Source organism: Aeromonas sp. 82P (assembly GCF_051919365.1).
Classification (GTDB): Bacteria; Pseudomonadota; Gammaproteobacteria; order Enterobacterales; family Aeromonadaceae; genus Aeromonas; species Aeromonas veronii.
The window spans coordinates 2,545,173-2,660,515 of record NZ_JBQBEV010000001.1; the positions used below are offsets into that span (position 1 = coordinate 2,545,173).

97 protein-coding genes, 2 pseudogenes and 1 other annotated feature (2 of these 100 cut by a window edge) are annotated in these 115,343 nt (G+C 58.0%); of the genes and pseudogenes, 55 read left to right on the plus strand and 44 right to left on the minus strand.

Going from position 1 to position 115,343, the window contains the following annotated elements; genetic code table 11:
* The 8 genes and pseudogenes from ygfM to xdhC all read left to right on the plus strand — a co-directional run.
* A protein-coding gene (gene ygfM, locus ACTG2S_RS11585; RefSeq protein WP_182962836.1) for a molybdopterin-dependent oxidoreductase FAD-binding subunit crosses the window boundary here: on the plus strand, positions 1-224 show its 3' portion. Its footprint begins 553 nt before the window's first position; 224 of the gene's 777 nt are visible here — the last part of the coding sequence; the start codon falls outside the window, past its left edge; it ends in the stop codon at positions 222-224.
* Positions 221-3,118, plus strand: coding sequence for a molybdopterin-dependent oxidoreductase Mo/Fe-S-binding subunit (locus tag ACTG2S_RS11590; protein ID WP_274161423.1), 2,898 nt, complete (start codon positions 221-223; stop codon positions 3,116-3,118). The genes ygfM and ACTG2S_RS11590 overlap by 4 nt, the downstream gene beginning before the upstream one ends.
* 95 nt (positions 3,119-3,213) lie before the next feature.
* On the plus strand, positions 3,214-4,737 hold the full coding sequence (locus ACTG2S_RS11595; protein WP_439982544.1) for a nucleobase:cation symporter-2 family protein: 1,524 nt from the start codon (positions 3,214-3,216) through the stop codon (positions 4,735-4,737).
* Positions 4,738-4,789: 52 nt separating this feature from the next.
* Positions 4,790-6,105: pseudogene (gene guaD / locus ACTG2S_RS11600) on the plus strand (guanine deaminase).
* Positions 6,106-6,501: 396 nt separating this feature from the next.
* Positions 6,502-7,803 (plus strand): NCS2 family permease, encoded by a 1,302-nt coding sequence (locus tag ACTG2S_RS11605; protein ID WP_180343373.1) that lies wholly within the window; start codon positions 6,502-6,504, stop codon positions 7,801-7,803.
* A 390-nt stretch (positions 7,804-8,193) separates the two neighbouring features.
* On the plus strand, positions 8,194-10,512 hold the full coding sequence (gene xdhA / locus ACTG2S_RS11610) for a xanthine dehydrogenase molybdenum-binding subunit XdhA (protein ID WP_439982546.1): 2,319 nt from the start codon (positions 8,194-8,196) through the stop codon (positions 10,510-10,512).
* On the plus strand, positions 10,505-11,383 hold the full coding sequence (gene xdhB / locus ACTG2S_RS11615) for a xanthine dehydrogenase FAD-binding subunit XdhB (RefSeq protein WP_069527523.1): 879 nt from the start codon (positions 10,505-10,507) through the stop codon (positions 11,381-11,383). The genes xdhA and xdhB overlap by 8 nt, the downstream gene beginning before the upstream one ends.
* Positions 11,380-11,865, plus strand: coding sequence for a xanthine dehydrogenase iron sulfur-binding subunit XdhC (gene xdhC / locus ACTG2S_RS11620; RefSeq protein WP_274161420.1), 486 nt, complete (start codon positions 11,380-11,382; stop codon positions 11,863-11,865). Before xdhB ends, xdhC begins: the two co-directional genes overlap by 4 nt.
* A gap of 117 nt (positions 11,866-11,982) precedes the next feature.
* Here the strand turns inward: xdhC and ACTG2S_RS11625 are convergent, their stop codons facing one another.
* The gene (locus ACTG2S_RS11625; protein WP_274161419.1) at positions 11,983-12,522 is read right to left on the minus strand and encodes a glycine zipper 2TM domain-containing protein; all 540 of its coding nucleotides are present in this window, start codon (positions 12,520-12,522) and stop codon (positions 11,983-11,985) included.
* Between the two features lie 501 nt (positions 12,523-13,023).
* Between ACTG2S_RS11625 and ACTG2S_RS11630 the strand changes: the two genes are divergently transcribed.
* On the plus strand, positions 13,024-13,212 hold the full coding sequence (locus tag ACTG2S_RS11630) for a hypothetical protein (protein WP_005345660.1): 189 nt from the start codon (positions 13,024-13,026) through the stop codon (positions 13,210-13,212).
* A 59-nt stretch (positions 13,213-13,271) separates the two neighbouring features.
* Here ACTG2S_RS11630 and ACTG2S_RS11635 read toward each other — a convergent pair whose 3' ends face one another.
* A complete protein-coding gene (locus ACTG2S_RS11635; RefSeq protein WP_274161418.1) occupies positions 13,272-14,798 on the minus strand; it encodes a YfcC family protein in 1,527 nt (508 codons plus the stop codon).
* 666 nt (positions 14,799-15,464) lie between these two features.
* Here ACTG2S_RS11635 and ACTG2S_RS11640 point away from each other — a divergent pair.
* Positions 15,465-17,087 (plus strand): acyl-CoA synthetase, encoded by a 1,623-nt coding sequence (locus ACTG2S_RS11640; RefSeq protein ID WP_279498239.1) that lies wholly within the window; start codon positions 15,465-15,467, stop codon positions 17,085-17,087.
* Between the two features lie 87 nt (positions 17,088-17,174).
* Here the strand turns inward: ACTG2S_RS11640 and ACTG2S_RS11645 are convergent, their stop codons facing one another.
* A complete protein-coding gene (locus ACTG2S_RS11645; RefSeq protein WP_274161416.1) occupies positions 17,175-18,464 on the minus strand; it encodes a sensor domain-containing diguanylate cyclase in 1,290 nt (429 codons plus the stop codon).
* A gap of 354 nt (positions 18,465-18,818) precedes the next feature.
* Here ACTG2S_RS11645 and ACTG2S_RS11650 point away from each other — a divergent pair, with 354 nt between their 5' ends.
* On the plus strand, positions 18,819-20,336 hold the full coding sequence (locus ACTG2S_RS11650; RefSeq protein WP_213388651.1) for a KAP family P-loop NTPase fold protein: 1,518 nt from the start codon (positions 18,819-18,821) through the stop codon (positions 20,334-20,336).
* Positions 20,337-20,369: 33 nt separating this feature from the next.
* Here ACTG2S_RS11650 and hisIE read toward each other — a convergent pair whose 3' ends face one another.
* From hisIE to hisG, 8 genes are read right to left on the minus strand one after another with little or no spacing between them, the layout of a single operon-like run.
* Complete coding sequence (hisIE, locus tag ACTG2S_RS11655) at positions 20,370-21,020, minus strand: bifunctional phosphoribosyl-AMP cyclohydrolase/phosphoribosyl-ATP diphosphatase HisIE (RefSeq protein WP_005360718.1); 651 nt, start codon at positions 21,018-21,020, stop codon at positions 20,370-20,372.
* On the minus strand, positions 21,013-21,786 hold the full coding sequence (gene hisF / locus ACTG2S_RS11660; RefSeq protein WP_274161415.1) for an imidazole glycerol phosphate synthase subunit HisF: 774 nt from the start codon (positions 21,784-21,786) through the stop codon (positions 21,013-21,015). The genes hisIE and hisF overlap by 8 nt, the downstream gene beginning before the upstream one ends.
* Complete coding sequence (hisA, locus tag ACTG2S_RS11665; RefSeq protein WP_159158894.1) at positions 21,786-22,547, minus strand: 1-(5-phosphoribosyl)-5-[(5-phosphoribosylamino)methylideneamino]imidazole-4-carboxamide isomerase; 762 nt, start codon at positions 22,545-22,547, stop codon at positions 21,786-21,788. The genes hisF and hisA overlap by 1 nt, the downstream gene beginning before the upstream one ends.
* A 5-nt stretch (positions 22,548-22,552) precedes the next feature.
* Complete coding sequence (gene hisH, locus ACTG2S_RS11670; RefSeq protein WP_274161414.1) at positions 22,553-23,197, minus strand: imidazole glycerol phosphate synthase subunit HisH; 645 nt, start codon at positions 23,195-23,197, stop codon at positions 22,553-22,555.
* A complete protein-coding gene (gene hisB, locus ACTG2S_RS11675; protein WP_274161413.1) occupies positions 23,197-24,306 on the minus strand; it encodes a bifunctional histidinol-phosphatase/imidazoleglycerol-phosphate dehydratase HisB in 1,110 nt (369 codons plus the stop codon). The genes hisH and hisB overlap by 1 nt, the downstream gene beginning before the upstream one ends.
* A 15-nt stretch (positions 24,307-24,321) precedes the next feature.
* Complete coding sequence (gene hisC, locus ACTG2S_RS11680) at positions 24,322-25,392, minus strand: histidinol-phosphate transaminase (protein WP_274161412.1); 1,071 nt, start codon at positions 25,390-25,392, stop codon at positions 24,322-24,324.
* On the minus strand, positions 25,389-26,714 hold the full coding sequence (gene hisD / locus ACTG2S_RS11685; protein WP_274161411.1) for a histidinol dehydrogenase: 1,326 nt from the start codon (positions 26,712-26,714) through the stop codon (positions 25,389-25,391). Before hisD ends, hisC begins: the two co-directional genes overlap by 4 nt.
* Positions 26,715-26,726: 12 nt before the next feature.
* The gene (gene hisG / locus ACTG2S_RS11690) at positions 26,727-27,623 is read right to left on the minus strand and encodes an ATP phosphoribosyltransferase (protein ID WP_071910208.1); all 897 of its coding nucleotides are present in this window, start codon (positions 27,621-27,623) and stop codon (positions 26,727-26,729) included.
* A gap of 25 nt (positions 27,624-27,648) precedes the next feature.
* Positions 27,649-27,777: a sequence feature (His leader region), on the minus strand.
* Between the two features lie 187 nt (positions 27,778-27,964).
* On the opposite strand from hisG, the gene ACTG2S_RS11695 reads away from it, so the two are divergent.
* The 7 genes from ACTG2S_RS11695 (at position 27,965) to rnd (ending at position 35,597) form a co-directional block, all read left to right on the plus strand.
* A complete protein-coding gene (locus ACTG2S_RS11695; protein ID WP_106843672.1) occupies positions 27,965-28,210 on the plus strand; it encodes a hypothetical protein in 246 nt (81 codons plus the stop codon).
* Positions 28,211-28,277: 67 nt separating this feature from the next.
* Positions 28,278-30,188 carry an ATP-dependent DNA helicase gene (locus ACTG2S_RS11700; protein WP_058056828.1) on the plus strand — a complete coding sequence of 637 codons (1,911 nt, stop codon included), beginning with the start codon at positions 28,278-28,280 and terminating at the stop codon, positions 30,186-30,188.
* Between the two features lie 90 nt (positions 30,189-30,278).
* Positions 30,279-30,980, plus strand: a complete 702-nt coding sequence (tsaB, locus tag ACTG2S_RS11705) for a tRNA (adenosine(37)-N6)-threonylcarbamoyltransferase complex dimerization subunit type 1 TsaB (protein WP_204483576.1) — start codon at positions 30,279-30,281, stop codon at positions 30,978-30,980.
* Between the two features lie 118 nt (positions 30,981-31,098).
* On the plus strand, positions 31,099-31,614 hold the full coding sequence (locus ACTG2S_RS11710; RefSeq protein ID WP_021230054.1) for a Slp family lipoprotein: 516 nt from the start codon (positions 31,099-31,101) through the stop codon (positions 31,612-31,614).
* Between the two features lie 20 nt (positions 31,615-31,634).
* Positions 31,635-32,501, plus strand: a complete 867-nt coding sequence (locus ACTG2S_RS11715) for an alpha/beta fold hydrolase (RefSeq protein WP_274161410.1) — start codon at positions 31,635-31,637, stop codon at positions 32,499-32,501.
* A 198-nt stretch (positions 32,502-32,699) separates the two neighbouring features.
* The gene (gene fadD / locus ACTG2S_RS11720) at positions 32,700-34,376 is read left to right on the plus strand and encodes a long-chain-fatty-acid--CoA ligase FadD (RefSeq protein ID WP_085942148.1); all 1,677 of its coding nucleotides are present in this window, start codon (positions 32,700-32,702) and stop codon (positions 34,374-34,376) included.
* A 108-nt stretch (positions 34,377-34,484) separates the two neighbouring features.
* Positions 34,485-35,597, plus strand: a complete 1,113-nt coding sequence (gene rnd, locus ACTG2S_RS11725; RefSeq protein ID WP_019446433.1) for a ribonuclease D — start codon at positions 34,485-34,487, stop codon at positions 35,595-35,597.
* Between the two features lie 809 nt (positions 35,598-36,406).
* Here the strand turns inward: rnd and ACTG2S_RS11730 are convergent.
* From ACTG2S_RS11730 to selD, 3 genes are read right to left on the minus strand one after another with little or no spacing between them, the layout of a single operon-like run.
* Positions 36,407-37,051 (minus strand): MBL fold metallo-hydrolase, encoded by a 645-nt coding sequence (locus tag ACTG2S_RS11730; RefSeq protein WP_274161441.1) that lies wholly within the window; start codon positions 37,049-37,051, stop codon positions 36,407-36,409.
* Positions 37,052-37,073: 22 nt separating this feature from the next.
* On the minus strand, positions 37,074-38,189 hold the full coding sequence (gene mnmH / locus ACTG2S_RS11735; protein WP_274161442.1) for a tRNA 2-selenouridine(34) synthase MnmH: 1,116 nt from the start codon (positions 38,187-38,189) through the stop codon (positions 37,074-37,076).
* Positions 38,186-39,223 (minus strand): selenide, water dikinase SelD, encoded by a 1,038-nt coding sequence (selD, locus tag ACTG2S_RS11740; protein WP_088868923.1) that lies wholly within the window; start codon positions 39,221-39,223, stop codon positions 38,186-38,188. The genes mnmH and selD overlap by 4 nt, the downstream gene beginning before the upstream one ends.
* A 405-nt stretch (positions 39,224-39,628) precedes the next feature.
* Between selD and ACTG2S_RS11745 the strand changes: the two genes are divergently transcribed.
* Positions 39,629-40,057, plus strand: a complete 429-nt coding sequence (locus ACTG2S_RS11745; RefSeq protein ID WP_139410169.1) for a GNAT family N-acetyltransferase — start codon at positions 39,629-39,631, stop codon at positions 40,055-40,057.
* 34 nt (positions 40,058-40,091) lie between these two features.
* On the opposite strand, the gene ACTG2S_RS11750 is transcribed toward ACTG2S_RS11745, so the two are convergent.
* The 3 genes from ACTG2S_RS11750 to ACTG2S_RS11760 all read right to left on the minus strand — a co-directional run bounded on the left by ACTG2S_RS11750 (position 40,092) and on the right by ACTG2S_RS11760 (position 44,363).
* A complete protein-coding gene (locus ACTG2S_RS11750; protein ID WP_439982550.1) occupies positions 40,092-41,276 on the minus strand; it encodes an acyltransferase family protein in 1,185 nt (394 codons plus the stop codon).
* Positions 41,277-41,625: 349 nt separating this feature from the next.
* The gene (locus ACTG2S_RS11755; RefSeq protein WP_005336736.1) at positions 41,626-42,819 is read right to left on the minus strand and encodes a class I SAM-dependent methyltransferase; all 1,194 of its coding nucleotides are present in this window, start codon (positions 42,817-42,819) and stop codon (positions 41,626-41,628) included.
* A 113-nt stretch (positions 42,820-42,932) separates the two neighbouring features.
* The gene (locus ACTG2S_RS11760; RefSeq protein WP_042080795.1) at positions 42,933-44,363 is read right to left on the minus strand and encodes a methyl-accepting chemotaxis protein; all 1,431 of its coding nucleotides are present in this window, start codon (positions 44,361-44,363) and stop codon (positions 42,933-42,935) included.
* Between the two features lie 82 nt (positions 44,364-44,445).
* On the opposite strand from ACTG2S_RS11760, the gene ACTG2S_RS11765 reads away from it, so the two are divergent.
* Both ACTG2S_RS11765 and ACTG2S_RS11770 read left to right on the plus strand, forming a co-directional pair.
* On the plus strand, positions 44,446-44,718 hold the full coding sequence (locus ACTG2S_RS11765) for an acylphosphatase (RefSeq protein ID WP_005345583.1): 273 nt from the start codon (positions 44,446-44,448) through the stop codon (positions 44,716-44,718).
* Between the two features lie 15 nt (positions 44,719-44,733).
* Positions 44,734-45,600 (plus strand): CHAD domain-containing protein, encoded by an 867-nt coding sequence (locus tag ACTG2S_RS11770; protein WP_439982551.1) that lies wholly within the window; start codon positions 44,734-44,736, stop codon positions 45,598-45,600.
* Positions 45,601-45,736: 136 nt separating this feature from the next.
* Here ACTG2S_RS11770 and metG read toward each other — a convergent pair whose 3' ends face one another.
* Entirely contained in the window at positions 45,737-47,770 is a 2,034-nt protein-coding gene (gene metG / locus ACTG2S_RS11775) for a methionine--tRNA ligase (protein WP_026034905.1), read from the minus strand.
* Between the two features lie 186 nt (positions 47,771-47,956).
* Here metG and apbC point away from each other — a divergent pair, with 186 nt between their 5' ends.
* The 4 genes from apbC to ACTG2S_RS11795 all read left to right on the plus strand — a co-directional run bounded on the left by apbC (position 47,957) and on the right by ACTG2S_RS11795 (position 52,304).
* On the plus strand, positions 47,957-49,039 hold the full coding sequence (gene apbC / locus ACTG2S_RS11780; RefSeq protein ID WP_005345574.1) for an iron-sulfur cluster carrier protein ApbC: 1,083 nt from the start codon (positions 47,957-47,959) through the stop codon (positions 49,037-49,039).
* A gap of 110 nt (positions 49,040-49,149) precedes the next feature.
* Positions 49,150-49,794 carry a uridine kinase gene (gene udk / locus ACTG2S_RS11785; protein ID WP_005345570.1) on the plus strand — a complete coding sequence of 215 codons (645 nt, stop codon included), beginning with the start codon at positions 49,150-49,152 and terminating at the stop codon, positions 49,792-49,794.
* Between the two features lie 63 nt (positions 49,795-49,857).
* A complete protein-coding gene (gene dcd / locus ACTG2S_RS11790) occupies positions 49,858-50,439 on the plus strand; it encodes a dCTP deaminase (protein ID WP_274161445.1) in 582 nt (193 codons plus the stop codon).
* Between the two features lie 443 nt (positions 50,440-50,882).
* The gene (locus ACTG2S_RS11795) at positions 50,883-52,304 is read left to right on the plus strand and encodes an inorganic phosphate transporter (RefSeq protein WP_439982553.1); all 1,422 of its coding nucleotides are present in this window, start codon (positions 50,883-50,885) and stop codon (positions 52,302-52,304) included.
* Between the two features lie 160 nt (positions 52,305-52,464).
* Here the strand turns inward: ACTG2S_RS11795 and ACTG2S_RS11800 are convergent.
* A pseudogene (locus tag ACTG2S_RS11800) lies at positions 52,465-53,076 on the minus strand (IS3 family transposase); the annotation flags it as partial.
* A 385-nt stretch (positions 53,077-53,461) separates the two neighbouring features.
* Positions 53,462-56,545: a ribonuclease E gene (rne, locus tag ACTG2S_RS11805; RefSeq protein ID WP_167572737.1), complete on the minus strand. Its 3,084-nt coding sequence runs from the start codon at positions 56,543-56,545 to the stop codon at positions 53,462-53,464.
* A 413-nt stretch (positions 56,546-56,958) separates the two neighbouring features.
* Here rne and rluC point away from each other — a divergent pair, with 413 nt between their 5' ends.
* Positions 56,959-57,903 carry a 23S rRNA pseudouridine(955/2504/2580) synthase RluC gene (gene rluC / locus ACTG2S_RS11810; protein WP_274161447.1) on the plus strand — a complete coding sequence of 315 codons (945 nt, stop codon included), beginning with the start codon at positions 56,959-56,961 and terminating at the stop codon, positions 57,901-57,903.
* On the plus strand, positions 57,903-58,559 hold the full coding sequence (locus ACTG2S_RS11815) for an HAD-IA family hydrolase (protein ID WP_257686921.1): 657 nt from the start codon (positions 57,903-57,905) through the stop codon (positions 58,557-58,559). Before rluC ends, ACTG2S_RS11815 begins: the two co-directional genes overlap by 1 nt.
* 101 nt (positions 58,560-58,660) lie before the next feature.
* Here the strand turns inward: ACTG2S_RS11815 and ACTG2S_RS11820 are convergent, their stop codons facing one another.
* On the minus strand, positions 58,661-59,242 hold the full coding sequence (locus tag ACTG2S_RS11820; protein ID WP_257686922.1) for a Maf family protein: 582 nt from the start codon (positions 59,240-59,242) through the stop codon (positions 58,661-58,663).
* Positions 59,243-59,361: 119 nt separating this feature from the next.
* On the opposite strand from ACTG2S_RS11820, the gene yceD reads away from it, so the two are divergent.
* From yceD to ACTG2S_RS11895, 15 genes are all read left to right on the plus strand, one after another.
* Positions 59,362-59,883 carry a 23S rRNA accumulation protein YceD gene (gene yceD, locus ACTG2S_RS11825; RefSeq protein ID WP_013723766.1) on the plus strand — a complete coding sequence of 174 codons (522 nt, stop codon included), beginning with the start codon at positions 59,362-59,364 and terminating at the stop codon, positions 59,881-59,883.
* 19 nt (positions 59,884-59,902) lie between these two features.
* On the plus strand, positions 59,903-60,070 hold the full coding sequence (rpmF, locus tag ACTG2S_RS11830) for a 50S ribosomal protein L32 (protein WP_005300935.1): 168 nt from the start codon (positions 59,903-59,905) through the stop codon (positions 60,068-60,070).
* Positions 60,071-60,079: 9 nt separating this feature from the next.
* Entirely contained in the window at positions 60,080-61,099 is a 1,020-nt protein-coding gene (gene plsX / locus ACTG2S_RS11835; RefSeq protein WP_005351844.1) for a phosphate acyltransferase PlsX, read from the plus strand.
* 7 nt (positions 61,100-61,106) lie between these two features.
* The gene (locus tag ACTG2S_RS11840; protein ID WP_040065495.1) at positions 61,107-62,066 is read left to right on the plus strand and encodes a beta-ketoacyl-ACP synthase III; all 960 of its coding nucleotides are present in this window, start codon (positions 61,107-61,109) and stop codon (positions 62,064-62,066) included.
* A gap of 71 nt (positions 62,067-62,137) precedes the next feature.
* On the plus strand, positions 62,138-63,073 hold the full coding sequence (gene fabD, locus ACTG2S_RS11845; RefSeq protein WP_274161469.1) for an ACP S-malonyltransferase: 936 nt from the start codon (positions 62,138-62,140) through the stop codon (positions 63,071-63,073).
* 13 nt (positions 63,074-63,086) lie between these two features.
* Positions 63,087-63,821 (plus strand): 3-oxoacyl-ACP reductase FabG, encoded by a 735-nt coding sequence (fabG, locus tag ACTG2S_RS11850; RefSeq protein ID WP_274161448.1) that lies wholly within the window; start codon positions 63,087-63,089, stop codon positions 63,819-63,821.
* 158 nt (positions 63,822-63,979) lie between these two features.
* Positions 63,980-64,216 carry an acyl carrier protein gene (gene acpP / locus ACTG2S_RS11855; protein ID WP_005300909.1) on the plus strand — a complete coding sequence of 79 codons (237 nt, stop codon included), beginning with the start codon at positions 63,980-63,982 and terminating at the stop codon, positions 64,214-64,216.
* A gap of 82 nt (positions 64,217-64,298) precedes the next feature.
* The gene (gene fabF / locus ACTG2S_RS11860) at positions 64,299-65,540 is read left to right on the plus strand and encodes a beta-ketoacyl-ACP synthase II (RefSeq protein WP_167572740.1); all 1,242 of its coding nucleotides are present in this window, start codon (positions 64,299-64,301) and stop codon (positions 65,538-65,540) included.
* A 68-nt stretch (positions 65,541-65,608) separates the two neighbouring features.
* The gene (gene pabC, locus ACTG2S_RS11865; protein WP_439982555.1) at positions 65,609-66,415 is read left to right on the plus strand and encodes an aminodeoxychorismate lyase; all 807 of its coding nucleotides are present in this window, start codon (positions 65,609-65,611) and stop codon (positions 66,413-66,415) included.
* Positions 66,405-67,406: an endolytic transglycosylase MltG gene (gene mltG, locus ACTG2S_RS11870; RefSeq protein WP_005333156.1), complete on the plus strand. Its 1,002-nt coding sequence runs from the start codon at positions 66,405-66,407 to the stop codon at positions 67,404-67,406. Before pabC ends, mltG begins: the two co-directional genes overlap by 11 nt.
* Positions 67,406-68,047, plus strand: coding sequence for a dTMP kinase (gene tmk, locus ACTG2S_RS11875; RefSeq protein ID WP_005345536.1), 642 nt, complete (start codon positions 67,406-67,408; stop codon positions 68,045-68,047). The genes mltG and tmk overlap by 1 nt, the downstream gene beginning before the upstream one ends.
* Positions 68,032-68,979 carry a DNA polymerase III subunit delta' gene (holB, locus tag ACTG2S_RS11880; protein WP_439982557.1) on the plus strand — a complete coding sequence of 316 codons (948 nt, stop codon included), beginning with the start codon at positions 68,032-68,034 and terminating at the stop codon, positions 68,977-68,979. The genes tmk and holB overlap by 16 nt, the downstream gene beginning before the upstream one ends.
* Before the next feature lie 25 nt (positions 68,980-69,004).
* The gene (locus ACTG2S_RS11885; protein WP_100653773.1) at positions 69,005-69,784 is read left to right on the plus strand and encodes a TatD family hydrolase; all 780 of its coding nucleotides are present in this window, start codon (positions 69,005-69,007) and stop codon (positions 69,782-69,784) included.
* A gap of 286 nt (positions 69,785-70,070) precedes the next feature.
* Complete coding sequence (locus ACTG2S_RS11890; protein WP_129504075.1) at positions 70,071-71,099, plus strand: site-specific integrase; 1,029 nt, start codon at positions 70,071-70,073, stop codon at positions 71,097-71,099.
* A 160-nt stretch (positions 71,100-71,259) separates the two neighbouring features.
* On the plus strand, positions 71,260-71,544 hold the full coding sequence (locus tag ACTG2S_RS11895) for a RepB family protein (protein ID WP_042083054.1): 285 nt from the start codon (positions 71,260-71,262) through the stop codon (positions 71,542-71,544).
* 226 nt (positions 71,545-71,770) lie between these two features.
* Here the strand turns inward: ACTG2S_RS11895 and rsmF are convergent, their stop codons facing one another.
* The 4 genes from rsmF to ACTG2S_RS11915 form a co-directional block, all read right to left on the minus strand.
* Entirely contained in the window at positions 71,771-73,201 is a 1,431-nt protein-coding gene (gene rsmF / locus ACTG2S_RS11900; protein WP_279498253.1) for a 16S rRNA (cytosine(1407)-C(5))-methyltransferase RsmF, read from the minus strand.
* A gap of 144 nt (positions 73,202-73,345) precedes the next feature.
* Positions 73,346-75,898: an MlaD family protein gene (locus ACTG2S_RS11905; RefSeq protein WP_439982560.1), complete on the minus strand. Its 2,553-nt coding sequence runs from the start codon at positions 75,896-75,898 to the stop codon at positions 73,346-73,348.
* Between the two features lie 55 nt (positions 75,899-75,953).
* The gene (locus ACTG2S_RS11910) at positions 75,954-76,556 is read right to left on the minus strand and encodes a paraquat-inducible protein A (protein ID WP_005333132.1); all 603 of its coding nucleotides are present in this window, start codon (positions 76,554-76,556) and stop codon (positions 75,954-75,956) included.
* Entirely contained in the window at positions 76,540-77,166 is a 627-nt protein-coding gene (locus tag ACTG2S_RS11915) for a paraquat-inducible protein A (protein ID WP_005333129.1), read from the minus strand. The genes ACTG2S_RS11910 and ACTG2S_RS11915 overlap by 17 nt, the downstream gene beginning before the upstream one ends.
* A gap of 147 nt (positions 77,167-77,313) precedes the next feature.
* On the opposite strand from ACTG2S_RS11915, the gene prpB reads away from it, so the two are divergent.
* Genes prpB through ACTG2S_RS11930 form a run of 3 tightly spaced genes read left to right on the plus strand, consistent with a single transcriptional unit; the run spans position 77,314 to position 80,795 of the window.
* The gene (gene prpB, locus ACTG2S_RS11920) at positions 77,314-78,201 is read left to right on the plus strand and encodes a methylisocitrate lyase (protein WP_439983250.1); all 888 of its coding nucleotides are present in this window, start codon (positions 77,314-77,316) and stop codon (positions 78,199-78,201) included.
* A gap of 10 nt (positions 78,202-78,211) precedes the next feature.
* On the plus strand, positions 78,212-79,339 hold the full coding sequence (gene prpC, locus ACTG2S_RS11925) for a bifunctional 2-methylcitrate synthase/citrate synthase (RefSeq protein WP_042055047.1): 1,128 nt from the start codon (positions 78,212-78,214) through the stop codon (positions 79,337-79,339).
* 10 nt (positions 79,340-79,349) lie between these two features.
* Entirely contained in the window at positions 79,350-80,795 is a 1,446-nt protein-coding gene (locus ACTG2S_RS11930; protein ID WP_439982561.1) for a bifunctional 2-methylcitrate dehydratase/aconitate hydratase, read from the plus strand.
* Positions 80,796-80,894: 99 nt separating this feature from the next.
* Here the strand turns inward: ACTG2S_RS11930 and ACTG2S_RS11935 are convergent, their stop codons facing one another.
* Positions 80,895-81,623: an FFLEELY motif protein gene (locus ACTG2S_RS11935; RefSeq protein ID WP_274161465.1), complete on the minus strand. Its 729-nt coding sequence runs from the start codon at positions 81,621-81,623 to the stop codon at positions 80,895-80,897.
* 259 nt (positions 81,624-81,882) lie between these two features.
* On the opposite strand from ACTG2S_RS11935, the gene ACTG2S_RS11940 reads away from it, so the two are divergent.
* Both ACTG2S_RS11940 and ACTG2S_RS11945 read left to right on the plus strand, forming a co-directional pair.
* On the plus strand, positions 81,883-82,215 hold the full coding sequence (locus ACTG2S_RS11940; protein ID WP_274161466.1) for a polyhydroxyalkanoic acid system family protein: 333 nt from the start codon (positions 81,883-81,885) through the stop codon (positions 82,213-82,215).
* A 255-nt stretch (positions 82,216-82,470) separates the two neighbouring features.
* Positions 82,471-83,901, plus strand: coding sequence for a wax ester/triacylglycerol synthase family O-acyltransferase (locus ACTG2S_RS11945; RefSeq protein WP_421266456.1), 1,431 nt, complete (start codon positions 82,471-82,473; stop codon positions 83,899-83,901).
* 115 nt (positions 83,902-84,016) lie between these two features.
* Here the strand turns inward: ACTG2S_RS11945 and ACTG2S_RS11950 are convergent, their stop codons facing one another.
* From ACTG2S_RS11950 to ACTG2S_RS11965, 4 genes are all read right to left on the minus strand, one after another.
* On the minus strand, positions 84,017-84,805 hold the full coding sequence (locus tag ACTG2S_RS11950) for a hypothetical protein (RefSeq protein ID WP_111901103.1): 789 nt from the start codon (positions 84,803-84,805) through the stop codon (positions 84,017-84,019).
* Positions 84,806-84,830: 25 nt separating this feature from the next.
* A complete protein-coding gene (locus ACTG2S_RS11955; protein WP_005345492.1) occupies positions 84,831-85,472 on the minus strand; it encodes a TetR/AcrR family transcriptional regulator in 642 nt (213 codons plus the stop codon).
* Position 85,473: 1 nt separating this feature from the next.
* Positions 85,474-86,661 (minus strand): patatin-like phospholipase family protein, encoded by a 1,188-nt coding sequence (locus ACTG2S_RS11960; protein ID WP_040065538.1) that lies wholly within the window; start codon positions 86,659-86,661, stop codon positions 85,474-85,476.
* 94 nt (positions 86,662-86,755) lie between these two features.
* The gene (locus ACTG2S_RS11965; RefSeq protein WP_005333118.1) at positions 86,756-87,328 is read right to left on the minus strand and encodes a phasin family protein; all 573 of its coding nucleotides are present in this window, start codon (positions 87,326-87,328) and stop codon (positions 86,756-86,758) included.
* A gap of 248 nt (positions 87,329-87,576) precedes the next feature.
* Here ACTG2S_RS11965 and ACTG2S_RS11970 point away from each other — a divergent pair, with 248 nt between their 5' ends.
* Positions 87,577-89,550: an SDR family oxidoreductase gene (locus ACTG2S_RS11970; protein WP_274161923.1), complete on the plus strand. Its 1,974-nt coding sequence runs from the start codon at positions 87,577-87,579 to the stop codon at positions 89,548-89,550.
* 90 nt (positions 89,551-89,640) lie between these two features.
* Here ACTG2S_RS11970 and ACTG2S_RS11975 read toward each other — a convergent pair whose 3' ends face one another.
* On the minus strand, positions 89,641-90,516 hold the full coding sequence (locus ACTG2S_RS11975) for an esterase/lipase family protein (RefSeq protein WP_274161924.1): 876 nt from the start codon (positions 90,514-90,516) through the stop codon (positions 89,641-89,643).
* A gap of 170 nt (positions 90,517-90,686) precedes the next feature.
* On the opposite strand from ACTG2S_RS11975, the gene ACTG2S_RS11980 reads away from it, so the two are divergent.
* The 6 genes from ACTG2S_RS11980 (at position 90,687) to fabA (ending at position 97,115) form a co-directional block, all read left to right on the plus strand.
* Positions 90,687-90,989, plus strand: coding sequence for a YebG family protein (locus ACTG2S_RS11980; RefSeq protein WP_201914668.1), 303 nt, complete (start codon positions 90,687-90,689; stop codon positions 90,987-90,989).
* Between the two features lie 380 nt (positions 90,990-91,369).
* Positions 91,370-92,647 (plus strand): tyrosine-type recombinase/integrase, encoded by a 1,278-nt coding sequence (locus tag ACTG2S_RS11985; protein WP_274161925.1) that lies wholly within the window; start codon positions 91,370-91,372, stop codon positions 92,645-92,647.
* 163 nt (positions 92,648-92,810) lie between these two features.
* Positions 92,811-93,505 (plus strand): IS1 family transposase gene (locus ACTG2S_RS11990; RefSeq protein WP_279499135.1). Its coding sequence is split into 2 segments (ribosomal slippage): positions 92,811-93,057 and positions 93,057-93,505, totalling 696 coding nucleotides; the frame shifts between segments, so codons are not numbered across the junction.
* Between the two features lie 426 nt (positions 93,506-93,931).
* On the plus strand, positions 93,932-94,342 hold the full coding sequence (locus tag ACTG2S_RS11995) for a DUF2158 domain-containing protein (protein WP_274161723.1): 411 nt from the start codon (positions 93,932-93,934) through the stop codon (positions 94,340-94,342).
* A gap of 158 nt (positions 94,343-94,500) precedes the next feature.
* Positions 94,501-96,477, plus strand: coding sequence for a Lon protease family protein (locus ACTG2S_RS12000; protein ID WP_274161722.1), 1,977 nt, complete (start codon positions 94,501-94,503; stop codon positions 96,475-96,477).
* A 77-nt stretch (positions 96,478-96,554) separates the two neighbouring features.
* Positions 96,555-97,115, plus strand: a complete 561-nt coding sequence (fabA, locus tag ACTG2S_RS12005) for a 3-hydroxyacyl-[acyl-carrier-protein] dehydratase FabA (RefSeq protein ID WP_005336586.1) — start codon at positions 96,555-96,557, stop codon at positions 97,113-97,115.
* Positions 97,116-97,199: 84 nt separating this feature from the next.
* On the opposite strand, the gene rmf is transcribed toward fabA, so the two are convergent.
* The 6 genes from rmf to ACTG2S_RS12035 all read right to left on the minus strand — a co-directional run bounded on the left by rmf (position 97,200) and on the right by ACTG2S_RS12035 (position 102,480).
* A complete protein-coding gene (rmf, locus tag ACTG2S_RS12010; protein WP_005315693.1) occupies positions 97,200-97,379 on the minus strand; it encodes a ribosome modulation factor in 180 nt (59 codons plus the stop codon).
* A gap of 158 nt (positions 97,380-97,537) precedes the next feature.
* Complete coding sequence (gene uup, locus ACTG2S_RS12015; protein WP_274161721.1) at positions 97,538-99,451, minus strand: ATP-binding cassette ATPase Uup; 1,914 nt, start codon at positions 99,449-99,451, stop codon at positions 97,538-97,540.
* A gap of 73 nt (positions 99,452-99,524) precedes the next feature.
* Entirely contained in the window at positions 99,525-99,755 is a 231-nt protein-coding gene (locus ACTG2S_RS12020) for a glutaredoxin family protein (protein WP_213391408.1), read from the minus strand.
* Positions 99,755-101,950, minus strand: a complete 2,196-nt coding sequence (gene rlmKL, locus ACTG2S_RS12025) for a bifunctional 23S rRNA (guanine(2069)-N(7))-methyltransferase RlmK/23S rRNA (guanine(2445)-N(2))-methyltransferase RlmL (protein ID WP_274161720.1) — start codon at positions 101,948-101,950, stop codon at positions 99,755-99,757. The genes ACTG2S_RS12020 and rlmKL overlap by 1 nt, the downstream gene beginning before the upstream one ends.
* A 140-nt stretch (positions 101,951-102,090) precedes the next feature.
* Positions 102,091-102,216, minus strand: a complete 126-nt coding sequence (gene ykgO, locus ACTG2S_RS12030) for a type B 50S ribosomal protein L36 (RefSeq protein WP_005336596.1) — start codon at positions 102,214-102,216, stop codon at positions 102,091-102,093.
* Positions 102,217-102,480: a type B 50S ribosomal protein L31 gene (locus tag ACTG2S_RS12035; RefSeq protein ID WP_005336598.1), complete on the minus strand. Its 264-nt coding sequence runs from the start codon at positions 102,478-102,480 to the stop codon at positions 102,217-102,219.
* A 156-nt stretch (positions 102,481-102,636) separates the two neighbouring features.
* On the opposite strand from ACTG2S_RS12035, the gene ACTG2S_RS12040 reads away from it, so the two are divergent.
* On the plus strand, positions 102,637-102,873 hold the full coding sequence (locus ACTG2S_RS12040; protein WP_274161719.1) for a hypothetical protein: 237 nt from the start codon (positions 102,637-102,639) through the stop codon (positions 102,871-102,873).
* On the opposite strand, the gene ACTG2S_RS12045 is transcribed toward ACTG2S_RS12040, so the two are convergent.
* The 7 genes from ACTG2S_RS12045 to proQ form a co-directional block, all read right to left on the minus strand.
* Positions 102,861-103,397, minus strand: a complete 537-nt coding sequence (locus tag ACTG2S_RS12045; RefSeq protein ID WP_274161718.1) for a cell division protein ZapC — start codon at positions 103,395-103,397, stop codon at positions 102,861-102,863. The two genes, ACTG2S_RS12040 and ACTG2S_RS12045, sit on opposite strands and share 13 nt — an antisense overlap.
* A gap of 90 nt (positions 103,398-103,487) precedes the next feature.
* Positions 103,488-104,498 (minus strand): quinone-dependent dihydroorotate dehydrogenase, encoded by a 1,011-nt coding sequence (pyrD, locus tag ACTG2S_RS12050; protein ID WP_005336601.1) that lies wholly within the window; start codon positions 104,496-104,498, stop codon positions 103,488-103,490.
* Between the two features lie 77 nt (positions 104,499-104,575).
* Positions 104,576-109,414, minus strand: coding sequence for an NAD-glutamate dehydrogenase (locus ACTG2S_RS12055; RefSeq protein ID WP_274161717.1), 4,839 nt, complete (start codon positions 109,412-109,414; stop codon positions 104,576-104,578).
* 278 nt (positions 109,415-109,692) lie between these two features.
* A complete protein-coding gene (locus ACTG2S_RS12060) occupies positions 109,693-109,914 on the minus strand; it encodes a DUF2835 family protein (RefSeq protein ID WP_005351919.1) in 222 nt (73 codons plus the stop codon).
* 67 nt (positions 109,915-109,981) lie between these two features.
* Positions 109,982-112,606, minus strand: coding sequence for an aminopeptidase N (gene pepN, locus ACTG2S_RS12065; RefSeq protein WP_439982564.1), 2,625 nt, complete (start codon positions 112,604-112,606; stop codon positions 109,982-109,984).
* Positions 112,607-112,750: 144 nt separating this feature from the next.
* Complete coding sequence (gene prc, locus ACTG2S_RS12070; protein ID WP_005351922.1) at positions 112,751-114,766, minus strand: carboxy terminal-processing peptidase; 2,016 nt, start codon at positions 114,764-114,766, stop codon at positions 112,751-112,753.
* 8 nt (positions 114,767-114,774) lie between these two features.
* Positions 114,775-115,343, minus strand: partial view of an RNA chaperone ProQ gene (proQ, locus tag ACTG2S_RS12075; RefSeq protein ID WP_005351923.1) — the 3' portion only. It continues 70 nt past the right edge of the window; 569 of the gene's 639 nt are visible here — the last part of the coding sequence; the start codon falls outside the window, past its right edge — the gene reads right to left on this strand; the stop codon is at positions 114,775-114,777.

A 115,343-nucleotide genomic window follows, 5' to 3' on the forward strand; every position in this document is an offset into this window, starting at 1 on the left:
TTGGCGAAATGCGGGTGGCTGTCGCTGGCGTCACCCCGCAGCCGATGCGCCTGCGGGATCTGGAGCGCCGAGAACTGCACGACGCTGCGCTGGAGGCGGCCGTGAGCGAGCTGATTGCGCCCCGTGAGGATCTGGCGGGCAGCATAAGTTACAAGCGGTATATCACCGGCGTGGTAGTGGCGGATCTGCTGGTGGATTGCCAGCAGCAGGAGGTGCAAGCATGATGGAACTCAACTTTACCCTGAACGGTGCCCTGCGCACCGTCATCTGCAAGGCCGGTGACAATGCCCAGCGGGTGCTGTTTAACCAGTGCCGGATGCACTCGGTGCGCAACAGTGACGACGGCTTCGGTTTTGCCGGCTCCGACGCCATTCTCTTCAACGGCAAGGTGATCAATGCCTCTCTGCTGATCGCCGCCCAGCTGGATGGATCAGAGGTGCGCACCGCCGAGTCGCTGGGCAGCTGGAACCAGCTTAGTCTGGTGCAGCAGGCGATGGTAGATGTGGGCGTGGTGCAGTCGGGCTACAACGATCCGGCCGCCGCGCTCATCGTCACCGACCTGCTTGATCGCCACCCCGAGCCCACCCGTGATCAAATCGACGATGCCCTCTCGGGCCTGTTTCACCGCGACGGCGGTTATCAGCAGTTCTATCAGGCCATCGAGCTAGCTTGCTCACGGATGAAGGATCCCGATTACCTGTGCCAGATCGCCCCCGAGTTTCGCGACGATCTGCGCCACATCGGCAAGAGCTGTCCGAAAGTGGACGCCGCCAAAATGGTGCAGGCCAAGCCCTGCTATGTGGAGGATCGGGTCACCGAGGATGCACTGATCATCAAGATGCTGCGCAGTCCCCATCCCCATGCGGTGATCACCAAACTCGACGTGAGCCGCGCCGAGGCGCTGCCGGGCGTCGTGCATGTCATCACCCACCTCAACTGCCCGGATGTGTTTTACACCCCGGGTGGACAGAGTGCTCCCGAGCCATCACCGCTCGATCGCCGTATGTTCAGCCGCAAGGTGCGTCACGTAGGTGACAGGGTCGCCGCCGTGGTGGCCGAGAGTGAAGCTGTCGCTCTGGCGGCCCTCAAACTCATCGAGGTCGAGTATCAGGTGCTGCCAGCGGTCATGAACATCGATGAGGCGATGGCCCCCAATGCACCGCTGGTCCACGACGAACCCATTGTCTATATGGCCGGGGTGCCGGCGGATCTCGAGCAGCAGAACGCCTGCTCGGTGCGCCGCGGCGACGAGCACATGATCATCAACTTCCCCATCGGTTCCCGCCCGCACGAGAACCTGGCCGCCAGCGTCCATGGTCAGATCGGTGATGTGGCCAAAGGCTTTGCCGAGGCGGACGAGATTGTCGAGCGCACCTACGAATCGACCCAGGCCCAGCAGTGCCCGACCGAGCCGCACATCTGCTTCACCTACATGGATGGGGATCGTCTGGTTATTCACGCATCCACTCAGGTGCCGTGGCACGTGCGCCGTCAGGTGGCGCGTATCGTCGGCCTCAAACAACATCAGGTGCATGTGATCAAGGAACGGGTAGGGGGCGGCTTTGGCTCCAAGCAGGATATCCTGCTGGAAGAGGTGTGCGCCTGGGCGACCAAGGTCACCGGCCGTCCGGTCACCTTCCGCTATACCCGTGAAGAGGAGTTCATCAGCAACACCTCCCGCCACGTGGCCAAGGTGAAGGTGAAAGTGGGGGCAAAGAAAGATGGCACCATCACCGCCATCGAGATGGATTTTCGTGCCAACACCGGCCCTTACGGCAACCACTCTCTGACGGTGCCGAGCAACGGCCCGGCGCTCTCCCTGCCGCTCTATCCGTGCGACAACGTGCGCTTTACCGTCAACACCTACTACAGCAACATCTGCCCGACCGGGGCTTATCAGGGCTACGGCGCGCCCAAGGGCAACTTCGCCCTGACTATGGCCATTGCCGAGCTGGCCGAGAAACTGGGCATCGATCAGCTCGACATGGTGGAGCACAACCGGGTGCACGAAGGGGACATCCTCAAGGTGCTGGGGGCCATCGGCGAGGGCAAGATGCCTACCTCTGTGCCCCACGCCGCCAGCTGCGCCCTCGAGCCCATCCTCAAACAGGGTCGCGAACTGATTGCCTGGGATAGCCCCAAACCCGCTGACGGGGATTGGCGCATCGGCCGTGGCGTCGCCATCATCATGCAAAAATCGGGGATCCCGGATATCGATCAGGCCAACTGCATGGTCAAGCTGGAATCGGACGGCACCTTTATCGTTCACTCCGGTGGCGCCGATATCGGCACCGGCCTCGATACCGTGGTGGCCAAGCTGACCGCCGAGGTGCTCGGTTGCCCGCTCAGCGATGTGCATGTCATCTCCGGCGACACCGACCACGCCCTGTTCGACAAGGGAGCCTACGCCTCGTCCGGTACCTGCTTCTCCGGCAATGCGGCCAAGATGGCGGCCGAGAACCTCAAGGCGAAGATCCTGTTCCACGGCGCCGCCATGCTGGGCGAGCCGGTGGAGGATGTGGAGCTGGTTCACCCGGGTATAGTGCGCGGCAAGCAGGGGGAGGTGAGCCTCGCCAAGCTGGCCCACAAGGCGGAGACCGGTACCGGCTTCGGTATTCTGGTGGGCACTGCCAGCTACATCACCTCGGAGCTTGCCTTCCCGTATGGGGCCAACTTCGCCGAGGTGGCGGTCAACGTCAGAACCGGCGAGATCCGGCTCGACAAGTTCTACGCTCTGCTCGACTGCGGTACCCCCATCAACCCGGAGCTGGCGCTCGGCCAGATCTACGGGGCGACCATGCGGGCCATCGGCCACACCATGACCGAAGAGATCTGCTACGACGGCAAGGGCATTCCGCTGACACGGGATCTGAAGAGCTATGGCGCGCCCAAGATTGGCGACATTCCCCGCGACTTCCGGGCCTTCCTGGTACCGAGTGATGACAAGGTCGGCCCTTACGGCGCCAAGTCCATCTCGGAGATCGGGGTGAACGGGGCGGCGCCCGCCATCGCTACCGCCATCCACGACGCCTGCGGTGTCTGGCTGCGCAAGTGGCACTTCACGCCGGAGCAGATCCTGCGCGAACTGGGCAAGCTGGAGCAAAAAGTGTCGGCATAACAAAAGAAAAGGTGAGGGGCGGGCGCCAGCTCGCCCCCAGCGCCTGACGGCGGAATGAGTACTCCGCCTACATTCTGTGTGATGGGACAAACACGATGTCTAAAACAACACGCAAGCACTCGGATCTCATTTACGAGCTGGAAGACAAACCCCCGTTTTATCAAACCCTGATGGGCGCAGTGACCCATCTGCTGGCCATTTTTGTCCCCATGGTAACCCCGGCGCTGATCGTCGGCGGCGCCCTGGGTCTCTCCACCGAGATCACCGCCTATCTGGTCTCCATGGCGATGATCGCCTCCGGTATCGGCACCTGGCTGCAGGTGAATCGTTATGGCCCCATCGGTTCTGGGCTGCTCTCCATCCAGTCGGTCAACTTCTCCTTCGTGACCGTGATGATCGCCCTCGGCGGCGCCATGAAAAAAGATGGCATCCACGAGGAGCTGATTGTCTCGACCCTGCTCGGGGTCTCCTTTGTCGGTGCCTTTCTGGTGATGGGCTCCTCCTTCGTGCTGCCCTATCTCAAGCGGGTGATCACTCCGACCGTGAGCGGGGTAGTGGTGCTGATGATTGGTCTGAGCCTTATCAAGGTAGGGATCATCGACTTTGGCGGCGGCTTCTCTGCCATGAGCAGCGGTACCTTCGGCAAATACGAGAACATCGGGCTGGGGCTTTTGGTGCTCTGCGTCATTGTCGCCTTCAACTGCAGCCGAAGCCCGCTGCTGCGGATGAGCGGCATCGCCATCGGCCTGATGGTGGGCTATGCGGTGGCCCTGATGCTCGGTATGGTGGATTTCTCCGCCCTTGAGAACCTGCCGCTTATTACGGTGCCTATCCCGTTCAAGTACGGTTTTTCCTTCGATTTTCACGCCTTTATGTTGGCGGGCACCATCTATCTGTTGAGCGTGCTGGAGGCGGTGGGGGACATCACCGCCACCGCCATGGTCTCCCACCGGGATATTCAGGGCCCCGAGTTTCAAAAACGGCTCTCCGGCGGTGTTCTGGCGGACGGGTTGGTCTCGGTGATCGCCTCTGCCCTCGGCTCTTTGCCACTCACCACCTTTGCCCAGAACAACGGCGTCATCCAGATGACCGGGGTGGCGTCACGCCATGTGGGCAAGTTTATTGCCGTCATTTTGGTGCTGCTGGGGCTCTTCCCGGTGGTGGGGCGCTTTTTTACCACCATACCGTCACCTGTGATGGGGGGCGCCATGGTCATCATGTTTTCGATGATCGCCATCGCCGGTGGTCGCATCATCATCAGCCATGGTTTAGATCGGCGGGAGACCCTGATTGTCGCCACCTCGCTGGGCCTTGGGCTCGGGGTCTCCTATGACCCGAACGTCTTCAAGGTGCTGCCGGCGGGTATCTACATGCTGGTGGAGAACCCCATCTGCGCCGGCGGTATCACCGCCATCATCATGAATCTGGTGCTGCCGCAAAGCCGCAAACGCAAGGCAGCCGTCAGGGATGCCGAGGCGGTGGAGGTGATCCAGCTGAGCGACAAGCCGGATGTGATCTTTACCGCCCGCAGTGCGGGCCAGCCATCGGCCAGCAAGGGGGAGGGTTCACCAGAGCCAGTGCCCGGGCAGGCGGTGGCGCCACAAGTGGAACGGATCTGACGGTTAAACCGGCAAAAAACGTCAACAGAACAAGAAAAACAGGGAAACGGTTATGAAAAACGACAACTCCGTCAAAGCAGTGCGCGGCAGCTTCTTCGAAATCACCCGGGTGGTAGATCAGCCCGAGGAGATTGAGTCCAACGCACGTCTTATCGAGGATGGTCTGCTGATCATTCGCAACGGCTGCATCGATTGGTTTGGTGAGTGGGAGGAGGGCAAGGATCGCATTCCGACCGAAGTGCGGGTGCGGGATTACCGCGGCAAGATGATAGTGCCGGGCTTTGTCGATACCCACATTCACTATCCCCAGAGCGAGATGGTGGGGGCCTATGGCGAGCAGCTGCTGGAGTGGCTCAACCGCCACACCTTCCCCGCCGAGCGGCGCTACAACGATCTCGAGTATGCCCGCGAGATGTCCACCTTCTTTATCAAGCAGTTGCTGCGCAACGGCACCACCACGGCGCTGGTGTTCGGCACAGTGCACCCCGAGTCGGTAGACGCCCTGTTTGAGGCGGCCAGTCGCATCAATATGCGGATGATCGCGGGCAAGGTAATGATGGATCGCAATGCGCCCGATTATCTGCTCGATACCGCCGAGAGCAGTTATGTGCAGAGCAAGCAGCTTATCGAGCGCTGGCACGGCAATGGTCGACTGCTCTATGCCATCACACCACGATTTGCACCCACCTCGACACCTGAGCAGCTCACGATGGCGCGGCGACTGCGCGAAGAGTTTCCCACCACCTATCTGCACACCCATCTGTGCGAGAACAAGGATGAGATCGCCTGGGTCAAATCCCTCTTCCCGGCGCACAAGGGTTATCTCGATGTCTATCACCAGCACGGGCTGACCGGCCACAACTGCGTCTTGCCCACTGCGTCCATCTGGAAGAGCAGGAGTGGGATTGCCTGAAGGAGACCGGCTCCACCATCGCGTTTTGTCCCACCTCCAACCTCTATCTCGGCAGTGGTCTCTTCAAGCTGCACAAGGCGTGGCGCAAGCAGGTGAAGGTGGGGATGGGCACCGACATCGGCGCCGGTACCACCTTCAACATGCTGCAGACCCTCAACGAGGCCTACAAGGTGATGCAGTTGCAGGGCGAGCGGCTCTCGGCCTATCAGGCCTTCTATCTGGCCACCCTGGGCGGCGCCCATTCGCTGGGGCTGGATGAGAAGATCGGCAGCTTTGCGGTGGGCAAGGAGGCGGATTTCGTGGTGCTCGACCCGGTCGCCACCCCGCTGCAGCAGCTGCGTTATGACAACTCCACCACCCTGCGGGACAAGCTCTTTGTGTTGCTGACCCTGGGGGATGACAGATCCATCTACCGCACCTATGTGGATGGCCAACTGGTGCATGAACGGGGGTAGGGCTTGTAGTGGGCTGCCGCGGCGCAGCCCCAACGAATACGGCGGCTGGCGTGCCCCAAAGGGGCGCCAGTCTTGCTGCACGACAGGGGATCTCCCCGCATAGAACGTGAAATGGCCCGGTTTTTTGACCAGCAAGGCAAACGTTTGAGTCAAGGCTGCCTGCCCTGGTCTGTCTGTCGCATCCTCTGCCGCCATCGCCTGTTTCTCATCAGACTGGCGCTCGGCAGACCCGCAGATCCTGTCGCCATTTCGTCATGGAACATTCAGGCGCGTGTGAAGGAGTTGGGTATGACCCAAGCAAACAGCAGGACAAACAGCGTGGAACAGCTGGCCAATGATGACGCCAGCCAGAGCGCAGCAAAGCAACAGCCGCCCACGGCTCTTGATCGCTACTTTATGATCAGCGAGCGGGGCAGCAATGTCAGACAGGAGGTGCTGGCGGGCCTCACCACCTTCCTTGCCATGGTCTACTCGGTGATCGTGGTGCCGAGCATGCTCGGCAAGGCGGGCTTTCCTCCCGGCGCCGTGTTTGTCGCCACCTGTCTGGTGGCGGGTTTCGGTTCGCTCTTGATGGGGCTCTGGGCCAAGCTGCCGATGGCCATCGGCTGCGCTATTTCCCTCACGGCGTTTACTGCATTCAGTCTGGTGCTGGGGCAGCAGATCCCCATTCCGGTGGCGTTGGGCGCCGTCTTCCTGATGGGGGTGCTGTTTACCGCCATCTCGGTGACCGGGGTGCGTAGCTGGATCCTCGACAACCTGCCCATGGGGATTGCCCACGGCACCGGTATCGGTATCGGTCTCTTCCTGCTGCTTATCGCCGCCAACGGGGTGGGGCTGGTGATCAAGAACCCGCTGGAGGGGCTGCCGGTGGCGCTGGGGGCCTTCACCTCCATGCCGGTCATCATGTCCCTGATCGGCCTTGCGGTGATCTTCGGGCTGGAGAAGCTGAGAGTACCGGGGGGGATCCTGCTGGTGATCATCGCCATCTCCATCTTCGGCCTTATCTTCGATCCGGCGGTGAAGTATCAGGGATTGTTCGCCCTGCCGAGCCTCTCGGACGATCAGGGCAAGTCCCTCATCTTCAGTCTGGATATCATGGGGGCCCTCTCGCCGCTGGTGTTGCCCAGCGTACTGGCGCTGGTGATGACGGCGGTATTCGATGCCACCGGCACCATCCGGGCGGTAGCGGGGCAGGCCAACCTGCTGGATAAGGATGGTCACATCATCAACAGCGGCAAGGCGCTCAGTGCCGACTCGGTCAGCAGCATCTTCTCCAGTCTGGTGGGGGCGGCCCCCGCTGCCGTCTATATCGAATCGGCGGCGGGCACGGCGGCGGGGGGCAAAACCGGCCTGACCGCGACCGTGGTCGGTGGCCTGTTCCTGCTGATGCTGTTCCTCTCGCCGCTCTCCTATCTGGTGCCGGCCTATGCCACCGCACCGGCCCTGATGTATGTGGGGCTCTTGATGCTGAGCAATGTCACCAAGCTCGATTTCGATGACTTTGTCGGGGCCATGTCCGGGCTGGTGTGCGCGGTATTTATTGTGCTCACCTGCAATATTGTCACCGGCATCATGCTTGGCTTCAGCTCGCTGGTGATCGGCCGCATCTGCTCGAAGGAGTGGCACAAGCTCAACGTCGGCACCGTGGTCATCGCCCTGGCGCTGGTGCTCTTTTATGCTGGGGGGTGGGCTATTTAGGGATAACCCGCCCGTTTGGGGTCGCTCTGGCGGCCCCATTTTTATGCCTGCGGCTTTTTATGTCTGCAGTGTTCAGCCTATCCACGCTGGCTATCACGCCTCGGCCGTATCCGCAGTTGGGGGGCCATCTCGATACCATTTTGATAAATCCCCTACCAGATTGATAGGCTCCCACCCTTGCTCTCCTCGCTCTGCCGCTTTTTTCACCGCTGATGTGCCCCGTTTGCTCAGGGGCTGCCCCTGGCTTGTCGCTTCGGGCCAACAAAAGCGGGCTAGATGGGATCCCCTTCACACTTCTCCCCATTGTCCTGACGATGGCGGGAAACAGGCGCATATCTTGCTGTTTTTTATGCCGGTTCCAGATTTTTCCATTCGAAAAAGGACTTGCATATGTCCATAGGATTACCGCTCAAGCGGGTGGATGCCGAGGCCAAGGTGACCGGCAGCGCCCGCTATACCGATGACAACATCATGCTCGGGATGCGCCACGCCAAGTACGTGCGAAGCAATATCGCCCACGGCAAGGTGCTTGCCATCGATGCGACCGAGGCACTGGCCCTGCACGGGGTCGAAGCCGTGTTTACCCATGAAGATGTCCCTACCACCTGTTTTCGTACCGCCGGTCACGCCTGGTCTCTCGATGAGGCGAAACGTGATGTGAAAGACCGCCGTCTGCTCACTGACCATGTACGCCACTTTGGCGATGGGGTCGCCATAGTCGTAGCCCGCGATCCGCTGGTGGCCGAGAAGGCTGCCGCGCTGGTCAAGGTGACTTACGAGCCGCTGCCGGTGATGACGGATGCCGAGAGCGCGCTGGCCGACGGTGCCTATCCCATTCACCCGAGCGGCAATCTGCTACGCCAAAGCCAGCTTCGCGCCAATGACCCGGAGCAGGCCATTGCGGCGGCAGATCTGCAGTTTCAGGCGCACTACCGGACGCCAGTGGTGCAGCACTGCCATCTGGAGACGGTGACCTGTTACGCCTACATGGATCAACCGGACCACATCATCGTGGTCAGCAGCACCCAGATCCCCCAGATAGTGCGCAGCCGGGTGGCCAAATCCCTCGGTCTGCCCTGGTCGAGCGTGCGGGTGATCAAGCCCTATATGGGCGGCGGTTTTGGCAACAAGCAGGATGTGCTGGAAGAGCCGATGGCAGCGTTTTTGAGCTACAAGCTTGGCGGCGTGCCGGTCAAGGTGACCTTGAGCCGGGAGGAGTGTTTTTTTGCCTCCCGCACCCGCCACGGCTTTGCCATCGATGGCAAGATGGGCCTCAACCGCGACGGCACCCTCAAGGGCTATCAGCTCGACGTGCTCTCCAACACCGGCGGTTATGCCTCCCACGGCCACTCCATCGCCAGCGCAGGGGGCAACAAGATCAGCTACCTCTATCCGCGCAGCGCATTCGGTTATGACGCCAAAACCTTCTACAGCAACCTGCCCACCGCCGGTGCCATGCGCGGTTACGGCGCGCCGCAGGTGATTTTTGCCCTCGAATGCATGCTGGATGACGCCTGCGCCGAACTGGGGCTGGATCCGCTTGATGTGCGCATCGCCAACGTGGCGCGGGAAGGGGACGTCAATCAGGTCAACCAGAAGACCATCTACAGCGCCGGGTTGCCGGACTGCCTGCTGCGTGGCCGCGAGATGTTCGAGTGGGATCGACTCAAGGCCGAGTGTCTGGGGCAGGATCCTTCAAGCCGGGTGCGGCGCGGCATCGGGGTAGCGTGCTTTAGCTACGGCTCCAACACCTATCCGGTGGGGGTCGAAATTGCTGGCGCCCGCATGCTGCTCAATCAGGATGGCACCGTCAATCTGCAGATCGGTGCCACCGAGATAGGGCAGGGATCGGATACCGTCTTTGCCCAGATGGCGGCCCAGACGTTAGGCATTCCGTTTGAGCAGATCCGGGTTATCTCGACTCAGGATACCGACATCACCGCCTACGATCCGGGCTCGTTCGCCTCGCGCCAGAGTTATGTGGCGGCGCCCGCCATCCATCAGGCGGCGCTGCAGCTGCGGGCCCGCATTTTGTCGCTGGCGGCCCAACTCTGCCATCAGGATGTAGGGTCGCTGACCCTGATCGACGGCTACGTGGTGCTGGCCGGTGCGCCGGACAAGGTGCTGATCAGCGTCGCCGAGGTGTCGGTCAACGCCTACTACCACCTCACCATCGGCGGCCAGATCACCTCCGAGGTCTCCCACAAGACCACCACCAATCCGCCAAGTTTCGGCTGTACCTTTGTCGATCTCAGCGTCGATATCGATCTCTGCAAGGTGACCATCAATCGCATCATCAACCTGCACGATGCGGGCAAGATCCTCAATCCGCAGCTGGCAGAGGGTCAGGTACACGGCGGCATGGGGATGGGGATCGGCTGGTCCCTGTTCGAGGAGATGATCATCGACGCCAAGACAGGTGTGGTGCGCAACCCCAACCTGCTCGACTACAAGTTCCCCACCATGCTGGATTTGCCCAAGCTGGAATGCGACTTCGTGCAGACCTACGAGCCCCAGTCGGTCTATGGCCACAAATCCCTGGGGGAACCGCCCATTATCTCGCCGGGCCCGGCGATCCGTAACGCCATTCGCATGGCGACCGGGGTGGCCATCAACGAGCTGCCCATCACCCCCAAAACCCTGTTCCGGGAGTTTGTCGCAGCGGGTTTGATTGGCGAGGGATCAGGGGAGGAGCAACACCATGTTTGATATTGCCCGTTACTACAAGGCGCACAGCGTGGCCGAGGCGGTCGCTCTGCGTCAGGCTGACCCCGAGGCACGCCTGCTGGCCGGTGGCACCGATGTGATGATCCAGCTTCATCACCTCAACGCCGCCTATCGCCATATCGTCGATATTCACGACTTGCCCGAACTCAAAGGGGTAAGCGAGTTGCCTGATGGGGCGATCCGCATCGGCTCTGGCACCACCTTTACCGAGCTCATCGAAAACGAACTGGTGCAGCGCCGCCTGCCGATGCTGGCCGAGGCGGCCGCTACCATCGCCGGCCCGCAGATCCGCAACGTCGCCACCTATGGCGGCAATATTTGCAACGGCGCCACCAGTGCTGACTCGGCGGCGCCTACCGTAGCGCTGGAAGCGGAGCTGGAAATTGCGGGGCCCAATGGTACGCGCCGCATCCCCATCGCCGGTTTTCACACCGGCCCTGGCAAGGTGGCGCTGCAACCGGCGGAAATTCTGGTGGCATTCCACTTTGCGCCGGATTCTCACCCCCATGTGGGCTCCCACTACTTCAAGTACGCCATGCGCGATGCCATGGATATTGCCACCATCGGCTGTGCCGCCTACTGCCAGATTGAGGATGGTCACTTCAAGAGTCTGCGGCTGGCCTATGGGGTAGCGGCCCCGACCCCGGTGCGTACCCCGCACGCAGAAGCGGCAGCCGAAGGGCAACCGCTGACTCGCGCCACACTGGCCGCCATTGCCGAGGCTGTGGTGGCCGATGTGGCGCCGCGTTCCTCCTGGCGGGCTGAAAAGGAATTTCGCCTGCACCTTATCAAAACCCTGGCGCAGCGGGTGGTCGCCTGCGCAGTCGAACGTGCCGGAGGGAAGATCCTATGATGCAACTGCAAAGCTGTCCCGCCGTGGAGATCCAGTGCGAGATCAACGGCAAGCCTTACTCCTATGCAGTGCCGCCCACCATGTCGCTGCTCCATTTCCTGCGCGGGCAGGGGCTTATCAGTGTGAAAGAGGGGTGCAGTGTCGGTGAGTGCGGCGCCTGTACCGTACGTGTGAATGGTACGGCTATCGACAGCTGCCTCTATCTGGCGGTGTGGGCCGATGGCAAATCCATTCGTACCGTAGAGGGGGAGCGCAAAGGCAATGAGCTCTCTGATGTGCAGCAGGCCTTTATTGATGAGGGGGCGGTGCAGTGCGGTTTTTGCACCCCGGGCCTCGTGATGGCGAGCGCCGCCCTGCTCGACAAGACCGAACGCCGTCCGCTGACCGATGCGGAGATCCGCCGCGGGCTGTCGGGCAATCTGTGCCGCTGCACCGGCTATCAGAACGTGGTGCGGGCGGTGAAGAAGTGCTGCAAGGGGTAACTGACTGGGCGCAATGACCCTGAGTGCCGTTGTTTGAAAAAAGGAAATCAAGCCGCCCAAAAAACACAGGCCCGCCTCGAAAGAGGCGGGCCTGCTGCTGAGTGGGGCCAGGAGACATCACACTTTTGGCTGGTCGATCACCAATTTGCCATCCTTGACCGGAATGGTGGCGCCGGGGGCTTGCTTCATGCGGATCACCCCCTCCTGACCTGCGAGGCGATAGGTCACGTCATAACCTATGGTGTTGACGCTCGTATCCTGTACGGTTTTGCAACGCAGCTCGGTGGTGGTGTAGGTATCGCCCGCCTGCATATTGCCCTGCACCTGATTACCGGCATAACCCCCCGCGACGGCCCCTGCAGCAGTGGCCACCTTCTTGCCGCTGCCGCCGCCAAACTGGTGGCCAACTACGCCCCCCAGCGCCGCGCCAACCACTGTGCCGAGGATCTTGTGCTCATCCTGTACCGGCTTGCGGTGAGTCACGGTGACGTTGCGACACTCCTGGCGGGGAGTCTTGATGCTCTCGGTGATCGGCTTGCTGGCGATCACCTCGGCAAAGGTGGGTTGGGGTGTAAAGAGGGAGCCGCTGGCCGCCGCCGAGAGTGCCAGGGCCGAGGCGATGCCAATACCGATACCTGTCATCATGGATCTGTTCATTTTATGGTTCTCCTGCATACCCATACGGGCTGTTCCAATCTGGCGCCATCTTGTCATAACCGGTTGGCCGGACAAGGCGAGGGGGATGGGCTTGCGACAGGCACTGGCAAGGTCAAAAAATAGCCACCATGAAAAAGTGTCTGGCTTTGGCGACAACGGACTAAAAGTGACCAGTTTCCGACGCATGGCGGGCTTTGCTTTTGTGATAAGGGGCAATTCGAGTCGCAATTTGCAAGGCGGGCGGTGAGCAGAATGCCAGAGTGGCAAAGTGCTGACGGGGACAGGTCAAGGGAGGTCTTGAGCAAGGGCTCTGTTCGTTGAGATGGCCACGCAAGTGGTTGATAAATGGCTCCAGCCCCATCGGATGTTGGCCGATAAGAGATCACGGCAAGCATTTTGCTTTGATTGGGTGAAGCAGAGGGTGAGCGGGTCGGCAGACAACCGCGTAAGACCTGAAATGAAGAGGTTCACCCGAGATCACCGGATCAACGAGGGGGAGATATGTCAATGTTACCCAGCTGGATCACCCCGGCCATCCAGGCCAACATCATCACGGTGCAGCAGGCCGAACGTCTGCTCTCATCCCTCTACCGGCCCCTGGCCGAGCAGGGAGAGGAGCTTCCCGCCGATATCGCCGACATCAGCCTCAAGCTCTACTGCTTTCGCCAGCAGGGGCGGGTACGCCACTAAGGCTGAATAAAAACCCCGCGCCAGGCACGGGGTGTTGTCACTCATGTATCAAAGGCCCATCAGGCCATCATCACTTGCGCTACCAGCATCAGGGCGCCAAATCCCAGCACAAAGCCCACCATGGGTAGCACGAACTTGACCCACTTGTTGAACTGAATGCCGAGCATCTGCAGAGTGACCAGCACCAGTCCGGTGGGGGCCAGGAACAGCATGGCGTATTGCCCCCAGTTGTAGGCCGACACCACGATATAGCGGGGGATCATCACGGTATCTGCCAGCGGCGCCATGATGGGCATGGAGAGCACCGCGAGCCCCGAGGAGGAGGGTACCACCAGCCCCAAGAGGGTGAACACCAGCATCTGCGCCACCGCGAACACGGCACCATGCATGCCGGAGACCAGATCGGAGGCGTAGGCCAGAATGGTGTCCGAGATCATCCCCTGATCCAGTACCAGATTGACCCCCCGCGCCAGCCCGATGATGAGGGAGACGGCCACCAGCTCCGACGCCCCCTGAGTAAAGGCCTCGACAGCCTCTTTCTCTTTGAGACCCGAGATAAAAATGATGATGATGGCGATGGTCAGGAAGGAGGCCGCCATCTGCGGAAACCACCAACCGGCCATGGAGACGCCCCACACCATCAGCGGGAAGGCGAGGATAAACAGGGTCAGAATGATCTTGCGGCGCAGGGTGAAGGGCACCCCTTCGTCCATAGAGCCCTCTTTGAGAAAACGGGCGCGAAAACTCTCTCTGTCCTCATAGGTGTAGGAGAAGGCTGGATTGGCCTTGATCTTCTGGCAGTACCAGTAGAGATAGCCGATCACCACCAGGGTGCCCACCAGACAGCCAATGGCGCGAAAGATCAGCCCCTCGGTAAAGGGAATGCCGGCGGCATTGGAGGCGATCACCACTGAGAAGGGATTGATGGTGGAGAAGGTGGTTCCCATGGAGGCGGCGAGGAAGATGGCCCCTACGCAGACGATGGAGTCATAGCCGAGCGCCAGAAAGATGGGCACCAGTATGGGGTAGAAGGCGACCGCTTCTTCCTCCAGTCCGCAGGTGGTGCCTCCCAGCGCCATCACGAAGCAGACCAGCGCCACAAACAGGAACTCGTTGCCCCGGGTCTTGTGTGAGAGGGCGACAAGCCCCGCACTGAATGCGCCTGTCTTGTTGATGACGCCGATCAGCCCCCCGAGCACCAGAATAAAGACGATGATATCTGCCCCCTCTATGGTGCCCTTGACCATGCTGACTGCCACGTCACTGAGCCCCTTGGGCGTTTGTTCCAGCCGTGCATAGGTGCCGGGAATGGCAATGGGCTTGCGGATGGTGCCGTTGGTAAATTGCTCTACCGCGATATTGATATTGAGTTTTGCCAGGGCATCCTGGGTTGCGGGAAGTCGGCTTATTTCCCCCTGTGGGCTATTGACCATCAGGCTTTCACTGGCCGGATTATAAGAGAGTTTGGCATAGGCGCCCGCCGGAATTATCCAGGTCAGCGCAATGGCCAGCAACATAATAAGAAACAGAATGGTAAATGCAGTAGGGAATTGTCTGCGTGGTGTGGTATTCGGCACGGCACACATAAAATGCTCCTTGATAAAGCAGGTTTGGGCTCGGCGGAATATCGGGTCGATAGGGTTTCTGCGTCATACATCCAAGGTACGCAAACCCACTGTGGATTGCGTAGTGATTGGCGAGAAATCTGGCCTGATATTGAACATCCGGTAGATTGTTTCACGTTGTAACCGTAACCCGTGCGTGGCTGAATGAACATGGCGCCATGCTCGCTTTATGGGATGGCTCACAGAATTTATTTGTCATGGATTTAACAGCTGATATGAAATAAAAGTTATTATGCAATAACTATTTCAGCTTTCGTTTTATGCGGTTTACCTTAAATAAAGGTCATGAAAATAGTGCGTGCCGAGATGAATGAAATGACATATAAAGCAGTTTTGACGGAATAATATTCCATTATCGTCATTTTTCGTTATTCGCCAAAAACAGCCTGTGAAAAAAATGGCACGCTTTCCCGTAATGAAATATTTTTTGCAACGAAAACAGGGGGCCTCTGTTGGCAGCAGGCTGCCCCTGTCTAAGACGTTTTGCTAATACCTGCCGCCGCAGGCTCACTGTTAGGCTGTCATCCCCATAAGAGACCAGTGACGGGCAGGATGCCCATGTCGCTTGCTGATCTCTGAATCATCCCGGAACAGCCCGTTTTGTGCCACTTGTGAGGAAGGAATCCGATGACAGTGCAGAACATCTATGAGCGCGACCTTGCCAAAACCGCCGCCAATTTCGAGGCCCTGACCCCCATCAGCTTTTTGGGGCGGGCGGAGCGGGTCTATCCCGACTATCCGGCGCTGATCCATGGCCCGCTGCGCCAGAGCTGGGGCGAGACTGCCCGCCGTTGCCGCCAGCTTGCCTCGGCCCTGCGGCTTAGTGGTATCGGGGAGGGGGATACCGTCTCCATCGTTGCGCCCAATATCTCTGTGATGTTTGAAGCTCACTTCGGGGTGCCCATGAGCGGCGCCGTGCTCAACACCATCAATACCCGGCTCGATGCCGAGTCGATGGCCTTTATCTTCCAGCATGCCCAGAGCAAGGTGGTGCTGGTGGACAGGGAGTTTGGCGCCGTGGTGCGCAAGGCGCTGGATCTGCTGAATAGCCAACCGCTGGTCATCGCCATCGACGATCCCCTCTACCGGGAGGGGGCGCTTGTCAGTGACCTCGACTATGAGACCTTTATTGCCACTGGTAACGGCGATGAACCCGGCTGGTTGCCGCAAGATGAGTGGCAGGCCATCTCCCTTAACTACACCTCCGGCACCACCGGCAATCCCAAGGGGGTGGTCTATCACCATCGCGGTGCCCACCTCAACGCCATCAACAACGTGCTCTCCTGGGAGCTCCCCAAACATCCCGTCTATCTCTGGACCTTGCCGATGTTTCACTGCAACGGCTGGTGTTTCCCCTGGACGCTGGCGGCCACCGCCGGGGTGAGCGTCTGCCTGCGGCATGTGCAGCCGGCCGCCATTTATGAGGCGCTGCACGAGCACAAGGTGAGCCACTTCTGCGCAGCGCCCATCGTGCTCAATATGCTCAACAATGCCGATCCGGCGCTCAAGCAGGGGCTGGATCACCCCATCAAGGTGATGACCGCTGGCGCTGCGCCCCCCGCCACCGTGATCGCCGGTATGGAAGCGATGGGGATCGCCGTGACCCACGTCTATGGCCTGACCGAAACCTATGGCCCCTGCGTGTTGTGCGAGCCGCAAAGAAGCTGGCAAGGTCAGGATGCCACGGCGCTCTCCCGCCTCAAGGCGCGCCAGGGGGTTGCGTCGCCCCTGCAGGGGGAGATGCGGGTTATCAATCCGGTCAGTGGCGAGCCGGTTGCCAAGGATGGCAAAACCATGGGGGAGATAGTGCTGCGCGGTAATGTGGTGATGAAAGGCTATCTCAAAAATCCGGCGGCCAGCGCCGAGGCGATGGCGGAGGGGTGGTTTCGCAGTGGCGATCTGGCGGTATGGCACCCGGATGGTTATGTGGAGATCAAGGACAGATCCAAGGACATCATCATCTCCGGCGGAGAGAATATCTCCAGTCTGGAGGTGGAAGATGTGCTCTATCGCCATCCCGATGTGGACGAAGCGGCGGTGATCGCCATGCCCGATGAGAAGTGGGGGGAGGTGCCCTGCGCCTTCGTGAAACTGAAAGAGGGGCGAGAGACCACCCAGGCGGAGTTGATCGCCTTTTGCCGGGAGCAGATGGCCCACTTCAAGGCCCCCAAACGCATCATCTTCACCCCGCTGCCGAAGACCTCGACCGGCAAGGTGCAAAAATTCGTGCTGCGCAAACAGCTGGGGTAGCAGCCTATTCGTAAGGAGCCAGCACAGCCATTCATAGGAGGGAGATACAAAGGGGTATGGAGGGCTGCTGGCCCTCCCGTTGTGTGGCTAGGGAGCCTTGCAAGCGACGCAGTTGCGGCCGCTCTGTTTGGCCTGATAGAGCATCTGATCGGCGCGGGCGTAGAGGCTCTCCATCAGCTCCCCTTCGCCATTTTCCACCAGTCCGGCGCTGATGGTGATGACCAGCTTATCCCCATCGGGCAGGGGCAGCGGGCTTTGCATCACCTGCAGGCGCAGCCGCTCGGCCAGAGATGCGGCGGCCGAGAGGGTGGTGTTGGGTAGCAAGATGGCAAATTCGTCACCGCCGATGCGGGCCAGCACATCTTCGCTGCGCAGCACCGATTGCATCACCCTGCCCAGATGCACCAGCGCGCTATCCCCAAGGGGGTGACCGAAGCGATCGTTGATGCACTTGAACTGATCCACATCCAGCACCATCAGCACCGAGGTGAGGTGGTGGCGCATGTCCAGACTGAGGTTCTTCTCGCACATCTCGAAAAAGAAACGGCGGTTGTAGAGACCGGTGAGGCCATCGCGCACTGACTGTTGGTGCAGCTGCTCCTTGAGCTGGTGCAGTTCGGTGATATCTGAGGAGATACCGATCAGGGTGGGGGTGCCATCCCCCAGCAGAAAGGGCACCTTGACCGACCAGTAATAGTGCTGATTGCCTTCGGGATCGGTCAGCATCTCTTCCCCGGCTTGCAGCTCACCGGTTTCGAATACCCGGTTGTCCAGTCGCCACAGCTGGCAGGCGCTGGCCGCGGGTATCACCTCATCATCGCGCCGGTTGATGATCTGCTCGGCAGGAAGGCCCAGCAGATCGGCGACCTTTTGGTTGACGTAGAGAAAGCGGTGCAGGCTGTCCTTCATATAGATATGGGCATCCACGTTGGCGAGGATGATTTCCAGCAGCTGATGCTGCTCCGCCATGTGGGCCTCAATCAGCTTGTGTTCGGTGATATCGGTGGAGATACCGCACAGGCCGATCAGGTTGCCATCCTTGTCATGGATGGGCTTTTTAACGGTCCAGTAACAGCGCTTTTCCCCGGTGGATTTGAGGTAGTTGATCTCCTCCTGGGCGATGGCGAGTTGCTGCTCCAGTACCAACCGGTCGTTGCGTTGAATGGTGTCGGAGAATTCGAGATCAAAAAAAGCCCGATCATCCTGCCCCTGCAACTCGGCGAGGGTGCAGCCAAAGAGATCCAGCACCGCCTGATTGGCATAGGTGTAACGGCCCGCCAGATCCTTGGTAAACATGTAGGCGTCCGTCTCGTTGAAGATGGCTTTGAGGTGATCCAGCTCATGCTGTAACTGGATAGAGAAGGGTTCATCCTTCATGGGGTTAACCATCCTTGGTCAATGGAGTCGTTGTATACCGCGCTAATATATGTACCAACGGTTTAAATTAAGCACTGAACAGGCCATATTTCGTGTTTATTTCCGCAAGTTCTGCGCCATGTCACACGATTGTCATCGTTGGTGTGATCAAAGGAAATCAACTGAGTCCGTGGCTATGCAGATAACCGTCCCACCTATATCGGCCCAGCATCGTGGGCCAGCAGCAGAGCAATTGCCCGGCAGTCAAATACGCCAGCCCGAGCAACAGAAAGGGCAACAAACAGGTCTTTAATCAAACTATTTTCACTGTGCCCCTGATACCATTGCCGCACTATTTGGCTTGGGGAGTGCAGGATGGCAGAGCGAACAGTATTTGACTGGCAGGAACCGATTACATGGGATGGGCCGGGAGCCATTGACGGAGTTGTGGAAAAGTTGGCCGGTGATCGGCTGGATCGCGCCCGCTATGCCGAGTTTCTGACCAACTACCTCGCCGCCGAAGGCAAGCAGCGCAACTATGTGCTCAACCTCAATGCCGAGTGGGGGGCGGGTAAAACCTGGTTTATCAAGCGCTGGTATATGGAGCTGAAAGCGCACTATCCCACCGTCTATATCGATGCCTGGCAGCAGGACTTTTCCGATGATCCTCTATTGACGGTGATTTCGTCGATCATTGAACAACTGAAAGAAGAAGCGGGTAGCCCTCAGCTTTCCCCCTATCTGTCGACCAAATTGGCATCATTGTTAAAAGCAACTGCGCCGATAGTAACCAAGGCTCTGTTTAAAAAAGTCTCTGGCATCAATATCGATGAAGTCCAGGAGGTCATTACGGCTGATGATGCGGGGAAGCTGGTTGAATCTCTCTTTCAAGACACGCGTAAAAAGACAGAAGCAGTACAGTTGCTCAAACACGAAATACAGCAGTGGGTTGGGGCAATTATTGGCAAGAAAAAGAAACAGGCACCCGCATTTATTCTGATTGATGAGCTGGATCGTTGTCGCCCTTCTTATGCGGTAGAGATGCTGGAAACCATCAAGCATATCTTTGATATTCAGGGTGTGGTCTTTGTGTTGGCAACGGATACTGAGCAGTTGCAGCATGCTATCAAGGTTATTTATGGCGAAGGATTTGATGCCCAAAATTATCTTGGGCGATTTTTTCAGCGAAGGTTTACATTAAATAGAAAGTCCAGGCGCGAATTTATCTCTAATATATTAGAGGTTAGAAGATTACCAAATGGTTCAAACATGGTATGGCCTACATTAAACAATCCGCGAGCCTTACTGGAGGTAGTTACTGCGGTCAGTGATAGTTTAGAGTTAAGTTTAAGACAAACAGAACAAATCATAGATCGTTTGCTTTTTGTTATATCCAAACCTAGGAGGAGAAAAGTTAACCTTATTTTTCTTATGTATCTTTTTGCACTGCATGAAAAAGATTATCAATTATATTCTGGTGTTGCTGATGGGGTGTTGTTACACACACATGACATATCCAATGAAAAATCCATCGCATATAATATTAATCTTAAGAAAGATGTGATTATGGATGTGTATATAAAAGCTAGCACTGAAATAGGTAATGTTATTTGTAGTGTACCTAACAATGCTGATATGACTAACCCATTTGAGGATGGGTTGTACAAGGTGTCTCTTCGTGAAACAATAAAGTTTTCGTATCAGTTCATGTTGGATAATAAATACAATCATAAAGATGACCATGAACTACGAGGGATAACTAGAAAATATGAGGATAATAAACCTCTAAGTGCGCAGGAAAATTCTATTTTAGCTAAGAAGGAAATCTCTTTGTTGGAGAGTAATCTTTCGTTATATAAAAACTTAGTAGAATTGGCTGTCCATCTTGATTAAGTAAAGCCGGGATAACCCGGCTTTACTATCAGTTTATTTATTATGCCGCTCGTAAAGTCGCTGAACGACATCCTGTAATCCCAGCCCTTCATTTTGTAGCAGCACGGTGAGGTGGTAGAGCAGATCGGCGGATTCGTTGATGAGCTCCTCCCGATCCTTGGCCATGGCGGCCAGCGCTACTTCAACACCTTCCTCACCCACTTTCTGGGCGATGCGCTTGGTCCCTTTGCCGTAGAGGCTGGCGGTGTAGCTGGTGGCCGGATCGGCCCCTTTGCGGGCTGCCAGCACCTGTTCCAGCTCTGCCAGAAAACCGAGGGGTGGCACCGGGTGACCATGGAAGCAGGAGGTTGTCCCTTTGTGGCAGGTGGGGCCGACGGGGTTGGCGGCGATCAGCAGAGAGTCCTGATCGCAGTCGGTGCTGATGGCCACGAGTTGGAGCACATTGCCCGAGCTTTCACCCTTGGTCCAGAGCCGCTGTTTGCTGCGGCTAAAGAAGGTGACCTGACCGGTAGTCTGGGTCTTTTCCAGCGCTTCACGGGTCATAAAGCCCTGCATCAGCACCTCGCCGCTGGCGGCGTGCTGGACGATGGCGGGGATCATGCCATCGCATTTTTCCCAGTCGAGCTGCTCGGCAAGGGGGCGCGCGCTGGCGGTGGTTTGTGCATTTTCAGAGAAGTTATTCACGGATGGCGACTCCTTCGGTTTTCAGCCAGCGTTTCAATTCGGGAATGGGGATAAGGCCCTTGTGGAATACGGAGGCGGCCAGCGCCCCGTCCACGTCGGCGAGGGTGAAGGCATCGCGAAAGTGTTCCATGGCACCGGCGCCGCCGGAGGCAATGAGCGGCACCTTGCAGACGCTGCGCACCAGCTTGAGCTGTTCGAGATCATAACCCTGACGCATGCCGTCCTGATTCATCACGTTCAGCACGATTTCGCCCGCGCCGCGCTTTTGCACCTCCTGCACCCAATCGAGGGTGTGCCAGGCGGTGGTGCGGGTGCGGCTCTCGTCACCGGTAAACTGTTTGACCTGATAGTGGCCCGTGTCGGCGTCGAAGTAGGAGTCAATGCCCACCACCACGCACTGCACGCCAAAGCGCTCGGCCAGTCGGCTGATAAGCGTCGGGTCGGCAAGGGCAGGGGAGTTGATGGAGACCTTGTCGGCGCCAAATTCGAGGATCTGGCGGGCATCCTCCACGCTTTTGATGCCACCGGCGACGCAGAAGGGGATATCGATCACCTCCGCTACCCGGCTCACCCAGCTCTTGTCTACCACCCGCGCATCGCTGGAGGCGGTGATGTCATAGAACACCAGCTCGTCTGCCCCTTCCTCGGCATAGCGGCGCGCCAGCTCGACTATGCCGCCCATCACCTCGTGGTTGCGAAACTGCACCCCTTTGACCACCACGCCATCTTTCACGTCGAGGCAGGGGATAATGCGTCTTGCCAGCATCAGTTGCCTCCTGTGGTATCGGCTGCGGGGGCTTGCCAGCAGGCGATGGCGTCACCCACCGAGAATTTGCCCTCCAGCAGGGCGCGGCCAAGGATAATCCCCTTGACGCCGGAGCCCTTGAGCGCCTCGATATCCGCGATGCCGCCAATGCCGCCGGAAGCCTGAAAAGCGACGCTCGGGTAGCGGGCGCAGAGATCCCGATAGAGCTCGACGTTGGTGCCAGCCAGGGTGCCGTCACGGCTGATGTCGGTACAGAGCACATGCTTGAGCCCGGCGGGGAGGAAGCGCTCGATCAGCGCCTCGATGGTCACACCGCTGTTCTCCTGCCAGCCTGCCACAGCGATATGGCGATTGCCCTGCTCATCGATATTGACGTCCAGCGCCAGCACGATCTGCTCGGGGCCATATTTCTCCATCCAGCTGGCCACCAGATCCGGGGATTTGACGGCGGTGGAGCCAATCACCACCCGGCTGGCGCCGGCGGCCAGCAGATCCGCCACATCCTGTTCGGTGCGCACGCCGCCACCGACCTGAACCGGTGCTTCGGTGGCCGACAGCAGTTGAGTCAGCAGGGGCAGCTGGCGAGCCTTGGCATCCTTGGCACCGTCCAGATCCACCAGATGGAGCTGCACCGCCCCCTGGGAGACATATTCATCGAAGCGGGCCTGCGGGCTGCTGCTGTATTCGGTCTTCTGCTGGTAGTCCCCCTGATAGAGGCGAACCACCTGACCGTTGATAAGGTCAATTGCGGGAATGATCATGCTAGTCACAGCTCCAGAAAATTTTGCAGCAAACGGGCACCGGCAGCGCCTGAGCGCTCCGGGTGGAATTGGGCGCCAAAGAAGTTGTCACGGGCGACAATCGCGGTAAAAGGCTGGCCGTAGTCGCAGGTCGCCAGCGTCGCTTCGGTCACTTCCAGCGCATAGGAGTGCACGAAATAGAAGTAGCTGCCGCTCGGGATCCCCGTGAGCAGAGGATGGCTCTCGTCATGCTCAATCTGGTTCCAGCCCATATGGGGCAGGCGCATGCTTGACTGGAGTAAGGTGCCGACGTCCATCAGCCGGATCTTGCCCGGCACTATGCCAAGGCAGTCGATGAGATCGCCTTCACTGCCATCGGCACTCATGCTCTCTTCGGAGGCCTCCGCCAACATCTGCATGCCGAGGCAAAAGCCCAGCAGCGGCTGCTTGGCGGCGCGAATAAGGGGCACCAGCCCGCGCTCGTTGAGGTTCTTCATGGCGGCTACCGCGGTGCCGACGCCAGGCAGGATCAGTTTGTCCGCCTGCTCGATATCAGCCGCTTGGCTGGAGACCAGCGGCTGCACGCCGAGGCGCTCGAACGCCATTCTGACCGAGGCCAGATTTGCACAGCCGGTATCGATAATGACCAGCTTCTGCTTGCTCACATCCATCACAGCACTCCCTTGCTGGAGGGAAGCTCGCTCCCTTCCACCCGAATAGCCTGACGCAGGGCGCGGCCAAAGCCTTTGAACAGCGCCTCCACCTGATGGTGGGTGTTGCCGCTGCCCACCTTCATTTGCAAGGTGATGGCCATGGCATCGGAGAGGGAGCGGAAGAAGTGGGGCACCATCTCGGTGGCCATCTCGCCTACGCTGTCGCGGCCAAATCCGCTCGGGCAGTCGAATACGAAGTAGGGGCGACCGCTGAGATCCAGTGCTGTGCTCACCTCCTGCTCGGTCAGCGGGCGCGCATCGATCACCGCCTGTACCTCGTCCATCGCCAGCACGAAGCCGAAACGGCCGATACCGCGCTTGTTGCCAAGGGCCTGACGCAGCGCCTGACCCAGCGCAAGTCCGACGTCTTCCACCGTGTGGTGATCGTCGATATGCAGGTCGCCGCTGACGTTCAGCTTGAGTTGGAAACCGGCGTGGGTGGCAATTTGATCCAGCATGTGATCAAAGAAGCCTATGCCGGTGGCGATCTGGTTGCCGCCGCTCTTGTCTAAGTCCAGCGCCACCTGGATGCGGGTCTCCTTGGTGTAGCGTTCCACCGAGGCTACGCGGCCTTTGGATAACAGCTGATCACGGATGGCGAGCCAGTTGTGATCCTGCGGGTGATAGCGAATACCGCCAATGCCCATGTTCTCGGCCAGCTGCAGATCGGTCTGGCGATCGCCAATCACGAAGGAGTTGGCAAAGTCGATGCGACCGGAGGCGAGATAATCCTTTACCAGCCCAAGGTGAGGCTTGCGGCAGCTGCAGCCATCGGTGGGGAAGTGCGGGCAGATCAGCACCTGTTCCCACTTCACCCCTTGCGATTCAAACAGGTGCATCATCAGGTCGTGGGGTGGCTGGAAGTTCTCCAGCGGCAGGCTGGCGGTGCCCAGCCCATCCTGATTGGTCACCATCACCAGCACGTAGCCTGCGGCCTGCAACTCGCGCAGCACCGGAATGACCATGGGCTCGAAGCGCAGTTTGGCGAGGCTATCTACCTGCTTGTCGGTCACCGGCTCTTCAATCAGGGTGCCGTCGCGGTCGATAAACAAAAACGGGGTCTTCATCGCTACATCCTTGTCTTACAAAGTGGGAGAGGGCAGATCACGCAATACCGCCAGCACGGCATCCATCTCGCCCTGATAGCCGATGGTGACGCGAATGCTGTTATCCAAGCCGGGTTTGGTCGAGAAATCCCGCAGTATGATGCCAGCGGCCTTCATGGCGGCAAAGACGGTGGCGCCATCCACAAAGCGCACCAGCACGAAGTTGCCTTTGTCCTCGAATACTTCCTTCACGCAGGCAAGCTTTGCCAGCTCAGCCTTGAAGGCGGCTTTTTGCTTGTTGAGCTCTGCCACTCGCTCGCGCATCAGCTCCAGCCCCATGGGGGAGAGTGCTTGCGCCGCGATCTGGGCGATGGGCTCGGGGATGGGATAGGGGGCGATCACCTTGGCCAGCATGGCGATCACCTCGGGGCTTGCCAGCGTAAAGCCGCAGCGGATCCCCGCCAGCGCAAAAGCCTTGGAGAGGGTGCGGGTCACCACCAGATTGGGGAAGCGGGCCAGCAGGTCCACCACGGACGCCTCGGGGCAGAACTCGATATAGGCTTCGTCCACCACCACGATGGCGCGATCCCGCGCCTTCTCCAGCAGGGCGATAAGGCCGTCGCGCCCCACCAGATCCCCGGTGGGGTTGTTGGGGGAGCAGAGAAACACCAGTTTCACATCAGACAGACGGTCCGCGATGGCGGGCCAGTCCGGCTGGCGGCTGGCGGTTAGCGGCTGCTCGACGATACCGACGCCGCAGGTCTCGGCGCTGATGGCGTACATGCCGTAGGTGGGCGGGCAGATAAGGATCTGATCTTCACCCGCTTCGCAGAAGGTGCGAATAAGCAGCTCGATGGCCTCGTCGGCGCCGCGGCTCACCAGCACCTGATCGGGATTAACCCCGGCATAGGCGGCATAGCCGTTCACCACCTCTGCCGGTTGGCACTCGGGGTAGCGGTTGAGGCGGCTTCCCTCGATGGTGAAGGGATAGGCCTGTGGCGCCTCGTTGGCGTTGAGCCAGACGTGGCCCTTGCCGCCGATGCGGCGGGCGGATTGGTAGGGGGTGAGGGCCCGCACCACGCGGCGCGCCAGATTGGCAATGTTCATGACAAATCCTTCTGCTGTGCTGTTGGTTGGGGCGCGGCGGCCAGGGCGTTCAATCTGAGGGTGACGGCATTTTTGTGGCCATCGAGCCCTTCGGCCTGAGAAATGCGCTCGACGATGGGGCCAAGGCCCTGAATGCCGCGCTCGCTCAACTCCTGCACCGTGTAGCGGCGCTGATAATCGGCGAGGCCAAGGCTGGAGCAGGTGCGGGCATAGCCATAGGTGGGCAGGGTGTGGTTGGTGCCGCTGGCGTAATCGCCGACTGATTCCGGGGTCCATGCTCCCAGAAAGATGGAACCGGCATTCTCAAGCTGGTCCAGCAGCTCGCGGGGGGCGCGGGTCTGCACAATCAGGTGTTCCGGCGCGTAGGCGTTGGAGATGGCACACGCCTCGGCCAGATCGTCACAGAGGATCACCAGACTTGAGCCCAGCGCCTGCGAGGCGATATCGCGGCGGCTCAACTTGGCCAGCTGGCTTTTTATTTCCCCTGCGATGGCATCGGCCAGCAGCGGTGAGGTAGTCACCAGCACCACCTGACTGTCGGGGCCATGCTCGGCCTGGGAGAGCAGATCCGCCGCCACGAAGGCGGGGTTGGCGCTCTCGTCGGCGATCACCAGCACCTCGGAGGGGCCAGCGGGCATATCGATGGCGGCGCCGCGCCAGTCGCTGGATACCTGCCCCTTGGCTTCGGTCACATAGGCGTTGCCCGGGCCGAAGATCTTGTCCACTTTGGGGATGCTCTCGGTGCCGTAAGCCATGGCGGCGATGGCCTGGGCGCCGCCGATGGCGAACACCTTCTCGACGCCGCAGGCGCGGGCGGCAAAAAGGATCTCGTCGCTGGCGGGGGACGGGGTGCAGAGCACCACTTCACGGCAACCGGCGATAGCAGCCGGAATAGCCAGCATCATCACGGTGGAGGGAAGTGGCGCGCTACCCCCCGGCACATAGAGGCCGACCCGACTGATGGGCTGGGTGCGCAGCTCGCACACCACCCCGGGCTGGGTTTCCACTCGTACCACCGGCTGCACTTGCGCAGCGTGGAAGGTGCGAATATTGGCAATGGCCGCTTCGATGGCGTTTTTGATGTCGTCATCCAGCCGCGCGCAGGCGGCTTCAATTTCGGCCTCGCTAACGCGCAGCTGCTCACGGGGGGCGCGCTCGAAGCGCAGGCTCAGCTCGCGCAGGGCCTCATCGCCACGGCTACGTACCGCGGCGATGATATCCCGCACCACGAGGCCGATATCGGCCTCGTCACTCAAGGCCGGTCGGGTCAGCACGTCGGCCTGCTGGGCAGGGGAGAGGGTCTTCCAGATCAGGGTCTGCATGATATCCCTTCCTTATTCCATCATCTTTTCGATGGGCAGCACCAGAATGGAGCTGGCACCCAGAGCCTTGAGCTGCTCCATGGTCTCCCAGAACAGGGTCTCGCTGGAGACGACGTGCAGCGCCACCTGATTGGTGTCACCGGCCAGTTGCATGATGGTGGGGCGCTCGGCACCCGGCAGCAGATCGGTGATAGCATCGAGCTTGTCTTTGGGCGCGTGCAGCATGATGTATTTGCTCTCGCGGGCCTGCTGCATCCCCTGAATGCGGGGCAGCAGTTTGTCGATGAGCTTCTGCTTGGCATCGGACAAGGGGTTGGGAGCCTGTACCAGTACCGCCTTGGAGCGGTAGATCACCTCTACCTCTTTTAGGCCGTTAGCTTCCAGGGTCGCGCCGGTGGAGACCAGATCGCAGATGGCATCAGCCAAGCCCGCTCGGGGTGCCACTTCCACCGAGCCGCCCAGCATCACGCTCTTGAAGCCGAGCCCCTTTTCGTCAAAGAAGCGCTTGAGCAGCCCGGGGTAGGAGGTGGCGATGCGTTTGCCGGCAAGGCTTTCTGGCCCTGTGTAGGTCACATCTTCCGGCACCGCCAGCGAGAGGCGGCAGCCACCAAAGTCCAGCTGCTTGAGGGTCTTGACCTCGAATGGCAGGCCCTGTGAGGCGCGAATAAGCTGCACCTCTTCCAGCACGTTTTCGCCGATGATGCCAAGATCGACCACCCCTTCCATCACCAGACCCGGGATGTCGTCATCACGCACCCGCAGGATATCGATGGGCATGTTCTCGACATGAGCGATAAGGCGCTGCTCGCGCAGGTTGATCTTGAGGCCACAGCTCTTGAACAGGGCTTGGGAGTCCTGGCTCAGACGACCGGACTTTTGCATGGCGATACGCAGACGTTGTGTTTCCATTTGCTCGATTTCCTTCTAGTCAAAAACGAAAAAACCCTCGGAAGTGGGTGCTTCCGAGGGTTTATGAATCTTGCGGTCCTTTTGGAAGTCACCAGTTAAGTGTCTTCCAGCAGTCAACCTCCTGAAAGACTAGTCGGGATGATGATGGTGGTGATGAGTCTTCAGGGTGGTGAACTTCATGTAATCAATCCTTTACAAAATAAGATGTCGTAATTGACGCCTGATTTAAACTACCTGCCTTGACAGAAAATGCAACCCGAAATTGTGATTTGATCGATTAAAGTGGCGAAAACGGTTTTCTGGTCGATAACTAGACAATAACCCCTGCAGGAGTCGCCATCATGCCCAGCCAGGACCTGTTGTTCCCCATTTTGCCCCGGGCGCCTGCCGCGCCCGGCAGCGAAGAGATCAAGCGGGAAGTGAACCAGATCAGCAAGAAGCATCAGCTGCGCAAGACCAGCACTGACAACAGTGACTCCCAGCAGCGCCAGCAGGCGTATAGCACGCCCGCCAAGCGTGATCAGCCCAAGGTGGAGGAGGGTGATCACAAGCCGGACCCCGAGCATCAGATCGATCTGTTCGTCTAGGCAGATTATCTGTCCCGCTTTTGCCCCGCTTTTGGCATAATGGCCGCTTTTGCTGCGGGACGCCCTTTTGACCATCCAGACCCTGTTCAAGCCAGATGGCCCTCTGGCCAGCCATATCGACGGTTTCAAAGCCCGCGCTCCCCAACTGGAGATGGCCGAGGCGGTCGCGCGCGCCATCAAGAGTGGTGGCCGTCTGCTGGTGGAGGCGGGGACCGGTACCGGCAAGACCTACGCCTATTTGGTGCCTGCGCTGGAATCCGGCAAGCGGGTGGTGATCAGCACCGGCTCCAAGAACCTGCAGGAGCAGCTCTTCTATCGGGATCTCCCGACCATCACAGGCGCGCTCTCCTACACCCCGCCGGTGGCCTTGCTCAAGGGGCGCAGCAACTATCTCTGCATCGAGCGGATGAACCGGCTCTTGAGCGAATCCCATCTGCAAAAGCCTGAAATCCTGAACGATCTGGTGAAGGTCAAATCCTGGTCCACCGCCACCGATAACGGCGATGTGGGGGATATTCCGGGATTGCAGGAGAACGCCGAGATCCTCGCCCACGTCACCAGCACCAACGACAACTGCCTCGGTCGAGACTGCCCCTATTACGACGACTGCCATTTGGTGGTGGCCCGACGCCGCGCCATGGATGCCCAGGTGGTGGTGATCAACCACCACCTCTTCTTCGCCGATATGGCGGTGAAAGACACCGGATTTGGTGAGTTGGTGCCCGAAGCGCAAGTCTATGTCTTTGACGAGGCGCACCAGCTGCCGGAGATCGCCACCAACTACTTCGGCAAGTCGGTAGGCAGCCGAACGATTCAGGATCTGGCGCAGGATATCCAGCTGGCCTATCGGGCAGAGGCGCACGACATGGCCCAGCTCGGCAAGGCGGCGGACCGGCTCGCTATCGCCAGTCAGGATCTGCGGCTCGCCTTCGGGGTGGATGGCGGTCGCGGTAATACCCGCGACATGCTGCGCCAGCCGCTCTGGGGGCAGGCTCTGGCTCGTCTTAACGACGCCATCGGGCTCTGCTACGAGGTGCTGAAACTCGCTCTCGGCCGTGGCGAGCAGCTGGATCACGCCTTCGAACGGATCAGTGAACTGCGCACCCGCCTGGGTGAAGTGCTGGCGGTCAACCAGACCGGTTTCTCATACTGGTACGATTGCTCACGGCTTCATTTCACCCTCAATCTGACGCCGCTGTCGGTGGCCGAGAGATTCAGTGCCGAGGTGCAAAGACCGGAAGTGGCCTGGGTCTTCACCTCCGCCACCCTGACGGTGGATATGCGGTTTGATCACTTCAAAGCCGAGCTGGGGCTGGCGGGCAGCGCCGAGTTGATCCTCGACAGTCCGTTCGACTATGGCGAGCAGGCGCGGCTCTGTGTGCCCCGCTATCTGCCGGAGCCCAACGCCTTTGGCCGTGGCGAGCAGCTGGCCAATCTGATGATCCCGCTCATAAACAAGACGCCGGGGGGCTGTTTCTTCCTCTGCACCAGCCATCAGGTGATGCGTCAGGTAGCCGAGGTGCTGCGCCGGGAGATTGGCCGAACCGTCTTGTTGCAGGGGGAGGACAACAAGCAGCGGCTGCTCAAGGAGTTTGTCGAGAATGGCCGTGCCGTGCTGGTGGCGACCAGCAGTTTCTGGGAGGGGATCGACGTGCGAGGGGCGGCGTTGTCGTGTGTTATCATCGACAAGCTGCCGTTTGCCAGCCCCGATGATCCGCTGCTCAAGGCGCGGGTGGATGATTGCAAGCTCAAGGGGGGGGATCCCTTCGCTGAGCTGCAGTTGCCCAAGGCGGTGATCGCCCTCAAACAGGGGGTGGGGCGGCTCATTCGTGATCGCAGTGATCACGGGGTGCTGGTGATCTGTGATCCACGGATGGTCAACAAACCTTACGGCGCCACCTTTATCAAGAGTCTGCCCGCCATTCCTCGCACCCGGGAGTTGGGGACGCTGGGGAGCTTTTTCGATCGCGGTGAATAAGTTTGCCGCCAGCTAACAGATTTGAACAACGGGTGAGCATATCTCGCTTGCCGGTTATGTAATTGACTGATTTTATAGAGATTGGAAAGCATGAACGAGTTGAAGATCCTGGCCGTAGATACCGCCACCGAAGCCTGCTCCGCCGCCCTGCTGGTGGGTGACAAGCTGTTCTCCCGCTGGGAGGAGGCGCCACGGGATCACACCCGAAAAATCCTGCCCATGGTTCAGGCTGTGTTAGAGGATGCCGGGATAAGTTTGAGTGACCTCGATGCCATCGCGTTCGGCCGCGGCCCGGGCTCCTTTACCGGCGTGCGGATCGGCATCAGTGTGGCGCAAGGTTTGGCGTTTGGCGCGGGAGTGCCGCTGATTGGCATCTCGACCCTGGCCGCCATGGCGCAAGGCGCCTATCGACTGGATGGCGCCGAGCAGGTGCTGACCGCCATCGATGCGCGGATGAACGAGGTCTATTTCGGCCGCTATGAGCTGATTGATGGCCGCATGCAGCTGGTGGGGGACGAGGTGGTGAGCGAACCGGCGGCACTTGTTGACGTCCGTGGCAAGCTTGCGGGCCTTGTGACCTGCGTCGGCACCGGTTTTGAAACCTATGGCGAGACCCTGAGTGGTCTGGCCGATGAGCTGGCGGTGAGCCAGGTGCGTTTCCCGGCTGCAGAAGACATGTTGCCGCTGGCCCGCGCCGCCTGGCTGGCGGGGGAGGCGGTACCGGTTGAACAAGCAACACCGGTCTATTTGCGTGACAAGGTGACCTGGAAAAAACTGCCGGGTCGCGAATAAGGGCAGGAGCGCTGACGTCATGTCGCTCTTGCCGCTCATCAGCTGCAATAAAAGCGGGTGGCCCGACGGGCCACGCCGGCAACAGGAGAGTGACATGATGCGTAATAGCAGAAGCGACATGATGAAACGCACTATGGTGGTCGGGGCGCTGGCTCTGCTGCTCGGGGCCTGCAGCTCGGTCCCCAAAGAGCTGGCTTATGAGCCCGAAAACCAGCTGGTGGCCTATCAGCCAGCCCTTGGCGGCATGGAGGGCAAACCGGCCCGCTGGAGCGGCGTTATCTCGGCGGTGCACAACAAGGCGGATCAGAGTGTTATTGAAGTAGTCTATCTGCCGCTTAAATCCAACGGTGTGCCGGAGCAGACCGAGCAGAGCCCGGGCCGTTTTCTGGCTATCATGAAGGGTTTTGTCGATCCGACCCTCTACGCCAAGGGGCGCAGTCTGACGGTGCTTGGCACCATAGGCAAACCGGTGGATAGCCAGATTGGCGAGCACAAGTACCGCTTCTCGGTGCTCAATGTGACGGGCAGCAAGCTGTGGCCGCCAGTCAAGGAGGTGGAGGTGCGCTATATGGACCCCTACTTCTACGACCCCTTCTATGATCCCTTCTGGCCGAGACGGCCGCTGCGTCGCTAAGGGTTGCCATGATCAACCCCATGATGAGTACTCTGTACGAACGTCTGCTGACCCTGGCTGATGGGCGGTGGATAGCCCTGATGGATAACCAGTCTGCGGAGCATGATCAGCAGGGCAAACCCCTGCTGATCGCCTTGCATGGCTGGCTCGACAACAGTGCCAGCTTCTTGCCGCTGGCGCCCCATCTGGGGGATTTTCACCTCATCTGTGTCGATCTGCCGGGGCACGGTCACTCCGATCACAAAACCACCCCTTATGTCTTTGTCGACTGGCTGGACGATCTCTACCAGATCGTGCAGGCGGCAGGGTGGTCGCGCTTCACTCTGCTCGGTCACTCCCTCGGGGCGTTGATCGCCTCCGCCTATGCCGGGGTGTTCCCCGAACAGGTGGAGCGGTTGATCATGCTGGAGGGGCTGGGGCCGCTGAGCCAACCCGATGAGGAGGTACCTGCCCAGCTGCGACGTGCGATTTTAAACCGCAGTCGCACTCGGGTGCGCAGTGCCAACGGCTTTGCCTCCATCGATGAGGCTGTCGCCGCCCGTTGCAAAGTGGCGGATATCACGTCGCAGGCGGCGCGTCTTATCTGTGAGCGGCAGCTTGAAGAGCGGGCAGGGCGCTGGCACTGGCGCAGCGACCCCCGTTTGCGGGATCTGTCGCCCCTGAGAATGAGCGAAGGACAGGCTCGTGCATTGATGGCGGCTATCCGTTGTCCTGTGCTGTTGATTCAGGGGGAGCAGGGCTTTGCTGCGCTTGAAGCCCAATGGCAGGCCCGTCAGGATGCCTTCCAGCAGATCGAGCGGGTCATATTGGGTGGAAACCATCATTTTCATATGGAAAATTCGGTTGATACGGCCGTTTGTATCGTAAAGTTTTGTCAAGTTCGGTAGAATCGCCAGCTTTCAATAATTCCAGGTTTGTTTTCTCCCTCACATTTTTCTGTTGTTAATTTGCTGTTAATTGATGTTGCGCTGTGTAAATATGTGCGGCATTAGAGCATCAGCTTAAAACAACCGATTAAAATGGATGTGAACCGGGACGGAGGCAACACAGTGAGCGCACAGGTGCTAGTTATGCAGGAGAAGTTTGTGGAAAAAGTCTGGCTGAAACGTTATCCGGAAGGGGTCCCCGCCGAGATCAATCCAGACCAATACAGCTCCCTGGTCGAGATGTTCGAATCCTCGGTGACCCAGTTTGCCGATCAGCCCGCCTTCGTCAATATGGGCCAAACCATCACCTACCGCCGACTGGAAGAGCAGTCCCGCGCCTTTGCTGCCTACCTGCAAAACGAGCTGAAATTGGAGAAGGGTGATCGGGTCGCGGTGATGATGCCGAATCTGCTGCAATACCCCATCGCCGTGTTCGGCATCCTGCGTGCCGGCATGATAGTGGTCAACGTCAACCCGCTCTATACCCCGCGTGAGCTGGAGCATCAGCTCAAGGACTCCGGTGCCAAAGCCATCGTTATCGTCTCCAACTTCGCCCATACCCTGGAAAAAGTGGTCTACGACACCCCGATCAAGCACGTTATCCTGACCCGGATGGGGGATAACCTGGGGCTGGCCAAGGGCACCCTGGTCAACTTCGTGGTCAAGTACGTCAAGAAGCTGGTGCCGAAATACAATCTGCCCCACGCCACTACCATGCGTCAGGCCCTCTCCAAGGGGCGTTTCCTGCAGTACATCAAGCCGGAGATCACCAACGACGATCTCGCCTTCCTGCAGTACACCGGTGGCACCACCGGCCTCTCCAAAGGGGCCATGCTGACCCATCGCAACATGATTGCCAACGTCGAGCAGTGCCTCGGCGTCTATGGCCCCATGCTGGAGCGTGGCAAGGAGTTCGTGGTCACCGCGTTGCCGCTCTATCACGTCTTCGCCCTGACCGTGAACTGCCTGCTCTTTATGCGTATCGGCGGTTACAACCTGCTGATCAGCAACCCGCGCGACATCCCGGGGTTTGTCAAAGAGATCAAGAAGTATCCCTTCACCTGCATTACCGGGGTCAACACCCTGTTCAATGCGCTGGTCAACAACGAAGAGTTTCAGGGGATCGCCTTTGACAAGCTCAAGCTCACCATCGGCGGCGGCATGGCAGTGCAGCGTGCGGTTGCGGAGAAGTGGAAGACACTGACCGACACTCCGCTGCTGGAAGGCTATGGCCTGACTGAGTGTTCGCCACTGGTGAGCGTCTGTCCCTACGATCTGACCGATTACAACGGCTCCATCGGTTTGCCGGTCTGCTCTACCGAGATCCGTCTGGTAGATGACAACGGTCAGGTGATCCACGCTCTCGGCACCCCGGGCGAGATGCAGGTGCGCGGCCCGCAGGTGATGGTGGGCTACTGGCAACGTCCCGAGGCGACCGCCGAAGTGATGCAGGATGGCTGGCTCTGTACCGGTGATATCGCGGTGTGCGACGAGCAGGGCTTCTTCAAGATCGTTGACCGCAAGAAGGACATGATCCTGGTCTCCGGTTTCAACGTCTATCCGAACGAGATCGAAGATGTCGTTGCCCTGCACCCGAAAGTACTGGAAGTGGCCGCGGTCGGCGTGCCACACAAGGTCTCCGGCGAGCTGGTGAAGATCTTTGTGGTCAAGAAAGATGCAAAATTGCAGGAGGACGAGATTATTGCCCACTGTCGCAAACATCTGACTGCCTATAAGGTGCCGAAACTGGTAGAATTTCGTGACGAACTTCCCAAGACCAATGTGGGCAAGATCCTGCGCCGCGTACTGCGCGACGAGGAGATTGCCAAGCAATAACCGGACTGCGGCTGCAGAATCTTCTGCAAACCAGCACCGTCGTTATGCAAAACCGTGGGTCATCCCACGGTTTTTTCTTTTTGGCCCTGATCAACCGCGCAGGCACAGATGCACTATCAACTTATCACTCAGCAAGACGAACTTGAGCAGTATCTCGCTTCTCTGGCCGACGTTCCCCTGGCTATCGATACTGAATTCGTTCGCACCCGTACCTACTACCCCCAGCTTGGCCTGTTCCAGATCTATGACGGCGAGCATCTGGCGCTGCTGGATCCGCTGACGCTGGATCTCTCCGCCCTCTGGCAACGACTGGGCAGGGAAGGGCAGATCGCCATCCTGCACGCCTCTGGCGAAGATCTGGAGCTTATCCAGCATCAGGCGGGCCACCTGCCCAACCAGATGCACGACACCCAGCTTGCTACCGCCTTTCTCGGTTACGGCGTCTCGGTCGGCTTTGGTGCGCTGGTGAATGAATTCCTCGGGGTCGAGCTGGAAAAAGATCAGGCGCGCACCGACTGGCTGGCACGCCCGCTTACGCCACGTCAGCTTGAATACGCGGCAGCGGATGTCTTTTACCTGATGCCGCTCTACGAGAAGGTGATGGCCAAACTGCGGGAAAGCGGCAAGTTTGCCTGGTTCGAGCAGGAGTGTCAGAACCACTCCGCCCGCAAGACCCAGGGCAGCGATCCCCGTCAGGCATATCTTGAAATCGTCAACGCTTGGCAACTGGGTCGCCGCGAGCTCGCCATTCTGCGCGAGCTGGCCGCCTGGCGCCAGCAAGAGGCGGTGCGCCGCGATCTGGCCCTCAACTTCGTGGTCAAAGAGCTGCACCTGTTCAAGGTGGCGGAGCGTCGTCCTGCCTCCCTGCGGGATCTCAACGAGCTCGGCCTTTCGCCCATCGAGATCAAGATCCACGGCAAGCGGATGCTCGATATTGTCGCCAAGGCGCAGCAGAGCGATCCTGACAGCTGGCCCGAGCCCATTCGTCGGCTGGTGGACTTCCCCCAGTACAAGGCCGAGCTCAAGCGCATCAAGGCCATGGTGGAAGAGAAGGCCAAGGCGAGCAATATTCCGCCCGAGCTGATTGCCAGCAAGAAGATCATCCACCAGTACTTCACCTGGAGTTGGCGGATGAACGATGAAGAGCGGGCCCGCAGCGACAAGCCGATGCTACTGCAAGGGTGGCGTCATGAGCTGGTAGGTCATCTGTTGGCACAATAAGCCACCAGACGGTTGCACCTATAAATCAATCCTCACCCTCGGGTGGGGATTTTTTATTTTCAGGGGATATTTATGATTTAAAATGTCAGAATATCTTGCGGTCGCTTATCAAATAATTGTGGCTCAAGAACAAGAGGTAGAAATAAACGCGCTTATTTTTCATGACTGTGATGGCAATAAAAAGTTATATATCATTAATTGTCTTATTGAACTTAATAGTGAAAATTATTACAAGATAGATAGAGGTAAGTCCGCTACCAATAAGACTGCAAACATGCAGATATGGTGATGCTTCAATAATTCCATTTCGCATGGCAGATGGGCATACTATAAAAATAGTCAACAAGAAGCACATAGGGATATTGATTGTATGCTGTCTATTTATTGCATTTCTATCATCTGGCCATATGAAAAAACCATATCTATATGCCATAACTAAAAAAATGGTGATCAACAATAGGTAGTATATAACTTGAGGCAGTACATAGGTTAGTAAGCTGCTGTAACTGGCCTGAATGGGGACAAACTCAGCTCTATATATTATTTCAAATGCAATATTAACGAGTAGTATTATTATCCCATGAATGATTGTTGGGCGTTTGTAATCTCTGATTCTATATCTGGCTCGTGACTTCTTCAGGAAAAAAATAAATAACAATATGGCAATAGCTAAAGCAAGATACATTTTTGTTCCCAAGTTTTGATGGTCAGAGACAAATCATGGTGAATTATAAAGACTCGCTTGTATCTATAGCAATGAGGACTTCAGAAAAAAGGAAAAGGCAGCGGAACACCGCTGCCTTTTTTGATCACCAGATAGGCTGGGTCAGGTAGGGGTTGCTCGCCTTCTCGCGGCCGAAGGTGGAGCTGGGGCCGTGGCCCGGGATAAAGACGATTTCGTCACCCAGCGGCAGCAGGGTCTCGGTGATCGACTTGATCAGCGTACCGTGATCCCCACGGGGGAAGTCGGTGCGGCCGATGCTGCCGGCAAACAGCACATCGCCAACCCAGGCGAGTTTTTCGGCCTGACTCAGCAGCACGATATGGCCCGGGGTGTGGCCGGGGCAGAAGTAGACATCCAGCTCGCACTGGCCAAGCTGCACCTTGTCACCCTGCTCCAGCCAGCGATCCGGCGTGAAGGCGGGGGTATGGGCAAAGCCGAACATCTGGCTCTGCTGGGGCAGCATGTCGAGCCAGAAGGCGTCCTCCTTGTGGGGGCCGGTAATGGCGACGCCGGTTTTTTCCCGCAGAGCGGCGGCGGCACCCACATGATCCAGATGACCGTGGGTCAGCAGGATATGAGTCAGGGTCAGGCCGCGCTTGGCGATGGCGGCCAGCAGTTTTTCCGCTTCGCCGCCCGGATCGATCAGGGCGGCCTGATGGGTCTCGTCACACCAGATGAGGGAGCAGTTCTGGGCGAACTGGGTGACCGGGATCACCTCGAATTTCAACATAGAGTTCCTCTCTTGGGATGGGTCAGCCGCGCAGCGCGCTGGCATGCTGCTCGGCGAAATAGTCGAGACAGGCCTGCTTGTCACCGCGGAATACGATGCGCTCCTGCTTGTTGCCAAGCTGATAGAGATACATGGGGTCGTAGTAGCGGGTCAGCAGCAAGGTGATCCAGGCCAGATGCAGCCCGGTATCGCCGCTCTTCTCCTGCTCGGTAAGGGCGGTTTGCATCAGGGCATCCAGCTCGCGGTGGGCCTGATCGCCGAGGCGGCGCTTGAGACGGGCCAGCGCATCGGTGAGATAGGCGGCAAACAGCGGCCAACCGGCTTCCTGGCCATACATGGCTTGATAGCGCAGCCAGAGATCGTGCACGTAATCTTCTCGGATCTGCTCGGCGCGATCGATCTGCGGTACATCCACCACCACCAGCGGTGCCTGACTCATGGCCTCATGGAGGGAGAGGGGCAGGCAGCAGCGGCCGATCAGGCGACTCTCATCTTCGATCACGAAGGCATGCTCGCCCTGATGGCGGCGCTTAAGCAGCTCGATGGCCATGTTGTTTTCAAAATTGATGTTGCTGGGCTGGCCGCCGGGCAGCTGACCAAACGACGAGCCCCTGTGATGGGCGTGTCCTTCCAGATCGAGCGCCTGGGCCACGTGGTCCAGCATATGGGTCTTGCCGGAGCCGGTCATGCCGGTCAGCACAGTCCAGCGACACTCGGCAGAGGCCTTGTCCTGGGTGTCGATCAGGAAGCGGCGCAGCTCCTTGTAGCCACCGGCGACGCGGGGGCGAGTCACCCCGGCATCAGCCAGCCACTGTTGTACGGTTTGCGAGCGCAGGCCGCCGCGAAAGCAGTAGAGCACGGCATCGGGCTGCTTGCGCAACTGCGCCAGCCAGCCTTCGAGTCGTTCGGCACGCACAGCTCCCCCCACCAGCTTGTGTCCAAGCTCAATGGCGGCAGCCTGACCCTGCTTCTTGAAGCAGGTCCCCACCTGGGCGCGCTCATCGTCTGTCATCAAGGGCAGGCTGGTCGAGCAGGGGAAGGCCCCCTCCTTGAACTCGATGGGCGCGCGCACATCAATCAACGGCACATCGCCTAAAAAAATCTGGGCGTAGTCCGTGGCCAGTGGCAATTCACTCATTGGACAATCTCGATAAAGCGGGAGCCCTCAAGGGGCTTGATCTGACCGATGGGCGAGAGTTCTAGCCCAGCTTCGCGCGCGATGGCGAGCAGCTCGGCTTCGCTCTCTTTACCCACGGCGACCAGCAGGCCGCCGCTGGTTTGCGGGTCGCACATGATGTTGCGGGTGCGATCGTCCATGGCATCTAGCTTGTGGCCGTAGGAGTCGTGGTTGCGCAGGGTACCGCCCGGTACGCAGCCCTCGGCGAGGTAGTAATCCACCTCATCCAGCAGCGGCAGCGCCTTGAAGTCGAGACGGGCACTGACATTGGATCCTTCGCACATCTCCAGCAGATGACCGGCCAGACCAAAACCGGTGACGTCGGTCATGGCGTGCACACCCGGCAGTTCGGCAAAGCGCTGGCCAATCTTGTTGAGGGTGCACATGGCGTTGGGGGCCAGTTGCTCGTGTTCAGGCTTCAGCTTGCCCTTCTTCTGGGCGGTGGTGAGGATACCGATACCAAGAGGCTTGGTCAGATAGAGGGTGTCACCCACCTTGGCGGTGTCGTTCTGCTTGATGGCATCCAGAGGCACGATACCGGTCACCGCGAGGCCGAAGATGGGCTCGGGGGCATCGATGCTGTGGCCACCGGCCAGTGAAATGCCCGCTTCATGGCACACCTGACGGCCGCCGTCGATCACCTGCTGGGCCACTTCGGCTGGCAGGGTATTGATGGGCCAGCCGAGGATGGCGATGGCAACGATGGGCTTGCCGCCCATGGCGTAGATATCGCTGATGGCGTTGGTGGCGGCAATGCGGCCAAAGGTGAAGGGGTCATCGACGATGGGCATGAAGAAGTCGGTGGTGGAGACAATGCCCTGACCGTTGCCGATATCGACCACGGCCGCGTCATCCTTGCTGCTGTTGCCAACGATCAGGGTCGGGTCGTTGAAGCCCGGGATCTGGCTCTTGAGTATGGTGTCGAGTACCTTGGGAGAGATTTTGCAGCCGCAGCCAGCGCCGTGGCTGTATTGGGTCAGACGAATGGAAGACATACTTACCCCTTTTATTTGCAAACAGAGCAGAGGCTCTGTGGAGCCGTCTTGGTCAATGGGCGGCCTTGTAGAAAGGAAGACAAGAAGCCGCAAATATGGGTGGCCTCGGTGCCAACAGGGGCAGCGATGACTGGCAGTTATGAAAGACCGCCAGGCCGGACGGGGAAGAAAAGGGCGACAAGGTGCGCCAGCGCAGCCCCGCCAAGGGCCACAGGACGGGGCATTATGCCACATTTGCCCCTTGGGGTTCGAACAGGAATTCACATAAACAGCAGGGAATTGCCCGCACTTCCCTGTCATCGGTCGGGATCCGGCGCTGGCTGATTGATTGCAGTACAGATGCAGCAAAGATAACGTCAAAGAGACCAACAGCACGCAACTGCCTATCTACAACAGGAGAGCTTAGTGACCACCACATTTTTGGTTAACCACCCCATCACCACGGCGCAGTTTGCGGCGTTGTTGGCGCAGACCTCGCTGGGGGCGAGACGGCCGCTGGATCATCCCGCCACCCTGCAGGGCATGCTGGATAACGCCAATTTGCTGATCACCGCCTGGCAAGGCGAGACCCTGGTCGGTGTGGCCCGCTCGGTGACCGATTTTCATTTTTGCTGCTACCTCTCTGATCTGGCGGTGGCCGAGTCGGTGCAGGGGCAGGGGATTGGCAAAGCCCTTATTCGCGAGACGTTTTTGCAATTGCAGCCGGGCTGCAAGCTGATCCTGCTGGCCGCGCCGCAGGCGGTGGCGTACTACCCCAAGCTCGGATTTAGCCAGCACCCGAGCGCCTGGGTGATGAGCAGTCTGGATGAACTGGTACTGGATGAGTTGGCATAAGCCCGTCAACTCATCCAGACAGGGTGAGATTAGCTTATCCGGCTTGCTCCAGCGCCGGTTGCCGTGACTTGCCCCAGCGGCGCAGGCGCCTTTGCAGTGGCCGCTCCAGCAGGTTATAGCTCAACGCCGAGAGTCCGATCAGCACCGCCAGCATCAGCAAGGTGGCCACTACCCCCAGCAGCGGGTTGGTCTGGCCATACCACCACTCGGTGAGCCCCGGTGCCAGATAGTGGATAAGTTCGCAACCGGTGAGCAGCACCAGCGCATGGAGCAGGTAGATGGAGTAGGAGAGATCTCCCAGCCAGTTGGTGAAGCGGTTATCCAAAAGGCGCAGCAGCGGACTCCGGCGCTCCCCCTGGGCGGCGGCAATCCAGATCAGCAGCACGTAGGAGGCGATCAGCAGCAGTGTCAGCTGCGGCGTCATGGTGAACTGCATCAGCGCGAAGGGCAGCAGAAAGGCGACCAGCAGCGGCAGATCATGCTTCATCATGGGCAAGCCTTGCGCGGCCTTGACCCTCGGCAGCAGCCAGAGGCCGAGCACAAATTCACTCACCCCGCGTCCCACCGCCAGCGCCCCGCTGGTGACATCCAGGGTGCCGCGACTGTGCACGATAAAGGCAAGTATCGTTAGCGCCAGCAGGGGGGCGAGATGGCTCCAGCGACTTCGGGTCACTGCCAGCGGAATAAGCAGCGGGAACAGCAGGTAGCTAATCCACTCTACGCTCAGGGACCAGGCGGCGAAGTTCCAGGTCAACCCGTGATCGGTTACCACCTGCAGCAGCAGGAAGGCGCTTGGCAGCGCCTCGGCCGGGGTGAAGGGGGAGCCGAAGGGGGGCATCCCTTCCCACTCCCACATCTTGAACAGGGGGCCGGCATAGAAGCCTACTCCGTGCTGCGCCTTGTAAAGCTCCCAGCCAACCAGCAACAGCAGGGTTACAAGATAGAGGGGGTAGACGCGGGTCAGCCGCAGCCAGAGAAAGCGGCCATAGCTCACGGTGCGGGGCGTGCGGGTGAAGGCCTCCCCATAGACATGGGCCAGCACCACGCTGCTCAAAATAAAGAACAGATCGACCCAGAGGTAGCCATTCTCGATGAGTTGGGTGTGGCCTGCGATTGACGCCATCCACTGGGGGAAGAGCAGCAAGCGGGCATGGAACAGCACCACCATCAGGGCAGCGATGCCCCGCAGCGGCGTTAACAGCGGCAATGATTGATTCATAACGGGATCCCTTGTGATGTTCAGCTTGGCCTGACATCTATTTTGTTGTTGTGCCGCCCATCAATCCTGACGGTGCGGCTGCCCCGGCTCGGCTGCCGCAGGCGGGATCACACTACGGAGAAGAGAGTCATACGGATGTGATTTAAATCATAAATGTGCAGTTTTTGTGCAAATAAATTTAAACAGAGAAGTCGTGGAGAGCAGGTAGGGAAAGAGGAGGAGAGAGAACACGAATAACGCAGAGAGGGTTGTCATCGGGATGACGTCAGGCTCAGGTTTATACGGCGCGATGCAAAACAATCAGGCCCGCAAGGGGCCTGATTGATCACAAGGAGAGGGTGGTTGCCGATCAGCGGGCGCGTACCACCAGACCCTTGAGGTAGAAGCCTTCCGGATAGGCGGTACCGATAGGGTGATCGGAAGCCTGGGAGAGCAGCTCCAGGATCTGGGCATCGCGACCGGCATCGAGCGCCGCATCGGCAACGATCTTCTGGAACAGACTCTGCTCCATCAGGCCGGAGCAGGAGTAGGTCAAGAGCACGCCACCCGGCGCCAGCAGCTGGAACGCCAGCATATTTATGTCCTTGTAGCCTCGGCAGGCACCCAGCAGCTGGGCCTTGCTCTCGGCAAACTTGGGCGGATCCAGCACGATGACATCGAACTTCTCGCCCTTCTCGCGGTATTCACGCAGCAGCTTGAACACGTCGTGACGGACAAACTGGGTGTTGCTGGTATCCAGCCCGTTCAGCTCGGCATTCTGGCGGGCGATATCAAGCGCATTCTGGGAGAGATCGACGTTGACCACTTCCTTGGCGCCGCCCTTGAGAGCATAAACGCCAAAACCGCCGGTGTAGCAGAAGCAGTTGAGCACACGCTTGCCTTCGGTGTACTTGGCAGCAGCCTGACGGTTATCCCGCTGATCCAGATAGAAGCCGGTTTTATGGCCGTTACGAATGTCTACCAGGATCTTGACGCCACCATTCTCTTCGATGACCACCGGTTCGTTCGGGGTCTCGCCATAAATGACGCCGGTGCGCTCTTTCAGCCCTTCCTTCTTGCGTACCGCCACGTCGGAGCGCTCATAGATGCTGCACTCGGGGTAGAGGGTACGCAGTGCTTGGGTGATCAGCTCACGCTGGAACTCGGCACCGGCAGAGAGGATCTGGCACACCAGAAAATCGGCATAACGGTCGATGGTTAGACCCGGCAGGCCGTCGGATTCGGCGGCGCAGAGGCGATAGCCGGTGAGACCCTGACGCTTGATCAGCGGATCGCGAGACTCTTGAGCATATTTGAGGCGACGGATAAAGAAGTCGAGATCGACGGTCTCATCCTTGTCGAAGGTCCAGACTCGGGCTCGGATCTGGGAGCTGCCTGACCAAGCGCCACGGGCGAGCCACTTGCCATCGTTGGCATAGATCTCGACGGTATCGCCGTCAATGGGGTTGCCCTGAACTCGCTCAATCCCCTTGGAGAAGATCCAGGGGTGGCGACGCAGCAGGGATTTTTCGCGGCCTTTGACGAGATAGATGGAAGCGCTCATGGATGTTTGCCGATGGTAGAAAGAAAAGGGGCCACATTCTATGTGGCCCGCAGGTAAAACTCAAACAACCCTGTGTAATGGATGGGGTTGCCCTGATCTGACACATCATATGGTCAGAGCTTAATCCCCTTGAGTGCCTGGGTCAGTTCGCTGGCGGTGGCTTTGAGCCCTTGCGTGCCAGCCACCGAGGCGCTGGCAGACTCCTCCACCTGCGCCGCTTCATGGCGTACCTGATCCAGATTGTGGGTGATCTCGGCGGCGACCGAGCTCTGCTCTTCGCTGGAGGTGGCGATCTGGGTACTCATCTCCAGTACCGCATCGCTGTGGTTGCTCAGCTTCTCGATATCGAGCCCCACCTCGCTGATGAGCTGCTGGCTGCTGGCGGCACGCCCCACGGTTTTCTCCATGATCTCGTTCAGCGCTCCAGTACCGGTCTGCAGCTCTTCGATCATCTGCTGGATCTCCACCGTCGCCTGCTGGGTACGGCTGGCGAGGGTACGCACCTCATCAGCTACCACCGCAAAGCCGCGACCCTGCTCACCGGCACGGGCCGCTTCGATGGCGGCGTTGAGGGCCAACAAGTTGGTCTGCTGGGAGATGGCGTTGATGACGTTGACCACCTCGTTGATCCGGTTGGCGTTGTGGGTCAGGCGCTCGACTGCGCCGGAGGCGTTGCCAATTTCGTCTGCCAGGGTGCGGATCGCTTCGATGGTGCGGGCTACCCGGTTGGCGCCATTGGCTGCCTCTTCGCTCGACTGGCGGGTCTGCTGCAGGGTGTCGTTGGCATTGCGCGCCACTTCGCGGATCGCCGCCGACATCTGCTCCATGGCGGTGGCCAGCGAATCCATGTGCTGGCGCTGGGAACGCGCCATGGTCTCGCCTTCGCGGGCATGGTCACGAAACTCGTCGGCGGCCATGGTCAGCGCTTCGGCAGACTCCTCCACCAGTTTGACGATCTGGTGCTGGCGGTCGGTAAAGCGGTCGATGCTGCCCGCCAGGGTGGAGAACTCGTCCCGCACCGGGAAGAAGTTGAGTCGGAAGGTGAGATCCCCGTCCGCCACGGTTTGCAGCGCCTTGTTGGTGGAGTAGAGCGCACCGGAGACAAAGGTCATCATGTAGTGGATCACCAGCGCCATCAGGGCGGCCAGCGCGCCGATCAGGAGCAGGGTCGAGCCCTGACCCTCCCACATGGAGAGGTTGCCGGTGTCGAGATCACCGGTGACGTAGCCTGCCTGACCCGCTGGCGCGCTAAAGAGGTAGTGATCTCCTTGCTGCTGCAACCCGCTGCTGCCTTGCCGGGTCAGACGCAGATCAGCAGGCAACACCAGAGTTGGCTGCTGGCTGACCAGCTGCGCCGTGGTCTCGACCCGTTGCTGCAACTGCGCTACCCGCAGGGAGATCTCCTGCTGATGGCTGGCCGCCAGCATATACCAGCTGAGAAAGGCGATGATGAAGAGAGGTAACCAGAACGCGATATGGAATTTTTCACTGATGGTGAGGTGAATGAGATAGCGGTCAACCCACCGGAATTTAACTTCTTTCATAATGGAGCTGCATCCTGCAGAGATAGAGTGTCGGGCACATTATCGTCTCGGGAATTTTTTTCTTAAGCGGAAGGTGTGAGAAATGGGAGAGCAATCGTTTGTCATTCGGGTGTGGGGGCAGGTGCAGGGGGTGGGATTTCGCTATTTCACCCGCGAGCGGGCGCTGCAACTGGGTTTGCGGGGCCATGCCTACAACCTGGAGGATGGCTCGGTGGAGATCCTCATCAGTGGCCCCGCACAGGGGGTGCAGATGATGTTGGGGTGGCTGGAGCATGGCCCGCGCACCGCCCGGGTGACCCGGATGGAGTATGAAGAGGCGCTGCCGCCCACCGGCCAGGGCTTTCACACCAACTGAAGGGGCGGGGACGAGATGGACGCTGACAAGGAAAGTCTGTTGCTGACTCAGGCAACAAGCTGGGTCGCCCGTTATCAGGGGGCGGCGCGAGCGGTGCGCGAAGAGGCCAGCGAACCGGCCGTGCATGGCTACCGTATCGCGGCGCGCCGCTTGCTGGCGCTGCTCGCCCTGTGGCGGCCACTCACCTATCATCCCGAGCTGGAGCAGCGTCTGCTGCGCTCGGTCGGGCGGCTTTCGGCGCTGCGGGATGCTCAGGTCTACGCCGAGCGTTTTGGCAAGCCGCCTGCCAGCACGGGCAATACTCACAAATCTGCCTGTCGCGTGCCCCTGTTGTCGCGGCGACTGGCCCGCTGGCTTGCGGCGGTGGCACAGGTGCAGGATGCGCGGGCATTGGCGTTCCTCTATCAGCAGCATCTGGCCCTGCGCCTTGATGAGGCGCAGAGCGCTCTCGATGAACCTATTCCCTGCGTTGGGAAGTCTGCCAGCTCCCGTCAGCAACAGTTGCGCCGCTGGCATCGGCTGCGCCTCGAGATCAAGCAGGCCCGTTATGGCGTAGAACTGTTGTTGGAGCTGGGGAGTGGGGATCCCTGCTGGTTGAGCACCCTGACTCACTGGCAGGAGCGACTCGGCCAGTTGCAGGATTGGCGTCAATGGCGGCGGAGGTTGCGAGCAGAGCAGGGGAACACCCGTAAGCAGACGAAACTGCGGCAGCAGTTGAAGGGGAAGATCACCACCCGTTTGCGTCAACTGGACTGCCAGCAGGCGGAGCTGGTGGCGCTCAAACTGGCGATGCTGGCAGGCCACAACATGAATGACATGCCAAGTCGGCTGGTCAGGTATTCAGAACAAAATGTATCGTCCACCAAGTCAAGCGGTGGATAGCCTCGAGGCCGCAATCTACGAAAGTCATCCGCGACCAGCATCTACAAAAGCTATCCAGGCCAAACAGGTGAGACAAAAAAGAGAGGCCGTTTGGCCTCTCTTCTCTATCTGGCTGTGGTCGCAGTCAGCGATGTGCTTACTTGACGCGCATACCCGGCTGGGCGCCTTCCTGCGGCTCCAGGATCCAGAGATCCTTGCCGCCCGGGCCTGCGGCCAGCACCATGCCTTCGGACATGCCGAAACGCATTTTGCGCGGCGCTAGGTTGGCCACCATCACGGTCAGCTTGCCTTCCAGATCTTCCGGGTTGTAGGCGGACTTGATACCGGCAAATACCTGACGGGTTTCACCGCCGATATCCAGTTGCAGCTTGAGCAGCTTCTCGGCTTCCGGTACCGCTTCGGCCTTCTTGATCAGCGCGACGCGCAGGTCAATCTTGGCGAAGTCGTCATAGGTGATGGTTTCGCTGATGGGGTCATCAGCCAGCGGGCCGGTCACTTTCGGTGCCTGCTCCTTGGCCAAATCTTCCTTGGATGCCTCGATCATGGCTTCAATTTTGGCCGGCTCAATGCGGGAGAAGAGGGCCTTGAACGGTGCAACGGTATGATCGACCAGCGGCATCTCGATGCCATCCCAGCTGAGGGTTTCGGCCAGGAAGGCTTCGGCACGCTCGGCCAGCAGCGGCATGACGGGCTTGAGGTAGGCCATCAGCACGCGGAACAGGTTGATGCCGACGGAGCAGACCGCCTGCAGCTCGGCATCAGCGCCTTCCTGCTTGGCGATGACCCAGGGCGCCTTGTCGTCCACGTAGCGGTTGGCCTTGTCGGCCAGCGCCATGATTTCGCGGATGGCGCGGCTGAACTCGCGGCTCTCATAGGCTTCCGCAATAGCGGTACGGGCGTTGGCGAATTCGGCGTAGAGTTCGGGTTCGGCGCAGGTGGCAGCCAGCTTGCCGCCAAAACGCTTGGCAATAAAACCGGCGTTGCGGGAGGCGAGGTTGACCAGCTTGTTGACCACGTCAGCGTTGACGCGCTGCACGAAATCTTCGAGGTTCAGGTCCAGATCGTCGATGCGGCTGTTGAGTTTGGCGGCGTAGTAGTAACGCAGGCACTCCGGATCCAGGTGGTTCAGGTAGGTAGATGCCTTGATAAAGGTGCCCTTGGACTTGGACATCTTGGCGCCGTTGACGGTCACATAGCCGTGCACGTTGACCTTGGTCGGCTTGCGGAAGTTGGCACCTTCCAGCATGGACGGCCAGAACAGGCAGTGGAAGTAGGCGATGTCCTTGCCGATGAAGTGGTAGAGCTCGGCGTCGGAGTCCGCTTTCCAGTAGCTGTCAAAGTCGATATCGCCACGCTTGTTGCACAGGTTCTTGAAGGAAGCCATGTAACCGATGGGGGCATCCAGCCAGACGTAGAAGTACTTGCCCGGCGCGCCGGGAATTTCGAACCCGAAGTAGGGGGCATCACGGGTGATGTCCCACTGCTGCAAACCGCTTTCGAACCACTCCTGCATCTTGTTAGCCATCTCTTCCTGAATGGCGCCGGAGCCGCGCACCCACTCAGAGAGCCATTTTTCAAACTGCGGCAGGTCGAAGAAGAAGTGCTCGGAGTCCTTCATTACCGGAGTCGCGCCGGAGACAGCAGATTTCGGATCGATCAGCTCAGTCGGGCTGTAGGTGGCGCCGCAGCTGTCGCAGTTGTCGCCATACTGCTCCGGAGATTTGCACTTGGGGCACGTCCCCTTGACGAAACGGTCCGGCAGGAACATGGATTTTTCCGGATCGAACAGCTGGGAGATGGTGCGGCTCTTGATAAAGCCACCATTTTTCAGGCGGCCATATATCAACTCCGCCAGCTCGCGGTTTTCGTCGCTGTGGGTGGAGTGATAGTTGTCAAAGCTGATGTTGAACCCGGCGAAGTCGGCCTGGTGCTCCTTGGAGACAGCGGCAATCATCTCTTCCGGGGTGATCCCCATCTGCTGTGCCTTGAGCATGATCGGGGTGCCGTGGGCATCATCGGCACAGATGAAGTGCACCTGATGACCGCGCATTCGCTGATAACGAACCCAGATATCGGCCTGGATATGTTCCAGCATGTGGCCAAGATGGATGGAGCCATTGGCATAGGGGAGGGCGCAGGTTACCAGCATTTTACGAGGATCAGTTGCCATATTACGTTCTTGATGTGCTTGTTGGGATGATAGAGTGCCGTGCATGTTACCCGAATTGGGGGTAGCCTGCCTAGGGTTGTGGCTATGCCAACCTTGGCAGCACCTGCTGTTACGATGGCAGGCAAGCCACTGATTTGTGTGCGGTAACCGTTCACCTCAAGATAATGACAAGATAATGAGGAGTTAATGGTGATTGATTCAGTAAAACAGATCCTCGCCGAATTTAAGCCAGCTGGCTGGCACAAGGATCTGGTGGATGCCGGATTCGTTCGCGAGATCATCAATCAGGGTCAGGGGCTTACTATCCGGCTGGTCTTGCCGTTTGCCGGTCTCTCGCTGCTCGATCAGCTCAAAGAGAACTACGATGCCAGGCTGCGTAGTGCCACCGGTGCAGCCCGTATCGACTGGGCACTGGAGATTGACGTCGCCAGCATGCCGCGGGCGCAGGGCCTCAATGCCGTGCAGGGCATTCGCAACATCATCGTGGTCGCCTCCGGCAAGGGGGGGGTGGGCAAATCTACCACTGCGGTCAACCTGGCGCTGGCCCTGCAAAAAGAGGGGGCGCGGGTCGCCATTCTCGATGCCGATATCTATGGCCCTTCCATTCCCACCATGATGGGCACCCTCAAGGAGCGTCCGGTCAGCCATGACGGCAAGCTGATGGAGCCTGTGATGGCCTGCGGCCTCAAGAGCAACAGCATCGGCTATCTGGTCTCCGAGCAGGATGCCACCATCTGGCGCGGCCCGATGGCGAGCAAGGCGCTGGCGCAGATCCTCCATGAGACCCGCTGGGGCGAGGTAGATTATCTGGTGGTAGACATGCCGCCGGGCACTGGCGATATCCAGCTCACCATGGCTCAGCAGGTGCCCACCTCGGCGGCAGTGATCGTCACCACCCCGCAGGATGTGGCGCTGGCCGATGCCCGCAAGGGGATCGCCATGTTCAACAAGGTCAATGTGCCGGTGCTTGGCATCATCGAGAACATGAGTTACCACGTCTGCAGCGCCTGCGGTCACCATGAGCCACTGTTCGGTACCGGTGGCGGCCAGAAGATGGCTGAGCAGTATCAAGTGGCGCTGCTTGGCCAGTTGCCGCTACACATCGACATCCGCCAGCACATGGATGATGGCTGCCCGACGGTGTTCGGCGCACCGGAAGGGAGCTTGGCTCAGGCCTATTTGAAGCTGGCGCGCAGGGTAGGGGCTGAACTCTTTTTCAGCGCAAAACCGATTGCGACCCCCCTCTATGCCATGGCGCTGGATGAATAATCGGCGGTCGGTCACTTGAAAGGGAATTGAGGGTGGGCATGACCCACCCTTTTTTATATAATGGATCGGTTTAAACCATCCCCACTGCTCTTCTCTTTTAGGTATTTGTCATGTCTGATACTCAACATTCGTGTGTGATCATCGGTATTGCGGGCGCATCTGCGTCTGGCAAAAGTCTTATAGCCCAGACCATTTATGAAGAGCTGGTGGCCGAACTGGGCGCAGGTCAGATTGGTGTGATCACGGAAGATTGCTACTACCGTGATCAGACCCACCTGACCATGGAAGAGCGGGTCAAGACCAACTATGACCACCCCAATGCCTTGGATCACGACTTGCTGGTACAGCACCTGAGCCAGCTGGTCAAAGGTGACGCGGTAGCCATTCCCCAGTACTCCTACACCGAACACACCCGGATGAGCGAAGTGACCCCGTTTGCGCCGCGCCGGGTGATCATTCTGGAAGGGATCCTGCTGCTGACCGACAGCCGTCTGCGGGATCTGATGGATGCCTCCATCTTCATGGACACCCCGCTCGACATCTGCCTGCTTCGCCGTCTGGTGCGTGATGTGCAGGAGCGTGGCCGTACCATGGACTCCGTGCTCAAGCAGTATCAGAAGACGGTACGTCCGATGTTCCTGCAGTTTATCGAGCCGTCCAAACAGTATGCCGATGTAATCGTGCCCCGTGGTGGCAAGAACCGCATCGCCATCGACATGCTCAAGGCGCGTATTCGCCACATGTTGATTGGTTAAGATGAAACAAGCCGGGTGATGCCCGGCTTTTTTAAAAGCACAATTTGTCAGGAGAGTCGCCCAATGCGTCTGTGTGATACCGATATTGAACGCCATCTGGAAGAAGGCAAGATCGTCATTGAGCCACGGCCCGGGGTAGAGCGGATCAGTGGTGTCAGTGTCGATGTGCTGCTGGGTAACGAGTTTCGGGTGTTTCGCGATCATACCGCGCCCTATATCGACCTGAGCGGCCCGAGCAGCGAGATGGCCGATGCCATCGATCGGGTGATGAGTGACGAGATCCATATCCCCGATGGCGAAGCCTTCTACCTTCACCCGGGTCAGCTGGCGCTGGCAGTGACCTATGAATCCGTCACCCTGCCTGCCGATATCGTCGGCTGGCTGGATGGCCGCTCTTCATTGGCGCGGCTGGGTTTGATGGTGCACGTGACGGCGCACCGGATCGATCCGGGTTGGTCCGGTCGCATCGTGCTGGAGTTCTACAACGGCGGTAAACTGCCGCTGGCGCTGCGTCCGAAGATGAAGATCGGCGCCTTGAACTTCGAGATGCTCTCCGGCGTCGCGGCCCGCCCCTACAACAAGCGGGAAAATGCCAAGTACAAGAGCCAACAGGGCGCCGTTGCCAGTCGCATCAATCAGGACTGATAACTGGCAACACGGCAACGATTCAAGGGAGCACAAGGTGCTCCCTTTTTGCATCTGGAATCAAACGGATATGGGATTGATGATGCTGGTCGGATGAGATTGGTTGGGCAGGGACGTTTTATCACCACTTTTGCCCGTTTTTCTGTCATAAAAACGTCATAAAAATGAAATTATTGGCTTAATTGTCAGCTATTTTTGCCCTTTCCCGCAATCATTAGCGGCTTTAATTAATCGATGGCAAGCCGCATGAGGACTGGCTCTAGGATATTTTTTTCCAAAAAGCTCTTTTTTTTTATGGCTGAAATATTTCAATGGTGGCTATGGTGTTGGCCGCCATCTGGCATAATCCGCCGCAACTCATAAACAGGCTTTTTTTTATGTTTGAAATGTTTAGTGGTTTGGGTTTGTGGTGGTCAATCGGTTTGGTATTGGCCGTTTTTTTTGTGCTTGCCTATGAATTTATCAACGGCTTTCACGATACCGCCAACGCGGTAGCAACGGTTATCTATACCAAGGCGATGCCAGCTCACCTGGCGGTCGTCGCATCGGGGATCTTCAACTTTTTCGGCGTCATGTTTGGTGGACTGGGTGTGGCCTATGCCATTGTCCATCTGCTGCCCATCGACCTGCTGCTTGGGATGGACTCTACCCAAGGGTTGATCATGGTCTTCTCCTTGCTGTTTTCCGCCATCGTGTGGAACCTGGGCACCTGGTTCTTCGGGATCCCAGCCTCCAGTTCACATACCTTGATCGGTTCCATTCTGGGGGTAGGCGGCGCCTATGCCTGGATCACCCATAAACCGGTGACAGAAGGGATCAACGTGGGCAAAGCGATCGACATCATGCTTTCCCTCATCATCTCTCCCACCATAGGTTTCATCATCGCGGCACTGCTGCTGCTGGCAATGAAACGCATCTGGACCAGCAACAAGATCCACAAAACACCGGAAGAGCGTCAGCTGGTGGATGGCAAGAAGCACCCGCCATTCTGGGCGCGTCTGACCCTGGTGGCCTCGGCCATGGGCGTCAGCTTCGTACACGGCTCCAACGATGGCCAGAAGGGTATCGGTCTGGTGATGCTGGTGCTGATCTGTATGGCGCCTGCCTATTTCGCACTGGACATGAACAGCCGCGCCTATGATCTGGACCGGACCCAGGATGCCAACCAGCGCATCATGGAGATCTACCAGCGCAACCAGTCCGCCCTCTCGGACGTCATCAACTTCTCTGCACCGGCAACGGCTCAGGAAGAGCTGATGACCCACTGCTCCGCAGATGGCGTGCTGCAGGCGATGGCCACCCTGGATGCCCGTCTGGGGGCCGTGCGTACTTATGATCAGATGAGCCTGACTGACCGCCGCGAAGTGCGTCGTCTGCTGCTCTGTATCGATGACACCGCCCGCAAAGCGGCTAAGCTGCCGCTGCCAGCCAAGGAGCTGACCGATCTGGCCAAATGGCGCAAGGATCTGACCGCGACCGCTGAATACGCACCGACCTGGGTGATCGTCTCCATCGCGCTGGCGCTCGGTTGTGGCACCATGGTGGGCTGGCGTCGTATCGTCCATACCGTGGGCGAGAAGATCGGCACCACCGGCATGACCTACAGCCAGGGCATTGCGGCCCAGATCACTGCTGCAACCTCCATCGGGGTCGCCAGTCTGACTGGTATGCCGGTGTCCACCACCCACATCCTCTCTTCTGCGGTGGCGGGTACCATGGTCCAACAAATCCGGCCTGCAGAGCCAGACCATCAAGACCATCCTGATGGCCTGGGTGCTGACCCTGCCGCTGACCATGCTGCTCTCCGGCGGCCTGTTTATCGTCAGCCACCATCTGTTTGGCGGATAACATCGTTACTTTTCTAAGGGCCTGCGGGCCCTTTTTTCATATCTACGATTGGATCACCTCTGGTTTTCTAAACACTCTTTTGCTGAAAAATAAACAGCTTTTCAATCTCTATCGGCGGCTGTAGTGGTCAACTAAATCCGGACACTTGGTTAGGCCAAACCTCGGCTTTTGCTGGCGGTATCCCGTTACTGGGAGCCACACTGACTTCAGGCTTCTGAACAATCGCTCCATCGAGGGGTTATCCCAACAGTTACCACGGCGGCTCATGCTCTGGGTCATGCGATAGTGACACAGTCGTTGCCGAAATGTCCGGCTACAATATTGTCTGCCCTGGTCAGAGTGAAACAGCACGCCTGACGGATAACCTCGTTGATAGGCAATCTCTAGTGCTTTGATGGCCAACTCTGCATCAGGCTTGTCATACATCGCCCAGCCCACGACCCGGCGGGTATGCAGGTCAAGCACCGCGGCCAGGTAATGCCAACGACCACTGGCCAAGACGTAAGTGATATCGCCACACCACACATGGTTAGGTTGTGGAACATCAAATTCGCGGGCCAGCAGATTGGGAATATCCGGCCGTTCAGACTGTGCACACCTTATAACGGTGTGCACTCGGCTGCCTGCCGAGCCACGGCTCCCTTTAAACAAACGACGCAACTCGCTGCGTTGCTGTATCCTCTCACGGTTAATCATCCGCTTGCGAGCCAGTTAATCGTAAGAACAGGAAGTGGGAACATCGAAAGCGCAGCAGAGCAGGGTGATAGGGGCTTGCTCTCTTAATTGGTTTGGTGGCGACTGTACCACCGAAAATGGTGCCCGGGATGATTATACCAAACAGCATTAACCACCAAGTCTGCCTCATGAATGGCTTCATTGAATTTAATCCTTAAAAAGGTTATCCGAACAATTTAATCATATGCCAACAAACAAGAGTCTGAACTAACAATATCAATTGGCATGATGCTGAACATAAGCGCTTTGAATAGGCACTCTCGGGGATATTCAAAGCGCAACCACGAGTGGGAGCTGGGAACAGCAAAAAACAAATAACAGAGGGAGGGCGTGAGTCTCGCCGAGGGGCTCGTTGGAGTTATAAGAGGATAGGGAAGAGAGAAATAAAAAAGCCACACCGGTTGGTGTGGCTTTTGTTTAGGAGGTCAACCAGGGTTGCTTAGGGGCGACCGGCCGGGCAGGTGGCCACGTTGACGGCGGCAGTGCTACCACCATGACGACCTGATGTGCTCACCTCGTTGCGTACCAGCGGCGGGTAGTTAACCGGCTCACGGGCAGGCAGGGCAGGAGCTTCGGCAGGGGTTGCCATCGGGGCGGATGCTTTGCGGGCACGAGCCAGCAGGCCAGCACCGTGAGCTACCTGTTTGGTCACGACCGGAGTCTCTTCCACCACAACCGCAGCGACAGGTGCCGGGGCAGCAACTGGCATTTCGACTGCAGCCGGTACAGCTTCCACGACAGGATTGCTGACAGCAGGGGTTTCTTCAACAACCGGAGCAGTTTCAACGACTTCAGCAGCCGCCACGTCGATAGCCGGAGCGGCGACAACTGCAACTTCCGGCTCTGCAGGCACCACGACCTCAGCGACAGCGTCAACAACCGGGCTCGCGATCACATCGGCTTGAGTTGCTTCGACCTGGGCAGCAGCCTGCTCGGCAGCTTCTTCAGCAACGGCTTCGACAACCACATGCTCGGTCAGTGCCGCAGAGGCTTGCAGGGCAGCGGCTACGGCTTCAGCGCTCGGGATGGTGACAACAGGCACTACCGGCTCTTCAACCTGCGCTTTGGCGATATCGGCCTGGGCGGCGGTAGTCAGAGTAGGCTCGGCTTGTTGCTCTTCATCACGCTGGCTACGTGCTTCTTCATTAATACGCTTGCGACGTTGGCCTTCGATGCGCTGGCTGCGCGGAGTACGGCGTGAACGGCGCTGGCCTTCACTCTGCTCTTCCTGCTCGTTACCCACGCTAGCATCGATCACTTCAGCTTGCGTTGGTACTTCGTCCACCGGCAGGGCAGGGGTGTCAGCAGCGGCGACATCGACGCGGATCTGCTTGCGCAGTTGGCGACGTTCGCGGCGCTCGGCCACTTTCTGCTCTTTTTCCTGACGTGGCTGGGCGGAAGTTGCATCGACGGTATCTACCGCTTCAACAACGACTTCGGCGCGCGGCTCACGGGGCGCACGAGGTTCACGGGCCGGACGTGGTGCACGTTCCTGGCGCGGTTCGCGAGGCTCGCGCTCCTGACGGGGTTCACGTTCCATGCGCTGTTCGCTGCGCACTTCGCCACGAGCTTCACGCTCCTGACGAGGCTCGCGCTCTTTGCGGGGACGGCGATTGCGGTTTTCACCGGCTTCGCGGTTGCCACCTTCACGCTTCTCGCCAGCTTCCGCATTGTTGCGGTTGCCACGATTGTCATCACGACGAGGACGCTGACCACGGCCACGGCCTTCTTCGCGCTGGTGACGTTGACCTTCATCCTTGCGTGCTTCACGAGCTGCTGGTTTCTCGGCGGGCGCTTTCACGTCGGCAGGGGCTGCATCGCTGCTGAACAGGCCGGTAATGCCTTTGATCAGCTTGCTGAAGAAGCCGACTTCGGCAGGGGCCGCAGCAACGGGAGTCGCCGGCTGTTGCGGTGCAACAGGGGCCGGTTGTGCCGGCTGGGCAAAGCCTTGCAGCAGCGGTTGCTCACGCTCGATCACCTGAGCTTGCTTCGGTTGGTAGACCGGCTTGGCAATCTCGGTTTTCAGCTCGTAGCTGGCCGCTTCCGGGATCTCGTTCTGACGAATGCGGGTTACTTCGTAGTGCGGGGTTTCCAGATGCTGGTTCGGAATGATGTAAACACGCACATCATTGCGCTGCTCCAGACTGGCGATGGCGGCACGCTTCTCGTTAAGCAGATAGGCGGCAACATCCACCGGCACCTGGCCGTGAACCTGCTCGGTGTTGTCCTTCATGGCCTCTTCTTCGATGAGACGCAGGATGGACAGGGCGAGGGATTCGTTGTCACGGATCACGCCTTGACCCTGGCAACGGGGGCAGATATGGCTGCTGGACTCGTTGAGGGAGGGGCGCAGACGCTGGCGAGACATCTCCAGCAGACCGAAACGGGAGATCCGCCCCAGCTGGATGCGGGCACGATCCTGATGAACTGCTTCACGCAGACGGTTTTCCACTTCGCGCTGATGGCGAACCGGGGTCATGTCGATGAAGTCGATAACGATCAGACCCCCTAAGTCGCGCAGACGCAATTGACGGGCAATTTCGTCGGCCGCTTCCAGGTTGGTTTGCAGCGCCGTCTCTTCGATATCGCCGCCCTTGGTGGCGCGGGAGGAGTTGATATCGATGGAGGTCAGTGCTTCGGTCGGATCGATAACGATGCTGCCGCCGGAGGGGAGGCGCACTTCACGCTGGAAGGCTGATTCAATCTGGCTCTCAATCTGGAAGTGGTTGAACAGGGCAACTTCACCCTTGTACAGCTTCACACGGTTGAGGAAATCGGGACGTACCAGCTCGATATGGGCCTTGGCGCGTTCGAAAATCACCGGATTGTCGATCAGGATCTCGCCCACATCGCGACGCAGATAGTCACGGATGGCACGCACGATGACGTTGCTTTCCTGGTGGATCAGCACCGGCGCAGCGCGCTCCTGGGAGGCCTTGTGGATGGAGTCCCAGTGGTTGAGCAGAACGTTCAGGTCCCACTCCAGCTCTTCCGGAGACTTGCCCACACCGGCGGTGCGCACGATCAAGCCCATGCCTTCCGGCACGGTCAATCCACTCAGGGCTTCTTTCAGTTCAGTCCGCTCATCACCCTCGATGCGGCGGGAGATACCACCGGCACGGGGGTTGTTGGGCATCAGTACCAGGTAGCTACCTGCCAGGCTGATAAAGGTGGTGAGGGCTGCACCCTTGGTGCCACGCTCTTCCTTGTCGATCTGGACGATAACTTCCTGACCTTCGCGGACCACTTCTTTGATGTTGGGACGACCCTGATAGGAGTAACCGGAGGGGAAGTAATTGCGGGCGATCTCCTTCAACGGCAGGAAACCGTGGCGCTCGGCGCCGTAGTCGACAAAAGCAGCTTCAAGGCTGGGTTCTACGCGGGTGATCTTACCCTTGTAAATGTTCGCTTTCTTCTGCTCGTGTCCCGGACTTTCAATATCCAAATCGTAGAGCTGTTGTCCGTCAACCAGCGCTACGCGCAACTCCTCTTCTTGAGTTGCGTTGATAAGCATTCTTTTCATTGAGTTCTCATTATTGTGTCATTTTGATTTCCTCCATCTGGGTCCTGCCAGCGCCGGCCTCGGGTCTTCAGCATACTGGGGCAACCTCCCGGTTGGGGTATGCATGAGGCGCAAACTAAGGGCGTTCTGGTCATCACTTCTCGAGAAGGAATGAATAAGGATGCCGAAATGGAGACAAATAAACGGTGATGTTTGTGTTCTCCATGCGTTGTACCTCGCACCCGGGAACCGTCATGTTCTTGTATACACGGTGTTTCGGGATTGGGTGGCATACTTTTTGGCCACTTAGTACAAGGCTTGAACACAATGACAAAACCTTGTTTATTATCCCATTTAAACCTCTTTTATAGCAAGGCGCCATTTTTCAACAAACCATGCAGCCAAGGGGCGCTGGCAGTGTTAAAATCCGCGCCATGACACAGATACAACAACAAGTGCAGCTGCTCACCATCGAAGCTGAGCATGACGGGCAGCGCATCGACAATTTTCTCAAGACTCAGCTAAAGGGCGTCCCCAAGAGCCTGATCTATCGCATCCTTCGCAAAGGCGAAGTGCGGGTAAACAAAAAGCGCATCAAACCGGAGTACAAACTCTGCGCAGGTGACGAGGTGCGGGTGCCCCCCGTGCGCGTTGCCGAGAAGAATGAGCTGCCTTCGGCAAACCTCGGGGTTATCCAGCGTCTGGAGAGCCAGATCCTGTTCGAAGACGATGCCATGATCGTGCTGAACAAGCCCTCCGGCATGGCAGTACACGGTGGCAGCGGCCTGAGCTTTGGTGTGATTGAAGGGCTGCGTGCACTGCGGCCGGAAGCCCGCTTCCTCGAATTGGTTCATCGACTGGATCGCGACACCTCCGGTGTATTGCTGGTTGCCAAAAAACGCAGCGCCCTGCGCAGCCTGCATGAGCAGTTGCGCGTCAAGGCCATGCGCAAGCAGTATCTGGCGCTGGTTCGCGGCAAATGGCAGGCTCACGTCAAGGTGGTCAATGCGCCGCTGCGCAAAAACGACCTGCAGTCTGGCGAACGGGTGGTGCGGGTCAGTGCCGATGGCAAGCCCTCCGAAACCCGGTTCCGCATCGTGCGTCAATTTGCCGAAGCGACTCTGGTCGAGTGCAGCCCCATCACCGGCCGTACCCACCAGATCCGCGTGCACACCCTGCATGCCGGTCACCCGATCGCCTGTGACGATAAGTACGGTGAAGCGGCGTTTGACGAGAAAATGCGCAGCCAAGGTCTGAAACGGCTCTTTTTGCATGCCTGGAAGCTCAGCTTCACCCATCCGGCCGATGGTCGTGAAATGCAGGTAGAAGCGCCGCTGGCACCTGAGCTCGACAACTTCCTCAACGGCTTGCCACGCTGATGCAGGATATCCGGCTCGCCATTTTCGATTGGGACGGCACCCTGATGGATTCGGTAGGCCGGATTGTTGCCTGTGTGCAAGGGGCCGCCAGAGATTGTGAGCTGGCAGTACCTGCACCGTCCCAGATCCGGCAGATCATCGGATTGAGCCTCGATGTCGCCATGTCCCGCCTGTTCCCCTTATGCAGTGGCGCCACGAGCGGTGAGCGCCAGATTGCCGCAATCATCGATCGCTATCGTCATCACTATCTGCACGATGCCACCCCCAGCCCGCTGTTTACCGGGGCAGGGGAGTTGCTGCATGACTGGCGGTCACGAGGGCTGCAACTGGCCGTTGCTACCGGGAAATCGCGCCGTGGGCTGGATCGGGTATTGGATGAGACCGGGCTGCGCCCGTTGTTTGTGACCAGTCGTGGGGCCGATGAGGCTCGATCCAAGCCTGATCCGCTGATGCTTGAGCAGATCCTGGACGAGTTGGAGCTTTCACCCCGCCAGGCCGTCATGATCGGCGACTCTGTTCACGATATGGCGATGGCCGAAGCAATCGCCATGCCGCGTATTGGCGTTACTTGGGGTGTAGATAGTCGGGATGCCCTCAGTCGTCACGGACCTGTGGCGGTGGTGGACTCCATGACGGCTCTTCGCGCGCTGTTGTAGACGCCTCTTTTTAAGAGACATCAATATGCTTGAGAACAGAACCCGGTGTATTAACCGGGCTTTTTATATGCTCGATCTAGCTTATCTATTTTTACCCGCAATCAGGGCAGGGCAATACCGTGGCGCTCCAGCAGCTCGATCAGGCCGATCAGTGGCAGACCGATCAAGGCGTTAGGATCGCGCCCCTCCAGCCCCTTGAACAGCACGATCCCCATTCCTTCACATTTGAAGCTGCCCGCACAATCTAGGGGCAATTCTGCCTCTACATAGCGGCGAATGGCGGCTTCATCGAGATCGCGAAAGTGGACCGTAAACGGTTCAATCAATTGATGAATCTCATTGGTTGCAGCGTTAAGTACGCACAGCCCGGTGTAAAAGGTGACGCTGCGACCTTGAGCCTCCATCAGCTGGGCGATGGCATTGTCGATGGTGCCCGGTTTGCCGAGGATGTGATTATTGCAGACACATACCTGATCAGATCCGATGATCAAGCCGTGATCACGATGTTGGGCGACAGCATCAGCCTTGGCACGAGCCAGTCTGGCCACCAGCGCCTCGGCGGATTCGCCAGCCAGCGGGCGTTCATCCACATCGGGCGCGGCACATTCAAAGGGGAGGCCGAGCTTCTCCAGCAGGGCTTTGCGATAGCGAGAAGTTGAGGCGAGGATCAGATTCTGTGGCATAATCGAGTTACCGATGAAAGCGAGTACCGGCATTCTAGGGACTTGTGACGTTAAAATCATCGGCGGTAAGGACTTTTTCCTTTGACTATCAGTTGTTGGACCTATATTATTCGCGCCCTATGCAAAAGGTGAAGTTGCCCGTTAAGGTTGATCCAGTCCGTAGTGCCTTGAAGCTGCTCGATTACATCGGGATAGTGGAAAAGTCGCAGATGCCCAGGCTGGAGGAATCAACCGCTGGCTTGCAGAGTGATATCGATGTATCACTGCACTTTGGCAAAGATGTCCAGAAGTTGACCGTTATGAAAGGCACTGCCCATGCCAAGGTTGACCTGGTTTGCCAACGTTGCGGAGAGACATTCGAACACCTCTGTGAAGCTGAATTTATCTACACTCCGCTGTTCGAAAGAACAAACGAGGAAGAACTGCCGGAAGCTTATGAGCCCATTGAGTTGGACGAAAACGGCGAGATAGATCTTCATCAAATCCTGGAGGATGAACTCATCCTCTCGTTGCCTCAAGTCGCTATGCATTCTCTGGATGCATGCCCGAGAGGAAACATGGAGATGACCTGGGGTGAAATCGAACCTGCTGATGAGCGGCCGAATCCCTTTGCAGTTCTTGAAGAGCTTAAACGTAAGTGAATTTAGGAGTTAGCCTACAATGGCCGTACAACAGAACCGTAAAACCCGTGCCAAGCGTGGCATGCGTCGTTCCCACGATGCGCTGACCACCGCTGCCCTGACTGTTGATCAGACCAGTGGCGAAATTCATCGTCGTCACCACGTGACTGCCGATGGTTTCTACCGCGGTAAAAAGGTAATCGCTTAAGGATTGCCTTTGTCTACGCAAACTGTCGCGCTAGACATCATGGGGGGAGATATTGGCCCCTCGGAAACAGTGCCTGCCGCCGTGCAGGCACTGTCTCTTTTACCCCAGCTAAAACTGATCCTGGTTGGCGACCAGCACCAGACCTCTTCTCTGCTGCAGCAACATGGCTTGCTGAATCATCCCCGCGTTCGTTTCGTACATGCATCCCAGGTAGTTGGCATGGGCGATAAACCGATCGTGGCGCTGCGTACTCTAAAAGACTCCTCCATGCGGGTGGTACTCAATCTGGTGAAAGCCGGTGAGGCCGATGCCTGCGTCAGTGCCGGCAATACCGGTGCCCTGATGGCGATGGCCAAGTGCGTGCTCAAATCCCTGCCCGGGGTAGACAGACCTGCCCTTATCAAGGCGTTGCCGACATTGAGCGGCAAACGTACCGTGATGCTGGATCTCGGCGCCAACGTCAGTTGCGATGCCGATACCTTGTTGCAGTTTGCCGTGATGGGCTCTGTCGTGGCCGAAAAGGTAGAAGGCATTGCATCCCCCCGTGTTGCCTTGCTCAACATCGGCGAGGAGGAGATCAAGGGCAACGATCTGGTGCGCCACAGCGCCGAATTGTTGCGTCAGTGCCACGCGCTCAATTATGTCGGGTTTGTCGAAGGGGATCGCATCTTCAGCGGCGACAGCGACGTGATCGTCTGCGACGGTTTTGTCGGCAATGTCGCCCTCAAGACGGCAGAAGGGGTGGTGCGGATGATGGCCCAGCTGGCCGGATATCCCCGCAAGAAACGCACTTTTCTTGGCCGGATCGCCGGATTTATGTTCAAACGGCGTTTTTCTTACCTGAACCCCGACCAGTATAACGGGGCAAGTCTGTTAGGATTGCGCGGCATTGTGGTAAAAAGTCATGGGCGGGCCGAACGGCGCGCTCTGTGTAATGCGATCCTGCTGGCCGCACAAGAGGCCAAACATCAACTTCCACTGCAAATAGCAGATCGCCTTGAAGCTGTCTTCTCTGACAGGGATCTATAAGAACTCTATGCATAGCAAAATTCTGGGTACTGGCAGCTACCTGCCGAGTTCAGTGCGTACCAACGCCGATCTCGAGCAGATGGTTGAGACCAGTGATGAGTGGATCGTGGAACGCACCGGTATCCGTGAGCGCCGTATTGCCGGGGCTGACGAGACCGTTGCCACCCTCTCTTACCAGGCCGCCCTGCGCGCCCTGGATGCAGCCGGCTTGACCGCTGCCGATCTCGATATGATAGTGCTGGCCACTACCAGTGCTGAAAATGCCTTCCCGGCTGCCGCCTGCGAGCTGCAGGGGCTGCTCGGCGTACCGGGCATCCCTGCCTTTGACGTGGCAGCTGCCTGCGCAGGCTTCACTTATGCGCTCTCCATTGCCGATCAGTTCGTCAAATCCGGCGCTGCCCGCCATGTGCTGGTCGTCGGGGCCGATGTACTCTCCCGCATGTGCGATCCACAAGATCGCGGCACCATCATCCTGTTTGGTGATGGAGCGGGGGCTGTGATTGTCGGTGCCAGCGAGACGCCTGGTATCCTCTCTACCCATCTTCATGCCGATGGCCGTTATGGCGAACTGCTCAAGCTGCCTCATCCCCGTCGCGGCATGCCGGGTGCCGAGCTCGAAGCCTACATGTATATGAAGGGCAACGATGTCTTCAAGGTCGCTGTCACCCGTCTGAGCGAGATCGTAACCGAAACGTTGGCCGCTGCTGGCATCGAGCCGAGCGAGCTGGACTGGCTGGTGCCGCATCAAGCCAACTTCCGCATCATCAGCGCCACAGCCAAGAAGCTCGGTATGAGTCTCGATAAAGTGGTGCTGACCCTCGACAAGCACGGCAACACCTCTGCTGCGTCCGTCCCTGTCGCCTTCGATGAAGGGGTGCGGGATGGCCGGATCAAACCGGGTCAGCTGGTACTGCTGGAAGCCTTTGGCGGCGGTTTTGCCTGGGGCTCGGCGCTGGTTCGCCTCTGATCTTCGGCGGGATGGTGTCTCCATCATCCCGTCACCGATTTCATTTTTGTCTTATCTAAAAGGAATCAATGATGACCCAATTTGCCATTGCCTTCCCGGGACAAGGTTCCCAGTCCGTTGGCATGCTGGCCGAGCTGGCCGAACAACATGCCGTGATCAAGGAGACCTTCGCCGAGGCGAGTCAGGTGCTGGGTTATGACCTGTTTGCCCTGGTGATGGATGGTCCGGTTGAAGATCTGAACAAAACCTGGCGTACCCAGCCTGCGCTGCTGACAGCCTCTGTCGCCCTCTGGCGCCTGTGGCAACAGCAGGGTGGGGCAACGCCTGCCATGATGGCGGGTCACAGCCTGGGTGAGTACTCGGCGCTGGTTTGCAGCGGCGCACTCGATTTTGCCGATGCGGTCAAACTGGTCGAGTTGCGTGGTCTGGCCATGCAGGAAGCGGTACCTGAAGGCACCGGCGCCATGGCTGCTATCATCGGTCTGGATAACGAATCCATCGCCGCCAACTGCGAAAAAGCGGCACAAGGGCAGGTGGTCTCTCCGGTCAACTTCAACTCCCCGGGCCAGGTGGTTATCGCCGGTCACAAAGAGGCCGTTGAGCGCGCCAACGTGCTGATGAAAGAGTCGGGCGCCAAGCGTACGCTGCCGCTGCCGGTCTCCGTGCCGTCTCACTGCGCGCTGATGAAACCTGCCGCAGAAAAACTGGCAGCTGCGCTGGACGGGATCGAGATCAAGGTTCCAACCATCGCGGTCATCAATAATGTCGACGTATCCTGTGAGCAGGATCCGGCCGCCATCAAGCAAGCGCTGGTACGTCAGCTGTTCAGCCCGGTTCGTTGGACCGAGACTGTCGAGCGGATGGCCAATGAGGGCGTTACCCTCGAGATCGAGATGGGACCGGGCAAAGTGTTGTCCGGGCTCGCCAAGCGCATCGACAAGCGGGTGGAAGGTGTTCACGCCAACGATGCCGCCTCTTTCGAGCAGGCGCTGGCCCAGATCAAGTAAACAGGAGCAAGAGATGAGCTTTACCGATAAGGTTGTGTTGGTGACCGGTGCCAGTCGTGGCATCGGCCGTGCGATTGCCGAAACATTCGTGGCCCGTGGCGCGAAAGTGGTCGGTACGGCGACCAGCGAGAGCGGTGCCGAGGCGATCAGCGCCTATCTGGGCGAGAATGGTTGCGGCATTGCACTAAACGTGACCAGCCAGGAATCCATCGAAGCCGTCTTCGCCGCCATCAAGGCGCGCTTTGGCGACATCGACATCCTGATCAACAACGCGGGGATCACCCGTGACAACCTGTTGATGCGGATGAAAGATGACGAGTGGAACGAGATCATCGATACCAATCTGACCTCGCTTTATCGTCTGAGCAAACCGGTGTTGCGTGCCATGATGAAGAAACGTCACGGTCGCATCATCAGCATTGGCTCCGTGGTGGGAACCATGGGCAATGCCGGTCAGGTCAACTATGCTGCCGCCAAGGCCGGTCTGGTTGGTTTTACCAAATCGTTGGCGCGGGAAGTGGCATCCCGTGGTATCACAGTGAACGCGGTTGCTCCCGGTTTCATCGAAACCGACATGACCCGTGCCCTGAATGACGATCAACGTGCCGGCATCATGAGTCAGGTGCCTGCCGCCCGTTTGGGTGATCCAAAAGAAATTGCCGCAGCTGTGGTATTCTTGGCTTCTGATGAAGCAGCCTATATCACCGGCGAAACCCTGCATGTTAATGGCGGGATGTACATGGTGTAATCAATTTGTCGTAAGATCTGTTCAAATTTGCGATAGTACGCCGAAGTTTGGCACATTTCGTGGTTTGACCAGCGGCAAGCTACTTGCAAACTCACGTCAATTGAATAAACTACCCCAACCAGACGCAAATAGCGTATTTTTAAAGGAAAATTCAGGTCATGAGCAACATCGAAGAACGCGTAAAGAAAATCATCATCGAACAACTGGGTGTTAAAGAGGAAGACGTTAAGAACGCTGCCTCCTTCGTCGACGACCTGGGCGCTGACTCTTTGGATACCGTTGAACTGGTAATGGCGCTGGAAGAAGAATTCGATACCGAAATTCCTGATGAAGAAGCCGAGAAGATCACCACTGTTCAAGCGGCTATCGACTACATCACCGCTAATCAGGAATAAGTTCCTGTTCTGAAAGAAGCGGCCCAAGGGCCGCTTCTTTTGTATTTGTTCCTTTTCAAAACACCTCTCGGAGACTACCTCAGTGTCAAAACGCAGAGTCGTGGTGACCGGCTTGGGGATGCTTTCCCCGGTGGGTAACACTGCCGAATCCAGCTGGCAAGCACTGCTCAACGGGCAGAGCGGCATTTCCCTTATCGAACATTTTGATGCCAGCGAGTTTGCAACCCGCTTCGCAGGTCTGGTCAAGGATTTCGATCCCGAGCAGTACGGTATCAACCGTAAAGACGCTCGCAAGATGGATCTCTTCATTCAATACGGCATCGCGGCCGGTATGCAGGCGCTGGATGATTCCGGCCTGACCATCAATGAAGAGAATGCCGAACGTGTCGGCGTGGCGATTGGCTCCGGTATCGGCGGTCTGGGTCTGATTGAACAGAACCACGAAAGCTTGGTCAACGGCGGCCCGCGCAAGATCAGTCCCTTCTTCGTTCCGTCCACCATCATCAATATGGTGTCCGGTCATCTTTCCATCATGAAAGGTCTGCAAGGGCCGAACATCGCCGTGACTACCGCCTGTACCACGGGTACCCATGCCATCGGCATGGCTGGCCGGATGATCGCTTACGGTGATGCCGACGTGATGGTCGCCGGTGGTGCCGAGAAAGCCTCTACCGCGATGGGGATGGGTGGCTTCGCTGCCGCCAAGGCACTCTCCAACCGCAACGACGAGCCGCAAAAAGCGAGCCGTCCGTGGGATAAAGATCGCGATGGTTTCGTGCTGGGTGACGGTGCTGGTGTACTGGTGCTGGAAGAGTACGAACACGCCAAGGCCCGTGGCGCCAAGATCTACGCCGAGTTGGTCGGTTTTGGCATGAGCGGTGACGCGTACCACATGACTGCGCCTCCTGCAGATGGCAACGGTGGTGCTCGCGCCATGAAAAATGCCATCAAGGATGCCGGCATTGCCCCCGAGCTGATTGGTTACATCAACGCGCACGGTACCTCCACCCCGCTGGGTGATGTGGCTGAACTGCGTGGCATGAAGTCGGTGTTTGGTGAGCACGCCAAATCCCTGATGGTCAGCTCCACCAAGTCGATGACTGGTCACCTGCTGGGTGCAGCTGGCGCCATCGAGGCGATCATCACTGTGCTGGCCCTGCGCGATCAGATTGCACCGCCCACCATCAACCTGGACAACCCGGATGATGAGTGCGATCTGGATCTGGTGCCCCATGTGGCCAAGCCAGGCAGCTTTGAATACGCCCTTTCCAACTCGTTTGGTTTTGGCGGCACCAATGGCTCACTGATCTTCAAACGCGTATAATTTGCCGCAGGGCAAAGACACAGGCCCGATACTGCCGGTATCGGGCCTTTTTTATCGGAGGGATCCCTTTGCTTATCAATGGAATGCAGCTTGATACCATCTCGGCCCATGATCGGGGGCTGGCCTATGGTGACGGTCATTTCACCACCATGGCGGTCAGGGAGGGTCGCGTGTTGCAGTGGCCTGCCCATCTGGCACGGTTGCAGCTGGCCAACAACCGGCTGGGATTGGTTGAACCGGACTGGGATCTCTTGACCCGGGAGGTTGAAGAGATGGTGGCCGACCAGCCACAATGCGTGGCCAAGGTGATCCTGACCCGCGGCGAAGGGGGGCGGGGCTATGATGGCAGCGGATGTCAGCACACAACCCGGATTGTCACTCTGGCGCCATTTCCCACTCACTATGGCCAGTGGCAACAGGAGGGGATCGAGATGGTGGTGTGCCGCCAGCGGATCGGTGATGCGCCTATGCTGGCCGGGCTTAAAACCTTGAATCGTCTGGAGCAGGTATTGCTGAAAAGCGAACTTGTCAGCCGAAATGCAGTCGAAGGGATAGTGCTTAACAGTCGTGGTTTTCTGATTGAAGGGGTCAGTGCCAATCTGTTTTGGCGTCGGGGCAAGACGGTGTTTACGCCCGATCTCGCCCGCGGTGGTGTCGATGGCATCATGCGTCGCCAGGTGATGACGATGTTGAAACAGATGAGTATTGAGTTGCGTGTGGTAGAGGCTCCGCTGGAGTCACTATGGCAGGCGGAAGAGGTGTGGCTCACCAATACCCTGATGGGGGTCGTGCCGGTCAATGGCATCGAGGATATTCACTATCCCCCAGCGGTATTGAGTCGCCGTTTACAGGAGCGTTTGGTCATTGAAGTTTAATCGGCTTTACACCCTGCTCGCGGGGGCGGCACTGACGGTAGCCGCTGCCGGGGGCTATGTACATTACAAATGGCAACAGGTAGAGACGCTCACCAACAAGGGGCCGACCCGGCTCTTTACGGTGGAGAAAGGCGCCCATGCGGCGCGCCTCATTGCCGAACTGGGTGAGGGGGAAACCAGCCCCTGGGCGGTGCGGCTCTGGCTGCGCAGCCATCCCGAACTGGTGGCCATCAAATCGGGCACCTATGAAATCAAGGAAGGGGCCCCTCTCAAGGAGACCCTTTCTCTGTTCGCATCGGGTAAGGAGTTTCACTTCAGCCTCACCTTCGTCGAAGGTTCCCGTTTCGAGGATTGGCAGAAGCAACTCTCCAGCGCCCCATATCTTGAGCGGTTGACCGTCGAGCAATCCGAAGCCGACCTGGCGCAGGAGCTCGGTATCGAGAATGGCAAGCTGGAGGGGTGGTTCTTGCCGGAAACCTACGCCTATACCACCCATGCCAGCGATCTCTCAATCTTGCGTCGCGCCCATCAGGATATGGAGACTTTCCTGCAGCAGAGCTGGGAGAAACGTCAGGCCAACTTGCCTTACAAAACGCCCTATGAGGCGCTGATCATGGCCTCCATCATCGAGAAGGAGACCGGCCAGCCGGACGAGCGGGCGCAGATCGCCTCGGTGTTTGTCAATCGTCTGCGTCTGGGCATGAAGTTGCAAACCGATCCCACCGTCATTTACGGGGTGAAAGATCGCTACGATGGCAACATTCGCCGCAGCGATCTGACCGACAAGAATCCCTACAACACCTATGTGATCGATGGTCTGCCGCCCACGCCTATTGCCATGCCGGGCAAGGCCTCCATCGAAGCTGCGCTTAACCCCAAGTCGACCGACTATCTCTACTTTGTCGCCAAGGGGGGCGGTGCCCACTATTTCTCCAAGACCCTCGACGAACATAATCGGGCGGTTCGCGAATACATATTGAAGAAACCCTAATGTCTAAATTTATTGTGATCGAAGGATTGGAAGGGGCAGGGAAGAGCTCGGCCGTTCGTTATGTGACCGACTATCTGCAGCGTCACGGCATCAACCGGATCGAGTGCACCCGCGAGCCGGGTGGTACGCCACTGGCCGAGCGGATGCGGGCCATCGTCAAAGAGGTGCATGACGAACGCCTTACCATCGAGGCCGAACTGCTGCTGATGTATGCCTCTCGGGTACAACTGGTGGAGACCCGCATCAAGCCGGCACTGGCCGATGGTGTCTGGGTGGTGGGGGATCGCCACGATCTCTCCTCCCAGGCCTATCAAGGCGGTGGCCGTGGTATCGATGCCCAGCTTATCGGAGCCATCAAGCAGGCGGTGCTCGGCAACTTCAAGCCGGATCTCACCCTCTATCTCGATATCGATCCTGCCCTTGGCTTGCAGCGCGCGCGCCATCGCGGCGAGCTGGATCGCATCGAACTGGAGCAACTGAGCTTCTTCGAGCGTACCCGAACTCGTTATCTCGAACTGGCCGCCAAGGATGATTCCATTGTGGTGATCGATGCGGCGCAAACGCCGGAACAGGTCAAAGCTGCCATCGAGCGTGCATTGGATCACTATCTGTCGAACGAGCCGCTATGTATCCCTGGCTGATCCCCGACTGGCATACCCTGAGCCAGACTGCGCAGTCCGGTCGTCTCGGCCACGCCTGGTTGTTGCTGGGCGATCCCGGTCTTGGCAAGGAGCAACTGGCCGAGCGGCTGGCGCGTTTGCACCTTTGCCAGCAACCGGATCGCGGAGAGCCGTGCGGCCACTGCCACTCTTGCCAGCTGTTTGACAAGGGCAACCACCCGGATCTCGGCACCATAACTCGCGACAGCAAGACCATCGGGGTCGAGGCCATTCGCGAGATCTGCACCCGGCTGCAGGGCTCTGCCCAGCTCGGCCGTGGCAAGGTGGTGATCATTCCTGATGCGGAGCGGATGACCGAATCGGCGGCAAATGCCCTGCTGAAAACTCTGGAAGAGCCGGCCGGCGACAGCTTGCTGTTGCTGATCGCCTCCCAGGTTTCCCGGTTGCTTCCCACCATTCTCAGTCGCTGTCACAAACATGTCTGCCAGTTGCCAGCGGAAGGGGAAACAGTACGCTGGTTGGCCGAGCAGGGTCATCAGGCCACTCTGGCTCAGGTGCGGATCTGTCAGGGGGCCCCGCTGCGGGTACTCGACTATATCGAGCAGCAACAGGACGGGACTCGCCGCGAACTGCTGGAACAGTTTGTAGCCCTGAGTCAAAGTCCGGTCAAGGCGACGGCTTTGTGCAGTCAGCTTGGTCAGGAGACGCAGGTCAGGTTGCACTGGTTGCAGCTCTTCTTGTGTGATGCCCTGAAAACCCAGGCCGGATGTGGTCACCATCAGCTGGCAATGCCTGATCTGGCCATCTTGAGTCAACGGTTGGCGGAGCAGCACTCCAGCGAAAAACTGCTGGAGGCAGAACAAGATCTGGTTGCCCTGAAAGCGGCATGTCAGCCGGGTCAGCTCTCCAATCCCACCATCCATCTGATGAACTGGCTCAGTCGCTGGTTATAAGTACCGACAAGCAGAAAGGTTTTATATGTTACTCGTTGATTCCCACTGTCATCTCGATCGCCTCAGCTATGGCAGCAAGCAGACCAGCTTGGCTGATGTACTGGCAAAGGCCGCGAAACTGGACGTGGGATATTTTCTCTGTGTCAGTGTGACTCAGGCACAGTTCCCGACCATGCTCGAGGCGATCGCTCCCTATCCCCAGGTATTTGCCTCTTGCGGGGTACACCCGCTCAATCAGGAACCCGGTGTCGATGCCGAGTTGCTGCTCAAGCAAGCTGCCGATCCACGTGTGGTGGCCATCGGTGAGACCGGTCTCGATTACTTTTACTCACCCGAGAACAAAGAGGTGCAGCAAGCCTCTTTCCGCGAACATATCCGGGTTGCTCGCGCGTTGAACAAGCCGCTGATCATCCATACCCGCGATGCCCAGCAAGATACCTTGCAGATCATGCTTGAAGAGGGCGCTGATCAGGTTGGCGGTGTGCTGCACTGCTTCACCGAATCCCTCGAAATGGCGCAAGCTGCGATGGCGATGGGGTTCTATATCTCCATCTCCGGGATCGTCACCTTCAAAAATGCGTCTGCCCTGCAAGAGGTGGTCAAGGCTCTGCCCCTCGACAGATTGCTGGTCGAAACCGACTCGCCCTATCTTGCCCCCGTGCCGCATCGGGGGAGGGAGAACGAACCCGCCTTTGTGCGAGACGTTGCGCAGTTTATTGCCGATCTGCGTCATATTCCGCTTAATGAATTGGCAGAAGCCACCAGCCGGAATTTCTTTGAACTGTTCAAGCTGGCGAAAAAATAATCCCCAAGCCCCGTTATTCGGGGCTTTTTAATTTTCAAATGCCAAGCTAATTACCCACCTGAATATCAACATCGAGCTACGTTATCTCTCACTTCTTCCTGCCAATTTTACTTTTTCGTTTCTGCTAAACTGGGTCGAATGATATTCCTATGTTTCCTTTATTCAGCGTGGTCAAAGGGTATTGAAATAAGATGTTCTAAGTATCGATAATATTCATTATCGATACTTGATGTATGGGAAGGATCCTGTAAGATCCTCTCAAACTTCATATGAATCATAGAGTTCCGTGGCATATCCAACCTTGTCCAATCCGGCTCATCAGTCACTGCAGACTGTTTTCGATGCACAGCTAAATAGTCGGGCACGCCGCTTTTTGCGCAGTGCAAAAGCGGATTCCACCCTCAATGCCTATCAGGCGGATACCCGTATTTTTGTCTTCTGGTGTCAATTGCACGGGCTGGATCCACTGCAAACCACCCATCACGACATCATGAATTTTCTCGCAGATCAGGCTGACGGCGTATTGGCCGACTGGGTATGGCTGGATAAAGAGGAGGGAAATGGGGAGCTGCGCAATGGTGAACCTCGTAAACCGGCAACCCTGGTGAGACGGCTTGCCGGGATCCGTTATGCCTTCAGGCAGAAAGGCATTCACCCCATGCCCACCGAACATCCCGAAATCAAGGAGATGATGCGCGGTATTGTCAGGTTGGGGGATAACCGCAAGCGCAAAACCGGTGCCCTGACGCTGCAACCTTTGACCCAGGTGCTGGATGGCATCGACACCGGTGATCTGGCTGGCTTGCGTGATCACACCTTGCTGCTCTTGATGTTCAGTGGCGCCTTGCGCCGCTCGGAAGCGGCTCGAATTGAGGTGAGCGATCTCGATTTTGTGGGGCAGGGGCTCCGCCTTCGCCTCAAACCGAGCAAACATCAGCTGCATGAAACCGAGATCGCCCTGATCCCGGGCAAACACTATTGCCCCGTGTCGGCACTGCAAAAATGGCTACACAAAAGCCGGATCAGCGAGGGGCCGCTGTTTCGGCGCATGAACCGCTGGGGTCAACTGATGGCTGAACCACTCGGCCCCCAGGGCATCAATCTGATGATCAAGCGGCGAACAGGCCAAACCATCGACGATCTCTACGTCAGTGGCCACAGCCTGCGCCGTGGATTTATCACCTCGGCGGTGACTGCCGGCAAGCCGATGAACAAGATCATAGAAATCACTCGCCACAAGGATATGCGAACCCTGCAGGAGTACTTCGATGACGCCCACAAATTCTCCGATCATGCCCTTGATGGCTTGCTTTGACACAACTGCGTCACTTCACTTTTTATGTTAAATGATATCTTGTTGATCTGATGATATATTTGCCGTGCAGCCAGCAGCCCAAAGGGGAAGGGTATCTTCCAATGGATAATGGCATGTGATGAGAGATAACAAACTCGGAAACGTAATATCGCAAGGACATATGAGCCAAGAAATAACAGTGCGTGAAGAGCAAGAGGTGGGGCCCCAAAACAATGCCGAGCGGCAGCGCCAACATGTAAAACGCAAGCAGGAGACCCATACCCGGCTGCAATGCTGGATCAGCAATCGCCACGCCGAACGATTGGCCGCACTGGGTCTTCATCTCGAAGACAGTCAGGCATCACTCATCGAGCAGGCGATCGATCTGCTCTACCAACATGAGCTGGGTAGAGAACCTCCGTTTGAAAACAGAGTCGCCACACAGGTCGAAGAGACCGTTGAATAGACACAAGAGTGAAGTAACAGCGATACGTGAAGAGATAAAAAAAGCCAGGTACGAATTCCTTGTACCTGGCATAGGGGAATTGGCTCCTTGCAGAGCCGTGCGCTAACTGGTGTTCGGATTGCCTTAAGCTTAGACAAGGCTCAAGGCTTTTCAAGATCCGAAGAAAAGTTCAACCAGAGTGTGGGTATTTTAGACTCGTTCAAGTGCTTATGCACCGAACGGCCCACTACGCATTGAACAGATTGTTGTCACGAACCAGCTCGCGGGGGAGGGCATTCTTGACCCGACTACCCACCCATTTCCCCATTCCCAGGGTATGCCCCTGATAGCGGACGATCACCTCACCTGTGTCCGCATCCTGCTCTGGCCAGACGTCCCGCCCCATCATGAATTCCCGCGCATTGGCGCTATCCAGTTCGACTACACCCTTGCTCGCTTTATCGCCATAGGCCAGAGCCCACTCATGAGTGAGGCGATAGCCTTTCTTGAACGTCTCGGCCAACTTGATGCCGATGCGATCGAAACGCAACTTGCCCTGCACCTGATCAAACTGCTGGGGGAAGAGCCAGATCTCGTCATTGCGGCCAAACAGCTGACCCTGCGGTGCCACCCCAAAGTTGGCTTCGATCTCGCGCAATATGGGTTCTGCCTCTTTGGCAGGAAGCAGCGTAAAGGGGAATTTACCCAGCTTGCCCGGCTTGAACATGGTGTTGGGCACCGAGTGATGCTTGCGCAATCTGGCGACGAAAAAGCCTTCACTGTCGAAGATCTGGGGCCAAACGTGCAGGTATCCTTCGGATGTACAGGCCTGCTCTGCATGGGGGAACAGGTCAGCCAGCGAATCAAAACTCAAGGCATCGCCAAACTTGTCCAGCAAGGATTGGCAGACCGCCTGATTCTCCTGCTCACTCAAGGTACAGGTGGAGTAGACCAGCACACCGCCCGGTTTCAAGGCATGGAAGGCACTCTCCAGCAACCCTTGCTGCACCGCCGCAATCTCGTCGATGCTCTCGATGCTCCAGTTGCGCAGTGCATCTTCATCCTTGCGCACCGTACCTTCACCTGAGCAGGGGGCATCGAGCAGGATGGCATCGAAGGTCTCCGGCAACCACTGGCCAAATACCTTGGCATCAAAATGGGTCATCCCCACATTGGTCACGCCGCAGCGCTGGATATTGGCGCTAAGCACTTTCAACCTGCTGCTGGAAAATTCGTTGGCAACCAACATCCCCTGATTGTTCATCAAGGCGGCTATCTGGGTGGTCTTGGAGCCGGGGGCAGCCGCCGCATCCAGCAACATGCCATCCGATTTGATCTTGTCGCTGGCAAAGAGTGCCGTCACCGGCAGCATGGAGCTCGCTTCCTGAATGTAGAAGAGCCCGCTCAAGTGCTCGGCGGTGTTGCCAAGGGGGACGGTTTCATCGCTGCGGGTCAGCCAGAAGCCGGTATCACACCAAGGGACAGGGTCAAGCTGCCAACCCAGTGGCTCCATCAGGGCGACGAAATCTGAGACGGCTATCTTCAAGGTATTGACCCGAATGCTGCGGCGCAGCGGACGTCGACAACTGGCCACAAACTCATCCATCGAGAGATGGGCCGGCATGATGGCCGCAATGTGGCGTAAAAAGTAATCGGGAAGGAAGGTGTTGTCGTGCACTGTGCCGTCTCGTTGACCGAAAAAGAGGGGCGATATCCTACCACAAGGCTAAGAATATTCTGAATCTGAACCCTATCAACAGGCACCGGAATATAAAAAAGCCCGGCACTGTGCCGGGCTTGGATGAGATACAAAGGGAAGAGATCAGGGCTGGATACGCGGACTCCACTCCAGCCACTCTTTCTCGGCCTTGCCGTAGAGCGGATAGCTGTGGCCAGCCTTGACGGTTGGCCCCATCTCTTTCTCCGGCGTATTGAAGGCGATGCCGCCGGCCAGCAGGCTCTGCACCGTCTCCACTTCGATAGTGCCACCGGTCAGCCCGATATCCGCCTTGACCCCGGAGACATTCCAGAAACGGGAGTTGGCCCGCACCAGATGGGCATACTCCTGATCCACGTTGACATCGATCACCACCTCGCTACCATCCCGAGCCAGCGCCACCTTGGTGACACTGCCCACCACCATTTTGCGAAACAGCAGCGGGCTGCCGACGCTCAGGCCATTGACGGAGGGGCTCTTGAGGGTCAGGGCCAGACCCACCTGGCCGACCTGACTCAAGGGGAAGCGATCTTTGCCAGCGCCTTTACCGGGTTGTGCTTCTACAAACGCCCCCTTGATCAGGGTATCAAGGTGAGCGACACCGCCTAGCCCCAGCTTGGCCTGCACCAGAGTAAAGCGGGCGCCGGACTGTAGGAAACGCTCGGCGTAGTGGCCATCGAGTTCCGCCTTGAAGATCACCTGACCCAGTGACGGCTCCAGCTCGATCTCTTCAATTTTGCCGATATCGACACCGCGATAGCGGATCGGGCTGCCAATCCCGAGCCCCGGATTGCTCTCTGCCACCAGTGACAGCTGGCGCACCTTGGCCTTGGCTTGCTCCCTGGAATCGAACAGTTGATGACTGCTACGGCCATTGGCCAACCGATCGAACTCGATGGCACCGCGCAGCAGGGTACCGAGGTTGCCCACCTTGACCTGCACCCCATCGACCCGCACCTTGGTGTCGATGGCCGGTTTTTTCCAGAACTGGGGTTGCTGGGCGAGGAGGGGAGCATAGACCCCATCAATCTCGAGTTCGATCTCGACCCCCTCTTTGGCGGCGCGTAGCTGTTTGACCTTGCCCGCTTCCAGCCCCAGATAGAGCACAGGCGAGCCAATCCCAATGCCATCGGCCTGATCTGCCTTGAGCAACCAGCGCTGCGGCTTGGCATCACGGGTACCGAGCAGTGCCAACTCCTGACTGGGGTAGAGACGGTTAATCCGCTCGCCACTGCTGGCTTGTACCAGCTTGATCCCGCCCCCCAACCAGGCACTGGCCGGACTGGTTTCTACTTTGATGCCGCTCAGATCGGCATCGATCTGCAACGGGGCGGCGCGATAGAAGCGGGCACGGTTGAGCAGATGGCCATAGTTAGGCGCCATCACCAGCTCGACGCTGGCATTGCCGCGCGCATCCAGGGTGAGCTGGCTGATACGGCCCACCTGCAATCCTTTGTACCAGACAGGTGCATCCTGATTGAGCCCCGCCAGATCGTCAGCCTGCAGCGTCACCTTGGTGCCGCTCTGGGGCGCGCGATCGGTCAGGGTCATCTTCTGTACCGGTTTGCCCGCCACATAGTCGAGGCGAATGGCCGGACCGGAGAGCAGGCGATCTGCATGCTGCACACCGGTCGCGGAGAGGGAGACGCTCTCCCACACCAGTTGACTCTTGTCGGTAATGCGATAGGCCTGCTCCGGGTTGATCAGCGCCGTCACCACCCGGCCTTTGTCGGTGAGGCGAATGGGGTCGATACGACCAATCTCGATCCCTTCATAGAGGATGGGCATCCCCTCCTTGACCGGAAGATCGCCAGCCGCAATGTCGATACGCGCACCGCGTGCCGCTTCCGCCAGCCCTTTATAGAGGACGAAAGTCTGTCCCTTCTCCGGTTCCGGTGAATCTTTGGGCGAGTCAAAGGCAATGCCGCCGCTCAGAATGGAGGTGAGGCTGCCGGCCTCCACGCTGACGCCAGCCAGACTGAAGGAGCCCTTGATGCCACTGATGTTCCAGAAGCGGGTATCGGCTTTGACCAGATGCTCGAAACGCGGCTCGATCACCAGATCCAGAATGACGTTCTGGTTGTCTTGACCCAGGCGGGTATTGATGACGCTGCCCACCTCGATACCGCGGAAATAGAGCTTGGCGCCAATCCCAACCGAACCCAGCGAATCGGCGGTCAGGTGCAGCATCCGCCCCTGAGCCTGATAGCCGGGAGGGGGGCCATCCAGTGCATCGAAGGTCTCCTCCAGCGGATTGCTTTCACGCCCCGGTTGCAGGTTGATGTAGTTGCCGGAGACCAGGGTATCGAGGCCGGAGATTTCGGTGAGCGACGCCTTGGGGCTCACCAGCCAGAAGTCGGATCCCTTGCGGATCAGCGGCCTGGCACGGCTGTCAATCTTGGCCATTACCGCAATCTTGCGGCCATCTTCAGCCAGCTCCAGCTCTTGCACCACGCCGATGGCCACCCCCTGATAACGAACCTGGGTTTTACCCGGCAAGATGCCGTTGCCCTGGGCGAAGTTGATCTGGATAAGCTGGCCACGGCTCAATACCTGCTGATAGAGAAAGCCACCCGCCAGCAGCAGGGCTATCAGGGGTAACAGCCAGACCGGCGATAACCAGCGACGCTTTTCAATGACGGGTTCAGCCCCGATCATAGTGACTCCTTATTGGCTGGATTAAACAGCACATCAGACAAAAACAGAGAAATCATCAACGGGCCGCCTTGTCCCATAGTAAACGGGTATCAAGCATGCGAGCCGACATCATGGTCAGCACCACCACACCGGCAAAGGCGGTGGCCCCCGGGCCTGCGCGGACACTCAGCAGCACACCCCGATCGACCAGTGCCACCATCAGCGAAATCACGAACAAGTCCAGCATTGACCAGCGACCGATAAAATCGATCACCCGATACATCACCAGCTGGCGCTTGCGCCGAACCGGCTTGGCCCGCTGCAACTGCCAGCAGATCCAGCCCAACCCCAATATCTTGCCCACGGGTACCAGTATGCTGGCGGTGAGAACTATGGTGGCAATCCCGCTCATTTTGCTGCGATAGAGCATCATGATACCGCTGAAGATGGTATCTGACTGCAGCAACCCCTTGTTGTAGAAATGGGTAATGGGCAACAGATTGGCAGGCAGCAACATGAAGGTGGCGAGTGCCAGCAAGCCCCACGACCAGGCGAGGGAGCGGGGAATGCGCACCTGCAACTTGCTGCTGCAACGGGGGCAGACTGCCCCGGCTTGATAACGCACCAGCAAACCACAGGTATGGCAGCGGCAGAGCCCCATCTCACGGGCGCTGGTCATGTTCCGGCTCCTTTAACGGGATCCGCGCCCAGTAGGGGGCGGGGTCAAACAGGATCAACAGGGTCATGTTGAGCAGCATCAGAATACCGAGGCTGAGCAACCCGCCACCGAGGCGCACATCGGCGATGTCGATCAGTTTGAACAGGGCAACCAGCAGGCTGACGATATAGACCTCCAGCATGGCCCAGTGGCGAAACACCTCGACCAGCTTCAAAGTGACGGGAAGAATGTGCCAACGTTTTGCCAGACCCGAAGCCAGCGCAAAGATCCCTGCCAATAACCCCACCGGCGCCAACACGGCGCACCAGAGCACCAGGCTGGCCACCCACCATTCTCCCTCGCCAAACAGCACCAGAATACCGCGCAGCAGGTCGGCGTCGGTGTTGACCCCAGCCAGCCGCAGATAGATCAGCGGTTCAAAAAAGGCGGAGGGCAGCAGCAGAAATCCGGTGATGGTCAGGGCCATCAACTGGGAGGGACGAAAGGCATAACGGCCATAGAGATGCTGGTGACAACGCGGGCAGTGGGCATGGCGACGCAGCGGCAGTGCTTTGCGCTGGATCAGCAAGTCGCACGCCGGACAGACAATTACGGAACCGGGCTCCATCATACAATTCAACCTGTTGAAGGAATTGGTGAAATTTACCCTAAAACCGGTTTCCTGTCTTGCCTGCGGCCAGAATGTTACGAAAGTATAATTGACGTTAACGTAAACGTGATATTAGATAGCCAGACTAGACAGGTGAAAGGAGTCATGATGTCCAGTTTGTCCCCCTCGGCAGGCCTGCGCTTTCGCACCGCCCTTGCCAATGAACATCCCCTGCAGATCGTCGGCACCATCAATGCCTATATGGCGCTGATGGCCGAGCGCAGCGGTTTTCAAGCTATTTATCTTTCAGGTGCCGGAGTGGCCAATGCCTCCTACGGCTTGCCGGATCTCGGTATGACCTCCCTCAACGACGTGCTGATCGATGCCGAACGGATATCTGCTGCGACCCGTGTGCCGCTGTTGGTCGATATCGATACCGGCTGGGGCGGGGCATTCAATATCGCCCGCACCATTCGCGCGTTCGAGCGAGCCGGGGTTGCCGCCGTCCATATGGAAGATCAGGTGGCCCAAAAGCGCTGCGGCCACCGTCCCAACAAGGCGGTGGTCACGCTGGAGGAGATGTGCGATCGCATCAAGGCAGCAGTGGATGCCCGCGAGAATAGCGAGTTCGTCATTATGGCCCGCACCGATGCACTGGCGGTGGAGGGGATGGAGTCTGCTCTTGAACGCACCGCTGCCTATGTGGCCGCCGGTGCCGACATGATCTTCGCCGAAGCGGTGACCGAGCTTGCCCAGTACGACCAGTTCAAGCTGGCGGCCAAAGTGCCGATCCTCGCCAACATGACCGAGTTCGGCAAAACCGAGCTGTTTGACAAAGAGCAACTGGCCGCCTACGGGGTCGACATGGTGCTCTACCCCTTAAGTGCCAACCGCGCAGCCAATCAGGCCGCCCTCAACGTCTATCACCATATTCGCCAGGATGGCCATCAACGGGCCGTCGTGGAGACCATGCAGACCCGGGAGTCGCTCTACGACTTCCTCGGATATCACCACTACGAGCAGACACTGGATCGTCTGTTTACAGCCAAGGAATAGGAGGCAGCTTATGGGACAGCAAAAACCGTTGGGCGGGGCCGGTCTGCGCGGTCAAAGCGCAGGGGAGACCAGTATCTGCACCGTGGGCAAGAGCGGCACTGGTCTTACCTATCGCGGCTATGACATCAAGGAGCTGGCCGACAGCGCTCAGTTCGAGGAGGTCGCCTATCTGCTGCTCAAGGGGGAATTGCCCGGTGAGCAGCAGCTTGACGCCTACAAGCGCGAACTGCGTCGCCTGCGCACCTTGCCCCTGCCGCTGCTGGAGGTACTGGAGCGCATTCCCGCCGATGCCCATCCCATGGATGTGCTGCGCACTGGCTGCTCCATGCTCGGCGATCTGGAGCCGGAAGATGGCTTCGAGCATGAGCATGAAGTGGCGGATCGGCTGCTGGCCGCCTTTCCGGGCATTCTGATCTACTGGTACAAGTTCAGTCACGAGGGCGTTCGCATCGCCCTAGATACCGATGAAGAGTGTATCGGTGGCCATTTCCTCGCGCTGCTGCACCAGAAAGCGCCGAGCGAGCTGGAGCGTCGGGTGATGCATGTCTCCCTCATCCTCTACGCCGAGCATGAGTTCAACGCCTCCACCTTTGCGGCGCGGGTTTGCGCCTCGACGCTCTCTGACATGTTCTCCTGTATCACCGCCGCCATCGGCACCTTGCGTGGCCCGCTCCACGGCGGTGCCAACGAGGCGGCCATGGCGATGATTGAAGATTGGCAAGACGAGGCGCAGGCAAGGCGCGAACTGCTGGCCAAGCTGGCGGCCAAGGAGAAGATCATGGGCTTTGGCCACGCCATCTACCGCACTTCTGATCCGCGCAACGTCATCATCAAGGAGTGGTCGGCCAAGCTTGCCGAGGCGGTAGGGGATGATCGCCTCTATCGCGTCTCCTGCGAGGCGGAGAAGGTGATGTGGGAAGAGAAAGAGCTCTTTCCCAACGCAGACTTCTTCCATGCCAGCGCCTATCACTACATGGGGATCCCGACCAAGCTGTTCACGCCTATCTTCGTCTGCTCGCGGGTCACCGGCTGGTGCGCCCACGTGATGGAGCAGCGCGAGCACAACCGGATCATCCGTCCGAGCGCCGATTATGTCGGCCCGGCGCCCCGTCACTTTGTCTCTCTACAACAACGATAAGGAAATCACGATGTCCGCCAACGTCGACGTCAACCACAGACCCGAGCCCGATCAGGTGCTGGTCGATATTGCCGATTATGTCTGCAACCACCCCATTACCAGCGAGTCGGCGCTCGACACTGCCCGCTACTGCCTGATGGACACCCTTGGCTGTGGCCTGCTGGCCCTGCGCTTCCCCGAGTGCACCAAGCACCTTGGCCCCATCGTCCCCGGTACACTGGTACCCCATGGTGCCCGGGTGCCCGGTACCCAGCTCTGCCTCGACCCGGTCAAGGCGGCCTGGGATATCGGCGCCATCATCCGCTGGCTCGATTACAACGACACCTGGCTGGCCGCCGAGTGGGGCCACCCCTCCGACAATCTGGGCGGTATTCTCGCCACTGCCGACTGGCTCTCCCGTACTCGCGTGGCCGATGGCAAGGCACCGCTCACCATGGCCGATGTGCTGGTGGCCATGGTCAAAGCCCACGAAATTCAGGGTGTGCTGGCGCTGGAGAACTCCTTCAACCGGGTGGGTCTCGATCACGTGGTGTTGGTCAAGGTCGCCAGCACCGCCGTGGTGACTCATATGCTGGGTGGCACCCGCGATCAGGTGATTGATGCGGTCTCCCAGGCCTGGGTCGATGGCCAGAGCCTGCGTACCTACCGTCATGCCCCCAATGCGGGGTCGCGCAAGAGCTGGGCAGCGGGGGATGCAACCTCGCGCGCGGTGCGCCTCGCCCTTATCACCATGAGCGGCGAGATGGGCTATCCAGGCGTACTGAGCGCGCCCAAGTGGGGTTTCTACGATGTGCTGTTCAAGGGCAATCAGTTCGCCCTGCATCAGGGATACGGCAGCTATGTGATGGAGAACGTGCTGTTCAAGATCTCCTATCCCGCCGAGTTCCACGCCCAGACTGCTGTGGAGTGCGCCATGAAGCTGCATGGGCAGGTGAAGGGACGGCTGGAGGAGATCGACCGTATCGAGCTCACCACCCATGAGTCGGCCATTCGTATCATCAGCAAGGTCGGTGCCCTCAACAACCCGGCCGATCGGGATCACTGCCTGCAGTACATGGTGGCGGTGCCTCTCATCTTCGGTCGCCTGATCGCCGAGGATTATGAGGACGATGTTGCCGCCGATCCCCGCATCGACGCGCTGCGTAGCAAGATGGTGGTGCAGGAGGACAAGCGTTACAGCCGCGAGTATCTGGAGGCAGACAAGCGTTCCATCGCAAACGCCATCCAGATCTTCTTCAAGGACGGCACTCACACCGCCAAGGTGGAAGTGGAGTATCCGGTCGGCCATCGCCGTCGCCGGGAGGAGGGGATCCCGCTGCTGGTGGAGAAATTCCAGCACAATCTGGCCACCCGCTTCCCAGCCAAACGGGTCAACGACATTTTGGCCCTCTGTCAGGACGGGCCGCGCCTTGCCGCCACCCCGGTGCACGCCTTTATGGATCTGCTGGTGATCTGACCGGTCTTGTATTGGCCAACATATCGGCAAACAGTGATAAACGAAAAGCGGGCTCATCGGCCCGCTTTGTTATTCCGGCGGCTTATCCCTCGATAAGCCTTACTCAAGCGCACTGCTGTCGCCGTTAAAGAGCGCCGTCATGATGGCCGTCTCGCGACTGGCGATGGTCTCGAGAAACTCGTTGGCACGCCCCATCTGATGACACACCTGATAACCACGCTCGACAAAGGAGAAAAGCTCGCCAAGCCCCGCCAGATGGGCAGGCCCTGACACCAGCTTGAGGGTCGCCCCCACCAGCGGTTTTCTCGCCAGCCTGTCCAGCGTCATGCCAAGCTCGCTCACCAGCGCAATCTGATGTTCCCGGCGCGCCTGTTCACCTACGGCACGATAGGCGATGGTGTAATGGTCCGACGTGATGGGATCAATGCCATCAATGCGCCGCAGCGCCACCACCATCAGGTAGTCCAGCTCTTCGGAGAGGGCATCAAGCTCGATCGCCTGCGCCAGCACCTTGAGGCCGGACTCCGGCAACAGCCGCTCGGCGGTTGGCATCACCCGCATCACGTCCGCATCGCGGCGGGCGCAATCCCCGGGGCCATAGAGATCGGTCAGGAAAAACTCGGCGGCAGGGCCATAGCGGTCACTCTCCAGCAGATCACGATGGGTCCGCCCCAACCGGTCGGCCTGCCACTGGCGTAGCCGATCCCGATCCTGCTGATCTTCCGGGTGGGCACGCATCTGCTCGCGCAAGGCTGCAACCCGCTTGAGCTGGCGGTATAGCCGACCCAGGGTGCTATCGTCGTCGTGGGCATGTTCTTGATGCGTCATCTACAGCTCTCTGGCCTTGGGCCCATTGATGGGAATTGGGTGATACGAAGATACAAGTGAATGAAAAACAAGCAGCTTTTGCTGAAGGTTCCGTGACAAGTGTAGCGCGCACGGGGGAGGGAATAAATGCCATGCCCCGCTGATGACCTGCATCCCTCTCGACTCTGTTAAGTGAGTCCCATTTATGTGAACCATCCTTTCATTTGTTGTGAACATGTGTTTAATATCAATAACTAACTTATGACCCAGAGTAACGACCATGTTCTTCAACTCGCTCGCTGGCAGCAGCGCACTCTCTACCATCCAGATCAGCCGTCAGCATCCGCTGGGATTGGCCGCCGCCCGGATCGCGGCCGAAGCCATCGCTGCGGACATGGGCGAGAGCTATCAACTCGATTGCGAATGGGTAGATGAAGAGGAGACCGAGCTTCGTTTTCGCGGCTCAGGGGTACATGGCACTCTCACCCTGGACGAAGATACTCTGGAACTGGAAGTGCATCTTGGTTTGATGCTGTTGCCTGTACGCAGCGTACTGGAGCAAGAGATCCTCGATTATGTCGACAATCGCTTACCTTGCCCCAAACGTGTTTGAAACTCTTCGTTGCACTGGTTTTAAATAAACCAGCTGTAAACGATGGCTATTTGAAATAAGTTTGCAAGCCATATGGTTTGTCAGATTTATTCTCCGGTAAGGTATCGATTCTATTTTATAAGTAATCTTTCATCTTTATTTCATATTTCGAGTCGGCACTCATTAAAGTCATTCTGATTGCATCAAGTCTTCATCCGGATATGAGGACAGGAGCAATTTGCCGCCTCGGTAAATTCATTTTGTAGGGAAACAACCATGCCACTGAGTGAATTTATCTCCTGCGTCGATACCGCCTGGTTACGCATGGACAGACCCAACAACCTGATGCAGATCATCGGTGTCCTGATGTTTGAAGGAGAGCTTGATGAAATGCGTTTGCGGGCCGGATTGCGCCATACCATTTCGGTGCAACCCCGCTTCCACCAGCGGGCCGTGCTGGAGGGGGGCTCCTACTACTGGCGTCATGATCCCGATTTCGATCTCGATCAGCACCTCAAGCGAGTGATCCTGCCGGGTGAAGCGGGCAAGCTGGAGCTGGAGAAGCTGGTGGCCGATCTCGCCTCGACGCCGCTCAACCACCAGCGTCCCCTGTGGGATATGCACCTGACCGACACGTCGCTGGGTGGGCAAGCGCTGGTGGTGCGCATTCACCACGCCATGGGCGACGGCTTCTCGCTGGTGCGGGCCATGCTGACCATGATGGATAACACCCCGGAAGGGGCGCCGCGACCACCGTCACCGGAGCCACTGGATGACAGCGATGACGAGGATGAGGAGGATTGCCACCAGGGCAGCCGTCTGGTGCGGGCCGGTCTCAAGCTGACCGGTAGCCTCTGGTCCAAATATGTCGAAGTGGTCACCCATCCCACCAAGGCGGTGGATTACCTCAAGACCGGGCGGGATGTGGCGAGCGAGCTGTGCAATATCGCCACCCTCGGTGATGATTCACCCTGCCGCCTGCGGGGCAAGACCACCAGCACCAAGCGGGTGGCCTGGTCGGAGCAAATTGATCTGCCGGATATCAAGGCAGTGGGCAAGGTACTGGGCTGCTCGGTCAACGATCTGCTGATCGCCGCCACCGCAGGGGCGTTTCGTCACTACCTGCAGGAGAAGGGGGATGATGCCAACAAGGTCAAGATCCGCGCCCTGGTGCCAGTCAATATGCGTGCACCGGACGATGAGGGGGCACTTGGCAACCGCTTCGGGCTGGTGGCCCTGGACTTGCCACTGGATGTTGAACACCCTTTGCAGCGGCTCTATACCGTGCGCGACCGGATGCAGGCGCTGCGCACCTCGCTGCAACCCGTGGTGGTGCTCAACTTGTTACATGCCCTTGGCATGGCCCCCAATGCGGTGCAACAGCAGGCCGTCGAGCTGCTCACGGCCAAGGCCAGCGCGGTGATCACCAATGTGCCCGGCCCGCAGCAGACCCTCTATCTGGCTGGAGCAAAATTGCGTCAGCCGCTGTTCTGGGTGCCGCAATCGGGTGATATCGGCGTCGGCGTCTCCATCCTCTCTTACGATCACAAGGTGCAGCTGGGCCTTATCACCGACAAGAAGCTGGTACCGGATCCGGATCGGGTGGTCGAGCGGTTTGCGGTGGAGTTCGAGCAACTGCTGTTGCTGGTGTTGATGGAGCCGGAGCTGTTGTTTGACCCCAACGGACTGGATGCGCTACTCGGTTGAGCGAGCATTTGAGCGACTAGTGACGGCGTAGCCAACCGGACTGCCCCCATCATAAAAGAGGCCAACCCGTGGGTTGGCCTCTTGTTTTGTTGTCTATCCGTGGCAAGAGTGGCGGTTAATCCTCCAGCTCTTCGCGCGCCGCCTCCACATCGAGGCGCTCCATGGCATCCATGGGTTCGCACTCGGCCGCTTCGGCATAGAGGGCTTCGGCCGCTTTCAGGCGGCTCTTGCCGTGCAGCATCACCTGAGCGTTGGCGTACTCCATGCGGGCGATAGCCGATTCTGGGATCAGCGCCAGCGCCTCCTTGAAGTGACGTTCGGACTCCTCCTTCTTGGCGCCATAGGTGAGGCCGCCGATCATGGCCCCCAACTTATCGACGATCTCCGCATGCCAGGCGCCAAAGGCAATATGGGCCTCGGCGTGATCTGGCGCCAGCTCCAGCGCCTTCTCAAGGCTTGCCTTGATCTTGTCGCCAATTCCTTGCGAGAGGGCCTTGGAGATGGAAATGACCTGGCTGTAGCGCCCGAGTGCCAGCGCGTGGAAATACCAGGCATTGGCGTTCTTGGGCTGACGCTTTTGCAGCTTCTCGGCATGGCTGGCCGCCCGCTCGAAGGCGGCGCGCTTGGCATACTTGTCCTCCAGCAGATAGCTGGCGTGGATCACCAGCGCCTTGTTTGCCACATTGAGGCCAGCCTCACCGGCCGCTTCACCAAGAGCGACGGCCCGGGCAAAATCCCCGGCATGATAGGCCCGCCAGGCATCCTGTACCTGCTCATCCTCGGGCCAGGGTTCGGCATCCCCCTGATGGAGACGATCCCAGTTATCCGCCAGCTTCTGGCCAGCATAGTCATAGGCCGCATCCGCGTAGGGGAAGGGGACAAATTCGAGTTGTGAAGTGGTCATGCTTGTTCTCCCTGTAGCATGTGAATCAAACCTTGTCAGTGTAGTGATGGGCGAGGGCGCCCAGATGAGCGCGGGCATCGGCCCGCAAATAGGGTGCGACCAGCTGCATCACCTGAAAGACGCCGAGGGCAATATCGGCGTCCGCCTTGGGGTGCAGTGCCCGCTGGTAAGAGATCCAGAATGTGCCCACCAGCGCCACATTGGCCGCCAGCGTGCGCATCTGTTGCGCCGTGCCCTCCATCAGCCCGACCGTTTGCAGATGGTTGCAAATGGCGATGGCGGTCTGCTCCTTGCGGCGCAGCAGGGCGGAAAAGCGCTGTTCCACCTGATGATAACCACTCATCAGGGTCGCGATATCGTAGTAGAGGAAACGGTACTGCCAGATGGCTTCAAACATCAGGTGGAGAAAGAGCCAGATATCTTCGGGCTCATCGGACGGGGTGCTGACCGCCTCCAGCAGGCGATCCATCTGCTGTTCAAATTCGCAGAACAGGGCGTTGACGATCTCCTCCTTGTTGTGGAAGTGGTAGTAGAGATTGCCCTGGCTGATCTCCATCTCGGCCGCAATGGCCGAGGTGGTGACGCTGGGTTCCCCTTGTCGATTGAAGCAGGCGAGGGCAGTGGTCAGGATCCGCTCCCGGGTACGACGTTTGGGTTTGCGATCCATGCTACTCCTTTGGTGATGAACGGCGCACGCCGTGGCGATAGCGTTTGGCAAGCCAGTGCTGCAACTGCTCCAGCGACTTGTCGAGGGCGGCGACCGAGCCAATGCCGGGGGCCAGCAGGGTGCGATCTTCATCGGCCAGCGCGGCCAGATTGAGCTCGAGGCCATGCTTGGCCAGCACCGGCGCCAGCTCGTCACGACGCTGCCAGAGATCGCGGCGAGTATGCTGGTAAGCGTGTTCGCAGAGACGGCGGCGATCCCGGTAACTGAACACATTGGTGAAGAACATCTCGCCATCGGCAGAAGAGGGCTCAAACAGCAGGGCGTCGGCGTCGGGATATTGGTGTTTGTAGCGATCCATCCCCACATGCATACGGGAGTGGATGATGGCGCGAAAGGTCTGGGCCAGTACCACCGGCAGACCGCTGTCCACCAGATTGGTCGGCGCGCCGGCGGCCATGTCCGCATCATAGGGCACCAGCGGATTGATGCAGAACACCAGATCCGCCCCCTCTTCCAGCGCTACCGAAGCGTGCAGAGTCTTGATCAGCGCCCCGTCCACATAGTAACGACCGTTGATCAAGGAGGGCGGAAAGAGACCGGGCAGGGCGGCTGACGCCTGTACCGCCGCCGAGATGGGCACATCATCGAGCCCCGGGCTGCCGAAGGCGACCGGATGACCGGTGTCGAGTTCGGTGGCTACCACAAACAGTCGACTGCGCAACTGGCGGAAATCGTTGCTGCGGCCGGGACGAGAGAAAAACTGGGTCAGGGTGCGATCCACCCCGCGGTTGTCGAACAGTCCGGTCGGAATGGCCTTGGAGAGTCCCTGCAGCGATTCAAACAGGCTCCGCTTCCAGGGGGCCGCCAGATAATAGGTCAGGCTCTGCCACGCCAGTGGCGGGATCGAGGTCAGACGGTCGGCATATTCACGAAAGGCGGGGCGCAGCAAGGTGGCCGGGTCAAACATCTCCCCCGAATCATCGCTGAGCAGGATCCGCACCAGCTTAGCCGGCGAGATGCCGTTGGCCAGCGCCGATGCCACCACGGCCCCCGAACTGACGCCAACATAGATGTCGGCATGGTCAAGGCGCAGGCCGTTGATGCTGTCAGAGAGGGCTGCGCAGGCACCGATCTCGTAGATGCCGCCGAGCGGCCCGCCGCCAGCAAGGGCAATTGCGATGGTACTCATAGCGTCGCCTCTCTATCCATGACATTCACCATGACAAGACCGGCCCAGCGCAGGGCATGGGCCGGTATCAATCACCTTCCGTCACCGCGAGGGATCAGGGCAGGACGCTCTCTGCTTTGGCCTTCACCTCTTTCACCGCATCTTCCGCAGCGGAGAGGAGATCGGCGGCCTGCTCAACCACGGCCTCTTTGGCCTTGGCTACCGGTGCCTTCTTTACCGGAGGCTTGCGGGCAGCGGGCTTTTTGGCGGCAGCCGGTTTGGCTTCTGCGGCCGGGGCTTCTTCTTCCTGTGCATCCAGCAGTTGCTGGACCACATCGGTCAGCTCGGCCATGCGCTTGGAGAGCTTGTCGATATCCTTGCGGGTCGGAATGCCGAGGCTGGCCACAGCGCGGGCCACGCGATCTTCAAACACCTGCTCCAGACGACCCCAGGTATTGGCGGTCTTGTCGGTCACAGCGGCAATCTTCTCATCTGCGCTCTGACGGGTTTTTGCTTGCAGCGCTTCACCTTCCTGCACCAGCGCTTCAAAGATCTTGCCACCCTCTTCCTGCGCCTTGGCATAGGCACCCAGACCCGCCAACCAGATCTGCTGGGTGGACTCCTTGATGGTGGAGGTGAGTTGGTTGTCGGTCACTGACCCTGCCAGCGCTTTCAATTTCTTAGCCATGATCTTCTCCTTGAATAACGACAGTTAAATGTAATGGCGACAACGAAACTGCAATCGGGTTGTGGCATTACTGATTTTTCAACTTCAGTCTAGGGACAAAAAATAGAGGGTTCTACCTAATAACGGAACAGGCACACCACCGAAATTAGGGTTTGCTCACGAACCGACAATCAAATTGCGGATTCCCATATGAATCGTGATATATCTAACAACCTAGTAACACCCTAATCAGTAGCAGGATTCTCTTTATGAACTATTTCATTACTGGCGGTAGTGGTTTTATCGGGCGTCGATTGATCAAAAAGTTATTCCAACAGCATCCCGACTGTATCGTCTATTTTCTGATGCGCGCCTCTCATCAGAATAAATTGCCGGAGTTATTTGCATTCTGGAATGTGGATGAATCGCGTGCAGTCCCGGTTTTTGGTGACATGACGCAACCGCTGCTGGGGGTGTCGGTCGAGATGCAGGAGCAGTTGATCGGCAAGATCGACCACTTCTTCCATCTGGCTGCCATCTATGATCTCAACGCCAAGGCAGGGATCCAGCAGCAGGTCAACACCGAAGGGACCCGTCATGCTGTTCAACTTGCCGAGCGGCTGGGGGCGGGGCAGTTCCACCACTGCAGCTCCATCGCTGCAGCGGGCCTGTTTGACGGTCTGTTTCGCGAGGACATGTTCGATGAGGCCGAACACCTCGACATGCCTTACTTCCAGACCAAGCACGAAGCGGAAGGGATTGTGCGAAATGAGTGCACCATTCCGTGGCGCGTCTACCGCCCGGGCATCGTCGTCGGTGACTCCAACACCGGCGAGATGGACAAGATCGACGGCCCTTACTACTTCTTCAAGACCATTCAGAAACTGCGTCGTCTGCTACCGCCCTGGATGCCAGCCATCGGAGTTGAGGGCGGGCGCATCAATATCGTGCCGGTTAACTTTGTGGTCGATGCCATGGTGCATATCGCCCATCAGGAGGGAGAGGAGAACAAGACCTTCCACCTGACCGACCCCAACCCGATGCGGGTTGGCGACATGCTGAGCACCTTCTCCCGCGCCGCCCATGCGCCGGAGCCTGCGATCCGCATCAGCGCCTCTCTCTTTAACTTCATTCCCCGCCACCTGACCGCCATGCTGATGACCATGGCGCCGGTGCGCCGCATCCGCGATGCCGCCATCGCCGATCTGGGTCTACCCAAGGATGTGTTCCGCCTTATCAGTTATCCCACCCGGTTCGACAGTCGCGAAACCCAGCGGGTACTGAAAGGGACAGGCATCGAAGTACCGCCGCTGCACAGCTACGCCTGGCGGTTGTGGGATTACTGGGAGCGTCATCTCGACCCGGAGCTCTTCATCGATCGCACCCTGCGTGGTCGGGTAGAGGGCAAGGTGGTGCTGGTGACCGGGGCAACCTCTGGTATCGGCCGTGCAACCGCGCGCAAGCTGGCGGGTGCGGGGGCCAACGTCGTTACCATCGCTCGCGACGAGCAGAAGATTGCCGAGACTAAAGCCGAGTTTGCCGAGCTGGGGCTGACCATCGAGATCTATCAGGGAGATCTCTCCAATCTGGCGCAGGCCGAGGAGATCACAGCTCGCATCGTGGCCGATCACGGCGGCGTCGATATTCTGGTCAACAATGCCGGCCGATCCATCCGCCGCTCCATCGAGGACTCCTTCGATCGCTTCCACGATCTGGAGCGCACCATGCAGCTCAACTACTTCGGCGCACTCAAGGTGATCATGGGGGTGCTGCCCACCATGATTGAGAAGAAAAAAGGGCACATCATCAACATCTCCTCCATCGGGGTGTTGACCAATGCGCCGCGCTTCTCCGCCTATGTTGCCTCCAAATCGGCCCTCGATGCCTGGGTGCGGACTGCCGCCTCCGAGTTTGCCGACAAGGGGGTGAGCTTCTCCATCATCAATATGCCGCTGGTGAAAACGCCGATGGTCGCGCCGACCAAGGTCTATGAGCAGGTACCGATGATGACGCCGGAAGAGGCGGCTGATCTGGTGTGCGATACCATCATCAACAAGCATGTGCGACTGGCCACTCGTCTCGGGGTATTCGGTCAGGTGGTGCATGCCCTGGCACCTCGCGTTGCGCAGGTGATCATGAACACCAGCTTCCGCACCTTTGCCGATCCCAAGGATGGCGACAAGTCCAAGGCGACCGCCGATCAAGTTGCCGTCTCGACCCTGATCAAGGGGATACACTTCTAACCGGATGATGGGATAAAGAGATCAACAGGGGCCTGAGCAATCAGGCCCCTGTTTTATTTGGAATAACAGTTGAAGGACGAATAAGGAGGGTCAGACTCGGGACAGCAGATCAAGCAGCAGATCTGTCGTACGACGGGAGTAGAGCAGAGAGAGATGGCCAATGGCGGGCAACTCGATATCTTCCATTCCCGCCAATCGTTGCCGCTCCTGCGGCATCACCACATTGTCGTGACTGGTGCGCACCGAGATGCCGGGCACGCAAAGCGGCACAGAGGCAAAACGCTGCAACCAGCCGGAACCGGGCTCCATCTCGCGGGCATTGGCCCCAAGCCCAAGGGCGGCAAGCTGACTGCCCTGATGAGGCGTAGCCAGGGTGATCAGGCGCACGACCTTGTCACCACCATGGATAGCCAGATAGTCGCGGCAGACCAGCCCCCCCATGCTGTGACCAACCAGCACCAGCTTGTCAGCCCCGGTCTGCGCCAGCACATCGTCAATCCGGGTGGCCAGCAGTGGCACCATCTCATCAATATGACCAAATGGTGGCATCAGGGTAATGCTGGCAACCACATGGCCTGCGGCTTCCAATCGGGCGCGCTGGGTGCGCCAGATACCGCGACTGCAACCGTAACCATGTACCAGCAATACGGGACGCTGGCATGGCCGCAGCCGATCGGGTGCCATCAGCAAAGGCTCGAACGGTAACAACAAGGTGAAGGTGTAAAGGTAGGCCAGCATCTCCTGCGCCATCATCTTCACCCTGCGCCAGGGGCCGATAGCCGGGGAAGGGTAGAAGCGGGTAAACAGCCAGCTGCCGAGCACCACCAGACAGCGCAACCCAAGCAGGGCAAACACGACAAACAGCAGGGTCAGCAACCAGGGGAGTCCCACGACCAAGTGGGCGATACTCCCGAGGAGCAGCACCTCTACCATCAGCAGGATAAACAGGTGTCGTACGATCGTCATAAGGCCATGATCCGACCAGTCAGGCGTGGAAGTCAAATGGCACTTTGAGACAGCTTGATCCAACGCGGCTTTTGTCGCTAAACCCCGGCGAACTCTTTTCCGGTGAGGTTATTTGCAATACTGTATATCCATACATATACTCTATCCATCATCACCAAGAGGAGGCCATCATGGCTGTCGAGATCAAATATGTGGTTGTTCGTGGGGGAGTGGAAAAAATGACCTTTGCCAGCAAAAAAGAGGCCGATGCCTATGACAAGCTGCTGGATACGGCCGATGAGTTGATGACCCTGTTGGCTGGCGCCCCGATCGAGCTGGCACCAGAGCAGCAAGAGAGTCTGGCATTCTACCTGGCAGAGCAGCGCGATGTGCTGCAAACCCTGCTGCGCGGCGGCAAGGTTCAGGCAGGCACGAAAGAGGAAGAGGCCCCAGCAGCCAAGCGCAAGGAGAAGCCATTCAAGCAGGTGGCCTGATTGCACAGACCTGCTATTTCTCGGGATAAACAGCTCGCCGCATTCATTTTATTTGCATTTAAAACCATATTTACGGCTATTTACCCCGAGAATTTTCTAACAACGGTGCATATCCAATGCATAACTGAATAGCGTGCACCACTGAGCGACATCAGCCAGAACTATGAGGAAATAATGAGCAAACAGTGGAGAAAACGTTATCCAGATCGCTCCCGGTGACCTTAATCAGCAACAACAAGAGGTAGTACCAATCCCAATAGAAGCCGCATTCATCTACCACGAGCCCTTTTCTAGCAACTCGGCTCACAGGCTCATATCGATTCATCTCAGCATCAACAAGCAACACCATGACTCAACAACCATTATCCTTGCCGCCAGCCATGCCGCTGTTTGACAGCCTTATCTATCTGGAGGCCGGTAACCCGCAGGTCAATCAGTACCTTGCCAACCTCAGCCTCAATGATGTGCCCGATGCCGGGCTGGTTTACGAACTGGCGGTTGATTGGCTGCTGGAGCAGCGCAACAGCGAAAACAACTACAAAACCTATCGCAGCGAACTGACCACTTTTTTACACTGGTGCTTTCGAGAGGCGGCCATCAGCCCGAAAGATCTCACTCGCCGCATCATGATCCGCTATCTCGACTACTGTCAGTCCCCCCCTGACGAGTTGATCGCCTATCGCAACGTAGCGCAATTTGTCCTCGACAAGGAGTGGGGAGAGCGGTTGCCCAATCCGCAATGGCGACCGTTCCTCGGCAAGCGGGAACTGGGCCGCACCTTGCCCTATCGTCTTAGCGAGCAGGCGATGAAGACCAAGCTCGCCATCTTGTCGGCCTTCTTCCAGTTCCTAATCCAGGAGGAGTACATGGACAGGAATCCCGCTCTGCTGCTGCAGCGGGTCAAACGGCCGCAACAGCAGGAGGCCGATGATCAGGTGCAGGCCTTCAGCGAGTTGCAGTGGTCATATGTGATGCAGGCCGTCGATACCCTTGCCAACGACCATCCGGAGCAGCACGAGCGCAGCCGTTTTCTCACCATTCTGATGTACGCCTGCTATCTGCGGATCTCTGAAGTTGCAGCCCGGCCGGGCTTTACCCCTGTGATGGGGCAGTTCAGGCGGGATCGCAAAACCGGCGTCTGGGGCTACTTTATTCCGCAAAGCAAAGGGGGCAAACGGCGTACCGTAGCGGTATCCCAAGCACTGTTGGCGGCACTCGAACGTTACCGCCGCTTCCTCGGTCTCTCTCCCTTGCCGAGACCGGATGAACAGACGCCACTGTTCGTTCGTCATAAAGCGGCAGCCCACGGCCGCGAGCAGGGCGAGCTAAACGCCAATCTCGGTATTCGCCAGTTACGGGATTTGATCATGGTGATCATCGGTAAAGGCGCAGAATTGGCAGAGCAGGATGGATTTGTCCAGGATGCGGCCGAAATGCGGCAACTCTCTCCCCATGCGATCCGCCATACCGGGATCACCCATGACATCAACCTACATGGGCGGCCGCTTTCCCACGTACAGGCCGATGCAGGACATGACAGCATCGACACCACTTCGAAATACCTGCACACCAGCAACAGTGAACGACATGAGAGCGCCCAGCAAAAGCCGCTGGACCGACTGAACCAACAAATGAGAGATAACGTTCACAAAAGCTAACGAACAATGTGACATGACCCTGATTTGTATTGACTGCTCTTAGAACACAGAATGGCTTGTTTGGGGTGTCATAGAAGTTGGCGCGGTAATGTTGTACTTCTCTGGGGTGATGCATCCGATCGGTTGAGTTGATATGATGAACTCTTTTGAGACCGACAGCTTCATGGCATCCATCCCCGTTCACTGTCCTCGTTGCAACTCTGACCACGTATATCGCCATGGTAAGACCCCTGCTGGCCATGTTCGCTATCGTTGCCCCGTCTGTCCGCACGTGTTTCAGCTCACCTACACCTATGAAGCCCGCAAGCCTGGCGTCAAAGACAAGATTGTTGATATGGCGTTCAACGGCTCAGGTGTTCGTGATACTGCTCGCATCCTCAAGATTGGCATCAACACCGTCATACGCACCCTAAAAAACTCGCCCCAAGGCAAGTAACCTCCGAGAAGGTGGTGCTCTATGACGTGGCGCTTATCTGTGAACTTGATGAACAGTGGGCCTATGTCGGCAATAAACAGCATCAACATTGGCTTTGGTATGCTTTTGATACCAAGAGAAAACGAGTCGTGGCCTATACCTTTGGCCCACGCAACGATGAGACATGCCGTCGGTTGCTGAGCCTGCTTTCTCCGTTCCAGATAGGCTTTATCACCAGTGATGACTGGGGAAGCTATGCCAGAGAGGTGCCGAGCGAGATGCATCTGACCGGGAAGATATTCACCCAGCGTATCGAGCGTAACAACCTGACGCTCAGAACGCGCATCAAGCGATTGGCTCGCAAGACCATCTGCTTCTCTCGTTCCGTTGAGCTCCACGAGAAAGTGATTGGTGCCTTTATAGAAAGACACCATTTCAACTGATTGGAGTCATTACCCATACCTGATTTCCATTCAACGTGAAGACCTCCAAAAAGTAATACGGGGGGAATTCAAACCTCACATGCTCGACACAGCCACGGGGCAGGGGTGTTATCTCTAACTTGTTGAAATGTCTGTTACTAAGGGCTTGTTTTGCGAACAAAAGCCCCAATATCCGTATGGAGCAGGTCGCTCTTACTTTTGGAGATTTTATGCCTCATTTTTCGATAGGCGATACCGTCATTTATGAAGATAGAACGCTTACTGTTCATTTTGTTTCAGATGATCTGGAACGTGTGACGTGCGTTTACCTTGGTGCAGATAGGTTGTTTCACTCGATAGAGCTGAATGCTAACTTGTTGAGAAAAATACAAAAACGCTGATTTTAATGCCGATAAATCCAGTTATCGGCATAACAAGGAATTCGTTATGTTCAGTTATACAAGTGTAACTTCGGGTGATGTGGTCACCTTACGCAGTAGTGAACAGCAAATGACTGTAAAAGCTGCTGTTTATGATGAAATGTCTCCTGATTTAGATCGCGTTGTTGCCCGCTGCACGTGGTTCAACAAAGAACTTGGCGGATTGCCGGTTGAATATGCATTCGACACTCAGCTGCTGGAATTGAAGGACGAATCGCCATATGCACGACAGCACACTCGGTTCGTGCTTGGGCAAGTGGTGAAGCTGCGTAGTGGCGGGCCTTTGATGACGATTGCTGGCTTTGAAAAAACTGGTGATGTTCGAGGCCTTTTCTGTATTTGGCTTGATGAACATAACCGTGAGCCTTTGACATGCGTATTTCAAGCTGACTGCTTGGAAGCAGTGCCAGAGGCATAGCGCTTTTGATACAGGGGCCTCTGGCCCCTTTGTTCTACCTACAGGTATGACTGCGCATAATGTATATTATGTTAAATTACATATCTAGTTTCCTGTCACCACTAATTGAACTGTGTATAATGGCAACAATTGATCCTATCTTCGACCGGATGTCTTAAGTGGCTGAATTAACATCAGAACAATTAAAACCCGCTTTTGCGATTGAACAGTTCCCCAAGCTCAGTGAGCTTGAACCCATCCCCTTTGCTGCGCTGCAGCCCAGAGCCATTTCCGGCATCAAGCGTCTCGCCAGTTTTGATGGTGACTGTCCGGTCATGCTGCTCAACGGGTTCCCTGGTGCAGATTATGAAGGCGTTTGCCAGACACTGATTGCCGACTCCAATGGCAAGGATGGTGACCTGTTTGATCTCTGCTACACCGAGAATCTGAACAACCCCTTCAAACCTATCTGGCTGCGGCTGCAACCCGGCACCGGCGTTGAATTCTGCGAAATGGTTGGCGAGCTGCTCAAGCTGTTGAGCCACCATCTCGATGCCGAGCGCATCGTGACCCGCATCATGCGCAAGCAGAACAATGATCCGAAGATCGATGATTTTCTTTCAGATCTGGCGGCTCATGTGGCATTGGGGCTGGAGTTCCAGCACCCCGTACTGATCAACCTGCTGATCCATCACGAAGCGCAGGAAGCGCCGGTGATTTATGGCCGCGATCTCAACTGGGATACCCTGTTTGGTTCCATCAACTACCAGACCGAACAAGGCTCTGTCTATGCCAACCAGCACCTGTTGGAGCCTGGCTTGCTGCGCGAAGCCAACGGCGGTTACCTCATTTTGCAACTGGACGAGTTGCTGGATCAGCCGCACCTCTGGTTCAAGCTGAAAAATGCCATGCAAAAAGGCGAACTGGACTGGAACGCCTATCAGGAAGGGAAAACCCTAACTCCCTTCTTCGCGCCTGAAGCGACCCCCATCAAGCTCAAGCTGATCCTGGTGGGTGACCGACTCGACGTGGCTGAGTTCCAGATGCTGGATCGGGATATGTCCGAGCGTATCTTCCTGCGCGCCGATCTGGTCTCAGAAGTGAATATTGAAGAGGATCTGCAGGAGTTTTTGCAGTATCTGGCCTGGGTTCGCCAACGCTGGAACCTACTGGACTTCACGCCTGCCGCCCTCGCCGCCCTTTGCCGTCATGCCAGCCGCCTCTGTGACCATCAGGAGTGGCTGTCGCTCTCCGAAGTGCAGCTGGCCGCCATCATGCGGATGTCTGACAGTCTGGCCCGGGAGCTGGAATCTGATGTGGTGACCGACGAACATATTCGCGGCGCGCTGGAGGAGCAGGATTACCGTCTCAACTATCTGGTTGAGCAGTCCGATCAGGGCGTCATCGACGGCCAGATCCTGCTGCAGACCGATGGCGAAGAGATCGGCCAGATCAACGGCCTGTCGGTCATTCAGGTCTCCGGTCACCCTTACGACTTCGGTGAACCGGTGCGCCTCACCGCAACCGTCCACCTCGGCGATGGCGATGTGGCGGATATCGAGCGCAAAGCGGAGCTGGCCGGTCATATCCACGCCAAGGCGATGATGATTATCCACGGCTATCTCTCCAATAAATTTGGCGCAGAGAACCCCTCCCCCCTGTCGGCCAATCTGGTGTTCGAGCAGTCTTACCACGAGATTGATGGTGACAGCGCCTCCCTGACCGGTCTGTGTGCCCTGCTATCTGCCCTCGCCCGCCAGCCCATCTATCAGCACTTTGCGGTGACCGGCGCGGTCGATCAGTTTGGCAATGTGCAGGCGGTGGGTGGCGTCAACGAGAAGATTGAAGGCTTCTTCCGGGTGTGTAAAATCCACGGCATCACCGGCAAGCAAGGGATCATTCTGCCGGGGACCAACATCCAGCAGCTCAATCTTTCTGACGAAGTGATTGAGGCTGTTGCCGCAGGCCAGTTCCACATCCACCCGGTGGATCATGTGGAAGAGGCCATCGAGTTGCTGACCGGCTGCGTGGCCGGTGAGCCTGATATGCCCGATACCCTGTTTGGCCGTATTCAGGATCGGTTGGACGAGTTGAACGGCTCAACCGCCAAAGTCGGACTGCTGCGAGCCCTGTTGGGGCGCCTGTTTGGCCGCTGATGAAGTGATCGGAGTTGTTTAGCGAACAACTGTAAGCTAAATTGGCCCGGCTTTGACCCATTTGAAGGAAATACCGCGTGACCGTAGACAATACCACCATGGAAGCCCGCCTTTCCCTGTGCGAACAGGGCAAGAACTCTTTTACCCGTGAAGAGCTGCTGGCTTGCAGCCGTGGCGAACTGTTTGGTGAGGGTAACAGTCAGCTGCCTGCCCCCAACATGTTGATGATGGACCGTATCGTCAAGATCAATGACAACGGCGGCGAGCACGGCAAGGGCGAGATCCTGGCTGAGCTCGACATTACTCCGGATCTCTGGTTCTTCGATTGCCACTTCCCGGGTGATCCTGTGATGCCTGGCTGTCTCGGTCTGGACGCCATGTGGCAGCTGGTTGGTTTCTTCCTGGGCTGGAAAGGCGGCCCCGGCAAGGGTCGTGCGCTGGGCGTGGGTGAAGTGAAATTCACCGGCCAGATCCTGCCGACCGCTAAGAAAGTGACCTACAAGATCACCTTCAAGCGCGTCATCAACCGCAAGCTGGTGATGGGAATTGCTGATGGCGTGGTCGAAGTCGATGGCCGTCCGATTTACAGCGCCACCGATCTGAAAGTGGGCCTGTTCAAAGATACCACCGCATTCTGATCTGTCTGATTAGTGGTAAAACAGCATTAACGCAAAGGGGCCACAACGGCCCCTTTCCTTTTGTAATGAGTGATGAAGTACCTGCTACTTCATGAAGAGGCCTGAGCCCCGCCCTTCCATGGCGTCACGCCAACCACCAAGCCAATGCCCACGGGCATCCAGGCATTGATACGGACACGCTTCTTTCTGTTTGCCGACCACGCCAGCCTGATAACCACGAGCACGAGCTCTTTCCAGACGGTCCCGCTTCTGTCTCTTCATCATCTACGACCCTCTTCGTGGAACAAAAAAAGCGACCAATTCTGCATCGGTCGCTTTCATCTTTACTCCTGCGAGTGCACCGGGTCAAACAAAAACTTCCACCCTAACCGGGCTATGTGACACAAGGCACTGAACTGGATTAAGTTTTAATTACAGGGAACTTACTCCTGATTTTTGAGTCCTTCCAACTCTTCCCAGCGAGCAAATGCCTGCTCCAGCGCTGCTTCAGCGGCATTGAGCGCATCGAGTTTCGGCTGGGTTTGCTCGGCTGACAGGGAGAAGAACCCGGGCTGGTTGATCTCGCTTTGCAGCGCATCCAGCTCGGCTTCCAGCTGCTCCAAGCGGGCAGGCAACCCTTCCAGCTCAAGCTGCAGCTTGTAGGAGAGCTTCTTGCTCTTCTTCGGCGTTTCGGGCGCGACAGCAACGACCGGCTCGGGCGCCTTGACAGCTGCACTCTTGGCCTGTTGCTGAATGCTCTGCTGTTCACGCGTCGCCATCATATCGGCATAGCCGCCGACGTAATCGCTGATGCGACCATCCCCTTCAAACAGCCAGCAACCGGTCACGGTGTTGTCGATAAAGCGACGATCGTGACTGACCAGCAGCAGGGTGCCGGGGTAGTCGGCGAGCAGCTCTTCCAGCAACTCCAGGGTTTCCACATCCAGATCGTTGGTCGGTTCATCGAGGATCAGCAAGTTGCTGGGCTTGAGGAACAGTTTGGCCAGCAGCAGCCGGTTCTTCTCGCCACCGGAGAGCGCCTTGACCGGCGTTCTGGCCCGCTTGGGCTCGAACAGGAAGTCCTGCAGGTAACCGAGGATATGACGGGAGCGGCCACGCACCATCACCTCCTGCTTGCCCTCCCCCACGTTGTCCACCACGGTCTGCTCGGGATCGAGCTGCTCGCGGTACTGGTCGAAGTAGGCCACCTCCAGATTGGTGCCCCCCTTGACTGTGCCACGGGTCGGCTCAAGCTGACCCAGCAACAGCTTGATCAGGGTCGATTTGCCGCAGCCATTGGGGCCGACCAGCGCAATCTTGTCGCCGCGCAGCACTTGCAGATCCAGCCCCTTGAACAGGGTGCGATCGCCAAAGTCCAGCCCCAGCCCTTCGGTCTCGAACACCAGCTTGCCGGAGCGATTGACTTCATCCAGTTGCAACTTGGCCTTGCCCTGCAGCTCGCGGCGCTGGGAGCGCTCCATCCGCATCGCCTCAAGGGCACGCACCCGACCTTCGTTACGGGTACGGCGAGCCTTGATGCCCTGACGCACCCACACCTCTTCCTGGGCCAGCTTGCGGTCGAACTCGGCATTTTTCAGCTCTTCGACCCGCAGCCACTCCTCTTTCCCTTGCAGGTACTCGTCGTAGTTGCCCGGCCAGGAGGTGATGGCGCCGCGATCGAGATCGATGATCCGGGTCGCCAGCTTGTGGATGAACTCCCGATCGTGAGAGATAAAGACGATGGCGCCGCGAAAATCTTTGAGGAAATCTTCCAGCCAGTTGATGGCTTCGATATCCAGGTGGTTGGTCGGTTCATCGAGCAGCAGCAAGTCGGGATCGCAGGCCAGCGCACGAGCCAGCGCCACTTTGCGCAGCCAGCCGCCGGAGAGGCTGTCGAGGGTCACATCGGGATCCAGCCCCAGCAGGGTCAACACCTGACTGATGCGGGTCTCGAACTGCCAGCCGTTCTGATAATCGAGCTGCTCTTGCAACTCGCTCATCTTGCGAATGTTGGCATCTGACGGATCATGCGCCAGCTCCATGGAGATGTGGTGGTACTGTTTGAGCAACTCACCCACCCCCGCCAGCCCTTCGGCGGCATAGTCAAATACCGTCAGCTCGCTGGAGGCCGGAGGATCCTGCTCAAGGCGGGTTACTTTCAAATCTTGTTGCAGCACCAGACGCCCGTCGTCCAGCGGCAGTTCACTGGCGATGACCTTCATCAGGGTGGACTTGCCCGCCCCGTTGCGGCCAACCAGACAGAGGCGCTCGCCCCGCTCGATGGTCAGTTCGGCATTGTCGAGCAGCGGGAAATCACTGAACGACAGACAGGCGCCGTGCAATGTTAAAAGAGCCATATTTGTTCCTTATTTCATATGAAAAAAACGGGCAGCAGACTGGGTCTGCCCCCGTTTTATCGTCAAATCACGCTCACCCCTGACGGGTGGCCCAGCCCTTGAGCTCGGCCAACGTGAAGGGCCAGCCGAGCTCGCGGCCCGCCTCGTCACGCAGTACCGGAATGCGCACCCGATAGGCAGCAAGCCACTGCTCATCATCCATGATGTCGCACTGGCGGGTGGTGGCGGCAAGACCGGCCTCCTCCACCAGCGCCCAGGCCTGCTCACAGAGGTGGCAACCGTCGGTATGAAACAGGGTCAGCATCACGCCTCGCCTTGCTCCGGCGCATGGGTGATGATCCAGCAGTTGTGGATGTGCTGGTTGCGCTCGAAATCCTTCGGTCGCGTCTTCTGGGTGATGTTCTGGGCCTTGAGACCGATAGCCTCGAGACCGGCCAGATCCATCTTGAAGTGACGCTTGTTGTTGGAGAAGACCAGGGTGCCATCGGCCGCAAGCAGGCGCTTCAGGTGCTGCATCAACAGCAGGTGATCACGCTGTACGTCGAAGCTCTCGTCCATCCGCTTGGAGTTGGAGAAGGTGGGCGGATCGATGAAGATGAGGTCGTACTGATCATCGGCTTCAGACAACCACTTCAGGCAGTCAGCCTGGACAAACTTGTGCTGACGGCCCACCAGCGAGTTGAGACGCATGTTGTCCTGCGCCCAGTTCAGGTAGGTGTGAGACATGTCGACCGTGGTGGTCTCGCTGGCACCGCCAAGACCTGCGTGCACGGTGGCACTGCCGGTGTAGGCAAACAGGTTCAGGAAGCGCTTGCCCTTGGCCATCTGACCCAGCATGCGGCGAGTCTGACGGTGATCGAGGAACAGGCCGGTATCCAGATAGTCGTAGAGGTTGACCCACAGCCGGGCACCGTACTCCTGCACTTCCATCCGGTGTTGCTCTTCGGAGAGCTTCTGATACTGCTGTTTGCCTTCCTGGCGCTCGCGCACCTTCAGGATCACCTTCTCGCCGTCCATGCCGGTCACCTTGATGGCGGCCTGAACCATATCGAGCAGACGCTGGCGGGTCTTCTGGGCGGGAATGTCCTTGGGCGCGGCATACTCCTGCACCACCAGATAGTCCTGATAGCGGTCGATGGCGGCGTTGTATTCCGGCAAGTCGGCATCATAGAGGCGATAGCAATCGATGCCCTCTTTGTTGGCCCACTTCTCGAGGGTTTTCAGATTCTTGCGCAGACGGTTGGCAAAGTCCTGAGCGACCTCTTTTTGTGAGGCCACGGAGTCCAGCGCGATTTGATAATTGCGCAGCTGACACTCGAGGGCGCCGTTGAACAGGCGATATTGCTTGTCGGCACGCAGGCGCAGACAGCTGAGAAGTTCGGGGGATGCGGAAAGAATGGAGACTTTCCAACCCTGGAAGCTGCGACGCAAGGCATCGCCGAGGGCCTGGTGCACTTCCAGCAGCGCCGGGAACTCGCCAAGACGCTCGCCATAAGGCGGGTTGGAGATAAGCATACCGACTTGGCGAGCCTCCCCTTGACCTTCTTCCCCTTCAACAGGGGCAGGCATCGGCAGCGGGTTTTCCAGCTTGCTGACATCGGCCTGTTTGAAGGTGATGAGGTGTGCGACACCGGCCGCTTTGGCGTTGTCGCGAGCTTTGAGCAGCACGCGCTGGTCGGCATCACAGCCAAACAGCTTCACTTCGCAACGTTGCATGCCGCGTTTGGCGCGCACTTGCGCTTCCATCATCAAGCTCTGCCACAGTTCGCTATCATGCTGCAGCCAGCGATCGAAACCGAAGCGCTCGCGGCGCAGCGCCGGCGCCATGTCGGCGGCGATAAAGGCCGCTTCAATCAGCAAGGTACCGGAACCGCACATGGGGTCCATCATAGGCTCACCGGCCCAGCCGCTACGGGCAATCATGGCGCAGGCCAGGTTCTCTTTGAGCGGAGCTTCACCTGTGCCCTGACGATAGAAACGCTGGTGCAGCGCCGGGCCTGACAAGTCCAGCGTGATATTGGCCTTGCCTTTGCCCAGGTGCGCCATGATGCGAATATCCGGCGACTTTTTGTCCACGTCCGGACGCACGTGACCGCGCTTGGTGAAGCGGTCGACGATGGCATCCTTGATTTTCAGCGCGCCATATTGGGTATTGCGAATGGCAGGGTTGGTACCGGTAAAGTCCACCGCGATGGTAGAGGTACCGGAAAAGTGCTCTTCCCAGGGAATGGTGTGGGCGCCCAGATAAAGATCCAGATCGTCGTTCATCTGGAATTCGGAGAGCACCAGCACGATGCGGGAGGCAAAACGGCTCCACAGGCAGGCCTTGTAGCCAATCGCCAGTTCGCCTTTGAAGTGGACGCCAGCCACGGTCTCACGGACCTGCTCTGCGCCAAGATTGGTCAGCTCATCGGCCAACAGGTTTTCCAGCCCCTTGGGGCAGGTTGCAAAAAATTCTTTCATCACGCTCACGGGGAACCCATAAAAATAGTGCCGCATTATACCTCATCAGGCGGGCTGGAGCATGCAAAAGTCGGCGCAAACAGCAGGATGGAAACAGATTGATAGGAGGCGATAAAGGTAAAAGACCCCATGATCACCTGATGGCGAGATCATGGGGCCAAACATCATTTAGCGGATCACTTCATACGAGCCTTGAAACGGGGATTGCTTTTGCAAATCACGAACAATTTTCCCCGACGACGCACCAACTGACAATCGGGATGGCGCGCCCGTGCGGATTTGAGTGAACAGACGACCTGCATTCAGGACTCCTTCTTGCTTGAAAATGCGCCAAAGCGCTTGTTGAAACGGGCCACACTCCCCTCACTCGATACCTGCTTCTGCTTGCCGGTATAGAACGAGTGCGACTGGCTGGAAACATCGAGCGACACATAGGGATACTCCTTCCCGTCTTGCCACGTATAGCGGCGATCGCTCTTGATGGTTGAACCGACCAGGAAAAAGGCATCTGCTGCCGTGTCATGGAACAGCACCAAACGATAATCCGGGTGAATATGAGGCTTCATGGCAACTCCATTTTGTTATGTTATAACAAAATGTAAGTGAGAATAGCTCTCGTTTCAAGCATAAAATGTCGTATGAAGAAAATCGCTTCAGTGAGTGATGTGTTGATGCTGAGGTGAAGGCACTACACAAGCAGAACGAAACAAGAATGAGACACCATGCTTGCAGAACGGAAGACCAAGATACTGCGTGGGTTAGAACACAAGGTGCAAGTGACTGTAACAAGCCTCAAGAGAGGCTGGATCACAACCATGAAGATCAATGAGAATGGGCAAGATGTTCGCGGATCAATGAAGTATCAGAAACGAGGCACTATGGAGGTGACAACAGTAAAAACAGGCAGCGGTGTAATCACAGAGATAAAAAGATTGATGAAAATATATCAACTGACCTGACGATATTGCTCGGTCACGGTAATACGCGGCTTCATCCGGTTATTCATCACCTTGATCACCCCGAAACGCGGCAAGGTTTTATTGGTGGTCAATACCAGATCGGCAGTGAGGTTCAAACAGACGCTAGCCTGATCCCCTGCCTCAATGACCATAAATTCGCCGTTGCCATGAGGTGTATTCATCAGGACCAGATCACCGTTTTGCGGGATCACTTGCGGATGCTGTTCACTAAAAAACCAGCTTTGCGGCATCAGAGGTTTATAAAAGCGACTGACCGCGATGGCATTAAGCACCAACTGAACCTGATGGGGAATACTCCACTCAAGTTCGGCTGCTTTATCCATCAACTGATAATAGAGGGCGGCATCATCGACACAAAAAGGTTGAGTCGCAAACGAGCTAGGCACCAATTGTCGCCCTTTATACTCGGTCGCAAATAACATGTTATCAGACAGGTCCAACATCAGACGGTCACTCTGGGCATCATAGTGCCATTGCCAGCTATCGGTCGGTTGGATAAACATGTTGGAGCCCTTACTTGATAATTACCAGTTGACTTTATTCCATATGCAGGAAATCAGCAACGTCAAATAAAGGGCTCCGCCATCTATTTCTTAAATATTGGTCACAATCTCTTTGACCAACCCCGGCCCTTTATAAATAAAGCCACTATAAATTTGTACCAGACTGGCACCGGCAGCCAATTTTTCACGGGCGGCCATGGCACTATCAATACCACCCACACCGATAATTGGCAGAGCACCATTGAGCGCCTTGGCCAGATGACGGATCACCTCTGTACTCTTGTGCTGCAGCGGACGACCACTCAGGCCACCCGCTTCACCGGCGTGGGGCATGTCATAAATCATCTCGCGCTCGAGGGTGGTATTGGTGGCGATAACCCCATCAATACCATTACGCACAAGCGACGCGGCCACCTGATCTATTTCTTCAAGGCTTAAATCCGGGGCAATTTTAACCGCCAGCGGCACATACTTTTTATATTGGGCGGCCAGCTCTTGCTGACGCACCTTGAGAGCGGCCAGCAATTCATCCAGCGCCTCGCCATATTGCAGTGAACGCAAACCCGGGGTGTTGGGGGAAGAGATATTGACGGCAATATAACCGGCATGATCATAAACCTTGTCCATGCAGATCAGGTAATCATCCTTGCCCTGTTCGATGGGAGTATCTTTGTTCTTGCCGATATTGATGCCGATGACCCCCTGATATTTGGCCTCTTTTACCTTGGCCACCAGATGATCCACCCCCTTGTTGTTGAATCCCATCCGGTTGATGATCCCCTCTGCCGGAATAACCCGGAACAGGCGCGGCTTGTCATTGCCGCTCTGGGGTCTGGGGGTGACGGTACCGACCTCGATAAAGCCAAATCCCATGGCGCCCAGCGCATCAATGCACTCACCATCTTTATCCAGACCTGCCGCCAATCCCACCGGATTGGCAAAAGAAAGCCCCATGACAGTGACGGGGCGTTTCGGCAAATTCTGGCGGAAGAAACAATCGAGTGGCGTACCGAGAAGGCGGGGCAAATATTTCATGGAGAGATCGTGAGCCTGTTCCGGATTGAGTTTGAACAGGAAATGCCTGGCGATGGGGTACAACATCTTTGCTCCTTAAAGAAAGCCCCGGCAACTGGCCGGGGCTTTGGGTGTAATGTCGGTGTCATGCCTTAATCTGGCAATTAAAGTGCCCGACAATTCAACTGGAGCAGGTTCAACTCTCGCAAGGCCACCGAGAACTTGGCGAACTCGTGAGTGCTGGTGGTCTTGAAGTCGGCCAACATATGGGTCCAACGGGACAAGAGTTGCTCATGCTCCGAAATCCAGTCGGCCAGTATGGTAGCGCATTCTCCCTGATCTTTGCACCCTTCCAACACCACAGAAGTGAGACTGCGTTGCTGCCAGTCAAGATCTTCGCGGAAGGAGGCTCGCGCCATCGCCTGCCAGTGGTTGCCGACCGGCTGATGGTTGATCTGGTCGAGGAACCAGTGCAGATCCAGTTTGGCTCCGAGGCGATAGTAGACATTGGCGGCGCGCAGGATATCGGTCTTGTGCTCCGCGGCAATCTGCGCCAGATCCAGGCTGGAGAAGAGGCTGCTCATATGGGCGACCTGACGGGCAATGGCTTCAGGCACCTGTTTCTCCATCCACTTGGCAACAGCCTGACGATGCTCGGCCACTTCGCTCTCATCCATCACCTCGTAAAGGTGCTTCCCTAAGGTCTCGAACGCTGGACGGAAGAAGGCGATGTTCTCGCTGATGCTCCAGCTGCGATTGCGGGCGCGCAGGAACCAGCGGGTGGCACGGCGTACAATGCGGCGGCTGTAGAACATCAGCTCGAGCTGAGTCTGGGCATCCACCAGGTTGTCGCACCCTTCGATATCGCGCCACAGCTGGTTCATGCCAAACACTTCGCGGGCCATGGCAAAGCAGCAGGCCACTTCGGCGACCGAGGCACCGGTTTCGTCCTTCATCCGGCTGGCGAAGTTGAGCCCCATGTCGTTAACCAGCATGTTGGCCACCCGGGTAGCGATGATCTCGCCGCGTAGCGGGTGATCGGCCAGCTGGGTACCAAACTGCTGCTGCACCTTGGCTGGGAAGCTGGTGACCAGCATGTTGGCGAGGAAGGGCTCGTCGGTCACTTCCGGGCAGTTGAGCTGCTCTTTCAGCACCATCTTGCCGTAAGCCACCAGCACCGCCAGTTCGGGGCGGGTCAGTCCCTGCCCTGCCGCCATCCGTTCGGAGAGCTCCTCGTCAGAGGGGAGGAACTCCAGCGCACGATCGAGCTTGCCTTCCCGCTCCAGTCCCTGAATAAAGCGCTGCTGCTCTTTGAGTTGTTCAGAGCCGCGGAAGCTGGTGACCGAGATGGACTGAGACTGGCGATAGGCGTTGGTGATCACGATCTGCGCTACATCGTCGGTCATCTCGTAGAGCATCTGGTTACGTTGCTTGAGGGTCAGATCACCTGCCGCCACCAATTGGTTCAGCAGGATCTTGATGTTCACCTCATTGTCGGAGCAATCCACCCCCCCCACGTTGTCGGTAAAATCGGTATTGATGCGACCGCCCTGACTGGCGTACTCCACCCGACCAAGCTGGGTAAAGCCCAGGTTGCCCCCTTCACCCACGATACGTGCCCGCAAATCGCGACCATTGACCCGCAATGCGTCATTGCTGCGATCGCCCACTTCCCCATCGCTCTCGCGAGCGCTCTTCACATAGGTGCCGATGCCGCCGTTCCACAGCAGGTCGACATTGAGGCAAAGCAGTGCCTTGATCAGCTCGTTCGGCGCCATGCTGGCCTTGTCGGTGCCGAGCAGGGTCTGCATCTCGGGGCTCAGCTTGATGGACTTGGCCGAGCGCAGGAAGATGCCGCCCCCTTGTGATATCAGCTCGCGGTTGTAGTCATCCCAGCTGGAGCCCGGCAGATCGAACAGGCGCTGGCGCTCGACAAAACTCTTGGCCGCATCCGGAGTGGGGTCAACGAAGATGTGCATGTGGTTGAACGCGCCCACCAGCCGGGTGTGCTCGGAGAGCAGCATGCCGTTGCCGAACACGTCGCCGGCCATGTCCCCAATCCCCACGCAAGTGAAGTCGGTGGTCTGGCAGTTGACGCCAATTTCACGGAAGTGGCGCTTGACCGACTCCCAGGCACCGCGGGCGGTGATGCCCATCTTCTTGTGGTCGTAACCGACCGAGCCGCCGGAAGCGAATGCATCGCCGAGCCAGTGGCCGTATTCGAGGCTGATCTCGTTGGCAATATCTGAGAAGGTGGCAGTCCCCTTGTCGGCAGCAACCACCAGGTAGTAGTCATCCTCATCGTGGCGTACCACGGATTTGGGCGGGATCACCTCGCCGCCGATGATGTTGTCGGTCACATCGAGCAGGCCACGAATAAACAGGCGATAACAGGCCTTACCCTCCTCCTGGATGACGGCACGGGGCGCCCCCACCGGCATCTGTTTGCAGTAGAAACCGCCCTTGGCCCCCACCGGCACAATGACGGTGTTCTTCACCTGCTGGGCTTTCACCAGACCCAGCACTTCGGTGCGGAAGTCCTCTTTGCGATCGGACCAGCGCAGACCGCCACGAGCTACTTTGCCCCAGCGCAGATGTACCCCTTCCACTCGCGGCGAGTAGACGAAGATCTCGAATTTCGGCAGCGGCAGCGGCATGTCGGTGATACTGGAGGGGGCCAGTTTGAAGGAGATGTAGGGCTTGATGTTGCCCGCCTTGTCCAGCTGGTAGTAGTTGGTGCGCAAGGTAGCGTCGATCATCTCCACATAGCGGCGAATGATGCGATCGTCGTCCAGGTTGGCTACCTGATCCAGCTTGGTGGCAAGCTCCTCATGCAACTTGGCTTCTGCCTTGGCATGCTGCTTGCCAGCCGGGTCGAGGCGCTGCTCAAACAGGGTAAACAGCAGTTGGGCGATATCGGGATAACGGGTCAGAGTCTCTTCGATATAGGACTGGCTGAAGGAGACGCCAGTCTGGCGCATGTATTTGGCGTAAGCGCGCAGCACAGAGACCTGACGGCCAGTGAGACCCGCCCCCAATACCAGCCGGTTGAAGCCGTCATCTTCCAGCTGCTTGTTCCAGATAGCGGCAAACGCCTGCTGGAAGCGCTGCTGGCTCTGGGCCAGATCAAAGGGCTGCTCGCCATGCAGCAACATGGAGAAGTCGAGGATCCAGAACAGATCGCCCCCCGGAGTGCGAACCTGATACGGGGTCTCGCCGATCACCCGCAGTCCCATGTTCTCCAGCATCGGCAACACATCGGAGAGGTGAATGGGTTCGGTGCGATGGAACAGCTTGAGCCGTACCCGACGATCGTTCTCCTCCTCCTGCGCGCGGTAGAACAGCATACCCAGCGGCTCGGCTTCGCTCAGGTTATCGAGCGCCATGATGTCGGCCACGGCAGAGCCAGGCAGCACATCTTCCTTGTAAGCACGGGGGAAGGCGGTACTGAAACGGCGGCGCAGCTCGTTGCCACGGGCCTCGCCATAATGGGAGAGCAGCACGGAGTCGAGTCTGTCGTCCCAGCTGCGAGCCGCTTCAATCAGGTTGTTCTGTACTTCGTTCACATCCACATCCACGTTGTTGTTGTTGACCCGCACTATGTAGTGGGTCCGCGCCAGCACGCCTTCGGTGAAGTAGACGTTGAATTCCACCTCTTCGTTGCTGCCGAAATACTTCTGCAAAATTTGCTGGGTTTTGATCCGCAGCGCCGTGTTGTAGCGCTCCTTGGTGACATAGACCATGCAGGAGAAGAAACGACCATAGACATCCCGGCGCACGAACAGCCGCAGCATGTCCCGCTCCTGCATCTCCAGCACCCCAAGACCGGTGGCCAGCAGCTCCTCTTCACGGGCCTGGATCAGTTCGTCACGGGGATAGGTTTCCAACACGTTGAGCAGCGCCTTGTAGGCGTGGGAGCCCTTCTCGTGACCGGAGGCGGCCATGATGCGCTCGAGACGATGGCTGATGAGCGGGATCTGGGTCGCGCTGGTGTTGTAGATGGAAGAGGCGTAGAGGCCGATGAAGCGATCTTCCCCGATCACCTTGCCATGCTCGTCAAAGCGCTTGATGCCGATGTAATCCACATAAGCCGGACGGTGCACCCGGGACTTGCTGTTGGATTTGGTGAGGATCAGCAGGTCAGAACTCAGAGCGGCATGACGAGCGCTGGCCGGCATGTTGCCAAGGCGCTGACCTTGGTCCTTGATGGAGTTCTTCATCAATCCCAGGCTGGACTCGGGCTGTGGCAGGATCTCGTGATCACCCTCCACCGCCTTGACATCGTAACGGCGATAGCCCATCAGGGTGAAGTTGTGGGTAGCCACCCATTTGAGGAAGGCGACGCAGGAGGCCACCTCCTCGTTACTCACGGGCTGCTTGCGCTTGGGCAGCTCGTCGATGATCTCATTGAGCCTGGCCAGCATCGGCTGCCAATCACCGACTGCCAGCGCCACTTCACCGGCCACCGAGTTGAGCTCGGCAGCCAGCGCGACCATCTGCTCCTCGCTGGTGAGGTGATCGATCTCGATAAGGAAGGCGGTTTCAACCGAGGTCTGTCCGTCGGTGTTGTCGAGCTCCAGAATGGCGTCAATCTTGCCATCCGCACCGCGAATGAGGTGCAGCGGTTGGTGCAGCATCATGTGGGCAGTGATATTGAGTCGCTTGAGCGCCATCCGGATGGAGTCCACCAGGAAGGGCGAGTCCTGCAGGATCACCTCGACGATGGTGTGGGGCGATTGCCAGCCGTGACGGGTCAGCTCGGGATTATAGACCCGGATGTAGGGGTCGGTGCCGGTGCGCTGATTGAGAGCATTCCACAGGCTCAGGGCCGCGCCATAGAGATCGCTGTCATTGCGATCGTGCAGATCGGAGCTCGCCATGTTGCCGTAAAACTTGGCAACGAAGCGCTCGACCAGAGAGGCGCTGTTTGTGGGTAACTTCTGATGGATCAGGCTGAGAACGTTTTCAAGCAGAACTGAGGTAGGGGCGTCTTTCAATGCCATTTTTATATTCCTTATCGGACGACATTAACCACCGACGCAGAGGCAACCACCCTGGTTACCCGCTGGTGCAGAGTTGTTGCGAAGTGTAATGGCTTGGCTAAGGGAAGGCGAGGAAAGGTGCTAATGAGATGTTAAAAACAAGGTGCAGATCACGGCTTAAACTGTGAGAAATTTTGCAAATAACCAAAAATACAGAAATTCCCACTACCTTTGTGCCAGTTTACCGGATAGATAGTGACACAAAGCAGATAAACAGTCGGTAATCTGTTCGATTTTTGTTAATTTATGCGTTCGAGGCTGATAAAGCGGTAATCGTCCTGGGTTTTGAGCCGAAAATAGCCATGCACACCATTGATGGCGACAAAGGGGCGTATTTTTTCTATGCCAAGTTCCAGGGTTAATCCCTGTTCGCTGCGCACCACCAGCCGTCTGGCATGGCCCTGATACATCAGCATCACCTCATCGCTATTCAATGAGAGCCGAAAAGTAAATTGCTTCACGCTTGCTCCTGATCACACGGCACATCAATGTGGGGCAGGAGCGTTAACGCCCCTGCCCCGTCGGCACTTACTGCTGCAGCGCCTTGCTTACCTTCTCGAACAGATCCCGTGCCAGCCCCTCAAGGTTGGCAAGACGGGTCAGCTCGGCGCGGATCAGGGCCTTGCGTGTTTCATCCAGTCGCTTGAACTGGATAAGCGGAGTGATGAGGCGAGAGGCCACCTGCGGATTGACCTCGTTGAGCTCGATCAGCAGATCGGTCAGGAAGCGGTAACCGCTGCCATCCACCGCATGGAACTGCACCTGATTGCTCATGGCGAAGCTGCCGATCAGCGCCCGCAGCCGGTTCGGATTGCGAATGCTGAAAGTGGGGTGATTCATCGCCTGTTTCACTTCGCTAAGCACATCGGCAGCCGGTTTGCTGCCAATCAGCCGCAGCCAGTTGTCCAGCACCAGTCCATCCTTGGCCCACTTGCCTTCAAAATCGGCCAGCAGCGCAGCGCGGCATGGCAACAGATAGCCGTTGGCCACCTGCAGCGCCGCCAGGGTGTCGGTCATGTTGTCGGCAGTTGCATACTGCTCGCGCACCAGCGCATCAGCATGCTCCGCATCCAGCGCAGCCAGATAGCCGAGCACCACCCCTTTGAGGGCCCGTTTGGCCATGTCGGCATGCACCACCTGATAACCATTCAGACGCAGACTCTGATAGGTTGCCGCCAAACGCGCGCCAAAGGCCTCGGCAAGACGGGTGTGGATCGCGTCGCGCACCTGATGGATGGCATCAATATCGGCCACCTCGAACAGCTCGGCCAGGGTCGCTTCACCGGGCAGCGCCAGGAGCTCCGCCTTGAGGGCCAAATCGAGATCGCTGTCGTCCAGAATGGCGACGAAGGCGGCCAGCAGGGTTTGGGAGAGCTCAACCCCCTGCCCATGCTGGACCCGCGCCACCCCGTCGATGACCGCTTTGTTGATCAGCATCTGGGCCGCATCCCAGCGGGCAAACTCGTTGCGGGCAAAGCGCATCAGGAAGGCGAGCGCTTCGTCGCTGTAGTCATAGTGCAGCTTGACCGGCGCGGAGAAGTCCCGCAGCAGAGAAGGAACCGGTTTGACCGGCACTTGATCGAATTCGAAGGTCTGCTCCGCTTCCAGCACATCGAGCACGTTGCCGATGGCCTTGCCCTGATACTGCAGCGCAATGACGGCACCCTGCTCGTCATATAGCTCGATATCGAGAGGGATATGCAGCGGCAGCTTTTGCGGCTGATCCTGAGTCGGCGGGGTGTGCTGGCTCACATGTAGACGGTAAACACCGCTGGCGGCATCGTACTCGTCGGTAACGGTCAGCTCGGGGGTGCCGGACTGGCTATACCAGCGGCGGAAACGGCCAAGATCGACACCGGAAGCATCCTCCATCGCCTGCACGAAATCATCACAAGTAGCGGCCGAGCCGTCGTGACGCTCGAAGTAGAGACGCATACCAGCCTGGAAAGCATCTTCACCCAGCAGGGTGTGCATCATGCGGATCACTTCCGACCCCTTCTCGTAGACGGTCAGGGTGTAGAAGTTGTTCATCTCGATCACCACATCCGGGCGGATCGGGTGCGCCATGGGGCCGGCATCTTCCGCAAACTGCGGGCCGCGGACGGTACGCACGTTGTTAATGCGATTGACACCACGGGAGCCCAGATCAGAGGAGAACTCCTGATCCCGGAACACTGTCAGCCCCTCTTTCAGGCTGAGCTGGAACCAGTCACGACAGGTGACACGGTTGCCGGTCCAGTTGTGGAAATATTCGTGACCGATCACCCGTTCGATACCGTGGTAGTCGCTGTCGGTAGCGGTGGCCGGATTGGCCAGCACGAATTTGGAGTTGAAGATATTGAGCCCCTTGTTCTCCATGGCGCCCATGTTGAAGAAGTCCACCGCGACGATCATGTAAATGTCGAGATCATACTCAAGGCCGAAACGCTGCTCGTCCCAGCGCATGGAGTTGATGAGGCTCTCCATGGCAAAACCGGCGCGATCGAGGTTACCCTTGTCGACGAAGATCTCGAGGGCCACTTTGCGGCCGCTCTTGGTGGTGTAGTGGCTGCGCTCCACATCGAAATCACCGGCCACCAGCGCAAACAGGTAGCTCGGTTTGGGGAAAGGATCCTGCCACTGCACGAAGTGACGGCCGCCATCGAGATCACCGCTATCGACCTTGTTGCCATTGGAGAGCAGGAAGGGGAACTGGGCTTTGTCGGCAGTAATGCGGGTGCTGTAACGCGCCAGAATGTCGGGGCGGTCCAGATAATAGGTAATGCGGCGAAAACCCTCCGCCTCACACTGGGTGCAGTAGGCATCGCCAGACTTGTAAAGCCCTTCCAGCGCGGTGTTGGCGGCCGGATCCAGCAGGGTGACAATGGTCAGCACACATTCGGCCGGCAGGTTGAACAGGGTCAGACTGCTCTCGCCTTGCTCGTAGTGGTCACAGGGAATGCCATCAATGGCAACGCTCTTGAGGGTCAGCTGCTCACCATCGAGGACGAGCGGCGCATTGTGCTCGCCGTTGCGACGAATGCGGGTGATGGCGGTGACCTGGGTCAGCGGCTCCTGCAGTTGGAAATCGAGGTCGATGGTGTCGATCCAGTAGAGCGGCGCCTGATAATCCTGGCGATATTTGGCCGTCATGGCCTGGGAGTGATCGGTCATTATTGTCTGCTTCCACGCTTGTTAAAGGCGAGAAAGAGGCTGTCACAACCAACTGGCGGGGTCAAACAATTTGCATTACGTCAGATATGCCAGACAAAAAGAAAGGGCGACCGAAGTCGCCCTTGTGCATTGGAGGTCGCTTTGTCAGCTGCGTTTGCTGACCTTGGCCAGATCCGCCGTGATATTGGCCGCTTCGATGAGATACTCATCGGGCGCTTCAAAATCAGCGGGCAGTTCATCCAGACTCTTCACCGCCGGCTTGCCAAGACGTGCCAGACGCTCGTTGGTACGTTTGAGCGCTTTCTCATCCTGTTTCGCCTGCTCTGCAACACGCTCCGCCTCGTTGAGGGAGACCGACTTCTTGTCTTTCTCCTCCTTGTAGTCGGCGATGTCCTGCATCACATAGGCAAACTCGGGATCCTTGGCGATCCGGGCATCGTGCGCAGCCTGCAACTTGGGCAGCACGCTGGCGAAGTTGCCGAGTTTCTCGTAGTTGGCGGAGGCAATCTTGTCCCACGGCAACGCATTGAACTCACGGCTTTCGCCCGTCTCTTCCGGTGCAACCGGTGTCGGGAAGCTGATATCCGGCGCAACGCCCTTGTTCTGGGTGCTGCCACCGTCGATCCGGTAGAACTTGGCGATGGTGTACTGCACGTGACCGAGCGGCTGCTCGTAGAAGTCATAGACCTTGGCCAGGCTGCGATGCTGCTGCACCGTCCCCTTGCCAAACGAGTTTTCACCCAGAATCAACGCACGGCCATAATCCTGCATGGCCGCAGCGAAGATCTCGGAGGCCGAGGCACTGTAGCGGTCGATCATCACCGACATGGGGCCGCCGTAGTAGACGTTGCCATCGTCATCGCCATTGACCGTGATACGGCCCATGTGATCACGAATTTGCACCACGGGACCGCTGGCAAAGAAGAGACCGCTCAGGGCGGAAGCTTCGGTCAGGGCGCCACCGCCGTTACCGCGCAGATCGATGATCAGACCATCGATCTTCTTCTTGTTCAGGCTGGAGAGCTCCTTGATCACGTCATCGTGCAGATTGACGTAGAAACTCGGGATCTCGATGACCCCAATCTTCTTGCCTTCGGCGTTAATCACCTTGGACTTGGCAGCCCGGTCTTCAAGGCGCACCTTGTCGCGGGTCAGCTCGATCTGCTCGGTCTTGGCGGTTGCGCCCTTGCCGCGCTGGATCTCCAGCTTGACCTTGCTCCCTTTGGGCCCCTTGATGAGCTCGACCACGTCATCAAGACGCCAGCCGATTACATCGACAATCTTGCCATCTTCCTGCCCCACCCCGGTGATCTTGTCATCGGGTTTGAGGTGGTTGGATTTGGCAGCAGGGCCACCGGGCACCAGAGAACGGATGACGGTAAAGTCATCTTCCGCCTGCAACACGGCACCAATCCCCTCCAGCGAGAGGTTCATCTCGGTGTTGAAACGATCGGCACTGCGCGGTGAGAGGTAACTGGTGTGCGGTTCGATGGCGCGAGCGAAGGAGTTCATGAAGAGCTGGAAGACATCTTCGCTCTCGGTCTGGGACATCCGCTTGATGGCGTTGTTGTAACGCTTGCCAAGCAGCTCCTTGATCTCGGGCCACTCCTTGCCGCTGAGCTTGAGGCTCAGAGCATCGAACTTGACCCGCTGACGCCACAGCTCGTTGAGCTCTGCTTCATCTTTGGGCCAAGCCGCCCCTTCCCGATCAAACACATAGTTGTCGGTCTGGGTAAAATCGAAAGGAGTATCAAGCAGTTTGAGGGCGTATTCGAACCGCTCATAACGCCGCTGCTGACTCAGGTTGAACATCTCGTAGGCGGGAGCCAGACGGCCTCTTTCGAGGTCGGTGTCAAAACCGTTACGGTACTTTTCAAAACGGCTGATATCAGAGGCCAAAAACAGGTTGCGGCTGTAGTCCAGATTCTCCAGATATTTATCGAAAATCACGGAGGAAAAGGCATCGTCCAGCTTGAACTGTTTGTAGTGCGAGCGGGTAAACAGATTGGTAATTCGCTTGCTGGCCGTAGCATGTTGGCTCTCTTGAGCCAACACAGGCAAATCACTCTCCTTGAGCACCGGCTCGATGGCCTGTGCAAGCCCGGCAAGCGCCAGGCTACAGGCAACGAGGGAAAAACGAATTACGCCATGCTTCAACATTTGTCTCCTTAGAGAACCAAGTGCTCTGATTTGACCCGCACCATCATGCCGGTCTGCAGTTGGACCTGTACATCGTCCTTGGTTACTTCCTTGATGGTTGCCGGAACCGGGAATTTACCCATAACGACGCGCACATCCTGGCCCACTTTCAGCGTAGCGGCATCCACTTTAACCAGCGGAGCGTCAGCGACCGGTGCCTTGGCGGCAGCTTTCGGCTTGGCAGCTACATCAGCTTTCTCGGTTTTGCGCACAGCAGGACGACGGGGCTTCTTGGCCTTCTCATCCTTCTCTTTGGTATTGGTACGACGGCTGGCGAATACGCGCTCTTTGCTCTCTTTCAGAGCTTGCTTGGCGTGCTCGATGTGCTCTTCGGTCAGCAGTTCGCCCGGGTTGCCATCCAGATCAACGCGAGCCTGGCCAGCTTTAAGACCGTGCAGGTAGCGCCAGCTGGAGGTGTATTGACGCAGTGCGGAACGCAGCATGGTCTTGGAGACTCTGGCATCGTCAGCAAGACGCTCGGCCAAATCCTGGAAGATGCCAATCTTGAGCGGCTTGGCCTCTCCTTCAGCAACGAAGC

What these genes read in the sequence shown, in the direction of transcription:
- ACTG2S_RS11590 (WP_274161423.1), top strand. Translation starts at nt 221, where the DNA reads ATGATGGAACTCAACTTTACCCTGAACGGTGCCCTGCGCACCGTCATC.
- ACTG2S_RS11595 (WP_439982544.1), top strand. Translation starts at nt 3,214, where the DNA reads ATGTCTAAAACAACACGCAAGCACTCGGATCTCATTTACGAGCTGGAA.
- ACTG2S_RS11605 (WP_180343373.1), top strand. Translation starts at nt 6,502, where the DNA reads ATGATCAGCGAGCGGGGCAGCAATGTCAGACAGGAGGTGCTGGCGGGC.
- xdhA (WP_439982546.1), top strand. Translation starts at nt 8,194, where the DNA reads ATGTCCATAGGATTACCGCTCAAGCGGGTGGATGCCGAGGCCAAGGTG.
- xdhB (WP_069527523.1), top strand. Translation starts at nt 10,505, where the DNA reads ATGTTTGATATTGCCCGTTACTACAAGGCGCACAGCGTGGCCGAGGCG.
- xdhC (WP_274161420.1), top strand. Translation starts at nt 11,380, where the DNA reads ATGATGCAACTGCAAAGCTGTCCCGCCGTGGAGATCCAGTGCGAGATC.
- ACTG2S_RS11625 (WP_274161419.1), bottom strand. Translation starts at nt 12,522, where the DNA reads ATGAACAGATCCATGATGACAGGTATCGGTATTGGCATCGCCTCGGCC.
- ACTG2S_RS11630 (WP_005345660.1), top strand. Translation starts at nt 13,024, where the DNA reads ATGTCAATGTTACCCAGCTGGATCACCCCGGCCATCCAGGCCAACATC.
- ACTG2S_RS11635 (WP_274161418.1), bottom strand. Translation starts at nt 14,798, where the DNA reads ATGTGTGCCGTGCCGAATACCACACCACGCAGACAATTCCCTACTGCA.
- ACTG2S_RS11640 (WP_279498239.1), top strand. Translation starts at nt 15,465, where the DNA reads ATGACAGTGCAGAACATCTATGAGCGCGACCTTGCCAAAACCGCCGCC.
- ACTG2S_RS11645 (WP_274161416.1), bottom strand. Translation starts at nt 18,464, where the DNA reads ATGAAGGATGAACCCTTCTCTATCCAGTTACAGCATGAGCTGGATCAC.
- ACTG2S_RS11650 (WP_213388651.1), top strand. Translation starts at nt 18,819, where the DNA reads ATGGCAGAGCGAACAGTATTTGACTGGCAGGAACCGATTACATGGGAT.
- hisF (WP_274161415.1), bottom strand. Translation starts at nt 21,786, where the DNA reads ATGCTGGCAAGACGCATTATCCCCTGCCTCGACGTGAAAGATGGCGTG.
- hisA (WP_159158894.1), bottom strand. Translation starts at nt 22,547, where the DNA reads ATGATCATTCCCGCAATTGACCTTATCAACGGTCAGGTGGTTCGCCTC.
- hisH (WP_274161414.1), bottom strand. Translation starts at nt 23,197, where the DNA reads ATGGATGTGAGCAAGCAGAAGCTGGTCATTATCGATACCGGCTGTGCA.
- hisB (WP_274161413.1), bottom strand. Translation starts at nt 24,306, where the DNA reads ATGAAGACCCCGTTTTTGTTTATCGACCGCGACGGCACCCTGATTGAA.
- hisC (WP_274161412.1), bottom strand. Translation starts at nt 25,392, where the DNA reads ATGAACATTGCCAATCTGGCGCGCCGCGTGGTGCGGGCCCTCACCCCC.
- hisD (WP_274161411.1), bottom strand. Translation starts at nt 26,714, where the DNA reads ATGCAGACCCTGATCTGGAAGACCCTCTCCCCTGCCCAGCAGGCCGAC.
- hisG (WP_071910208.1), bottom strand. Translation starts at nt 27,623, where the DNA reads ATGGAAACACAACGTCTGCGTATCGCCATGCAAAAGTCCGGTCGTCTG.
- ACTG2S_RS11695 (WP_106843672.1), top strand. Translation starts at nt 27,965, where the DNA reads ATGCCCAGCCAGGACCTGTTGTTCCCCATTTTGCCCCGGGCGCCTGCC.
- tsaB (WP_204483576.1), top strand. Translation starts at nt 30,279, where the DNA reads ATGAACGAGTTGAAGATCCTGGCCGTAGATACCGCCACCGAAGCCTGC.
- ACTG2S_RS11710 (WP_021230054.1), top strand. Translation starts at nt 31,099, where the DNA reads ATGATGAAACGCACTATGGTGGTCGGGGCGCTGGCTCTGCTGCTCGGG.
- ACTG2S_RS11715 (WP_274161410.1), top strand. Translation starts at nt 31,635, where the DNA reads ATGATGAGTACTCTGTACGAACGTCTGCTGACCCTGGCTGATGGGCGG.
- rnd (WP_019446433.1), top strand. Translation starts at nt 34,485, where the DNA reads ATGCACTATCAACTTATCACTCAGCAAGACGAACTTGAGCAGTATCTC.
- ACTG2S_RS11730 (WP_274161441.1), bottom strand. Translation starts at nt 37,051, where the DNA reads ATGTTGAAATTCGAGGTGATCCCGGTCACCCAGTTCGCCCAGAACTGC.
- mnmH (WP_274161442.1), bottom strand. Translation starts at nt 38,189, where the DNA reads ATGAGTGAATTGCCACTGGCCACGGACTACGCCCAGATTTTTTTAGGC.
- selD (WP_088868923.1), bottom strand. Translation starts at nt 39,223, where the DNA reads ATGTCTTCCATTCGTCTGACCCAATACAGCCACGGCGCTGGCTGCGGC.
- ACTG2S_RS11750 (WP_439982550.1), bottom strand. Translation starts at nt 41,276, where the DNA reads ATGAATCAATCATTGCCGCTGTTAACGCCGCTGCGGGGCATCGCTGCC.
- ACTG2S_RS11755 (WP_005336736.1), bottom strand. Translation starts at nt 42,819, where the DNA reads ATGAGCGCTTCCATCTATCTCGTCAAAGGCCGCGAAAAATCCCTGCTG.
- ACTG2S_RS11760 (WP_042080795.1), bottom strand. Translation starts at nt 44,363, where the DNA reads ATGAAAGAAGTTAAATTCCGGTGGGTTGACCGCTATCTCATTCACCTC.
- ACTG2S_RS11765 (WP_005345583.1), top strand. Translation starts at nt 44,446, where the DNA reads ATGGGAGAGCAATCGTTTGTCATTCGGGTGTGGGGGCAGGTGCAGGGG.
- ACTG2S_RS11770 (WP_439982551.1), top strand. Translation starts at nt 44,734, where the DNA reads ATGGACGCTGACAAGGAAAGTCTGTTGCTGACTCAGGCAACAAGCTGG.
- metG (WP_026034905.1), bottom strand. Translation starts at nt 47,770, where the DNA reads ATGGCAACTGATCCTCGTAAAATGCTGGTAACCTGCGCCCTCCCCTAT.
- apbC (WP_005345574.1), top strand. Translation starts at nt 47,957, where the DNA reads ATGGTGATTGATTCAGTAAAACAGATCCTCGCCGAATTTAAGCCAGCT.
- udk (WP_005345570.1), top strand. Translation starts at nt 49,150, where the DNA reads ATGTCTGATACTCAACATTCGTGTGTGATCATCGGTATTGCGGGCGCA.
- dcd (WP_274161445.1), top strand. Translation starts at nt 49,858, where the DNA reads ATGCGTCTGTGTGATACCGATATTGAACGCCATCTGGAAGAAGGCAAG.
- rne (WP_167572737.1), bottom strand. Translation starts at nt 56,545, where the DNA reads ATGAAAAGAATGCTTATCAACGCAACTCAAGAAGAGGAGTTGCGCGTA.
- rluC (WP_274161447.1), top strand. Translation starts at nt 56,959, where the DNA reads ATGACACAGATACAACAACAAGTGCAGCTGCTCACCATCGAAGCTGAG.
- ACTG2S_RS11815 (WP_257686921.1), top strand. Translation starts at nt 57,903, where the DNA reads ATGCAGGATATCCGGCTCGCCATTTTCGATTGGGACGGCACCCTGATG.
- ACTG2S_RS11820 (WP_257686922.1), bottom strand. Translation starts at nt 59,242, where the DNA reads ATGCCACAGAATCTGATCCTCGCCTCAACTTCTCGCTATCGCAAAGCC.
- yceD (WP_013723766.1), top strand. Translation starts at nt 59,362, where the DNA reads ATGCAAAAGGTGAAGTTGCCCGTTAAGGTTGATCCAGTCCGTAGTGCC.
- rpmF (WP_005300935.1), top strand. Translation starts at nt 59,903, where the DNA reads ATGGCCGTACAACAGAACCGTAAAACCCGTGCCAAGCGTGGCATGCGT.
- ACTG2S_RS11840 (WP_040065495.1), top strand. Translation starts at nt 61,107, where the DNA reads ATGCATAGCAAAATTCTGGGTACTGGCAGCTACCTGCCGAGTTCAGTG.
- fabD (WP_274161469.1), top strand. Translation starts at nt 62,138, where the DNA reads ATGACCCAATTTGCCATTGCCTTCCCGGGACAAGGTTCCCAGTCCGTT.
- fabG (WP_274161448.1), top strand. Translation starts at nt 63,087, where the DNA reads ATGAGCTTTACCGATAAGGTTGTGTTGGTGACCGGTGCCAGTCGTGGC.
- acpP (WP_005300909.1), top strand. Translation starts at nt 63,980, where the DNA reads ATGAGCAACATCGAAGAACGCGTAAAGAAAATCATCATCGAACAACTG.
- tmk (WP_005345536.1), top strand. Translation starts at nt 67,406, where the DNA reads ATGTCTAAATTTATTGTGATCGAAGGATTGGAAGGGGCAGGGAAGAGC.
- holB (WP_439982557.1), top strand. Translation starts at nt 68,032, where the DNA reads ATGTATCCCTGGCTGATCCCCGACTGGCATACCCTGAGCCAGACTGCG.
- ACTG2S_RS11885 (WP_100653773.1), top strand. Translation starts at nt 69,005, where the DNA reads ATGTTACTCGTTGATTCCCACTGTCATCTCGATCGCCTCAGCTATGGC.
- ACTG2S_RS11895 (WP_042083054.1), top strand. Translation starts at nt 71,260, where the DNA reads ATGAGCCAAGAAATAACAGTGCGTGAAGAGCAAGAGGTGGGGCCCCAA.
- ACTG2S_RS11905 (WP_439982560.1), bottom strand. Translation starts at nt 75,898, where the DNA reads ATGATCGGGGCTGAACCCGTCATTGAAAAGCGTCGCTGGTTATCGCCG.
- ACTG2S_RS11910 (WP_005333132.1), bottom strand. Translation starts at nt 76,556, where the DNA reads ATGACCAGCGCCCGTGAGATGGGGCTCTGCCGCTGCCATACCTGTGGT.
- ACTG2S_RS11915 (WP_005333129.1), bottom strand. Translation starts at nt 77,166, where the DNA reads ATGATGGAGCCCGGTTCCGTAATTGTCTGTCCGGCGTGCGACTTGCTG.
- prpB (WP_439983250.1), top strand. Translation starts at nt 77,314, where the DNA reads ATGTCCAGTTTGTCCCCCTCGGCAGGCCTGCGCTTTCGCACCGCCCTT.
- prpC (WP_042055047.1), top strand. Translation starts at nt 78,212, where the DNA reads ATGGGACAGCAAAAACCGTTGGGCGGGGCCGGTCTGCGCGGTCAAAGC.
- ACTG2S_RS11930 (WP_439982561.1), top strand. Translation starts at nt 79,350, where the DNA reads ATGTCCGCCAACGTCGACGTCAACCACAGACCCGAGCCCGATCAGGTG.
- ACTG2S_RS11935 (WP_274161465.1), bottom strand. Translation starts at nt 81,623, where the DNA reads ATGACGCATCAAGAACATGCCCACGACGACGATAGCACCCTGGGTCGG.
- ACTG2S_RS11940 (WP_274161466.1), top strand. Translation starts at nt 81,883, where the DNA reads ATGTTCTTCAACTCGCTCGCTGGCAGCAGCGCACTCTCTACCATCCAG.
- ACTG2S_RS11945 (WP_421266456.1), top strand. Translation starts at nt 82,471, where the DNA reads ATGCCACTGAGTGAATTTATCTCCTGCGTCGATACCGCCTGGTTACGC.
- ACTG2S_RS11950 (WP_111901103.1), bottom strand. Translation starts at nt 84,805, where the DNA reads ATGACCACTTCACAACTCGAATTTGTCCCCTTCCCCTACGCGGATGCG.
- ACTG2S_RS11955 (WP_005345492.1), bottom strand. Translation starts at nt 85,472, where the DNA reads ATGGATCGCAAACCCAAACGTCGTACCCGGGAGCGGATCCTGACCACT.
- ACTG2S_RS11960 (WP_040065538.1), bottom strand. Translation starts at nt 86,661, where the DNA reads ATGAGTACCATCGCAATTGCCCTTGCTGGCGGCGGGCCGCTCGGCGGC.
- ACTG2S_RS11965 (WP_005333118.1), bottom strand. Translation starts at nt 87,328, where the DNA reads ATGGCTAAGAAATTGAAAGCGCTGGCAGGGTCAGTGACCGACAACCAA.
- ACTG2S_RS11970 (WP_274161923.1), top strand. Translation starts at nt 87,577, where the DNA reads ATGAACTATTTCATTACTGGCGGTAGTGGTTTTATCGGGCGTCGATTG.
- ACTG2S_RS11975 (WP_274161924.1), bottom strand. Translation starts at nt 90,516, where the DNA reads ATGACGATCGTACGACACCTGTTTATCCTGCTGATGGTAGAGGTGCTG.
- ACTG2S_RS11980 (WP_201914668.1), top strand. Translation starts at nt 90,687, where the DNA reads ATGGCTGTCGAGATCAAATATGTGGTTGTTCGTGGGGGAGTGGAAAAA.
- ACTG2S_RS11985 (WP_274161925.1), top strand. Translation starts at nt 91,370, where the DNA reads ATGCCGCTGTTTGACAGCCTTATCTATCTGGAGGCCGGTAACCCGCAG.
- ACTG2S_RS11995 (WP_274161723.1), top strand. Translation starts at nt 93,932, where the DNA reads ATGTTCAGTTATACAAGTGTAACTTCGGGTGATGTGGTCACCTTACGC.
- rmf (WP_005315693.1), bottom strand. Translation starts at nt 97,379, where the DNA reads ATGATGAAGAGACAGAAGCGGGACCGTCTGGAAAGAGCTCGTGCTCGT.
- uup (WP_274161721.1), bottom strand. Translation starts at nt 99,451, where the DNA reads ATGGCTCTTTTAACATTGCACGGCGCCTGTCTGTCGTTCAGTGATTTC.
- ACTG2S_RS12020 (WP_213391408.1), bottom strand. Translation starts at nt 99,755, where the DNA reads ATGCTGACCCTGTTTCATACCGACGGTTGCCACCTCTGTGAGCAGGCC.
- rlmKL (WP_274161720.1), bottom strand. Translation starts at nt 101,950, where the DNA reads ATGCGGCACTATTTTTATGGGTTCCCCGTGAGCGTGATGAAAGAATTT.
- ykgO (WP_005336596.1), bottom strand. Translation starts at nt 102,216, where the DNA reads ATGCAGGTCGTCTGTTCACTCAAATCCGCACGGGCGCGCCATCCCGAT.
- ACTG2S_RS12035 (WP_005336598.1), bottom strand. Translation starts at nt 102,480, where the DNA reads ATGAAGCCTCATATTCACCCGGATTATCGTTTGGTGCTGTTCCATGAC.
- ACTG2S_RS12040 (WP_274161719.1), top strand. Translation starts at nt 102,637, where the DNA reads ATGCTTGCAGAACGGAAGACCAAGATACTGCGTGGGTTAGAACACAAG.
- ACTG2S_RS12045 (WP_274161718.1), bottom strand. Translation starts at nt 103,397, where the DNA reads ATGTTTATCCAACCGACCGATAGCTGGCAATGGCACTATGATGCCCAG.
- pyrD (WP_005336601.1), bottom strand. Translation starts at nt 104,498, where the DNA reads ATGTTGTACCCCATCGCCAGGCATTTCCTGTTCAAACTCAATCCGGAA.
- ACTG2S_RS12055 (WP_274161717.1), bottom strand. Translation starts at nt 109,414, where the DNA reads ATGGCATTGAAAGACGCCCCTACCTCAGTTCTGCTTGAAAACGTTCTC.
- pepN (WP_439982564.1), bottom strand. Translation starts at nt 112,606, where the DNA reads ATGACCGATCACTCCCAGGCCATGACGGCCAAATATCGCCAGGATTAT.
- prc (WP_005351922.1), bottom strand. Translation starts at nt 114,766, where the DNA reads ATGTTGAAGCATGGCGTAATTCGTTTTTCCCTCGTTGCCTGTAGCCTG.